Source organism: Knoellia pratensis (assembly GCF_042666395.1).
Classification (GTDB): domain Bacteria; phylum Actinomycetota; class Actinomycetes; order Actinomycetales; family Dermatophilaceae; genus Knoellia; species Knoellia pratensis.
On sequence record NZ_JBHTDJ010000001.1, the window covers coordinates 1,361,397 to 1,475,400 of the forward strand.

The 114,004-nt window shown below is 68.8% G+C and carries 106 protein-coding genes and 1 riboswitch (2 of these 107 only partly in view); of the genes, 64 read left to right on the forward strand and 42 right to left on the reverse strand.

The window, feature by feature from the left end; translation table 11 throughout:
- Positions 1-1,099: the 3' portion of an FAD-dependent oxidoreductase gene (locus tag ACFQRE_RS06535; RefSeq protein WP_380120138.1), read on the forward strand. The gene continues 944 nt to the left of window position 1, outside the view; 1,099 of the gene's 2,043 nt are visible here — the last part of the coding sequence; its start codon lies beyond the left edge, outside the window; it ends in the stop codon at positions 1,097-1,099.
- Between the two features lie 263 nt (positions 1,100-1,362).
- On the forward strand, positions 1,363-1,644 hold the full coding sequence (locus ACFQRE_RS06540; RefSeq protein ID WP_380120140.1) for a hypothetical protein: 282 nt from the start codon (positions 1,363-1,365) through the stop codon (positions 1,642-1,644).
- Between the two features lie 99 nt (positions 1,645-1,743).
- On the opposite strand, the gene ACFQRE_RS06545 is transcribed toward ACFQRE_RS06540, so the two are convergent.
- Positions 1,744-2,316 (reverse strand): GNAT family N-acetyltransferase, encoded by a 573-nt coding sequence (locus ACFQRE_RS06545; RefSeq protein WP_380120142.1) that lies wholly within the window; start codon positions 2,314-2,316, stop codon positions 1,744-1,746.
- 9 nt (positions 2,317-2,325) lie between these two features.
- A complete protein-coding gene (gene msrA, locus ACFQRE_RS06550) occupies positions 2,326-3,018 on the reverse strand; it encodes a peptide-methionine (S)-S-oxide reductase MsrA (protein ID WP_380120144.1) in 693 nt (230 codons plus the stop codon).
- A 102-nt stretch (positions 3,019-3,120) separates the two neighbouring features.
- Here msrA and ACFQRE_RS06555 point away from each other — a divergent pair, with 102 nt between their 5' ends.
- Positions 3,121-3,639, forward strand: coding sequence for a SigE family RNA polymerase sigma factor (locus tag ACFQRE_RS06555; protein WP_380120146.1), 519 nt, complete (start codon positions 3,121-3,123; stop codon positions 3,637-3,639).
- Positions 3,636-5,102: a hypothetical protein gene (locus tag ACFQRE_RS06560; RefSeq protein ID WP_380120148.1), complete on the forward strand. Its 1,467-nt coding sequence runs from the start codon at positions 3,636-3,638 to the stop codon at positions 5,100-5,102. The genes ACFQRE_RS06555 and ACFQRE_RS06560 overlap by 4 nt, the downstream gene beginning before the upstream one ends.
- A 72-nt stretch (positions 5,103-5,174) precedes the next feature.
- Here the strand turns inward: ACFQRE_RS06560 and ACFQRE_RS06565 are convergent, their stop codons facing one another.
- A complete protein-coding gene (locus ACFQRE_RS06565) occupies positions 5,175-5,900 on the reverse strand; it encodes a methyltransferase domain-containing protein (RefSeq protein WP_380120150.1) in 726 nt (241 codons plus the stop codon).
- Between the two features lie 150 nt (positions 5,901-6,050).
- On the opposite strand from ACFQRE_RS06565, the gene ACFQRE_RS06570 reads away from it, so the two are divergent.
- The 7 genes from ACFQRE_RS06570 (at position 6,051) to ilvA (ending at position 13,219) form a co-directional block, all read left to right on the forward strand.
- A complete protein-coding gene (locus ACFQRE_RS06570) occupies positions 6,051-7,052 on the forward strand; it encodes a GNAT family N-acetyltransferase (protein ID WP_380120152.1) in 1,002 nt (333 codons plus the stop codon).
- 33 nt (positions 7,053-7,085) lie between these two features.
- Positions 7,086-8,273, forward strand: a complete 1,188-nt coding sequence (locus ACFQRE_RS06575) for a cystathionine gamma-synthase (protein ID WP_380120154.1) — start codon at positions 7,086-7,088, stop codon at positions 8,271-8,273.
- 1 nt (position 8,274) lies between these two features.
- On the forward strand, positions 8,275-9,585 hold the full coding sequence (locus ACFQRE_RS06580) for a glutamate mutase L (protein ID WP_380120156.1): 1,311 nt from the start codon (positions 8,275-8,277) through the stop codon (positions 9,583-9,585).
- A 58-nt stretch (positions 9,586-9,643) separates the two neighbouring features.
- Positions 9,644-10,078, forward strand: coding sequence for a VOC family protein (locus tag ACFQRE_RS06585; protein WP_380120158.1), 435 nt, complete (start codon positions 9,644-9,646; stop codon positions 10,076-10,078).
- The gene (locus ACFQRE_RS06590; protein WP_380120161.1) at positions 10,078-11,043 is read left to right on the forward strand and encodes an ATP-binding cassette domain-containing protein; all 966 of its coding nucleotides are present in this window, start codon (positions 10,078-10,080) and stop codon (positions 11,041-11,043) included. The genes ACFQRE_RS06585 and ACFQRE_RS06590 overlap by 1 nt, the downstream gene beginning before the upstream one ends.
- The gene (locus ACFQRE_RS06595) at positions 11,040-11,885 is read left to right on the forward strand and encodes an ABC transporter permease (protein WP_380120163.1); all 846 of its coding nucleotides are present in this window, start codon (positions 11,040-11,042) and stop codon (positions 11,883-11,885) included. Before ACFQRE_RS06590 ends, ACFQRE_RS06595 begins: the two co-directional genes overlap by 4 nt.
- 83 nt (positions 11,886-11,968) lie before the next feature.
- Positions 11,969-13,219: a threonine ammonia-lyase gene (gene ilvA / locus ACFQRE_RS06600; protein ID WP_380120165.1), complete on the forward strand. Its 1,251-nt coding sequence runs from the start codon at positions 11,969-11,971 to the stop codon at positions 13,217-13,219.
- A gap of 91 nt (positions 13,220-13,310) precedes the next feature.
- On the opposite strand, the gene greA is transcribed toward ilvA, so the two are convergent.
- Together greA and ACFQRE_RS06610 are read right to left on the reverse strand one after the other, a co-directional pair.
- Positions 13,311-13,799 (reverse strand): transcription elongation factor GreA, encoded by a 489-nt coding sequence (greA, locus tag ACFQRE_RS06605; protein ID WP_380120167.1) that lies wholly within the window; start codon positions 13,797-13,799, stop codon positions 13,311-13,313.
- A gap of 205 nt (positions 13,800-14,004) precedes the next feature.
- Positions 14,005-14,367 carry a DUF4307 domain-containing protein gene (locus tag ACFQRE_RS06610; RefSeq protein ID WP_380120169.1) on the reverse strand — a complete coding sequence of 121 codons (363 nt, stop codon included), beginning with the start codon at positions 14,365-14,367 and terminating at the stop codon, positions 14,005-14,007.
- Between the two features lie 101 nt (positions 14,368-14,468).
- On the opposite strand from ACFQRE_RS06610, the gene mca reads away from it, so the two are divergent.
- A complete protein-coding gene (mca, locus tag ACFQRE_RS06615) occupies positions 14,469-15,410 on the forward strand; it encodes a mycothiol conjugate amidase Mca (protein ID WP_380120171.1) in 942 nt (313 codons plus the stop codon).
- Positions 15,411-15,652: 242 nt separating this feature from the next.
- Here mca and trhA read toward each other — a convergent pair whose 3' ends face one another.
- On the reverse strand, positions 15,653-16,351 hold the full coding sequence (gene trhA, locus ACFQRE_RS06620; RefSeq protein ID WP_380120174.1) for a PAQR family membrane homeostasis protein TrhA: 699 nt from the start codon (positions 16,349-16,351) through the stop codon (positions 15,653-15,655).
- Between the two features lie 89 nt (positions 16,352-16,440).
- Between trhA and ACFQRE_RS06625 the strand changes: the two genes are divergently transcribed.
- From ACFQRE_RS06625 to ACFQRE_RS06635, 3 genes are all read left to right on the forward strand, one after another.
- A complete protein-coding gene (locus ACFQRE_RS06625; protein WP_380120176.1) occupies positions 16,441-17,202 on the forward strand; it encodes an isoprenyl transferase in 762 nt (253 codons plus the stop codon).
- A gap of 448 nt (positions 17,203-17,650) precedes the next feature.
- The gene (locus ACFQRE_RS06630) at positions 17,651-18,943 is read left to right on the forward strand and encodes a PhoH family protein (RefSeq protein ID WP_380120454.1); all 1,293 of its coding nucleotides are present in this window, start codon (positions 17,651-17,653) and stop codon (positions 18,941-18,943) included.
- Between the two features lie 252 nt (positions 18,944-19,195).
- Positions 19,196-19,951, forward strand: a complete 756-nt coding sequence (locus ACFQRE_RS06635; protein WP_380120178.1) for an aggregation-promoting factor C-terminal-like domain-containing protein — start codon at positions 19,196-19,198, stop codon at positions 19,949-19,951.
- 39 nt (positions 19,952-19,990) lie between these two features.
- Here the strand turns inward: ACFQRE_RS06635 and ACFQRE_RS06640 are convergent, their stop codons facing one another.
- A complete protein-coding gene (locus tag ACFQRE_RS06640; RefSeq protein ID WP_380120180.1) occupies positions 19,991-20,464 on the reverse strand; it encodes a hypothetical protein in 474 nt (157 codons plus the stop codon).
- A gap of 24 nt (positions 20,465-20,488) precedes the next feature.
- The gene (gene coaA / locus ACFQRE_RS06645; protein WP_380120456.1) at positions 20,489-21,499 is read right to left on the reverse strand and encodes a type I pantothenate kinase; all 1,011 of its coding nucleotides are present in this window, start codon (positions 21,497-21,499) and stop codon (positions 20,489-20,491) included.
- A 97-nt stretch (positions 21,500-21,596) separates the two neighbouring features.
- Between coaA and glmS the strand changes: the two genes are divergently transcribed.
- From glmS to tsaD, 9 genes are read left to right on the forward strand one after another with little or no spacing between them, the layout of a single operon-like run.
- A complete protein-coding gene (gene glmS / locus ACFQRE_RS06650; RefSeq protein ID WP_380120182.1) occupies positions 21,597-23,456 on the forward strand; it encodes a glutamine--fructose-6-phosphate transaminase (isomerizing) in 1,860 nt (619 codons plus the stop codon).
- 1 nt (position 23,457) lies between these two features.
- Positions 23,458-23,808, forward strand: a complete 351-nt coding sequence (locus tag ACFQRE_RS06655; protein WP_380120184.1) for a holo-ACP synthase — start codon at positions 23,458-23,460, stop codon at positions 23,806-23,808.
- A gap of 10 nt (positions 23,809-23,818) precedes the next feature.
- Positions 23,819-25,309, forward strand: a complete 1,491-nt coding sequence (locus tag ACFQRE_RS06660; RefSeq protein ID WP_380120186.1) for a bifunctional ADP-dependent NAD(P)H-hydrate dehydratase/NAD(P)H-hydrate epimerase — start codon at positions 23,819-23,821, stop codon at positions 25,307-25,309.
- Positions 25,310-25,343: 34 nt separating this feature from the next.
- On the forward strand, positions 25,344-26,519 hold the full coding sequence (alr, locus tag ACFQRE_RS06665; protein ID WP_380120188.1) for an alanine racemase: 1,176 nt from the start codon (positions 25,344-25,346) through the stop codon (positions 26,517-26,519).
- Entirely contained in the window at positions 26,519-27,742 is a 1,224-nt protein-coding gene (locus ACFQRE_RS06670; RefSeq protein WP_380120190.1) for an alpha/beta fold hydrolase, read from the forward strand. The genes alr and ACFQRE_RS06670 overlap by 1 nt, the downstream gene beginning before the upstream one ends.
- An 8-nt stretch (positions 27,743-27,750) precedes the next feature.
- The gene (gene tsaE / locus ACFQRE_RS06675) at positions 27,751-28,194 is read left to right on the forward strand and encodes a tRNA (adenosine(37)-N6)-threonylcarbamoyltransferase complex ATPase subunit type 1 TsaE (protein ID WP_380120458.1); all 444 of its coding nucleotides are present in this window, start codon (positions 27,751-27,753) and stop codon (positions 28,192-28,194) included.
- Complete coding sequence (tsaB, locus tag ACFQRE_RS06680; protein WP_380120192.1) at positions 28,188-28,850, forward strand: tRNA (adenosine(37)-N6)-threonylcarbamoyltransferase complex dimerization subunit type 1 TsaB; 663 nt, start codon at positions 28,188-28,190, stop codon at positions 28,848-28,850. The genes tsaE and tsaB overlap by 7 nt, the downstream gene beginning before the upstream one ends.
- Positions 28,847-29,353 (forward strand): ribosomal protein S18-alanine N-acetyltransferase, encoded by a 507-nt coding sequence (gene rimI, locus ACFQRE_RS06685; protein WP_380120194.1) that lies wholly within the window; start codon positions 28,847-28,849, stop codon positions 29,351-29,353. Before tsaB ends, rimI begins: the two co-directional genes overlap by 4 nt.
- Positions 29,350-30,396 carry a tRNA (adenosine(37)-N6)-threonylcarbamoyltransferase complex transferase subunit TsaD gene (tsaD, locus tag ACFQRE_RS06690; RefSeq protein ID WP_380120196.1) on the forward strand — a complete coding sequence of 349 codons (1,047 nt, stop codon included), beginning with the start codon at positions 29,350-29,352 and terminating at the stop codon, positions 30,394-30,396. Before rimI ends, tsaD begins: the two co-directional genes overlap by 4 nt.
- Before the next feature lie 82 nt (positions 30,397-30,478).
- Here the strand turns inward: tsaD and ACFQRE_RS06695 are convergent, their stop codons facing one another.
- Entirely contained in the window at positions 30,479-31,774 is a 1,296-nt protein-coding gene (locus ACFQRE_RS06695; RefSeq protein WP_380120198.1) for a glycoside hydrolase family 3 N-terminal domain-containing protein, read from the reverse strand.
- A gap of 38 nt (positions 31,775-31,812) precedes the next feature.
- On the opposite strand from ACFQRE_RS06695, the gene ACFQRE_RS06700 reads away from it, so the two are divergent.
- The gene (locus ACFQRE_RS06700) at positions 31,813-32,784 is read left to right on the forward strand and encodes a nucleoside hydrolase (protein ID WP_380120200.1); all 972 of its coding nucleotides are present in this window, start codon (positions 31,813-31,815) and stop codon (positions 32,782-32,784) included.
- Positions 32,784-33,614, forward strand: coding sequence for a PfkB family carbohydrate kinase (locus tag ACFQRE_RS06705; protein WP_380120202.1), 831 nt, complete (start codon positions 32,784-32,786; stop codon positions 33,612-33,614). The genes ACFQRE_RS06700 and ACFQRE_RS06705 overlap by 1 nt, the downstream gene beginning before the upstream one ends.
- A gap of 64 nt (positions 33,615-33,678) precedes the next feature.
- Here the strand turns inward: ACFQRE_RS06705 and ACFQRE_RS06710 are convergent, their stop codons facing one another.
- The 3 genes from ACFQRE_RS06710 to ACFQRE_RS06720 form a co-directional block, all read right to left on the reverse strand.
- Complete coding sequence (locus tag ACFQRE_RS06710; RefSeq protein WP_380120204.1) at positions 33,679-34,917, reverse strand: class I SAM-dependent methyltransferase; 1,239 nt, start codon at positions 34,915-34,917, stop codon at positions 33,679-33,681.
- Positions 34,918-34,997: 80 nt separating this feature from the next.
- Positions 34,998-37,109, reverse strand: a complete 2,112-nt coding sequence (locus tag ACFQRE_RS06715; protein ID WP_380120206.1) for a SpoIID/LytB domain-containing protein — start codon at positions 37,107-37,109, stop codon at positions 34,998-35,000.
- Positions 37,110-37,179: 70 nt separating this feature from the next.
- Positions 37,180-38,016: a GNAT family N-acetyltransferase gene (locus ACFQRE_RS06720; protein ID WP_380120208.1), complete on the reverse strand. Its 837-nt coding sequence runs from the start codon at positions 38,014-38,016 to the stop codon at positions 37,180-37,182.
- Positions 38,017-38,281: 265 nt separating this feature from the next.
- Here ACFQRE_RS06720 and groES point away from each other — a divergent pair, with 265 nt between their 5' ends.
- The 3 genes from groES to ACFQRE_RS06735 all read left to right on the forward strand — a co-directional run bounded on the left by groES (position 38,282) and on the right by ACFQRE_RS06735 (position 41,087).
- Positions 38,282-38,575: a co-chaperone GroES gene (gene groES / locus ACFQRE_RS06725; protein WP_380120210.1), complete on the forward strand. Its 294-nt coding sequence runs from the start codon at positions 38,282-38,284 to the stop codon at positions 38,573-38,575.
- 166 nt (positions 38,576-38,741) lie between these two features.
- Positions 38,742-40,367 carry a chaperonin GroEL gene (groL, locus tag ACFQRE_RS06730; RefSeq protein WP_380120212.1) on the forward strand — a complete coding sequence of 542 codons (1,626 nt, stop codon included), beginning with the start codon at positions 38,742-38,744 and terminating at the stop codon, positions 40,365-40,367.
- 90 nt (positions 40,368-40,457) lie between these two features.
- Positions 40,458-41,087 carry a hypothetical protein gene (locus ACFQRE_RS06735; protein ID WP_380120214.1) on the forward strand — a complete coding sequence of 210 codons (630 nt, stop codon included), beginning with the start codon at positions 40,458-40,460 and terminating at the stop codon, positions 41,085-41,087.
- A 111-nt stretch (positions 41,088-41,198) separates the two neighbouring features.
- Here the strand turns inward: ACFQRE_RS06735 and ACFQRE_RS06740 are convergent, their stop codons facing one another.
- A complete protein-coding gene (locus tag ACFQRE_RS06740; RefSeq protein ID WP_380120216.1) occupies positions 41,199-46,082 on the reverse strand; it encodes a GH92 family glycosyl hydrolase in 4,884 nt (1,627 codons plus the stop codon).
- Positions 46,083-46,523: 441 nt separating this feature from the next.
- On the opposite strand from ACFQRE_RS06740, the gene ACFQRE_RS06745 reads away from it, so the two are divergent.
- The 3 genes from ACFQRE_RS06745 to ACFQRE_RS06755 are packed head-to-tail and all read left to right on the forward strand — an operon-like array spanning position 46,524 to position 48,770.
- A complete protein-coding gene (locus ACFQRE_RS06745) occupies positions 46,524-47,528 on the forward strand; it encodes a LacI family DNA-binding transcriptional regulator (RefSeq protein WP_380120218.1) in 1,005 nt (334 codons plus the stop codon).
- The gene (locus tag ACFQRE_RS06750) at positions 47,525-48,565 is read left to right on the forward strand and encodes a class I mannose-6-phosphate isomerase (RefSeq protein ID WP_380120220.1); all 1,041 of its coding nucleotides are present in this window, start codon (positions 47,525-47,527) and stop codon (positions 48,563-48,565) included. Before ACFQRE_RS06745 ends, ACFQRE_RS06750 begins: the two co-directional genes overlap by 4 nt.
- Before the next feature lie 22 nt (positions 48,566-48,587).
- Positions 48,588-48,770 carry a hypothetical protein gene (locus ACFQRE_RS06755; protein WP_380120222.1) on the forward strand — a complete coding sequence of 61 codons (183 nt, stop codon included), beginning with the start codon at positions 48,588-48,590 and terminating at the stop codon, positions 48,768-48,770.
- On the opposite strand, the gene ACFQRE_RS06760 is transcribed toward ACFQRE_RS06755, so the two are convergent.
- Positions 48,754-48,975: an RNA-binding S4 domain-containing protein gene (locus ACFQRE_RS06760; protein ID WP_380120224.1), complete on the reverse strand. Its 222-nt coding sequence runs from the start codon at positions 48,973-48,975 to the stop codon at positions 48,754-48,756. The genes ACFQRE_RS06755 and ACFQRE_RS06760 overlap by 17 nt on opposite strands.
- A gap of 44 nt (positions 48,976-49,019) precedes the next feature.
- Between ACFQRE_RS06760 and ACFQRE_RS06765 the strand changes: the two genes are divergently transcribed.
- Positions 49,020-49,709 (forward strand): aspartate/glutamate racemase family protein, encoded by a 690-nt coding sequence (locus tag ACFQRE_RS06765; protein WP_380120226.1) that lies wholly within the window; start codon positions 49,020-49,022, stop codon positions 49,707-49,709.
- A gap of 149 nt (positions 49,710-49,858) precedes the next feature.
- On the opposite strand, the gene ACFQRE_RS06770 is transcribed toward ACFQRE_RS06765, so the two are convergent.
- Entirely contained in the window at positions 49,859-50,146 is a 288-nt protein-coding gene (locus ACFQRE_RS06770; protein ID WP_380120228.1) for a WhiB family transcriptional regulator, read from the reverse strand.
- 262 nt (positions 50,147-50,408) lie between these two features.
- Between ACFQRE_RS06770 and guaB the strand changes: the two genes are divergently transcribed.
- Complete coding sequence (guaB, locus tag ACFQRE_RS06775; protein ID WP_380120230.1) at positions 50,409-52,028, forward strand: IMP dehydrogenase; 1,620 nt, start codon at positions 50,409-50,411, stop codon at positions 52,026-52,028.
- 66 nt (positions 52,029-52,094) lie between these two features.
- Here guaB and ACFQRE_RS06780 read toward each other — a convergent pair whose 3' ends face one another.
- The 4 genes from ACFQRE_RS06780 to ACFQRE_RS06795 all read right to left on the reverse strand — a co-directional run bounded on the left by ACFQRE_RS06780 (position 52,095) and on the right by ACFQRE_RS06795 (position 55,527).
- A complete protein-coding gene (locus tag ACFQRE_RS06780; protein ID WP_380120232.1) occupies positions 52,095-52,469 on the reverse strand; it encodes a type II toxin-antitoxin system VapC family toxin in 375 nt (124 codons plus the stop codon).
- 20 nt (positions 52,470-52,489) lie between these two features.
- Entirely contained in the window at positions 52,490-52,753 is a 264-nt protein-coding gene (locus tag ACFQRE_RS06785) for a type II toxin-antitoxin system VapB family antitoxin (RefSeq protein WP_380120234.1), read from the reverse strand.
- Between the two features lie 22 nt (positions 52,754-52,775).
- A complete protein-coding gene (locus ACFQRE_RS06790; RefSeq protein WP_380120236.1) occupies positions 52,776-53,828 on the reverse strand; it encodes a P1 family peptidase in 1,053 nt (350 codons plus the stop codon).
- 67 nt (positions 53,829-53,895) lie between these two features.
- Entirely contained in the window at positions 53,896-55,527 is a 1,632-nt protein-coding gene (locus ACFQRE_RS06795; RefSeq protein WP_380120238.1) for a DHA2 family efflux MFS transporter permease subunit, read from the reverse strand.
- Positions 55,528-55,665: 138 nt separating this feature from the next.
- Between ACFQRE_RS06795 and ACFQRE_RS06800 the strand changes: the two genes are divergently transcribed.
- The 3 genes from ACFQRE_RS06800 to ACFQRE_RS06810 all read left to right on the forward strand — a co-directional run bounded on the left by ACFQRE_RS06800 (position 55,666) and on the right by ACFQRE_RS06810 (position 60,268).
- A complete protein-coding gene (locus ACFQRE_RS06800; protein ID WP_380120240.1) occupies positions 55,666-56,787 on the forward strand; it encodes a GuaB3 family IMP dehydrogenase-related protein in 1,122 nt (373 codons plus the stop codon).
- A 71-nt stretch (positions 56,788-56,858) separates the two neighbouring features.
- A complete protein-coding gene (locus tag ACFQRE_RS06805) occupies positions 56,859-58,448 on the forward strand; it encodes a succinic semialdehyde dehydrogenase (protein WP_380120242.1) in 1,590 nt (529 codons plus the stop codon).
- On the forward strand, positions 58,445-60,268 hold the full coding sequence (locus tag ACFQRE_RS06810) for a GMC oxidoreductase (RefSeq protein WP_380120244.1): 1,824 nt from the start codon (positions 58,445-58,447) through the stop codon (positions 60,266-60,268). The genes ACFQRE_RS06805 and ACFQRE_RS06810 overlap by 4 nt, the downstream gene beginning before the upstream one ends.
- Positions 60,269-60,462: 194 nt before the next feature.
- Here ACFQRE_RS06810 and ACFQRE_RS06815 read toward each other — a convergent pair whose 3' ends face one another.
- On the reverse strand, positions 60,463-62,256 hold the full coding sequence (locus tag ACFQRE_RS06815; RefSeq protein WP_380120246.1) for an ABC transporter ATP-binding protein: 1,794 nt from the start codon (positions 62,254-62,256) through the stop codon (positions 60,463-60,465).
- A gap of 3 nt (positions 62,257-62,259) precedes the next feature.
- Positions 62,260-64,014, reverse strand: coding sequence for an ABC transporter ATP-binding protein (locus ACFQRE_RS06820; RefSeq protein ID WP_380120248.1), 1,755 nt, complete (start codon positions 64,012-64,014; stop codon positions 62,260-62,262).
- A 142-nt stretch (positions 64,015-64,156) separates the two neighbouring features.
- Between ACFQRE_RS06820 and ACFQRE_RS06825 the strand changes: the two genes are divergently transcribed.
- A complete protein-coding gene (locus ACFQRE_RS06825; protein ID WP_380120250.1) occupies positions 64,157-64,522 on the forward strand; it encodes a PRC-barrel domain-containing protein in 366 nt (121 codons plus the stop codon).
- A 109-nt stretch (positions 64,523-64,631) separates the two neighbouring features.
- On the opposite strand, the gene ACFQRE_RS06830 is transcribed toward ACFQRE_RS06825, so the two are convergent.
- The gene (locus tag ACFQRE_RS06830; RefSeq protein WP_380120252.1) at positions 64,632-65,429 is read right to left on the reverse strand and encodes a sigma-70 family RNA polymerase sigma factor; all 798 of its coding nucleotides are present in this window, start codon (positions 65,427-65,429) and stop codon (positions 64,632-64,634) included.
- Between the two features lie 183 nt (positions 65,430-65,612).
- Between ACFQRE_RS06830 and ACFQRE_RS06835 the strand changes: the two genes are divergently transcribed.
- The 6 genes from ACFQRE_RS06835 (at position 65,613) to ACFQRE_RS06860 (ending at position 72,283) form a co-directional block, all read left to right on the forward strand.
- Positions 65,613-65,768, forward strand: coding sequence for a DUF6131 family protein (locus ACFQRE_RS06835; protein ID WP_380120460.1), 156 nt, complete (start codon positions 65,613-65,615; stop codon positions 65,766-65,768).
- Positions 65,769-66,208: 440 nt separating this feature from the next.
- A complete protein-coding gene (locus tag ACFQRE_RS06840) occupies positions 66,209-67,018 on the forward strand; it encodes an SURF1 family protein (RefSeq protein WP_380120254.1) in 810 nt (269 codons plus the stop codon).
- A complete protein-coding gene (locus ACFQRE_RS06845) occupies positions 66,999-67,343 on the forward strand; it encodes a DUF3817 domain-containing protein (protein ID WP_380120256.1) in 345 nt (114 codons plus the stop codon). The genes ACFQRE_RS06840 and ACFQRE_RS06845 overlap by 20 nt, the downstream gene beginning before the upstream one ends.
- A 117-nt stretch (positions 67,344-67,460) precedes the next feature.
- Positions 67,461-68,111 carry a snapalysin family zinc-dependent metalloprotease gene (locus ACFQRE_RS06850; RefSeq protein ID WP_380120258.1) on the forward strand — a complete coding sequence of 217 codons (651 nt, stop codon included), beginning with the start codon at positions 67,461-67,463 and terminating at the stop codon, positions 68,109-68,111.
- A 90-nt stretch (positions 68,112-68,201) separates the two neighbouring features.
- Positions 68,202-69,785: a glutamine-hydrolyzing GMP synthase gene (gene guaA, locus ACFQRE_RS06855; RefSeq protein WP_380120260.1), complete on the forward strand. Its 1,584-nt coding sequence runs from the start codon at positions 68,202-68,204 to the stop codon at positions 69,783-69,785.
- Between the two features lie 65 nt (positions 69,786-69,850).
- The gene (locus tag ACFQRE_RS06860) at positions 69,851-72,283 is read left to right on the forward strand and encodes an asparagine synthase-related protein (protein WP_380120262.1); all 2,433 of its coding nucleotides are present in this window, start codon (positions 69,851-69,853) and stop codon (positions 72,281-72,283) included.
- Here the strand turns inward: ACFQRE_RS06860 and ACFQRE_RS06865 are convergent.
- Positions 72,280-73,341: a lysylphosphatidylglycerol synthase transmembrane domain-containing protein gene (locus ACFQRE_RS06865; RefSeq protein ID WP_380120264.1), complete on the reverse strand. Its 1,062-nt coding sequence runs from the start codon at positions 73,339-73,341 to the stop codon at positions 72,280-72,282. The genes ACFQRE_RS06860 and ACFQRE_RS06865 overlap by 4 nt on opposite strands.
- Positions 73,338-74,207, reverse strand: coding sequence for a PIG-L deacetylase family protein (locus tag ACFQRE_RS06870; RefSeq protein WP_380120266.1), 870 nt, complete (start codon positions 74,205-74,207; stop codon positions 73,338-73,340). Before ACFQRE_RS06870 ends, ACFQRE_RS06865 begins: the two co-directional genes overlap by 4 nt.
- Before the next feature lie 26 nt (positions 74,208-74,233).
- On the opposite strand from ACFQRE_RS06870, the gene ACFQRE_RS06875 reads away from it, so the two are divergent.
- Both ACFQRE_RS06875 and ACFQRE_RS06880 read left to right on the forward strand, forming a co-directional pair.
- Positions 74,234-75,388 carry a glycosyltransferase family 4 protein gene (locus ACFQRE_RS06875; protein ID WP_380120268.1) on the forward strand — a complete coding sequence of 385 codons (1,155 nt, stop codon included), beginning with the start codon at positions 74,234-74,236 and terminating at the stop codon, positions 75,386-75,388.
- Entirely contained in the window at positions 75,385-76,065 is a 681-nt protein-coding gene (locus ACFQRE_RS06880) for an NUDIX hydrolase (RefSeq protein WP_380120270.1), read from the forward strand. Before ACFQRE_RS06875 ends, ACFQRE_RS06880 begins: the two co-directional genes overlap by 4 nt.
- Before the next feature lie 7 nt (positions 76,066-76,072).
- Here the strand turns inward: ACFQRE_RS06880 and ACFQRE_RS06885 are convergent, their stop codons facing one another.
- The gene (locus ACFQRE_RS06885; protein ID WP_380120272.1) at positions 76,073-76,513 is read right to left on the reverse strand and encodes a hypothetical protein; all 441 of its coding nucleotides are present in this window, start codon (positions 76,511-76,513) and stop codon (positions 76,073-76,075) included.
- A gap of 3 nt (positions 76,514-76,516) precedes the next feature.
- Complete coding sequence (locus tag ACFQRE_RS06890) at positions 76,517-77,992, reverse strand: PspC domain-containing protein (RefSeq protein ID WP_380120274.1); 1,476 nt, start codon at positions 77,990-77,992, stop codon at positions 76,517-76,519.
- Between the two features lie 126 nt (positions 77,993-78,118).
- Between ACFQRE_RS06890 and ACFQRE_RS06895 the strand changes: the two genes are divergently transcribed.
- Genes ACFQRE_RS06895 through ACFQRE_RS06905 form a run of 3 tightly spaced genes read left to right on the forward strand, consistent with a single transcriptional unit; the run spans position 78,119 to position 80,483 of the window.
- Positions 78,119-79,372, forward strand: a complete 1,254-nt coding sequence (locus ACFQRE_RS06895; protein ID WP_380120276.1) for an ATP-binding protein — start codon at positions 78,119-78,121, stop codon at positions 79,370-79,372.
- 26 nt (positions 79,373-79,398) lie between these two features.
- On the forward strand, positions 79,399-80,106 hold the full coding sequence (locus ACFQRE_RS06900; RefSeq protein WP_380120462.1) for a LuxR C-terminal-related transcriptional regulator: 708 nt from the start codon (positions 79,399-79,401) through the stop codon (positions 80,104-80,106).
- Positions 80,107-80,129: 23 nt separating this feature from the next.
- The gene (locus ACFQRE_RS06905) at positions 80,130-80,483 is read left to right on the forward strand and encodes a hypothetical protein (protein ID WP_380120278.1); all 354 of its coding nucleotides are present in this window, start codon (positions 80,130-80,132) and stop codon (positions 80,481-80,483) included.
- Between the two features lie 13 nt (positions 80,484-80,496).
- On the opposite strand, the gene ACFQRE_RS06910 is transcribed toward ACFQRE_RS06905, so the two are convergent.
- From ACFQRE_RS06910 to ACFQRE_RS06945, 8 genes are read right to left on the reverse strand one after another with little or no spacing between them, the layout of a single operon-like run.
- The gene (locus tag ACFQRE_RS06910) at positions 80,497-81,498 is read right to left on the reverse strand and encodes a quinone oxidoreductase family protein (protein ID WP_380120280.1); all 1,002 of its coding nucleotides are present in this window, start codon (positions 81,496-81,498) and stop codon (positions 80,497-80,499) included.
- Positions 81,499-81,531: 33 nt separating this feature from the next.
- Positions 81,532-82,611 carry a sulfate/molybdate ABC transporter ATP-binding protein gene (locus ACFQRE_RS06915; RefSeq protein ID WP_380120282.1) on the reverse strand — a complete coding sequence of 360 codons (1,080 nt, stop codon included), beginning with the start codon at positions 82,609-82,611 and terminating at the stop codon, positions 81,532-81,534.
- Complete coding sequence (locus tag ACFQRE_RS06920) at positions 82,608-83,420, reverse strand: ABC transporter permease (protein WP_380120284.1); 813 nt, start codon at positions 83,418-83,420, stop codon at positions 82,608-82,610. Before ACFQRE_RS06920 ends, ACFQRE_RS06915 begins: the two co-directional genes overlap by 4 nt.
- On the reverse strand, positions 83,417-84,253 hold the full coding sequence (gene modA / locus ACFQRE_RS06925; RefSeq protein ID WP_380120286.1) for a molybdate ABC transporter substrate-binding protein: 837 nt from the start codon (positions 84,251-84,253) through the stop codon (positions 83,417-83,419). The genes ACFQRE_RS06920 and modA overlap by 4 nt, the downstream gene beginning before the upstream one ends.
- Positions 84,250-84,642, reverse strand: a complete 393-nt coding sequence (locus ACFQRE_RS06930; RefSeq protein WP_380120288.1) for a TOBE domain-containing protein — start codon at positions 84,640-84,642, stop codon at positions 84,250-84,252. Before ACFQRE_RS06930 ends, modA begins: the two co-directional genes overlap by 4 nt.
- 38 nt (positions 84,643-84,680) lie before the next feature.
- A complete protein-coding gene (locus ACFQRE_RS06935) occupies positions 84,681-85,538 on the reverse strand; it encodes a uracil-DNA glycosylase (RefSeq protein ID WP_380120290.1) in 858 nt (285 codons plus the stop codon).
- Positions 85,535-86,524: a non-homologous end-joining DNA ligase gene (gene ligD / locus ACFQRE_RS06940; protein ID WP_380120292.1), complete on the reverse strand. Its 990-nt coding sequence runs from the start codon at positions 86,522-86,524 to the stop codon at positions 85,535-85,537. The genes ACFQRE_RS06935 and ligD overlap by 4 nt, the downstream gene beginning before the upstream one ends.
- Before the next feature lie 50 nt (positions 86,525-86,574).
- Positions 86,575-88,380, reverse strand: a complete 1,806-nt coding sequence (locus ACFQRE_RS06945) for an HNH endonuclease signature motif containing protein (RefSeq protein ID WP_380120294.1) — start codon at positions 88,378-88,380, stop codon at positions 86,575-86,577.
- Between the two features lie 200 nt (positions 88,381-88,580).
- On the opposite strand from ACFQRE_RS06945, the gene ACFQRE_RS06950 reads away from it, so the two are divergent.
- The 4 genes from ACFQRE_RS06950 to pcrA all read left to right on the forward strand — a co-directional run bounded on the left by ACFQRE_RS06950 (position 88,581) and on the right by pcrA (position 93,790).
- On the forward strand, positions 88,581-88,925 hold the full coding sequence (locus ACFQRE_RS06950) for a PadR family transcriptional regulator (RefSeq protein ID WP_380120296.1): 345 nt from the start codon (positions 88,581-88,583) through the stop codon (positions 88,923-88,925).
- 3 nt (positions 88,926-88,928) lie between these two features.
- Positions 88,929-89,594 carry a hypothetical protein gene (locus tag ACFQRE_RS06955; RefSeq protein WP_380120298.1) on the forward strand — a complete coding sequence of 222 codons (666 nt, stop codon included), beginning with the start codon at positions 88,929-88,931 and terminating at the stop codon, positions 89,592-89,594.
- A 93-nt stretch (positions 89,595-89,687) separates the two neighbouring features.
- Entirely contained in the window at positions 89,688-91,262 is a 1,575-nt protein-coding gene (locus tag ACFQRE_RS06960) for an ABC-F family ATP-binding cassette domain-containing protein (RefSeq protein ID WP_380120300.1), read from the forward strand.
- Positions 91,263-91,291: 29 nt separating this feature from the next.
- Positions 91,292-93,790, forward strand: a complete 2,499-nt coding sequence (gene pcrA, locus ACFQRE_RS06965) for a DNA helicase PcrA (RefSeq protein ID WP_380120303.1) — start codon at positions 91,292-91,294, stop codon at positions 93,788-93,790.
- A 119-nt stretch (positions 93,791-93,909) separates the two neighbouring features.
- On the opposite strand, the gene ACFQRE_RS06970 is transcribed toward pcrA, so the two are convergent.
- The 3 genes from ACFQRE_RS06970 to ACFQRE_RS06980 all read right to left on the reverse strand — a co-directional run bounded on the left by ACFQRE_RS06970 (position 93,910) and on the right by ACFQRE_RS06980 (position 95,952).
- A complete protein-coding gene (locus ACFQRE_RS06970) occupies positions 93,910-94,605 on the reverse strand; it encodes a M23 family metallopeptidase (protein WP_380120305.1) in 696 nt (231 codons plus the stop codon).
- 253 nt (positions 94,606-94,858) lie between these two features.
- On the reverse strand, positions 94,859-95,812 hold the full coding sequence (locus ACFQRE_RS06975) for an esterase/lipase family protein (protein WP_380120307.1): 954 nt from the start codon (positions 95,810-95,812) through the stop codon (positions 94,859-94,861).
- On the reverse strand, positions 95,812-95,952 hold the full coding sequence (locus tag ACFQRE_RS06980) for a hypothetical protein (protein WP_380120309.1): 141 nt from the start codon (positions 95,950-95,952) through the stop codon (positions 95,812-95,814). Before ACFQRE_RS06980 ends, ACFQRE_RS06975 begins: the two co-directional genes overlap by 1 nt.
- Positions 95,953-96,136: 184 nt before the next feature.
- Here ACFQRE_RS06980 and sucC point away from each other — a divergent pair, with 184 nt between their 5' ends.
- The 5 genes from sucC to purN all read left to right on the forward strand — a co-directional run bounded on the left by sucC (position 96,137) and on the right by purN (position 100,816).
- Positions 96,137-97,315: an ADP-forming succinate--CoA ligase subunit beta gene (gene sucC, locus ACFQRE_RS06985; protein ID WP_380120311.1), complete on the forward strand. Its 1,179-nt coding sequence runs from the start codon at positions 96,137-96,139 to the stop codon at positions 97,313-97,315.
- A 23-nt stretch (positions 97,316-97,338) separates the two neighbouring features.
- On the forward strand, positions 97,339-98,262 hold the full coding sequence (sucD, locus tag ACFQRE_RS06990) for a succinate--CoA ligase subunit alpha (RefSeq protein WP_380120313.1): 924 nt from the start codon (positions 97,339-97,341) through the stop codon (positions 98,260-98,262).
- 180 nt (positions 98,263-98,442) lie between these two features.
- Complete coding sequence (locus tag ACFQRE_RS06995; protein ID WP_380120315.1) at positions 98,443-99,687, forward strand: cell division protein PerM; 1,245 nt, start codon at positions 98,443-98,445, stop codon at positions 99,685-99,687.
- Positions 99,688-100,020: 333 nt separating this feature from the next.
- Complete coding sequence (locus tag ACFQRE_RS07000) at positions 100,021-100,161, forward strand: hypothetical protein (protein WP_380120318.1); 141 nt, start codon at positions 100,021-100,023, stop codon at positions 100,159-100,161.
- A 40-nt stretch (positions 100,162-100,201) separates the two neighbouring features.
- Positions 100,202-100,816 carry a phosphoribosylglycinamide formyltransferase gene (purN, locus tag ACFQRE_RS07005; RefSeq protein ID WP_380120320.1) on the forward strand — a complete coding sequence of 205 codons (615 nt, stop codon included), beginning with the start codon at positions 100,202-100,204 and terminating at the stop codon, positions 100,814-100,816.
- On the opposite strand, the gene ACFQRE_RS07010 is transcribed toward purN, so the two are convergent.
- A complete protein-coding gene (locus tag ACFQRE_RS07010) occupies positions 100,793-101,623 on the reverse strand; it encodes a DeoR/GlpR family DNA-binding transcription regulator (protein ID WP_380120322.1) in 831 nt (276 codons plus the stop codon). The genes purN and ACFQRE_RS07010 overlap by 24 nt on opposite strands.
- 2 nt (positions 101,624-101,625) lie before the next feature.
- A complete protein-coding gene (locus ACFQRE_RS07015) occupies positions 101,626-103,614 on the reverse strand; it encodes a beta-galactosidase (RefSeq protein WP_380120324.1) in 1,989 nt (662 codons plus the stop codon).
- Between the two features lie 268 nt (positions 103,615-103,882).
- On the opposite strand from ACFQRE_RS07015, the gene ACFQRE_RS07020 reads away from it, so the two are divergent.
- The 6 genes from ACFQRE_RS07020 (at position 103,883) to ACFQRE_RS07045 (ending at position 111,377) form a co-directional block, all read left to right on the forward strand.
- Positions 103,883-105,235, forward strand: a complete 1,353-nt coding sequence (locus ACFQRE_RS07020) for an ABC transporter substrate-binding protein (RefSeq protein ID WP_380120326.1) — start codon at positions 103,883-103,885, stop codon at positions 105,233-105,235.
- A 23-nt stretch (positions 105,236-105,258) separates the two neighbouring features.
- Positions 105,259-106,170, forward strand: coding sequence for a carbohydrate ABC transporter permease (locus tag ACFQRE_RS07025; RefSeq protein ID WP_380120328.1), 912 nt, complete (start codon positions 105,259-105,261; stop codon positions 106,168-106,170).
- Positions 106,167-107,102, forward strand: coding sequence for a carbohydrate ABC transporter permease (locus ACFQRE_RS07030; protein WP_380120330.1), 936 nt, complete (start codon positions 106,167-106,169; stop codon positions 107,100-107,102). Before ACFQRE_RS07025 ends, ACFQRE_RS07030 begins: the two co-directional genes overlap by 4 nt.
- Positions 107,099-109,267 carry an alpha-galactosidase gene (locus ACFQRE_RS07035; protein ID WP_380120332.1) on the forward strand — a complete coding sequence of 723 codons (2,169 nt, stop codon included), beginning with the start codon at positions 107,099-107,101 and terminating at the stop codon, positions 109,265-109,267. Before ACFQRE_RS07030 ends, ACFQRE_RS07035 begins: the two co-directional genes overlap by 4 nt.
- A gap of 83 nt (positions 109,268-109,350) precedes the next feature.
- A riboswitch (ZMP/ZTP riboswitch) is annotated at positions 109,351-109,428 on the forward strand.
- A gap of 60 nt (positions 109,429-109,488) precedes the next feature.
- On the forward strand, positions 109,489-111,126 hold the full coding sequence (gene purH, locus ACFQRE_RS07040) for a bifunctional phosphoribosylaminoimidazolecarboxamide formyltransferase/IMP cyclohydrolase (RefSeq protein WP_380120334.1): 1,638 nt from the start codon (positions 109,489-109,491) through the stop codon (positions 111,124-111,126).
- Between the two features lie 83 nt (positions 111,127-111,209).
- Entirely contained in the window at positions 111,210-111,377 is a 168-nt protein-coding gene (locus ACFQRE_RS07045; RefSeq protein WP_380120336.1) for a hypothetical protein, read from the forward strand.
- Positions 111,378-111,471: 94 nt separating this feature from the next.
- On the opposite strand, the gene ACFQRE_RS07050 is transcribed toward ACFQRE_RS07045, so the two are convergent.
- The 3 genes from ACFQRE_RS07050 to ACFQRE_RS07060 all read right to left on the reverse strand — a co-directional run.
- Complete coding sequence (locus tag ACFQRE_RS07050; RefSeq protein WP_380120339.1) at positions 111,472-112,617, reverse strand: barbiturase; 1,146 nt, start codon at positions 112,615-112,617, stop codon at positions 111,472-111,474.
- A 67-nt stretch (positions 112,618-112,684) separates the two neighbouring features.
- Positions 112,685-113,713 (reverse strand): carbamate kinase, encoded by a 1,029-nt coding sequence (locus ACFQRE_RS07055; protein WP_380120341.1) that lies wholly within the window; start codon positions 113,711-113,713, stop codon positions 112,685-112,687.
- A gap of 105 nt (positions 113,714-113,818) precedes the next feature.
- A protein-coding gene (locus ACFQRE_RS07060; protein WP_380120344.1) for a carboxyl transferase domain-containing protein crosses the window boundary here: on the reverse strand, positions 113,819-114,004 show its 3' portion. 1,308 nt of this gene lie beyond the right edge of the window; 186 of the gene's 1,494 nt are visible here — the last part of the coding sequence; the start codon falls outside the window, past its right edge; its stop codon occupies positions 113,819-113,821.

A 114,004-nucleotide genomic window follows, 5' to 3' on the forward strand; every position in this document is an offset into this window, starting at 1 on the left:
CCTCGCGGACCCAGAGTGGGTGCGCAAAGCCGCCGAGTCGCGTTCGGACGAGATCAACACGTGCATCGCCTGCAACCAGGCCTGTTTGGACCACACCTTCGGCAGGAAGCGGGCCACGTGCCTGCTCAACCCGCGAGCCGTCTACGAGACCGAGCTCGTGCTTGGGCCGACCCGTCGGGTGCGCCGTGTCGCCGTGGTGGGGGCCGGGCCGGCTGGGCTGTCGTGCGCGACGGCGCTCGCGGAGCGCGGGCACTCGGTCGAGCTCTTCGAAGCCCGGGATGACATCGGTGGCCAGTTCGCCATCGCTCAGCGCATCCCCGGCAAGGAGGAGTTCTCCGAGTCGATCCGCTACTTCCGCCGTCGCATCGAGGTGACCGGGGTGAAACTGCACCTCGGGCGCGCGGTGACGGCTGCCGAACTTCGTGACATCGGGTTCGACGAAGTCGTGGTGGCGACCGGTGTCTCGCCTCGGGTGCCGTCGATCCCGGGCGTGGACCACCCGTCAGTGATGACCTACGCCGAACTGGTCCGTGGGGAGCGTGAGCCCGGGCCTCGTGTGGCGGTGATCGGTGCCGGTGGGATCGGCGTGGACGTGAGCGAGTTCCTCACGGCGCAGCCGTCGGCGACGCTGGACCTCGCGCTGTGGCGCGCGGAATGGGGTGTGGGTGACCCAGCGGTGTCGCGCGGAGGTCTCGCCACCGCAGTGGTCGAGACGCCCAAGCACGAGGTGATCCTGTTGCAGCGCAAGTCTTCCGGGATCGGCAAGGGCCTGGGCAAGACGACAGGTTGGGTCCACCGGGCCGCGCTCAGGGCCAAGGGTGTCGAGCAGGTCACGGGTGTCACCTACGACCGGATCGATGACGACGGACTCCACGTGTCCTTTGGTGGCGACGGCAAGGACGACGCGCCGCGTACCAGCCGGATCATCCCCGTCGACAGCATCGTGCTGTGTGCCGGTCAGGAATCCGTGCGGACGCTGGCCGACGAGCTGGGGGACAGCGGCATACCCGTCCATGTCATCGGCGGAGCCGACGTCGCCGCCGAACTCGACGCCAAGCGCGCCATCCGCCAAGGAACCGAACTCGCTGCCCGCCTCTGAGCGGCTCCGGCGCCCTCAACAACCTCCCGCTCCAGACGTGCCTTTGCTTCACCGGCTGGAGCAAAGACACCCTCATTTGCATCGCCTGCCGGAGCAAATGGGGGTGTCTTTGCATCGGCACCTGAAGCAAATGGGGGTGTCTTTGCATCGCGGGGTGAAGCAAAGGCACTTCCTGAACGGACCCACGATGACCCCCCGAGCCGCCGGATCGGGCGGGCGTCGGCAGCCCGACGACGGCGCCGACCGTGGCACGCTGTCAGGGCATGACCGGACGGTGGTGGCTCGTCGTCGTTCTCGCCGTGCTTGGCGTGATCCTGCTGACTGTCGGCTTCGTGCAGATGCGTGGCGCGCGACCCACCGCCGAGATCAAGGGTGGCTTCGGCGGTCCGGCCGGGAGTTCCGACGTCGGGTCCCACCCCGGGTTCAATGCGCCGGGTCCGCGTGATCACTGGAAGGTCGGTGCTCCGATACGCATCGCCGGGTTCATCTGCCTTGGCGCAGCCGCAACGGTCGGCCTCATTCTCACGATCGCCACAGCCGTCTGAGCAGTCAGCACACCCCCCGGGCCCACGAGTCGGGGCCTGCGTGACGAGTCGCTGGTCCCTGAGGTCGCGACTCGTCACAGAACCCCCGACACGTGGGGGTCAGGTGGTCCAGTCGGCGGCCAGAGCTGCCATGTAGTGGACGTCGATCCACTCGCCGTCGAAGAGCAGCGCCTCACGACCCGTGCCCTCGTGGACGAAGCCGACCTTCTCGTAGACGTGGCGCGCTCGCGGGTTGAAGTCGTAGACCTCGAGCGTGATCCGATGCAGTCCGAGCACCCCGAACCCGTGGTCGACGATGAGCTGTGTCGCCTCCGTCCCCAGTCCCCGGCCGCGACCCGCAGCCCCGATGAGGGTGCGGAACCAGCACGACCGGTTCCCTTCGTCCAAGCCGGCGAGCACGACCTCGCCGACGAGTTCGTCCGTCGCTCGATCAATGACGGCCAGCACCAGGCGGTCATCCGCCTCGGCCCACCCGCCATAGATCTCGCGCAGCTTCTCGAGAGGCATGCCCCCCGGCTCCTCCGAGCTGGAGTTCACCGAACCCGTGAGCCGCCCGATCTCCCTGTCCTCGTGGATGATCCGATCGATGTCGTCGGCATCCTCGGCTCGGATCGGGCGCAGGGTCACCAGCTCACCCACGAGCGTGGGCTTGGCGGTGAAGTCTGCAGTCACGCGCACGCCTCAGGCGGGCGGAACGATGTCCGTCTGGGCAGGGAGGTTCGCGACGCCGATCGGGCAGGTGAGGCCGTTGGGGCCGTGGTTGCAGTAGCCGTTGGGGTTCTTGTGGAGGTACTGCTGGTGGTAGTCCTCCGCGTACCAGAACGGGCCAACATCCTTCGCTGGCGAGAACTGCGTGGTGATCTCGCCGGCGTTGACGCGCGTCAGTTCGCCCTGGAAGGCCTCGCGGGTCGCCTTCGCGGCAGCCTCCTGCTCCGGCGTGGTCCAGAAGATGGCGGACCGGTATGCCGTGCCGATGTCGTTGCCCTGCCGGTTGCCCTGGGTGGGGTCGTGGTTCTCCCAGAAGGCCTTGAGCAGCAGTTCGGGCGTGGTCTGCTGGGGGTCGTAGGCGACGAGGACGGCCTCGGCGTGCCCGGTGCGGCCGGTGCAGGTCTCCTCGTAGGTCGGGTTCGGCGTGAACCCACCGATGTAGCCCGCCGCCGTCGTCACGACACCCGGGAGCTGCCAGAAGATGCGCTCGGCCCCCCAGAAACAGCCCATCGCGACATGGAGCGCCTCGGTGCCCTCGGGCCACGGACCCTCGAGCGGCGTGCCGAGCACTTCGTGGGTCGCCGGCACCGTGAACGGGCGGGACTGACGACCGGGCAGCGCCTCGGCGGCAGTGGGCAGGGTGGTCTTGGCGCGCGATCCGAACATGGGGCACTCCTGATCTGTGAGGCTGTCCCGAACTGAGGGGTCTGTCCCGTGCAATGCTCCGGAGCACTCAATGATTCCCGAGGTTGCTGCGTCTAGGTGGGTATGGACAAGAACGAGGTGGGGGATCTCGATGCGTGGCTCGACGGGGCCATGCCGCGGATCTATGGCCTGGCGTACGCGCTGACCGGGGATCGGCACGCAGCCGAGGACCTCAGCCAGGAGGCGCTCGCGACCGTCGTGAGCAAATGGCGCACGGTCTCGCGCGCGCAGAACTCCACGGCATACGCGAGAAGGATCGTCGTCAACACGTTCCTGAGCCAGAAGCGCAAGCGGTCGAGCCGCGAAGTGATCTCCGATGCGGTGGTCACCGAACTCGTGCCCTCGACGGACGACCACGCTGACGATGTCGTCGACCGTGATGCCCTCCTCGAGGCGTTGAGCGGACTGCCACCGCGACAACGCACTGCCGTGACCCTGCGCTACTTCGAGGACCTGCCCGATGCCGAGGTCGCCGCCCTCATGGGTTGCTCGGTCAGCACCGTCCGGTCATCCATCCACCGCGCCCTGGCCGCATTGCGATCGGGTTCGGTCACTCACACCTTCAAAGGAGTCTCGTCATGACCACCCAACTTGAGGATCAGCTGCGCGAGGTCCTGCGTGACGCACCCGAACCCGACTGGCGCGCCCTGCGTGCAGCCATCGACGCAAGTGCCTCAGGCAAACGACGCGCTCGTATGCTGCGCGCCACCGTCGGCGGGGCGGCCGCCGCTGCCGCTGTGGTCGCCATCGCCGTCGGCGCGGCGAACTCGTCGATGTTCCAGGGCCAGCGGGTGACACCGGCGAAGTCCAACAGCCCCACACCCAGCGCCTCTGCGTCGCCGAGCGTTCCGGCGACGACCGCGTTTGCGCCTGCGGTCAAACTCGCCAATGGCGACTACCGGTTGCCCGTGTCGTTCCCGGATGTCGCTCCCCAGGGCGCGCACGCTCCGGCCGGCACGGAGCGGATGCTCCTTGGTGACGGGCGGATGCCCGATACGTGGGTGGCCTCGAACTTCTGCCACAAGAACCCGGAAGCAGCGCAGCCGCAGCCGTGGGGGAGCAAGCAGTGGAACTACTACCTTTCTTCGGTCAAGAGGGACGCGCCTGCCGCGCAGGTCGTGGTGGCGGGGTGGCCCACCACCACGGCCATCAGGGCCATGGAGCAGTTGAGCGACAACTCTGGGGCGTGCACCTTCGACCGGCCGTTCCGGAAGGTGGCCTGGCCGGGGTTCGCTGCCACGGAAGCGAACCAGTTCGTCGTTGAGGCTCCGCCGCTGACTCCGGGTGACAGGCGATTCGTGGCCATCCGGCGGGTCGGTGACGTGACGGTGGACGCATGGACCTCCGGCTCTGACGAGGCACATGCGCTCAAGGAGTCCCGCCGCCTCGTGGACGAGAGCGTCGACGCGCTCCTGGCGAGCAGGGCTCTCGTCGACCCCCAGCCGGTGGTGTGGTCGTGGCCTGATGGTGTGTCGGAAGCCTTCCCCGACGGGGCGCACTTCATCCTGCCCGCCATCGACCCCGACGCAACGGTCACCGGGATCAAGAACCTCGTCCCCAGGAACTGGGGCATGAACTCGGCGATGGCGACCGTGCCCGTGTACGGCGCGCAGGTGGGAAATGAAGGCAACTCGGGGATGGAGCCGGTGGCGGTGCGCACAGCCGACTACGTCCTGGAGGGAGCCTCGCGGGGGGCCGAGGGCGAGGCAGCAACGTCGATCGTGTGGTCGTCCTTTCCCGACGGGAAGAAGGCTTTTGACGAGATCGTCGCCAACCGCGGCACGGCCCGGTGGAGTTCGCAGCCCATTCGGGAGGACTGGGCGGACCACGACAGAGGCACGACCTTCCTCGCCACCCAGTCCCGCCAGTTGCCTCCCCGGCAGATCGCACTGCGGCTCGAGGGGAACGTCCTGATCTCTGTGGTCGCACAGGGCGACACCCAGGCGCAGGCACGCACCATCGCAACGAAACTCGCTGACGAGGCCGCAAAGAACCTCGCGAGCTTCGGTCGGGGCCCGGATGGTCGCCCCGGCAACGGCAGATAGCCCACTTCTCAACCCGCCTTGTGTGCCTGAGCGGACCCGGTACGGGACCGCTCAGGCACACAAGGCGAGAGTTCAGGCCCTGGCGTAGACGCTGACGTGGGCGTCGCGTCCGGTGTAGGGCTGGCGCTGCCACCCGCCCCACCGCTCGACGAGTCGCAGGCCGGCGATGCGGGCCATGAGGTCGAGTTCGCTCGGCCACGCCAGTCGGCACGCGATCGGAGCGAAACGTATGCCGTCCGCGGCGATCCGCACGTGGTTCTCGTCGAGGATCTGCGTCGCCGGGTCGTAGGAGCAGACGTCGAGGGTCACGGCGTCGGCCTCCACCCGCTCCGGGCGGGCATGGGAGTGGGTCGGCAACCACGCGCTCGGCACCGCAGCCTCGATGACGAAGACGCCGTCGTGGTCGAGATGGCGCGCAGCGTTCTCGAAGCACTCCACCTGACCGTCCTGGGTGAGGAGGTTGAAGATCGTGTTGTAGACGAGGAAGACGAGTCCGTACCGCCTGTCCATCGAGGTCGTGGACATGTCGCCGACACGCACGTCCAGCTCGGCACCCCCAGGCCGAGAGCGCAACACGTCGACCATGGCCTGGGACAGCTCAATCCCGTCGACACGAACTCCTCCATGCGACAGCGGAAACGCCATGCGTCCCGTCCCGATCGCGAACTCCAGCGCATCACGACCGGCAGCGAGTCCGGCGAGGAAGTCGGCGGCAACCCCTTCGTCGCCACGCGGCGACTCGTCGTAGCGGGCTGCGGCATCGGGACCGAAGCCGGTCTCTGGCGTGAATCCCTGCATGCCCGTGAGTCTGGGCTGGGTGGGACCCGGGCGCGACCCAATTTCCACCGACCTTGTGTGCCTGAGCGATCCCATCTCCTGACCGCTGGGACACACAAGGCGGGTAGAAATCGGTGGCTGGTGGGGCCGGAGCGCGGGACGATGAGTGGCATGGCCATCAGCATCGTTCCCGTCACCACGCTCGACCCGGCTCAGGCCGAGCTGGCCGAGGCGTGGAACGCGGTCTTCGTTGCCTCGGCCGTCGCCGCGATGGGCGACGACCACGACACCTGGTCGATGGCCTCCCGTAGGGCGCGCGAGTCGACGTCCAACTGGGACCGGCGCTACCTCGCCGCCGTCGACAGCGACGACCAGGACCGCGTCGTGGCTGGCGCAGAGCTGACCCTTCCGCTGCGTGACAACCCCGAGCTCGCCCTCATCGACGTCGTCGTCCACCCCGAGCACCGCCGCCATGGCCTTGGCACAGCCCTGCTCGACCACATCACCCAGCAGGCCCGTGACGCTGGCCGGACCTCGCTCGCCCTGGAAACGGCATACCCGAGGGACGGGGCGGATCCGGGAGAGGTGTTCGCATGTCTCCACGGGTTCGACCTGGCCCAGACGAACCACCGCAACGATCTGGACGTCACGGCATACTCGTTCCAAAAGCCTTCGGAGACAGCGGGATACGCGATCGAGACCTCGACCGACGACACCCTCGACGAGTGGCTCGAGGACCGGGCCAACCTTCAGCGACGCATGAGCACCGACGCCCCGACCGGCGATCTCGACTTCGGCGAGGAGGACTGGGACGCCGATCGGATCCGGGGCCAGCGCGACGCCACGAGGAGCAGCAACCGGCGAGCCGTCGAATCCGTCGCCCGCCACGTCGCAACCGGCCGGCTCGTCGCCTTCACCCAGCTGCAGATCCCCACTGCGGAACCCGAGCTCGCGTACCAGCAGGACACCCTCGTGCTCCGCGAGCACCGCGGGCACGGGCTCGGCGCAGCCCTCAAGGCCGCCAACATGCTCGCGCTCCGCACCGAGTTCCCCCAGACCCGCACCGTCCGCACGTGGAACGCCGTGGAGAACGGGCCGATGATCGCGGTCAACGAGGCCCTCGGCTACCGGACCACTGCCATCCAACGCGAGTGGCAGAAGCGGCTCGCCTGAAGCGGCGGCGACCACGCGGCATACGCTGTCGGCATGACTGACGACACCCTCGGCTTCTCCACCCGCGCCCTCCACGCCGGGCAGGACCCAGACCCCACGACGGGCGCCGTCGTCACCCCGATCTACCAGACGTCGACCTACAAGCAGGACGGCATCGGCGGCTTCCGCAACGGCTACGAGTACAGCCGCTCGGCCAACCCCACGCGCACCGCTCTCGAGACCGGTTTTGCTGCCCTCGAGGGTGGCGAGCGTGGCTTCGCGTTCGCCTCCGGGCTGGCCGCCGAGGACGCGATCCTGCGGGCCCTCCTCAGCCCTGGTGACCACGTCGTCGTCCCGTCGGACGCCTACGGCGGCACCTACCGTCTGTTCAACAAGGTCCTCAAGCACTGGGGCGTCGAGCACACCATCGCGGCCATTGCCGACAACGATGCCGTTCGTGCCGCGATCCAGCCGGGCAAGACGCGCATCGTCTGGGTCGAGACCCCGACCAACCCCATGCTGAGCATCGCCGACATCACGGCGCTCGCCGAGATCGCGCACGAGGCCGGCGCCCTGCTCGTCGTCGACAACACGTTCGCGTCGCCCTACCTCCAGCAGCCGCTCGCCGACGGCGCCGACGTCGTCATGCACTCGACGACCAAGTACTGCGGCGGCCACTCCGACGTCGTCGGCGGCGCTGTCGTCGTCGGCCACGGGGTCACCGTGCCGTGGTTCGACAACGAGTCGGCGAGCGACCGCATTGGGTTCCACCAGAACTCGATGGGTGCCATTGCCGGACCGTTCGACTCGTGGATCGTCCAGCGCGGTCTCAAGACGCTCGCCATCCGCATGGAACGCCACTGCGACAACGCCGAGAAGATCGTCGACTTCCTCCAGGGCCACGACGGCGTCACCGCGGTCCACTACCCGGGCCTGCCCGACCACCCCGGCCACGAGGTCGCCAAGCGTCAGATGAAGCGCTTCGGCGGCATGGTCGCGTTCCGCGTCAAGGGTGGCGAGGACGTCGCCGTCAAGGTCTGCGGCGAGACCCAGATCTGGACCCTCGGAGAGTCGCTCGGCGGTGTCGAGTCGCTGATCGAGCACCCCGGCCGGATGACCCACGCGTCCGTCGTCGGAACCGAGCTCGAAGTGCCCTCGGACATGATCCGGCTCTCCGTCGGTATCGAGGACGTCGAAGACCTCATCGCCGACCTCAAGCAGGCCCTCGACCGCCTCACCTGACGTGTCGCTCGTCCTCTGCGTCGACGTCGGGTCGACCTTCACCAAAGCCGTTCTCGTCAACGTCGATTCGGGCACCTTGGTGGGCGCGGCGTCGCACCCGACGACGATCGACACGGACGTCATGGACGGAGTCGATTCGGTATGCCGTTCGCTCGCCTCCCTCGGTCCCGTCACCGAGACGCTCGTGTGCTCGTCCGCGGGTGGTGGGCTGCGCATTGCCGTCGTCGGGTACGAACGTGAGGTGACTGCGGAGGCCGGGCACCGGGTGGCGTTGTCGGCGGGTGGTCGGGTCGTCCACGTGTCGTCGGGGCCACTGACGGGTGAGGGAGTTCGTGAGTTGCGTGCGGCTGCCTCCGACCTCGTGCTGCTTGTCGGTGGCACCGACGGTGGCAACTCAGATGTGTTGCGGCACAACGCAACTCGCTTGGCGAGCGCGCGGATCACGGCGCCGATCGTCGTGGCTGGCAACACCGAGGTCGCTGGCGAGGTGTCGGCCGAGCTGGCGCGCACCGGCCGTCGCCACAGCGTCACGAGCAACGTCCTGCCCCGGATCGGCGTCATCGCCCCGGACGCCGCCCGCAGCGCCATCAGGACGGCGTTCCTCGAGCACGTCATCGGTGGCAAGGGCCTGTCACGCGGCCGAGGGTTCACCGACTTGGTGCGCGCAGCCACGCCTGACGCAGTCCTCCAGGGCGTTGAGCTCCTCGCCGACGTGCGCGGTGAGGACGTCATGGTCATCGACATCGGCGGCGCGACGACCGACGTCTACTCGGTGCTCAGGCCGCAGGGCGAGGACGCCGAGATCGAGCGCGACGTCGCCGGTTCGATGTGGCACGAACGCACCGTCGAGGCCGACCTCGGCATGCGCTGGAATGCCCTCGGCATCGTCGAGGCCGCGGCGCGCGAGCACCTCCCGCTGTCACCCGACACGGCGGCGTATGCCGCCCACGTGGCTTCCGAGACCAGTCACCGTGCGTCGGCGCCGGGGGAGTGGGCGCACGAGGCAGACCTTGCCCGGGTCGCCGCGCTGGTGGCTGCGCGTCGTCACGGTCGCGCGCGTGTCATCGGTGACCGGCCGCGACCGCTCGCCGACGTGGGGCTCGTCCTCGGGTCCGGCGGGGTCCTGCGACACGGCCCTGACGGGTTGGCCGACGGAGTCCTGCGCGCGGTCGTGAACGACCACGCAGGCGGGTGGACGGTTCCGGCAGCCGCGACGCAAGGCGTCGACACGGCATACGTGCTCTTTGCGTGTGGTCTGCTCGCGGAGGGGCACCCGGTCGCAGCACGGGCGCTCGCTGCGTCCATCGCCTGAGGAGGCGCGTCCGGAAAAGCGGTGGGCGTTGTCGGTGGCTCGCCCTACGCTCGCAGGCATGAGTGAAGACACCGCTCGGCCTTCTGCCCGACTAGATATTCGCCTCGACGTCGTCGTGCTCGACTGCCCCGACCCCCTCGAGCTTGCTCGTTTCTACGGCGAGGTCCTTGGCTGGACCCTGGAGGACGGCTCCGACGACGAGTGGGCCACCCTCGAACCGCCGGGAGGCGGAATCAAGCGTGGACAGCCCGGCGGCAACGCGTCCCTGGGCTTCCAACGGATCGGCGACTACGTTGCGCCGACCTGGCCCGGTGGATCGCACCCGCAACAGTTCCACCTGGACCTCGTCGTGCCCGTCATCTCGCAGGCGGAGCCGGCGGTGCTCGCCGCGGGAGCAACGGTTGCCGCCGACCAGCCGAGCGAGGACGGCGGCTTCAAGGTGTACCTCGATCCGGCGGGACATCCGTTCTGCCTCTGCGGGAAGGCAAGCTGATGAACGAGCTGGTCATCGAGGCCGAGAACCTCGTCAAGAGGTTCGGCGACTTCACCGCTGTCGACGATGTCAGCTTCTCGGTCCCCAAGGGGTCGGTCTTCGGGCTGTTGGGGCCCAATGGAGCGGGCAAGACGACGACCGTGCGCATGATGACGACGCTGGCCGTCCCCACGAGTGGGTCGGCCCGGGTCGCCGGCCACGACGTCGTCGCCGAGCCCGAGGCGGTGCGCGCGAGCATGGGTCTCACTGCCCAGAGCGCGACCGTCGACGACCTCCTCACGGGCCGCGAGAACCTTCGCCTCATCGGCGATCTCTACGGCCTGGACCGGCGGTTCGTGCGCAAGCGATCCGACGAGCTGCTGGAGCAGTTCTCGCTCACCGAGGCGGGCGACAAGGTCGTCAAGGACTACTCCGGTGGCATGCGGCGGCGCATCGACCTCGCGGTGAGCCTCATCGCCCACCCGCCGGTCCTCTTCCTCGACGAGCCCACGACGGGGCTCGACCCGCGCAGTCGGGTGGAGCTCTGGGACGTGCTGCGCGACCTCGTGCGTGACGGCACGACCCTCCTGCTCACGACTCAGTACCTTGACGAGGCCGACCAGCTCGCCGACAACATCGTGGTCATCGACAAGGGCCGGATCATTGCGCAGGGCACTCCGCTCGAGCTCAAGACCCAGTCCGGTGCTGCGAGCCTTGTGGTCACGGTGTCGCGACACGACGAGGTGCGTCAGGCGGCCGAGCTGCTCCGAGGTGTCGTCGGCGACGTCCGCGTTGATGCGGACGCGCGCAAGCTCGTCGCCCCCGGCGGCGATGTCGCCGCCCTGACGCGCATCGCGCAGCAACTCGACGAAGCGGGCATCGAGGTCGACGACCTCGGCATGCAGCGACCCAGCCTCGACGACGTCTTCCTCGCCCTCACGGGTCACAAGGCCGAAGACACGAGCAACCAGGAGGTGCCGGCATGAGCGCCGTCACAGAAGCCGCGGTCCTCGACCGCACTGCCCCACGACCCAGTGGCGCGGGCCAGCTCCGCCAGATCATGACGTTGGTCCGGCGCAACCTCACCCACATCAAGCGGCAGCCCGAGATGCTCACCGACGTGACGATCCAACCCATCATGTTCGTGCTGCTCTTCGCCTACGTCTTTGGTGGGTCCATCAATGTCCAGGGCGGCGACTACAAGCCGTGGCTCCTGCCCGGGATCATGGCCCAGACGATTGCGTTCAGTGCCTTCATCGTCGCCATCGGTCTCAACACCGACATCGGCAAGGGCATGGTCGACCGGCTGAGGTCGCTGCCGATCCGACGCTCGTCGATCCTCATCTCACGCTCGATCGCCGCACTGATCCACTCGAGCATCGGCGTCGCGGTCATGTCGGTCACTGGTCTGTTCATCGGGTGGCGCATCCACGAGGGGCTGCTCAAGGGTCTGCTGAGCTATGGCCTCCTGCTGCTCTTCGGGTTCGCGATGATCTGGGTCGGCATCCTCGTCGGCTCAGCCATGCGCTCGGTCGAAGCGGTCAACGGGTTGATGTTCACGACGATCTTCCCGATCACCTTCCTCTCCAACGCATTCGCCCCCACCGAGACCATGCCTTCGTGGCTGCGCACCATCGCCGAGTGGAACCCGATCAGCTCCCTCACCCAGGCCATGCGCGACAACTGGGGCGTGGGCGGATCCGTGCGAGCCGACGCCCCGTGGTCACTGCAGAACCCTGAGCTGGCGACGATCATCTGGTCCGTGGCGATCACTGTGGTCATCGCGCCCCTGGCGCTGCGGGCGTTCAACAAGCGCACGACCGACTGACCCAAGCAGTCGAGAGGAGACAACGCGCCGCTCCCGGGCGGCGCGTTCTCTCCTCTCGACTGGGACTGAGTAGCCTCACGCCCATGACACCCACATCGTCGTCGGTGACGGTGGCCGAGATCCGCGCCGCCGCAGACCTGCTCTCCACTGTCATTGCTCCCACACCCATGGAGTTCAACCGCGGTCTGTCGGCACGAGTTGGTGCCGACGTCTTCCTCAAGTGCGAGAACCTCCAGCGGGCCGGGTCGTTCAAGATCCGCGGCGCCTACAACCGCATGTTCCACCTCACCGAGGCCGAGAAGGCCAGCGGAGTCGTGGCCGCCAGTGCCGGCAACCACGCCCAGGGCGTCGCCCTCGCCGGACAGATGCTCGGCATCGCGGTCAAGGTCTACATGCCGGTGCGGGCGCCCATGCCCAAGGTCCAGGCGACCAAGGCCTACGGCGCGACGATCGAGCAGGTCGGCGAGAGCCTCGACGAGAGTCTCGTGCACGCCCGGGCCTGGGCCGAGCAGACCGGAGCCATCCTCATCCACCCGTTCGACCACGACGACATCGTCGCCGGGCAGGGCACCTGTGGCCTCGAGATCCTCGAGCAGTGCCCCGACGTCAAGACGATCGTCGTCGGGCTCGGTGGCGGCGGGCTGCTGGCCGGCATCGCTGTGGCCGTGCGAGAGCTCAAGCCCGACGTCCGCATCATCGGCGTCCAGGCCGAGCAGGCCGCGGCCTACCCGGCTTCTCTCATTGCAGGGCATCCACTGGCCGCCGCGAAGATGTCCACGATGGCCGACGGCATCGCCGTCGGACTGCCCGGTGACGTGACCTTCCCCCTGGTGCGCGACCTCGTCGACAGCGTCGAGACGGTCAGTGAGGGCGGCATGTCCCGCGCCCTGCTGTTCCTCATGGAGCGCGCCAAGCTCGTCGTCGAACCGGCAGGAGCTTCCGCAGTCGGCTGGCTGCTCGAGAACTCCGAGACCGAGGCGACGGAGCCCATTGAGGGTCCCGTCGTCGCGGTGCTCTCCGGCGGCAACATCGACCCACTGCTCATGCTGCGGATCATCCGCCACGGGCTCGTGGCCGCCGGTCGCTACCTCCAGTTCTCTGTGCGCGTCCCCGACACCCCCGGATCACTGGCCGCGATCCTCGCGGACTGCGCCGGTGTCGACGCCAACATCCTCGAGATCGAGCACATCCGCACCGGTCCGCAGATCAACGTCGACGAGGTCGAGATCGCGCTCCGGCTCGAGACCCGCGGTCCCGAACACTGTGAGCGGGTCCTCGCCGCGATGCGCGCCAAGGCCTACACCGTCATCCACGACGAGGCAGCCCAACTCTGATCAACCAGTCGAGATAAGACAGAAGCACGCCTCCGGCTACCGGAGGCGTGCTTTCGTCCACTCTCGACTGGTGGTGCCGAGGGGGGTCTGGTCAGCCGGTGAAGGGCTTCGCATCGAGGATCTTGACGTCGACCTGCTTGCCGTTCGGCGCTTCGTAGCTCACGGTGTCACCGGCCTTGTGGCCGTTGACGGCCGAGCCGATGGGCGACTGCTCGCTGTAGACCTGCAGCGAACCGTCGGCGATCTCGCGGGAACCGAGGAGGAAGGTCTCCTTGTCGCCGAAGATCTCGACCGTGACGAGCATCCCCGGCTCGACGATGCCGTTGTCGGGAGGGGTCTCACCGATGATGGCGTTCTCGAGCAGCTGGGTCAGCTGGCGGATCCGGGCCTCGTTCTTGCCCTGCTCCTCGCGCGCAGCGTGGTAGCCACCGTTCTCCTTGAGGTCGCCCTCTTCGCGGGCGGCCTCGATCTTGGCGACGATGTCGGCCCGACCCGGACCGGAGAGCTCTGCGAGCTCGGCCTTGAGGCGATCGAACGCCTCTTGGGTCAGGTAGCTCGTCTTGACGACGGTCTCGCTCACTGAAGTTCACTCCTCGGGTGCCCTTGACGAAGCGGGGTCAGCCGCCTGGAACAAGGGGATGGTGGTCCTACGTGAAAGGGTCCGGGGCCTGAACCTCGTGCGGTTCGGTGGGCCCCAGACCCGTTGCTGCAAAGAACAAGGATAGCAACGTCCCCGCAGGAAAGCACGTTGTCACGCGTCAGCGCCCACTGGGAGCGGGCTCTCCTCAGGGAAGTCGCACGCAGGACGAGACGACTCCGACGACCGCGCGGGCACTGGTGCGCACGCTCACCGTGCGGTTCACCGACTTCGCGCCGGCCGGGACGTCGTCGCTCATCGTGCCGACGCGTCCGTGGCGCGTGTCCTGGGCCTCGACGGTGCAACGCACCGCCGCGCCGTCGGGCCGGTGCACGTCGTAGGACACCGAGATCTGCGCGTCACTGACCACCTTGTATGCCGTGACGGTTGCCCTGAGCGCGTTGGCCGAGGCGAGCGCGAACCACACGATGACGGCGACGATGAGCGAGATGCCGATGGTCCCGATCACCCACCAGCGAGTGGTGCCGGGGGCGGGGCGAGGAAGTGGCATCGAGGGTCCTGGGTCGGGAGTGGTGAGAAGCGCAGCGAGTGCGAAGATGGAGCGAGCCCATTGTCGCCTGTGCGACCACCCGATCCTCAAAGGACCCTCTCGTGGCAGACCGCCTCCGTCTCATGTGTGTGCACGCGCATCCCGACGACGAGTCGAGCAAGGGCGCCGCGGCGATGGCGAAGTATGTCGACGAGGGCCATGACGTCCTCGTCGTCTCGTGCACGGGAGGTGAGCGCGGCGACGTGCTGAACCCCAAGCTCGCCAACGACCCGCACATCCTGCGCGACCTCGCCCAGGTGCGACGCGACGAGATGCGCCGCGCCCAGGAGATCCTCGGCGTCGATCACACGTGGCTCGGCTTCGTCGATTCCGGTCTCCCGGAAGGCGATCCGTTGCCTGCACTGCCCCAGGGCTGCTTCGCCCTCGAGCCGGTCGAGGTGGCCACCGAGGCCCTCGTGCGCGAGATCCGGCGCTTCCGCCCTCACGTCATGACGACCTATGACGAGAACGGTGGCTACCCCCACCCGGACCACATCATGTGCCACACGGTCTCGATGGCGGCTTTCGAAGCGGCAGGCGACCCGACGGCATACCCCACTGCTGGTGAGCCGTGGCAGCCGCTGAAGGTCTACTACAACCAGACGTTCAGCCGCGGACGTGTCGTCGCGTTCCACGAGGCCCTCACCGCGCTCGGTGAGGAGAGCCCGTATGCCGCGTGGCTCGAGAACTGGCCGCCGGAACGTGAGCGTGCGGTCACCACTCGGGTGAAGTGCGACGCGTGGTTCGAGCGGCGCGACGAGGCGCTCCTGGCGCACGCGACGCAGATCGACCCCGACGGCAACTTCTTCAAGGTCTCGCGCGAGGAGCAGGCGCGGGTCTGGCCGTGGGAGGACTATGAGGCGGGGCTGTCGTACGTGCCCATCGCCGAGGGGGAGGACGACCTCTTCGCCGGGCTGCCCACCGACGTCGCCGGGGCCGATGCGCTCGCGACCTCACCGGGACTCACCATCGCGCACGACGGACGCAAGGAACGCACCGCATGATCACTCCGCTGCTCACTCACATCGCCCGGCTCCCGCTGTCCGTGACGCCTTCGCCGAGTCCCAGCACCGCGACCGATGGCACTCCGAGCCAGCAGGCAGCGCCCGGCCTGTGGGCGTTCGTGGCGTTCCTGTTCCTCGCCATCGCCCTGTGGCTCCTGATGCGCAACATGAACGCACGCCTGCGCCGGATGTCTTACCGCAGCAAGGCCGCTGAGGCCACCGCCGCTGGGTCGGACGCCGAGTCAGACGCGGTCGTAGAGCGCGATCGAGGCGGCGATGTAGTGCGTGATGAACGCGAGGATCGTCAGGGTGTGGAAGATCTCGTGGAACCCGAACCATTGGGGCGAGGGGTTGGGTCGCTTGATGCCGTAGACGATGGCGCCGATCGTGTAGAGCGCGCCACCGGTGATGACCAGGGTCACGACCGTGGGCCCGGCGTGACGAAGTAGCGGACCGAGGAAGAAGATCGCGACCGAGCCCAGCGCGACGTAGACCGGCACGTACAGCCATCGGGGCGCGTGGATCCACAGGAGTCGGAAGGCGACCCCGGCGATTGCTCCGCCCCAGACGATGGCCAGCAGGGTGATGGCCTGGTTGCGGGGGAGCAGCAGCGCGAACGGCGTGTAGCTGCCCGCGATGATGAGGAAGATGTTGGAGTGGTCGATCCGCTTCAGGGCATTGCCCCAGCGAGGTGACCAGTTGCCGCGGTGATAGACCGCCGACATCGCGAAGAGCAGCACCGCCGTCAGGGTGAACACCGCAGCGGCGGCCCGTGCCTCGACCGTGTCACTCAGGACGACCAGGACGAGGCCGCCGATGAAGGCGATCGGCGCCATGGCCAGGTGCAGCCAGCCGCGCAACTTGGGCTTGACGACGTCGAGCACCGCATCGACACGCTCTTCGAGAGCGTCGATGGTGCGGGGTTCACGTCCCTTGTCCATGTTCCCTACAACGATACCTACGTTTGCGTAGGTTCCGAGCCGGTGAGGTGGTCCACATCTCGCCGTGCGCCCAGCGGTACGGTGACGACATGGCGCTCAGCGATGTTCTCTATGCGGCATACGAGCGTCGGCTGACCAAGCGACTGCCTCCGGAGAGTGTTCCTCGCCACGTTGGGGTGATGCTCGACGGCAACCGCCGCTGGGCCAAGGCCAGGGGGGCCGGGACGAGCGAGGGTCACCAGGCAGGCGCCGACAACATCGCCCACTTCCTCGCGTGGTGCGAGGAGGTCGGGGTGGAGGTCGTCACCCTGTGGCTGCTCTCGACCGACAACCTCAGTCGCGCCGAGTCCGAGCTGCGTCCCCTCCTGCGCATCATCGAGCGGACCGTCGACGAGCTCGCCGACTCGCGCCAGTGGCGGCTCAACCCGGTCGGCGCCCTGTCCCTCCTTCCGGCGGCCACGCGGGATCGCCTGGAGGGCGCGGCAGTTCGCACGGCCGAGGTCGATGGCCTGCTGGTCAACATCGCCGTCGGCTACGGAGGCCGTCGCGAGATCGCCGACGCCGTCCGGTCGTTGCTCCTCGAGCACGCCGACCGCGGCACGACGATCGAGGAGCTGGCCGAGGTCCTCGATGTCGAGCACATCGCCGACCACCTCTACACCAAGGGCCAGCCCGACCCCGACCTCGTCATCCGCACGTCGGGGGAGCAGCGGCTCGGCGGCTTCCTGCTGTGGCAGAGCGCCCACTCCGAGTTCTACTTCTGCGAGGCCTACTGGCCCGACTTCCGCAAGGTCGACTTCCTGCGGGCCCTGCGGGCCTATGGGGAGCGCAATCGCCGGTTCGGCACCTGAACACATCTGTCGCTTGCGTCACATTGGCCCCGCCCGACTCAGGGGTTTCACGGCTGCGGTGCAAAGCCTGCGTGAACAGCTCGACACGCGGCGCGCCTGCGTGACAGGTGAGCGTGTGCCGGACGTAGCGTCACTCCCAACGCGTCACCCTGATGCGTTCGGGAGGCCCATCGCATGGAGCACACCACGCTCCGGAGGAGGGACCGGTCCCGGCTCCCTGCTCGTGGCAGTGAGCCGACCGGGATCCGCACCTTCGAGTCAGCGCACATCCAGATCGTGCGCGCCTAGGAGCCCCGCCGTGGCCACACCCTCGAGTTCCACCGCTACCTCACCGACGACCAGTGCCGGCGCCACTCGCCAGCGCAAGCGCGCGAGTGCGAAGGGAGCGGCCAACGGCGAAACCTCCGAATCGACTGCTCCCGACTTCCTGGAAGTTGCCGAGTCGCCGATGCTGACCTACGTCCTGGACACGTCGGTCCTGCTCTCCGATCCGCGGGCGATCCTGCGGTTCAAGGAGCACGAGGTCGTCCTCCCGATCGTGGTGATCACGGAGCTCGAGGGCAAGCGGCACCACCCCGAGCTGGGGTTCTTCGCCCGCGCGGCGCTCCGCCTCCTGGACGACCTGCGGATCAAGGCCGGTCGCCTTGACGCCCCTGTGCCCGTCGGTGACGACGGTGGCACGTTGCGGGTGGAGCTCAACCACACGGACTCGTCGTCACTCCCGGCCGGATTCCGGCTCGGGGACAACGACACCCGCATCCTCTCCGTGGCCAAGAACCTCTCCAACGAGGGTCGCATCGTCACGATCGTCAGCAAGGACCTGCCGATGCGGGTCAAGGCCTCGGCGTGCGGCATGGAGGCGCAGGAGTACCGCGCCGAGCTCGCGGTCGACTCCGGCTGGACGGGGATGGCCGAGGTGGACGTCACGGTGGAGGAGATGGACCACCTCTACGAGTACGGCCGGCTCGACCACATGGGTGCGGCCGAGATGCCGTGCCACACCGGCCTCAAGCTGCTCTCGCCCCGCGGCAGCGGCCTGGGCCGCGTCGGTGCGGACAAGCAGGTGCGACTCGTCAAGGGTGACCGGGACGCCTTCGGTCTGCACGGCCGCAGCGCCGAGCAGCGCATCGCCCTCGACATCCTGCTCGACCCCGACATCGGCATCGTCAGCCTCGGCGGCCGCGCGGGCACCGGCAAGTCCGCTCTCGCCCTCTGCGCCGGCCTCGAGGCCGTCATGGAGCGCCGCCAGCAGCGCAAGGTCGTGGTCTTCAGGCCCTTGTATGCCGTGGGCGGCCAGGAACTTGGCTACCTCCCCGGTTCCGAGTCGGAGAAGATGAACCCGTGGGGCCAGGCGGTCTTCGACACGTTGTCGGCGCTCGTCTCGCGCGAGGTCGTCGAGGAAGTCCTCGACCGCGGCATGCTCGAGGTCCTGCCGCTGACCCACATCCGTGGTCGCTCCCTGCATGACGCCTACGTCATCGTCGACGAGGCCCAGTCGCTGGAGCGCAACGTCCTCCTCACGGTCCTGTCGCGCATCGGCCAGAACTCCAAGGTCGTCATGACCCACGACGTGGCCCAGCGCGACAACCTGCGCGTCGGCCGTCACGACGGTGTCGCCGCGGTCATCGAGAAGCTCAAGGGCCACCCGCTCTTCGCCCACGTCACCCTCACCCGCAGTGAGCGAAGCCCCATCGCGGCCCTCGTGACGGACCTGCTGGAGCAGGAGCACGGCGACCTCTGAGGGTTCGCTGTCGACCGCGCACAACGGTTCGGTATGCCGGTCGCTCACCCCGAGCGACCGGCATACCCACGCTGTGGCAGGGTGTGGTCCGAGTCGTGCCCGTTCGGTGAATGTGCGCCCGTCTGGGGGCCACCGGCGAAGGGCCCGGTTTGGCCATTCGAGGGTCATCGCGTTAAGTTGGTCTCGATTTGGTAACGCAGCCCGACTGCTCCGTCAGCCGGGCTGTTCTGTGTCGTGAGAGGAACCCTTCGTATGAGCCGGTACCGCGGAACCCACCGCGGGCGCCACGCCCGTCCATCCGAGGGACCCCTGACGCAGGCGCTCAGCATCGCGCGTCGCCCCGCCGTCACGGCAGGGATGGCCCTCGCCCTCGTCGGAACCGGAGCAGTCGGGGTCGGCACCAACGACGCCGTCGCCGACTCCGAACCCTTCACCCTCAGCGCGGCCGCGATGACCCAGGCCGCACAGTCGGCCAAGGAGAGCTTCGCCGACAGCAGCCGCATCTCGAGCGAGCGGGCCGGCGCCAACGCGCAGCGTGCCGCCATCGAGGCCAAGGCTCAGGCCGCGGCGAAGGTCAAGGCTGACGCCGCCGCCGCACAGGCCAAGGCCAAGGCCGCGGCCCTGGCCAAGGCTCGCGTGGCCGCTGCGCAGAAGGTGGCGCGCGACAAGCAGCGCGCCTCGCTCATCGCCGGTGCCCAGGCCGACCCCCGTGGTGCAGCCAAGGCCCTCATGAGCGACTACGGCTTCAGTGGCGATCGCCAGTGGGGCTGCCTCAACCTCCTCTGGGAGGGCGAGAGCTCTTGGAACTTCAAGGCCGAGAACTCATCCTCGGGCGCCTACGGCATCCCGCAGAGCCTGCCCGCCAGCAAGATGGCCACTGTCGGCGCGGACTACCGCACCAACCCGGTCACCCAGATCAAGTGGGGCCTGAACTACATCAAGCAGTCCTACGGCACCCCGTGTGGCGCCTGGGACTTCTGGAACAACCGCTACCCGCACTGGTACTGAGCCGGCGCGGGCCCTGCGCCCACGCTGTCACGCTGTCGCTCACGCGCTGAAGAGCGGGTGCGTCCCCCTCGGGTGGGCTCGCTTGTCGTCAGTAGCCTTGATGTGCCCGCCAACGGACTCCACTCGAATGGCCAACTGCGGCAGGAAGTCCTCGACCCCGACGGCTCCCGCCTTGCCGTACTGCGACACCATGCGCAGGTAGAACGGGCGGCCGTCGCGCGGCTGGACCCAGATGCGGCTCAGGGGTGAGAGCCCGCCGTCAGTGAGTTCCGACAGTGCGACCTGCTTGCTCATCACCCGGCCGCGAGCACTGAGGCTCGTGTCGGACACGGTCACCTTGCGCCACAGGTCCGCGAGGACGAAGAGGGCAAACAGGGCCAGGGGCGCACCGAGCCACTCGCCCTTCACGAGGACGATGAGGCCGATCGCGAGGAACAGGCCCCCGCCCAGGCCGCTGGCAAAACGCTGGGTCCAGTGAGGGCGCCCGACGAGCGGTGCAGTCGTGAGTTCCACTCGGCCCACCCTAGGGAGGGGAGGTCAGAGACGGCGCAGGCGGATGTTCGTCACGGCGTGGTCGGCACCCTTGGACAGCACGAGGGTGGCTCGGTCGCGGGTGGGCAGGACGTTGCGCAGCAGGTTCGGCTCGTTGATCCGTTCCCAGATGCCGGCTGCGGTCTCGCGCGCCTCGGCATCTGTGAGCGCCGCATAGCGGTGGAAGTAGGACTCTGGGTCCGCGAACGCGGTCTCGCGCAGCCGGAGGAACCGCTCGACGTACCAGGTGCGCAGCTGCTCCACGGGGGCGTCGACGTAGACCGAGAAGTCGAAGTAGTCCGACAGCACCTGACGCGTCCGCAGGTCCGAACGCACGGTCGCGGGCTGCAGGACGTTGAGCCCCTCGACGATGAGCACGTCCGGTTGGTCGACGACGATCTCGGCGCCCGGAACGATGTCGTACGTGAGGTGCGAATACACCGGAGCGACGACACGCGGCATACCGGATTTCACGTCTGCGACGAATCGCAGGAGCGCACCGCGGTCGTAGGACTCGGGAAAGCCCTTGCGCTGCAACAGTCCTCGCGCCTCGAGGTCAGCGTTGGGTCGGAGGAAGCCGTCTGTGGTGATGAGGTCGACCCGGGGCGTCTGCGGCCAGCGGCGCAGGAGCTCGCGCAGGACGCGCGCCGTCGTCGACTTGCCGACGGCCACGGACCCGGCGATGCCGATGACGAACGGAACCTTCGCCGGTCGGTCGCCGAGGAAGTCGGTCGTGACCCGGTGGAGCCCGGCCGTCGCGTTGACGTAGAAGGCGAGCAGCCGCGACAGGGGGAGGTAGACCTCCTCCACCTCGCGCAGGTCGACGCGATCACCCAGCCCTCGGACCCGGCCGATGTCGCCGGGGGTGAGGCTCAGTGGATGGTTCTCTCGACGGGCCGCCCAGTCGGCGCGGGAGAAGTCGAGGTACGGCGAGGGCACGGACGCCGTCGGCTCCGACCCGGGCAGGGGACCTGACCCGGACGGGGGAACGAGGGGCGTGGTAGACACGGGCGCCATTGTGGCGCACATGTCGCGCAAGGGGAGGGCATACGCGACCTCCGGCGCGCGACGCGGTGGTTCGGGAAGCGCGATCGCAGCCATTACGCTTGCGGCCATGTGTGGAATCGTCGGATATGTCGGCAGTGCCATGGATGATCGCGCCGAGAGCGTGGTCATGGAGGGCCTGGCTCGCCTGGAGTACCGCGGCTACGACTCGGCCGGGATCGCCCTCGTCACGCAGGACGGCGTCCAGTCGCAGAAGCGCGCCGGCAAGCTCGAGAACCTGCGCGGTGCCCTCGAGGCGCACCCCCTCGCGGCTTCGCGCACGGCGATCGGCCACACCCGCTGGGCGACCCACGGTGGACCCACCGACGGCAACGCCCACCCGCACCACGGCGGCACCGACGACAAGCTCGCCCTGATCCACAACGGCATCATCGAGAACTTCCACTCGCTCAAGAAGGGGCTCCTCGCGCAGGGAGTCGACTTCCTCAGCGAGACCGACACGGAGGTCGCGGCCAAGCTCGTCGGCCGCGCGTTCGACGAGACCGGCGACCTCACGAAGGCCATGCAGCAGGTCGTGAACCGCCTCGAGGGTGCGTTCACCCTCCTCGCTGTGCACGCCGACCAGCCCGGCGTCGTCGTCGGCGCCCGTCGCAACAGCCCGCTCGTCGTCGGTCTCGGCGAGGGCGAGAACTTCCTCGGCTCCGACGTCGCGGCCTTCATCGGCTACACGCGCCACGCGCTCGAGCTCGGCCAGGACCAGATCGTCACGATCACCCCCGAGGGCCACGAGGTCATCACCTTCGACGGCGAACCCGCCGAGGGCAAGGCCTACGAGGTCACGTGGGACGCCGCTGCCGCCGAGAAGGGTGGCTACTCGACGTTCATGGAGAAGGAGATCTTCGACCAGCCCCACGCCGTCGGCGACACCCTTCTGGGTCGCACCGACGAGAGCGGTCGCCTCGTCCTCGACGAGCTCCGCATCAGCGAGGAGCAGCTCAAGAACGTCGACCGCATCACCGTCGTCGCCTGTGGCACTGCGGCGTACGCCGGAATGGTCGCGAAGTACGCCATCGAGCACTGGACCCGCATTCCCGTCGAGGTGGCGCTGGCGCACGAGTTCCGCTACAGCGACCCCATCGTCAACGAGCGGTCGCTCGTGGTGAGCATCAGCCAGTCCGGCGAGACCATGGACACCCTCATGGCCGTCAAGCACGCCCGCGAACTCGGCGCGCTGACGATCTCGGTCTGCAACACCCACGGCTCGACGATCCCGCGTGAGTCCGACGCCGTCCTCTACACGCACGCCGGGCCCGAGATCGCCGTCGCCTCGACCAAGGCGTTCCTCGCCCAGATCACCGCCTGCTACGTCCTCGGCCTCTATCTCGCCCAGCTGCGTGGCGGCGCCTTCGCCGATGACGCGCAGTCCGTGATGAAGGAGCTGCACGAAGTCCCCGCCAAGCTCGAGGAGCTCCTGGGCAACTTGGACCGGGTCAAGGAGATCGCCCGCTTCATGGCCGACACCCGCTCGGTGCTCTTCCTCGGTCGCAACGTCGGCTTCCCCATCGCCATGGAGGGCGCGCTCAAGCTCAAGGAGCTCGCCTACATCCACGCCGAGGGTTTCGCCGCCGGCGAGCTCAAGCACGGTCCGATCGCGCTCATCGAGGCCGGTCAGCCGGTCTTCATCGTCGTCCCCGGACCGGACACCCCGCACGACCTGCACAAGAAGGTCGTCTCCAACATCCAGGAGATCCGGGCTCGCGGCGCCCGCACCATCGTCATCGCGCAGGAGGGTGACGAGGACGTCGTGCCCTTCGCTGACGAGGTCATCCGCGTGCCCCAGACGTCGCCGCTGCTCCAGCCGCTGTTGACCGTCGTGCCGTTGCAGATGTTCGCCCTGCACCTCTCGACGGCCAAGGGCCTCGACGTCGACCAGCCGAGAAACCTCGCCAAGAGCGTCACGGTCGAGTGACGTGATCGTCGGCACCGGGATCGACGTCGTCGACATCGCGCGTTTCGCTGAGACGCTCGAACGCACGCCGGGGTTGCTCACCCGCCTGTTCACCGAGAGTGAGCGGGGGTTGCCGATGCGTTCTCTCGCAGCAAGATTCGCCGCGAAGGAGGCGCTGGCCAAGGCCTTGGGTGCTCCGGTCGGACTCGCCTGGACCGACGCCACGGTGGTGCGCGACGACACCGGTCGCCCGAGCATCGAGATGATCGGGACGGTGGCCGCGCGTGCCGCCGAGCTCGGCGTGAAGCACATGCACGTGTCGCTGTCCCACGACGCAGGGATCGCCTCTGCCGTCGTCATTGCCGAATCCTGAGGAGTCCCTCGTGATCGAGGCCTGGTCGCCCGAAGACGTGTATGCCGCCGAGGCCCTTCTCGAGGAGGAGCTCGCTTCGGGTGAGCTCATGGCGCGCGCCGTCGAGGGGCTCGCCGATGTCGTTGCGGCTCGCGTCTCGCAGCTCGGCGCCGAGACCGTCGTCGCCCTCGTGGGCAGCGGAAACAACGGAGCAGATGCCCTGTATGCCGTGGCGCAGCTCGCGGAGTCCGGCGTCAGCTGCGCTGCGGCACTGGACCTTTCGCGCGTCCACGAGGGTGCGCTCAAGGCTGCGCGTGCTGCGGGTGTCGTGCTCGTCACCGGCGCCGAGGCGCTCGAGGACATCGCTGAGGCCGACATCGTGCTCGACGGGATCGTTGGGCTGGGCGGACGTCCGGGGTTGCCCGAGGAGGCGGCGGCGTGGGTTGCGGCCATCCCCGACGACGCGCACGTCATCGCCGTCGACCTGCCGTCAGGGCAGGCTGCGGACGGTTTGGGCTTCGATCCCGATGGGGTCCTCGCTGACGAGACGGTGACGTTCTCGGTGGCCAAGCCCGTTCACCTCCTCCCGCCCACCGAGCAGGCGTGCGGCATGCTCACCGTCGTCGACATCGGTCTCACCTTCGACACTGGTCCGGCCGTGGTCCGGTTGACCTTCGACGACGTGGTCGACCTGTGGCCCGTGCCCGGTCCGGACGACGACAAGTACTCCCGAGGTGTCGTCGGGATCGTCGCCGGAGGCGAGAACTATTCGGGAGCAGCGGTTCTCGCCGTCACGGCTTCGGTCGAGGCCGGTGCCGGGATGGTGCGCTACGTCGGCACGCCCACGCCCGAAGGGCTCGTCCGTGCTGCCGTCCCTGAGGCCGTCCACGGTGAAGGTCGGGTCCAGGCCTGGGTCATCGGACCCGGGCTCGACGTCACCTCCACCCGGCGTGACGCCACGACCCAGCTCGACGTGGCCCGGGCGGCCCTCGCGGGGGAGCCACCCGTCCTCGTGGACGCCGGGGGACTCGACCTCGTGGACGACGACGTCATCGAGGCGCGCCGCGACCGAGCCACGCTCCTCACCCCGCACGCCGGCGAGCTCGCGACCCTGCTCACGCGTCTCGGTGCCAGCCGCCGGTCACGCAAGAACGTCACCGTCGAGCGTGCGACCGTCGAGGCGGAGCCCCTGCGTCACGCTCGCGCCCTCGCCGATCGCACCGGCATGACCGTCCTGCTCAAGGGCTCGACGACGCTCGTCGTGCCCGCCGACCCGAGCGAGCCAGTGTGCTCCCAGGCCGACGCGCCCCCGTGGCTCGCGACCGCCGGCGCCGGTGACGTCCTGGCCGGGCTCCTCGGCACGCTCCTCGCCGCGGGTCTCTCTCCGGCCGACGCGGGCGCCCTCGGCGCCCTCGTCCACGGGGTCACCGCCGACCGAGCCAGCGCGGGAGGTCCGGTGCGAGCGCTCCGGGTCGCACACGGCATACCCGATGCAGTTGCCCACCTTCTGACCCGCGGCTGAAGGCACGCACCGCGCATCTAGACTTGATGGCCTCATGACCACGCCAGCTGCCCCCGTCTCCGCCGCACCGCCCGAGGGCGCATCGGCGTGGGTGACGATTGACCTCGACGCGATCTCCGACAACGTCCGGGAGCTCGCCCGCCGTTCACCCGGCGCCGAGGTCATGGCCGTCGTCAAGGCCAACGGCTACGGCCACGGACTTGTCCCGAGCGCCCGCGCCGCTGTCGCCGGTGGCGCGACCTGGCTCGCGGTCGCCCAGCTCAACGAGGCCCTCGACCTGCGGGCCGCCGGTGTCACGACACCGTTGCTGACCTGGCTCTATGCGCCCGGAGTCGACTTCGGGGCGGCCATCGACGCCGACATCGACATCTCGGTCTCCGCGCCGTGGGCCCTCGACGCGGTCGTCGCGGCTGCCCGAGCGAGGGGCCGCGCCGCGCGCATCCACGTCAAGGTCGACACGGGCCTCGGGCGCAACGGGGCGTTGGGTCAGGGCTGGACCGATCTCATCGCCGCGCTCGGGCCCGTCGTGGCCGAGGGCGCCGTTGAGGTCGTCGGCGTCTGGTCGCACTTCGCCCTCGCCGACGCCCCTCAGCACCCCACCGTCCTGGCCCAGCGCGAACGCTTCGTCGAGGCAGCAGCGGAACTCGAGCGAGCCGGCATACGCCCGCAGCTCCGGCACCTCGCGAACTCCGCCGCCACGCTCACCAACCCCAACGCCCACTTCGACGTCGTGCGTCCCGGACTCGCCGTCTATGGGCTCTCGCCGGTGCCCGGTCTGGGTTCCCCGCAGGACTTCGGCTTGCGCGAGGCCATGCGGGTGACGGCACGCCTGGCCCTCGTCAAGGAGGCCTCGGCGGGCCAGGGCGTGAGCTACGGCCACATCTACACGACCCCCGAGGACACCGTGCTCGGGCTCGTGCCCATCGGCTACGCCGACGGCATCCCACGGCACGCAGGCAACCTCGGACCGGTCAAGGTCGGCGATCGTCGGCTGACCGTGGCTGGCCGGGTCTGCATGGACCAGTTCGTCCTCGACCTGGGCGCCGGGTATGCCGGCGGTGCCGGTGACGAGGTCGTCATCCTCGGTCGTGGGGTGGACGACGAGCCGACTGCCCAGGACTGGGCGACGGCCATCGACACCATCAACTACGAGATCGTCACGCGCATCAGCGACCGGTTGCCGCGCCTCTTCGTCGGGGGCGAGGCCTGATGGTGAGCGTGGGCAAGGCCGTCGGATTCGGTGCGGCAGCAGCTGCGGCCGCTGGTGCCGCGGCTGCGGGTGTGGCTGTCGACCGCGCGTCAGCAGCCCGCCGTCGCCTGGGTGCGCTCGATCCCGCAGACGGGTTTGCGCACACGGCCGACCTCGAACTCAAGGTCATCGCGACCGATGGGGTCAACCTCCACGTCGAGGTCGACACCCCGGACGACCTCGACCCCGCGCTCCCGACGATCGTCATGTCGCACGGCTACTGCCTCAGCCTGCGTGGGTGGGTGCTGCAGCGGCGCGCGTTCGTGCAGGCCGGCTACCGCGTCGTCCTCTGGGACCAGCGCAGCCATGGCGAATCGGAGATCTCCGACCTCGAGCACTGCACGATCGAGCAACTCGCAAACGACCTGCGCGCCGTCATCGACGCGACCTGCCCTGACGGCCCCATCGTCCTCGTCGGCCACTCGATGGGCGGCATGACGACGATGGCCTTCACCCGGCTCCACGCCGAACTCGTGCGGGAACGCGTCTTGGCCGTGGCGTTCGTCTCGACCGCGGCCGGGGGAGAGGGCCTCACCGACCTGGGTTTGGGTCCGCTGGTCGGGCGCGCGATCGGGCAGGCCGGCCCCCACGTCCTGTCACGGCTGGCGCCCCACCAGAAGTGGCTGGCCCCTGTGCGTCGCATCGGGCGCAACGTCGAGGACTTGCTCGTCGACCGCTTCTCGTTCGACTCGCCGGTGAGCGAGGCGACGGTGCGCTTCGCGGCCGACCTCATCCTCGCCACACCATTCGAGGTCATGGCGGCCTTCCTCCCGGCGTTGCGAAGCCACGACGAGCACGAGACCCTCGCCGCCCTGCTCGACAAGCAGGTCCTCGTCATCAACGGCACCGGCGACCTGCTCACGCCACCGCGACGCAGCGACGAGATCGTCGAGCTGCTGCCGGGTGCCGAGCACGTCGTCGTCGAGGACTCCGGGCACCTCATCATGATCGAGCACCCCGAGGTCGTCACCGCTCAGATCCTCGCCCTCATCGACCGCGCCGAAGCCGCTGCGGCCGCAGGTGTCGCGACGAGCGACAAGCCTCGTGTGCGCCGCAAGGTCATCGACATCGCCAAGGGTCGCCTCGTCCGCCGGGCGAAGGCCTCGTCGAAGTCCCCGGCGAAGACCACGCAGAAGTCCAAGAGCAAGAGCGCGAGCACGAGCACGAGCAAGGCGAGCTCGTGAGCGAGCACATGCTCACGACGGCCGATGACACTCGGGCCTTCGGCGAGACCCTCGCCGCCGGTCTACGGGTCGGCGACCTCGTGATCCTCACCGGCGGACTCGGCGCCGGCAAGACCACGCTGACCCAGGGTCTCGCGGCCGGTCTGGGCGTGCGCGGCCCGATCACCTCCCCGACCTTCGTCATCGCGCGCGTCCACCCCTCGCTCGTGGGTGGGCCCGCGCTCGTGCATGTGGATGCCTACCGGTTGGGCGGACTGGCCGAGCTCGACGACCTCGACCTCGACACCTCCCTCGAGGAGAGCGTCACCGTCGTCGAGTGGGGGCACGGCGTCGCCGAAGAGCTGTCCGATGATCGGCTCGAGATCGTCCTTGAGGCCGACCCGGCGACCGAGTCGCGCACGGTCACCGTCACCGGCCACGGCGACCGTTGGAAGGCCGGTGTGCCGTGCTGATCCTCGCCATTGACACGTCGACATCGGCCATCACCGTGGCCCTGCACGACGAAACCCGGGCCATCGCGCAGGGTTCTCACCTCGATGCTCGAGCCCACACCGAATGGCTGGCGCCGCTCATCGCCACCTGCCTGTCCGACGCGGACAAGCGGCCGTCCGATCTCACCGGTGTGGCGATCGGTGTCGGTCCCGGGCCGTTCACCGGGCTGCGGGTCGGCATGGTCACCGGTCTGACGATGGGGCATGCCCTCGAAGTGCCGGTGCACGGTGTCTGCAGCCTCGACGCCCTCGCCGCGCAGGCAGCCGAACTCGTCGCCGACGGCAAGTTGCTCGTGGCCACCGACGCGCGCCGCAAGGAGGTCTACTGGGCTCGGTATGCCGTCCGCCCCGGTTCCGTCGAGCGCCTCACCGAACCCGCCGTCGACCGTCCCGCCGACCTCCCCGACGATGTGCGCGCCCTGCCGACAGCCGGGCGTGGACCGGTGCTCTATCCCGAACTGTTCGCGACGGCGCTGCCCATCCTCGACGTCGACGCCGCCGTGTTGGCGCGCGTCGCCGTGGCCCGGATCCAGGCTGGGGAGCCGATGTCCGTCGAGCCGCTCTATCTGCGTCGCCCCGATGCGCTGACGACGGCCGAACGGGCGGCGCGAAGGTGACAGTCAAGGACGCGACATTCACGGACGCCACCGAGGTGATGGCTGGGCTGCGTGAACTCGCGTGGACCGACATCCCCGACCTCGTCGCCCTCGAGGCCGAGGCCTTCCCCGACGACGCGTGGACCGAGGCCTCTTGGTGGGGCGAACTGGCCGGGAGGCCACGCCGGGACTACGTCGTTCTACACCGCGAAGGTGAGCTGGCGGCATACGCCGGTCTGGATCACAGCGGCCAGGTCGCCGACCTCATGACGATCACCGTGGCGCCCGGGCACCGGGGCACGGGTCTCGGCGGCGAGCTCCTCGACGAGCTCGAGACGCGTGCGGCGGCGGTCGGAGCCGAAGCCCTCATGCTCGAGGTCCGAGCCGACAATTCCCCGGCACGCGCGCTCTATGACCGACGTGGCTATGACGTGCTCAACGTGCGCCGCGGCTACTACCAACCGGGCAACGTGGACGCCATCGTGATGCGAAAAATGTTGGCACAGAACGGAATTGAGTCATGAGCTCCGAGCAGCCGCTCGTCCTGGGCATCGAGACCTCCTGCGACGAGACGGGCGTCGGCATCGTTCGCGGCGAGACCCTGCTCGTCGATGCGGTCGCGAGCAGCGTCGACGACCACGCGCGTTTTGGCGGAGTCGTGCCTGAGGTCGCCAGCCGAGCACACCTCGAGGAGATGGTGCCCACGATCGAGCGGGCCTGTCGCGAGGCGGGAGTCCAGCTACGTGATCTCGACGCCATCTCGGTGACGTCCGGGCCGGGGCTCGCCGGTTCGCTCATGGTCGGCGTCGCCTCGGCCAAGGCGTTGGCGCTGTCGCTCGGCATCCCGCTCTATGGCGTCAACCATCTCGCGTCGCACGTCGCCGTCGACATCGTCGAGCACGGCCCGTTGCCCGAACCCACGATGGCCCTGCTCGTCTCCGGTGGGCACTCGTCGTTACTGCTTGTCCCCGACGTGACGTGTGACATCCGCAGCCTTGGTTCGACCATCGACGATGCCGCGGGCGAGGCCTTCGACAAGGTGGCGCGGGTTCTTGGGTTGCCGTTCCCCGGCGGCCCGCACATCGACCGCATGGCGCGCGACGGCCAGGTCACCATCGACTTCCCGCGAGGGCTGACGACTGGACGCGACATGGAGCGCTACCGCTTCGACTTCTCGTTCTCGGGACTCAAGACCGCTGTCTCACGGTGGGTCCAGGCCAAGGAGGTGGCGGGGGAGCCGGTGCCCGTCGCCGACGTCGCCGCGTCCTTCCAGGAGGCCGTCGTTGACGTGCTGACGCGCAAGGCGGTCCTGGCCTGCCGCGAACAGGGAGCCGAGAACCTGCAGATCGGTGGCGGCGTTGCGGCGAACTCGCGACTGCGGGCGATGGCCCAGTCCCGCTGTGATGCGGCCGGCATAGAGCTCCGTGTGCCGCGACCCGGGCTGTGCACCGACAACGGGGCGATGGTGGCCGCCCTCGGCGCCCAGATGGTCCTCAAGGGCCGCGACGCCTCACGCCTCGACCTGCCCGCTGACTCGTCGATGCCCGTCACCCAGATCCAGAACTGACCGCCCCCGTCTCCGACTTCGTGCCCCGCACAGACAACTCGCTGGCGCTCGCCGTCCGTGCGGGGCACGAAGTCGGAGACGGTCAGCTGCAGCGGACCAGGCCCATGCGCTCCTTGAGCGCCACGACGCGCAGCACCGAGGACTCGAGCTGGGTGGCGAACGCCTCGTCGGCTCGGGCCCTGTCCGCCAGAGCCTTGGCCATCGTCGGCACCGACTTCGGGTCGCCGGTGAGGAGGATGTCGCCGCCCGCCGCGATGTAGTCCACGGCGCGCTTGGCGGCCGGGATCGAGCGGACGGACTTGGCGTTGATGTCGTCGGTGATGACGACACCCTCGAAGCCGAGCTGGCCGCGGAGCAGGGTGGTGATGATCGGCTTGCTGAACATGGCCTGCGTCTTGGTGGCGTCGAGGCCCGGGTAGCGCGCCGAGCTCACCATGACGAGACCGGCGCCCGCCTTGACCCCGGCAGTGAACGGCGCGAGGTAGGAGTCCTTGGGCGTCGCCACGGTGTCGGTGATGCCGCTCGTGTTGAAGTCGGTGTTGTTCTGAACCCGGCCGAGACCGGGGAAGTGCTTGACCGTGCCCATGACGCCGCCCTCGATCATGCCCTTGAGGAACGCGGTCGAGGCTTTGGTGACGGTCGCAGGCGTGGAGCCGTACTGACGGCCGTACTTGCCGATCGGCTCGTTGGCCTTGCCGATGTCGGCGGGCACCGTGTCCGTGACCGGCGCGAGGTTGACGTTGATCCCGACGGCCTTGAGCTCGCCCGCCCAGGCCTTGGCGGCGGCGGTCAGCGCGGAGGGCGACATCTGGGCCTGGACCTTGGCGGACGGGACCACGGAGAAGCCTGCACCACGCAACTGCCGCACCTCACCGCCCTCCTGGTCGGCGGCGAGAAGCAGGGGTATGCCGGCCGTCGCGGCGGTCGTCGCCTGCGCCTGCAGGTGTGCGCTCGTCTGCTTGACCCGGGCGGCGCCGTCCCAGCCGCCGAGGTAGATGACGTTGCCGACGTGCTGGTCGGCAATGAGGCCGTCGAGCGCAGTCCTGGACGCCGCCGTGTCGAACGCGACCATGAACAGCTGGCCCAGCGCCTGCTCCTCCGACAGGGCGTCGGCCTTGCTCCGGGCGCAGGCGCTCACCTTCGCCGGTTCGCCTGACGCGGACGAGCTCGCGCTCGCGGAGGCCGAGGCGGACGGCGTCGATGACGCAGTGCCCGGCGCTGTGGTGCTCACGGTCGACCCCGAGCCCGAAGGGCTTGGGGAGGCGTCGCCATCAGGGGTCTCGCCCCCACCGCAGCCCGCAGCGAGGACGCCCGCGAGGGAGATTGCGACAGTGGCGGTGAGGCGGCGGCGGGCAGGAGTCGTGGCGCGGGAAGTCACCCCACGACGCTAGCCGACGCACGGCATACGCTCGGCCCATGGCCCTTCCTGTGATCCTCGACGTCGACACCGGAGTCGACGACGCGTGCGCCCTGATTCTGGCGACGCTCCACCCCGCACTGGACCTGCGCGCGGTCACCTGCGTCGGCGGGAACGCGCCCCTGCCAGACGTCGTGCGCAACACCCTCACCGTGCTCGAGGCGTGCGGCGCGACCTCGGTCCCGGTCGGTGCCGGGGCATCGCACCCGTTGCTCGAGCGCCCCGTCGACGCGCGCCACGTCCACGGTGACGACGGCATGGCCGACCTCGGTTGGCCAGCGCCGCAGGGCGCCGTCGACAAGCGTCATGCGGTCGACCTGTTGCGCGAGACGATCGACACCGCTGCGGCCGAGGGAACCCCCGTCACCCTCGTGCCGCTGGCGCCGATGACCAACATCGCCCTGCTCGCACGCATGTATCCCGAGTCGTTCGCCCGGATCGGTCGCATCGTCTTCATGGGCGGCGGTGCGATGGTGAGCAACGCGACCGCGTCGGCCGAGTTCAATGTCTTCCACGACCCGGAGGCCACCGCCATCGCGCTCGACGCGAGTGTCGACCACGACGTGCCGGTGACGATGTATGGCCTCGACGTCTTCTACGGGCCGCAGATCACCCTCGCCGATGCGGACGAGCTCGCTGCTCTCGACGAGCGCGGTCCCGGGGCGCTGGGCGCCGGTCTCATGCGCTTCATGAGCGGACGGTTCGACAGTGACAGTGCCACGATCGGCGACGCCGGCGCGGTGGCCATGATCATCGATCCCGAGGCTGTGCGGACCGAACGGCTGCCGGTTCGCGTCGAGCTCTCCGGCAACTGGACTCGTGGCCGCACCATCGTCGACACCCGCGACTGGACGGGCGACATGGACCACGACCCCCACGGACTCGCCCACGCGCAGGTCGACGTTGCCCTCGAGATCGACGGACCGCGCGTTGCCCGGCTTTGGCTCGACACCATCAAGGGCGGTCTCTGATGGGGCGCGTCATGGTCCTCGGGTCGCTCAACGTCGACCTCGTCACCCGCGTGGAACGCCATCCCAGCCCCGGCGAAACCCTTCTGGGTGAGGGGCTGGACCGACTGGCCGGAGGCAAGGGCGCGAATCAGGCTGTTGCCGCCGCAGCGGCGGGCGCCGACGTGCTCATGGTGGGTTGCGTGGGCGACGACGGAGGCGGGGCGGCATACCTCGAACGCCTGCGCCACAACGGAATTGACGTGTCCCGTGTCCGTACGCTCAAGGGCGCCGCCAGCGGGCACGCCCTGATCGCCGTCGATGACCGGGGCGAGAACAGCATCATCGTCATCCCCGGTGCCAACGGGCTCCTCGACGCCACCGAGATCGCTGCGGTCGATGAGCTCGGCCCGGGAGACGTGCTCCTCCTGCAACTCGAAGTGCCGCTCCCCATCGTCTGTGGTGCCGCCCGGCGGGCGGCGCACCTCGGCGCCCGCGTCGTCATCAACACCGCACCGTATGCCGCCCTCCCGGCTGACGTGATCGCGCTCGGCGACCCCGTGGTCGCCAATGAGCACGAGATGGTGGCTCTCGCCGAGTCCGGCGCCGAACCCGCCTCACTGCTTGTCACGTTCGGCGCCAACGGCGTCACCTGGGATGGCGAAACCGTCCCGGCGCATCGCGTGGATCCCTTGGCAGTGCGCGACACCACCGGAGCAGGAGACGCCTTCTGCGGAGCCCTCGCCGCGGCCCTCGCCGCCGGCGCCGACCGCGCCACCTCCCTGGACGCCGCGCTCGCAGCCGGCGCAGCAGCAGTGCAGCACCCAGGCGCCCAACCCGACCCCGCCCTCTGACCCCAACCTTGCGTCTGCGGATGCGGTCGCTAGAACCGCCGAATCCGCAGACGAAGCAACAGGGTCAGGCGGGGGAGACGATGAGGGCGGCGGGGGATCCGCCGACACGGGTCAGGACGACCGTGGCCTGTTCACCGCTGCCGGCCTTGGTGCCGATCTTGAGGTCGCGGCGCAGCTGCTCGTCGTCGAGGCGGATCCCGCGCTTCTTGATGGTCAGCCCGGTGACGCCGTGTTCGCGCAGCCAACCACGCAGGCTCTTGACGGTGAACGGCATCGCCTCGTGGACGGCATACCGGCGCGTGTAGGCCAACGACACGTTGCGTGAGGTGAGGACATAACCCGTCCCCTCGTCGGACTCCATGCCTTCGGTGCTGCGGGTGACGGCACCCACCAGTCCGGCCCGGATCACGGCCTTGTCGACGTCGTGGAGCCAGGCGCCCACGTCGGTCAGGGAAGTGGCACTCGGTGGCACGGGGTCGGCCATGGACTCGGTGACCACAATGGGTGACGCGTCGGGGCCCATGACGCGGGCCGTGCGACCCCGGGCCATGACGAGCGGTCCCCACCAGATGGCGCACTCGACGACATCGCCGGCCCACGAGGTCCATTGGGCCTCTGTGCCGTTGGGGACGGCGGCGTGGTCGAAGCCGGGGCTGAGCTTGACTCCCGTGGCGGGCACGGCCGCAGCGACCTGCTGCACGTAGTCCCAGGACGGCGAGATCTCTTCCAGCCGGAAGGTGCGGCGGGTGCGGCCGGTGATGTCGGCGACGCCACGGGTGCGACGGGCCGGGTCGAGCCAGGCACCCACTCGGTTGCGCCCCGGGTCGGAGCCGAAGTCGGCGTCCTCGGCGTGGCCCACCCGGGCCCGAGAGTCCGGCCACGGCCTCAGGTTGGCGTCGGCCACCGCGGCGGTCACGGGGTCGGAGTCGACGGCGCGCACGGTGACGCCGAGCGAGGACAGTGTGACGGCGTCGGCCCCGATGCCACAGCCGAGGTCGTGCACCTGGGCCAGACTCGCCCGGCTGAACCGGTGGGCGTGAGCGACAGCGACCTCGAGGCGGGTGGCCTGCTCGAGCCCGTCGGGGGTGAAGAGCATGTCGGCCGCGAACTCGCCGAACTTCGCGGTGGCCCTGGCTCGCAGTCGTTGCTGGGTCAGTGCGGCAGCCGTGAGGTCCGACGAGTGACCGGCGCGGCGGAGGCGGTCGTGCAGGGTGAGGACGTCGGAGTCGCTGTAGGGCGGGAGGGAACGCAACAGCTCCTGCCCCTCAGGGGCAGCAAGGGCCCTCACCGTGCTGACGTCCACGGGCCAACCTTCTCATTCGCCCGTCGATGGGGCTCCTTGGGCACCCGACTACGGCGACACCGGTGCAGGTGGGTCGGCCCTCAGCTCCCGAACATCAGCGGCGTCCACGAGGATCCGATCTTCACCCGGTTCAGCAGAGTGCCGGTCCCCGTGCCGCGGTAGGCCCACAGGACTCCTGCCGAGTCCCGGGTCACGAGGTCCAACGGCCCGTCGCCATCGACGTCCCCAAGACCCGTGAAGGCGGTGAACGCCTGGAACCCGTGACCGATCTCGACGGGTCCCAGGTAGCTGCCCGTGGCCGAGAACCGGAACAGGAAGAGGACCCCGGCGCTGGTCTTGCCGATGAGGTCGGAGCCGCCGTCGCCGTTGAAGTCGCCGACCGCCTCGAGCTCCTGCATCGAGGCCCAGCCGGTGCCCTTGCTGATGCGGGCCTTGAAGGCGCCAGCGCCGTTGCCGGGATAGAGCCACAGGGTTCCGGTGGAGTCGCGCACGAGCAGGTCGACGGCTCCGTCGCCGTTGAGGTCGCCCGGGGCCACCATGGCGTTGAACGCCTGCCAGCCACCGCCCAGGGACTTCGTCGAGGCGATCGTGCCGGTTCCTGATCCGAGGTGAAGGGTGAACGCTCCTGCGGACGTGCGGCGCATGAGGTCGGGTATGCCGTCGCCCGAGAAGTCGCCCGGCGCCAGGACCTCGGGCGCAGCGGGCCACGCGGTGGCGATGGCAGTGCGGGGCAGCCAGCCCCCGCGGCCGTCACCGGGGTAGTTCCACAGAGTGCCAGCGGCATCGCGCGCGATGAGGTCGGAGAACCCGTTGCCGGCGAAGTCGGTGCCGACGGAGGACCCCACGGGGATGAACCAGGTCGAGCGCAGGTTGAGCTTCGAGCGGAAGGTCTCCGCGCTGACGCTCTGGGTGCCGGTCGTACCCGTCAGCTCGATCGAGGACGCGCGGCCGTCGAACCAGGCACCCACACCGGTGCGCGAGATCTTCATCGACCGGAAGATCCCGATGCTCGACCAGGCGCTCTCGATCGCGCTCACCGGCATCGTGAGGTAGGACCAGGTGTCGGGCGCCTCGGCGTACACAGCGTCGTAGGGGTCGGTCTTCGAGACCTGGTAGGGCAGATTCGACCCGACGATCTGGCCGCCGTTGGTCGAGCTGAACTCGGTCTGGGCGATGGCGGTGCCGTACTTGCGCACCTGGCCGCTCGTGGCCGTGATCGCGGCGTCCGAGTTCGGGTGCTCGGGGTTGGAGCTCGTCAGTCCTGGGTAGACCTGACAGGCCGTGGTGTCGCAGATGTCGAAGCCGTTGGGGCTGCCGAGTCGGGCCGCGGTGTAGGACCGTGCGGCCACGGCCTGCGCCTTGACCGCCTCGAGACCCCAGGAGGCCGGCATCTCGGCCGGAACGACCGAGCGCAGGTAGGCGTTCATCGCGAGCACGTTGACCGTGCCGCTGACGTAGGCGCCGCCGCTCCCGCTGGGCAGGTGCACGATGGTGGACCGCAGCCCACCGCGGTACTGACGATTGCCCGACGGCGTGACGAGCGTGATGACCGAGCTCGCGATCGAACCGTCGCCGACGAACGTGAGGTGCTTTGCCGACGCGAAACTGGCGCAGGCTGGCGTCACCACGAACCAGCTCGAGTTGGCCGGGACGTACGCCTCGAGCTTCCACGCGCCGCCCGCGAGAGGCGTGGTGCGCCATTGCGTGGCACCAGTCCTTGTCAGCGGATCAGTGCACGTTCCGTCAGTGAGGGTGAGGCCCGACTCGGCGACGACAACGGTCGAGCGCTGGTTCATCGCGGTGATGTTGACCCGGACCTCGGGGTTGCCGATGTCTGCTGCCGTCGTCCCCGGGTAGTAGAAGTTGAGGATCTGCGCGACTGTCTGTCCCTGGCTCGCCGCTCCGCGCGCACCCCACTGCGACATCCCGCGTCCGTGCCCGAAGCCGCGCCCGTTCAGTGCGATGACCGGCCCGGTGGTCGCCGCGGCAGCGGACGCCACCGCCGGTGTCGCGTCGTCTCTCACGCGCTCGGTGGCCAACGTGTCGGCGGCAGGGGTCGACTTGGCGGGCTTCGCCGCCGGTGCGGTGGTGCCCTGAGGAGCTGCGGACGAGGCGGACGAGGCGCTCGCGACTGCGGTCATGGGTGCGGCCAGGAGGATCGCGGTAGCGACGACCGAGGTGAGACGGTTCATTGGATCAGCATCCCCAAAGTGGTGCGGCGACGACAGTGTCATGGCGAGGACCCGCCACACCCCTTGTCGATCAGGTGGTGGCCGGCGTGTGTCTGGCACTTTTCCACACGTAGGGCGTCGTGGTCGACACTTTGATGAGGCCGGATCGTTCGAGGATCGGTCGGGAGAACTCGGTGGAGTCGCTGTTGACCCAGCGCTTGCCCTGTGCGATGGCCGATCGGGCCCGGGCCGCAGTGAGCGCACGGTAGATCCCGCGGCCCCGATGCTCCGGTCGGGTGGCCCCGCCCCAGATGCCGGCGAAGTCGGTTCCCTCGACGGGTTCGAGCCGGCCCGCGCTCACGATCTCGCCACCCTCTTCAGCGACCCACATCTCCATGTCGTCGGCCGTGCGGAGGCGGTGCAGGATCTGCTCGGCATGTGATGCAGCCTCGTCGGGTGCGTCATCGAAGACCTCGCTCTGCATCGCGAGCATGCGCAGGACGTCGTCCTCGTCGGTGAGGCGACGGATGGTGACACCCTGCGCCAGGTCGAGATCCAGAGCGAGGAGGGCGGCGTCGCCGATCATCACCGACTCGCTCTCCTGCGCCTCGAAACCGGCGGCCACCAGTGCCTCGTGCAGTCCCGGGGCATGGTCGTGTCCGCGCGTCTTCCACTCGACCTGGAGGATCTCGGGCATCGCCCGGTAGTGCGCCAACGCCCCCTCGACGAGCCCACGCACCGACTCCTCCGTGGCCGGTCCCTCGTCGGTGGCGAGGTCGCGATAGGTGATGAATCCGCGCCCGCCCAGGTAGGTCGCGAGCAGCAGCGGCCCGAGCGCCGTGGTGCTCAGCGCGGACGGGACCTCGGCATCGCGGCGGAGCTGGCTGTCGTAGGCCTCGAGCAAGGAGGCGGGATCGGGTTCGGTCATGCCCTGACCCTTGCGCTCGAAGGCGGTCGCCGCAATCGCTTTACGTGGCGCTCCGCCCACAGCGAACACGGTGAGAACTTTTGGCACTCGAGTTGACCGAGTGCTAACGGCGACCTAGATTTGGGTCATTGGCACTCGCCACGTGTGAGTGCCAGCGCAGGCGGACCGACTCGACCCCCGCGACGGCGTGTTGGATCCACAGTTCGGCGCACATTTTGCAGCTCCATTGTCCACCTTCGACTCATCCCAAAGGGGAGGTCACACAGTGTCGGTTTCCATCAAGCCGCTCGAGGACCGCATCGTCATCAAGTCGCTCGAGGCCGAGCAGACGACGGCGTCCGGTCTCGTTATCCCGGACACCGCGAAGGAGAAGCCCCAGGAGGGCGAGGTCCTCGCGGTCGGCCCCGGTCGCATCGACGACAACGGCAACCGTGTCCCGCTCGACGTCAACGTCGGCGACAAGGTCATCTACAGCAAGTACGGCGGCACCGAGGTCAAGCACGGCGGCGAGGAGTTCCTGATCCTCAGCGCTCGCGACGTCCTCGCCATCGTCGGCTGACCGAGCGGTTTCGCTCGGCACAAAGATCTGAACCACCACGTATGCCGTGGGCTCACCTCCCACGGTGAGCTCACGGCATACGCGCATCACCACCACTGCTTGCGTCTGCGTCGATGGCTGCCAGAGCCACCACGGGCGCAGACGCAACGATCAGACAAGGACATTCATGGCCAAGGAACTGGAGTTCAACGACTCCGCCCGCAAGGCGCTCGAGCGGGGCGTCGACGCCCTCGCCAACGCCGTCAAGGTGACGCTCGGCCCCAAGGGCCGCAACGTCGTCATCGACAAGAAGTGGGGTGCCCCCACGATCACGAACGATGGTGTCACCATCGCTCGCGAGATCGAGCTCGAGGACGCCTACGAGAACCTTGGCGCCCAGCTCGCCAAGGAGGTCGCGACCAAGACCAACGACGTCGCCGGTGACGGCACGACGACCGCAACCGTCCTGGCCCAGGCCATGGTCCGCGAGGGCCTGCGCAACGTCACCGCCGGTGCGGCTCCGGCCGGCCTCAAGCGCGGCATGGACAAGGCCGTTGACGCCGTGTCCGAGAAGCTGCTCGAGACGGCCCGCGAGGTCGACGGCAAGGACGAGATCGCCTCCGTCGCCTCCCTGTCCGCCCAGGACCCGGAGATCGGCGCCACCATCGCCGAGGCGTTCGACAAGGTCGGCAAGGACGGCGTCATCACCGTCGAGGAGTCCTCGACCGCGTCCACCGAGCTCGAGTTCACCGAGGGCATGCAGTTCGACAAGGGCTACATCTCGCCCTACTTCGTCACTGACCCCGAGCGCATGGAGGCCGTCCTCGAGGACGCCTACGTGCTCATCAACCAGGGCAAGGTCTCGGCCATCGCCGACGTCCTCCCGATCCTCGAGAAGGTTGTCCAGTCGGGCAAGCCGCTCGTGATCATCGCCGAGGACATCGACGGTGAGGCCCTGTCGACGCTCGTCGTCAACAAGATCCGTGGCACGTTCAACGTCGTGGCCGTCAAGGCTCCCGGCTTCGGAGACCGTCGCAAGGCGATGCTCCAGGACATTGCCGTGCTCACCGGTGGCCAGGTCATCGCCGAAGAGGTCGGGCTCAAGCTCGACACGGCCGACCTCACCGTTCTCGGTCAGGCGCGTCGCGTCGTCGTCACCAAGGACAACACGACGATCATCGACGGCTCGGGCGACCACGCCGAGGTCGATGGCCGCGTCAACCAGATCAAGGCCGAGATCGAGCGCACCGACTCCGACTGGGACCGCGAGAAGCTCCAGGAGCGCCTCGCCAAGCTCGCCGGTGGCGTCTGCGTCATCAAGGTCGGTGCCCACACCGAGGTTGAGCTCAAGGAAAAGAAGCACCGCATCGAGGACGCCATCTCGGCGACCCGCGCGGCCATCGAAGAGGGCATCGTCGCCGGTGGCGGCTCGGCTCTCATCCAGGCCGTCAAGGTCATCGACACGCTCGGTCTCGAGGGTGACGAGAAGGTCGGCGCCACCATCGTGCAGAAGGCCGCGGCCGAGCCGCTGCGCTGGATCGCCGAGAACGCCGGTCTCCAGGGCTACGTCGCCGTCGCCAAGGTCTCCGAGCTGGAGCCGGGCATGGGCCTCAACGCCGCGACCGGCGAATACGTCGACCTGATCAAGGCCGGCGTCATCGACCCGGTCAAGGTGACCCGTTCGGCCCTGCGCAACGCAGCGTCGATCGCGTCGATGGTTCTCACGACGGACACCCTCGTCGTCGAGAAGAAGGTCGACGAGGACGGCGGGGCTGGTCACAGCCACGGCGGCGGTCACGGCCACAGCCACTGAGCTGAACCCGTGAAGCCCCAGCGCTTCTGAACACAACGCGTATGCCGCGTGCTCCCGTACAGGGGGAGCACGCGGCATACGTGCGTTCGTGTGGTGCGCACCCGGCTCGCTGACACGCACCGGGACTGGATGCTCGGACGATCAGTTCGTGCTCAACTTTCCCCTGTGAATGGAAGAGAGTCGCAGGTGGGGCGCGGCGTTGGGGTGTGGCGCAATCGGGTCAATCAGGTAGCTGGATGGCTCCTCGGCTACGGGCTGTTCTTCTTCGTTTCCTTCCTCGACCCACTCAGCGTTTACACCCCGTCACAAGGGACCGATGGGACCCAGTTGGACACTGAATTGGTGTCGATCCACCTCTTCTTCGCAACTCTGAGCGTGATCGGCTTTGCCATCTGGGCCGTGCCGCTCGTGCGCACGGCACCGGGAGTGGTGCGCATCGTGAATCCCTTGACGAGGTGGACCCTCCCTGCAGAATGCCTCGAGACCCTGCGTGAAGGTGTCATGTTCCCCCGGCTGGTGTGCGGAGAGCACGTCGTGCGCCTTTGGGGTCTGGAGCGCAGTGTCTTGGACTCAATGCGCGGACACATCGTCGTTCCCACCACCGAGCCGACCACAGCGAATACACGAGGCATTGAGCCAAGCGTGAAGAGGTCTGTCCATCCTGCGCTGGCCCTGCTTTTTGCCCTGTGGCTCGCCGTCACCGCTGCTGGGCTTCTTTAGGCGGCAGGGTGAGTTGTGGGACGTGATCTGACTCGAGATAGACCGACACGCTGCGCGCGGTTGAACGCGCACAGCGTGTCGGTCTATCTCGACTGGTCGGAGGACCAGATGTCAGGTCACGTTGACCGCCACAGTGGCCACGGTGTCGTTGCGACTGTCACCGACGAGGACTCGCACGGTGTACGCACCCGGAGTCGCCCAGGTGTGTGATCCGGAGAGAGTGGCAGTGCCATCGGCAGCCACTGTGACGGTGGCGTCCGTGGTGGGGCTGCCGTCACCCCAGGCCACGCGGGCGGTGTAGCCGTCAGCGGCGGGCACCCCACCGTTGGCGGTGCCGAGCGTCACCGTCGAGGCGACGCCGGCCTTGGCGGTCGCGCCCGATGCGGGCGTCACCGTCAGGGGAGTGCCGTTGTCGGCCACGGAGAAGACGTGGATCCGACCGTTGGCGTGCGGGTCGCCGGTCTGCGTCGGCAGGGTCACCGAGGCCACCGTCCTGCCGGCGGGGATGGTGAGAGGCGCGGTCGCGAACAGCTTGAGGTGGCAGCCGTCCGTGCTCGTGCCGTTGAGGCGTGAGGTCATCTCCACCGCGAGGATGTTGGTGAACTTCACACCGCCACACCAGTCTCCGTACTGGATCGGGTATGCCGTGCTCGTCCCGTCCGTGTAGGTCACCTTGCCGATGGTGTCCTGGTCCTTCTGGGTCGCCGTGCCGATGAGGCTCAGCTTGGTCGCGCCCGGGGCGAGGGTGACGGGCAGGGTCTGTCCGGCACCGGTGGCGTTGTCGTTCTCACCGGCAGGGATCGCCGGCATCGAGAACTTGAGGTCCGTGCCCGGCACGGTGATCAGCTTGCCCGGTGAAGCGCCGGCCTCGGCCAGTGCCGGGCGTGAGACGCCCGCCTGGTCGCCGTCGCAGACGCTCTGCTCACCGGGGTTGCCGATGCAGACGAGGTCGAACCCTGCGGCATACGACGGGACGACCGCCTGGTGCACGGTCACCGAGCCAACGGCGCTCGCCTCACCCTTGGGGTCCTTGACGGTCACGACCGTCTCGTAGACGCCGGGCGCGGCCCAGGTGTGTTCACCCTTGACGGTGAACGAGCCGAGCTCACCAGCGGTGATCGTGCCGGCCGACGACGTTCCGTCGCCCCACGCGATCGTGGCGCTGAAGTCGCCCACAGCTGATCCCTTGCCGCCGGAGAAGGTCGCAACCGCACCGCTGATCGGGGTACCTTCGATTCCCTCCAAAGCGCTGGACGCGCTCACCTTGAGCCCGGTGTTCTGGGCGTGTGAACCGTCTGTGAGGAACTCGATCTCCGACAGCGTCGGTGTCCCGGTGCTCGCCGTGACAACGAGCCGGTATGCCGTGTACGTGCCGGGTGCGGCGATCTTGAACGGCCGCGTCTGGGTGCGCCAGGCGAAGGCCTGGCTGGTGCGGCTGTCGATCGTCGTCCAGGTTCGACCGTCCTTGCTGCCCTCGACCCGCCACGCGCTTGGCTCGCCGGCGGCAGCGCCGTTGGTGAGCGTGTAGAACGTCGCCCGCTGACCGATGCCCGAGAGGCTGTAGGTCACCGTCGGCGTCGTCGTGTTGAACGTCGTCGCCGTGGTCGAGCTGTTGTCGAACAGGGCGGCGGGAGTGGTCGCGGCAGGTGCCGTGATGGTGCCCGCGGTCGGCCCGGTGGCGTCACGCAGTGGTGCCGGCATCGCGTCACCCTTGGTCAGCGACGGGGGAGCGGCGTTCGGCTGGGTCCCGTAGTCCGACGGCGAGGACCCCATGGCGAAGTCGATCGTCGCGGCACCCGCGATCAGGCTGTGCGGGATGGAGACGCCCTTGTGCCCGTCACCGTTGACGGTGAGCTTCTGCACGTAGATGTTCTTCGCGGAGTTCGCCGGAGCGTTGACCACGAGGTCACCCTTGGTGCGGTGCACGGTCGCCTTGGTGAACTTCGGTGAGCCGACTGCCCATTGCGCCGAACCGACCTGGAGCGGGTAGATGCCGAGCGAGGACAGGATGTTCCAGGCCGACTGCTCGCCGTTGTCCTCGTCGCCCGCGTAGCCCTGGCCGATGTCGCCACCGACGTAGAGACGGCGCAGGATCTCGCGCACCTTCTCAGCGGTCCGCGACTGCTTGCCGGTCCAGTTGTACATGTAGGGGATGTGGTGCGAGACCTGGTTGCTCATCCCGAACATGCCCATCCGGACGTCGCGAGCCTCGATCATCTCGTGGATCGTGCCGCCGTAGGAGCCGACCTTGGTCGCGGTCTCCGGCCTCGTGAAGAACTCGTCGAGCTTGTCCGCCATGGCGGCCCGCCCTCCGAGAAGGTTGGCGAGACCGTTGCCGTCCTGAGGTGCATGGAAGGCGAAGTTCCAGCCGTTGGTCTCGGTGTAGCCGTTGCCCCACACGTCGGGGTCGAAGTTCGGCGCGAACTCACCGTTGGCCGAACGCACCCGCAGGAAGCCCGTCTTGCTGTCGAAGTAGTTGGTGTACTCCGTGGCGCGCTTGAGGAAGTACTCGGACTCCTCCCTGAGGGTGGCCTGGCGAGCGGCCGGAACGCTGGGGTCGGTGGCGAGCTTCGCGGCCTGGTTGCCGATGCCGAAGTCGTTCACGAGACCCTCGAGGCCCCAGGACACACTCTCGTGCGTGCTCTCCGGGGTGAAGCCGAGGAACTGCGAGGTGGCCAGTCCCTTGCGGCCGACACCGGAGGAGGGCGGCAGCACGGTGGCGTTCTTCAGCGCCGCGTCATAGGTGCCGACCTTGTCCGGCAGGGCCACACCCTTGACGAAGGCGTCGGCGAACGAGACGTCCGAGCTGGTGCCGGTCATCAGGTCGGCGTAGCCCGGGGAGGACCAACGGGCGACCCAGCCACCGTCGCGGTACTGCTGGACGAAGCCGTCAGCGATCTCGGCAGCCACCTCCGGGTAGAGGAGGGAGTAGGCGGGCCACACGGTCCGGTAGGTGTCCCAGAAGCCGTTGTTCACGTAGATCTTGCCGTCCTTGACGGCGGCGTTGGTCGTCGTCGGGGTGGCGCTGCCGGACTTTGCCGACACGGGGCTGGCGTACTGGAAGCGCGGCGCAGCGGCCGTGCCGGTGTTCTCGAACTGGCTGTTCGGGTAGAGGTTGAGTCGGTAGAGGTTCGAGTAGAGCGTGCGTGCCTCGGAGTCGCTGGCACCCTCGACCTCGACGACATTGAGTCGCTTGTCCCACTTGGCCCTGGCGTCGCCCTGGACGTCGTTGAACGTCTTTCCGGCGAGTTCGAGGTCGTGGTTGCGCTTGGCCTGGTCGAGCGAGATGAAGGAGGTCGCGATGCGCAGTTCCACGTCGCGGTCCGTCGTCGTGTCGAACTTGGCGTAGCGGGTGCCGGTGTGCCCGGAAGGCGCAACGCCGGTCGACGCCGCCGGACGGTCGAAGACGCCGTGGATGAACATCCGGCTACGTCCCACGGAGAGTCCGCTGCCGTTGTCGACCCAGCCGTCCACGGTGCCCGCGGCAGCATTCACGGTGAAGCTGCCGTTGTTGTCGACGGTGTCGAGGACGAGGTTGCTCGTGGGTGTGCCCTCGGGGAAGGTGAAGCGCCACACGCCACCGTGGTCGGCGGGTGCGGTCTCGGCGATGATGCCGCCGTCGAGGTGGACGCGGTAGTGGTCCGGGCGGGCGACCTCGTCTGCGTGGTCGTAGGCCAGGGCGCGTCCCGTGGCGCTGCCGGTCGGGACACCCTGGTTGATCGAGGGCATGACCGACATCTGGTTGCGGTCACCCATCCAGGGGGAGGGTTCGTGCGAGATCCCCAGGCCCTGGAGCATCGGTCGGTTCTGCGCGTTGTTGCCGGCCTGGTAGTAGTACTGCCAGGACTGCGAGTTCGCGTCGGACACCGGCGTGAAGAAGGTGAAACCGTTGGGAACAGCGCTGATCGGCAGGTTGTTGCCGCGCGAGAACGACCCACTGGAGTTCGTTCCGCGACGCACGTCCACGGCATACGTCGGGCTGGAGCGGTCGAGCGCAACGGGAGCGGGATCGACCTTGATGTCGTCGACCCAGCCACTGAAGGTCGTGTCCTTCGTGGGGCTCGCGGTGTTGTCGTAGCCGAGGAGGATCGCGTCGATCGTCTTGCCCTGGGCCTTGGTGCCGAGATCGATGACGACCGAGTTCCACTGCGAGGCGTAGAGGATCTTGCCGACACCCTGCCCATTGGGCGAGGCGGCGGTGTCGGTGCTGTCGGTGGCGCCGAGCCCGGACAGGAACGTCCCGTCGGTGAAGCGCAGGTCGACGGCGGAGTAGGTCGACGGGTAGCTCAGGTCACCCGGGATCATCTCGGGGAGGATCTTGTAGGTGAGCTGGGACCGTTGTCCCACAGGCACATCCACGTCGAAGAGGCGGTTCCAGGCGAACCCGCGCCCGGCTGCCGTGTGCCTGCCGCCGTAGCGCAAGGCCTTGACCCCGGTCCATCCGACCTGGGACTTGATGTTGAAGCCGGAGCGCGGACCGGCACCCACCACTGACGCGATGGGGGTCAGTGCCGGCTCGTTCGGGTCGATTGCGCCAAAGAGGTTCCAGTCAGCGAGCTGGATGATGTTGCCGCTGTTGTTGGCCGTGACGTTGAGGCGGTAGAAGCCGTAGTCGCCGGGCGTCGTCACGGTGAACGTCTGCTTGCTCTTGCGCCCGGCGAAGACGACACCGGTGCGCTGGTCGAGGTCGGTCCACGTCGTGCCGTCGGTCGAGCCCTGGAGCGTGACGTTCTTGGGGTCGCGCTCAGGGGCGTCGTCTCCGGAGGTCATCGACCAGGTGAGTGCGCGCTTGGGAGCTGACAGTTGGTAGCGGACCCAGCCGGTCGAGGCGAACGCGAGCCACTTCGTGTCCGGGTTGGCGTCGGTGAGGTTGGCGGCAACCTCGCCGGGCGCGTTCTCGGCGCTCGCCGTGACTGCGGTGACGGCTCCGAGCAGACTGCCGTCGGCGGCGGTGCCACCGGTGACGTTCTGCTGGCGCGGTCCGGTCGAGTCCACCTCGACGGTGGATTCGAGGGGTTGCGGTTGGCCGGCCTCGAACGAGGTCGACCACGCACCTCCCTCGACTGCTGCGGTCGGTGGGGCTGCTTGCGGTGGAGCTGCAGTTGCGGTCCCGGGGGCGCAAGCCCATCCGAGTGCGAGGGCAACAGCTCCTGCGGTCAGTCCTCTGGGGACGGCGGTGGTCAAGCGCATGGTTCCTCCGGGCTCGTCGTTGAGCAGTGACCGATCTCCCTCGACCGGCCATCGTGCAAGACCCTCCCGGTATGCCGTCCGCTCCGCAATACAAGGGCGTCACCTTGTCCGGTGAAGACATGCCATCGGACAAAACCTCATGTAGAGAACCCCGGCACGCGCACTCACGTTGCTGTTGAGCGCGGAGTTTGGTGTGATCGACCTGTGACAGCGTTGTCAGGTAAACGGACATCCGCGCGGCCCACCATGGCCGACGTGGCAGATGAGGCGCACGTCTCCGTCAAGACGGTGTCGAGGGTGGTCAATCGAGAGCCAGGGGTACGACGCGACACCGAGTTGCGCGTGCGGGGCGTCATTGATCGCATCGGCTTCATGCGTCACGACGGGGCACGCATCCTGCGGCAGGGGCGCACGCAGACCATTGCCCTCGTCGTCGAGGACCTCGCCAACCCCTTCTACTCCCAGATCGGCGCCGCGGTCGAACGTGAGGCGCGCATTCGGCAGTACCAGCTCATCACGGCGTCCGCGGAGGGTTCCCCGACCCGGGAGCGCGTGGTCCTTGAAGGGCTCATCAACCGCCGGGTCGACGGTCTCGTCGTGGTGCCCGCCGGCGAGCGTCCCGCGACTGACCCGAGCGTGTCCGCCAGCGGCACTCCCATCGTCTACGTCGACCGGCCCGTGCGCGGTGAACCGTGCGACACCGTCATCAGCGACAACGCGGGCGGGGTGCGCAGTGCCGTCGAGCACCTGGTGGCCCACGGGCACCGACGCATCGCCCTGCTCGGGGACGACGCAGAGTTCTGGACCGCGCGCAAACGCCGTGAGGCGTTCGTCGCCATCCACGACCAGCTCGGGCTACCCGGTGACACCCGGGTCGTCATGGGGCCGCACACATCTGAGTCCCTCGTCGAGCGACTGGGCAGCTGGTCGCGCGAGCGCACACCCGTGACCGCAGTGATCACCGGCAACAACCGAGTCACCCTCGCCGCCCTGCATGCCATGCGCCGGGCCGGCGTCCAGATGGGGCTCGTGGGCTACGACGACTTCGAGCTCGCCGACCTCATCGAGCCGTCCGTGACGGTGGTCCACCAGGACCCGGCCTCCATTGGTCAGAAGGCCGTTCTCCAACTCTTCGCGCGCCTCCTCGGCGACGAGTCGCCCGCCCAGACGGTCGTCATGCCGACGCGGCTCATCGTGCGCGAGTCCGGCCGTCTCCCTTCATCCGTCCCAGTTCGGAAGGCCCATTCATGACCGACACCTCGACGAGCGCGGCGCACGCCACGACCGCGGCTCTTGCGACCAACACGCCCCGGCGGTTCTATCGCGGGGGCGAGCGCATCTTCTCCTTCCGGGGCATCACGCCGACGAGTGAGTTCGACGGCTACCGTCCCGAGGACTGGATCGGTTCGACGGCTCGACTCTTCGCCGAGGGCGGTGGGGGAGTGACGACGCTGGACGGCGGGCGCGAGCTGCCTGATGCCTTCGCTGCCGATGCCGACGGGTGGTTCGGTGAGGCGCACGTCGCGCGCTTCGGCGGTGACCCCAACCTGCTGACGAAGCTCCTCGACAGCGGCGAGCGACTCCCCGTCCACTCGCACCCGAGCCGGGCCTTCGCGGCGGCCCACCTCGACTGCGACCACGGCAAGACCGAGGCCTGGATCGTCCTCGTTGCCGAGCCGGGAGCGACCGTGTGGGTGGGCTTTCGTGACGAGCTCTCTGCCGAGGCCCTCGCCGAGTTGGTCGACGCGCAGGACGACCAGCTCCTCGCGGCCCTCAACCCCATCAAGGTGTCTGCCGGCGACGCCGTGCTCGTGCCGGCCGGACAGCCGCACGCCATCGGCGAGGGTGTCCTCATCCTCGAGCTCCAGGAACCCACTGACTTCTCGGTCATGTTGGAGCACAGGCGTTTTGGCCTCGAACTCGACCATGCCTTCCTCGGACTCGAGCGACCGCTTGCGCTGCTGAGCGTTGACCACGGCCCGGTCACGCCGGAGCGGCTTGAGACCCTGCGGCGCCGGTGGGCCGATGTCGAGGACTTCGGCTCGGCCCTGCCCGACGAGGCGAGTGCCTACTTCCGGGCCGAGGTCGTGCGGCCGGTGACGGGCGACGTGACGGTGGGCGCGGCATACGCCGCAGTTGTCGTCGTGGACGGCCACGGGACGTTCACGTCTGCGCACGGCGCACGCGAGGTGCGCGCCGGCGACGTGTTGCTGGTCCCGTTCTCTGCCGGTGACGTCACCGTGAGCGGCGACGTCACCCTCATCCGGTGTATGCCGCCCGCCCCCTGAACCCTGCCACCCCATCGACTTCGTGCCCCGCACGGACAACTCGCTGGCGCTCGCCCCTGTTCTTGACTTCGACTTCGTGCCCCGCACGGACAACTCGCTGGCGCTCGCCCCTGTTCTTGACTTCGACTTCGTGCCCCGCACGGACAACTCGCTGGCGCTCGCCGTCCGTGCGGGGCACGAAGTCGATCTCAGCTCTCGGCGATGACGGCGAAGGTCTCGCCTGCGTAGGTCACCGTGTCGCCCGGGCGCACCTGGCGGCCGCGGCGGATGTCGACCTCACCGTTGACCTCAACCTCGCCGGCCTCGACGACGGCTCGGGCGTCAGCACCGTCCTCGACGACGGACGCGAACTTGAGGAGCTGGCCGAGGCGGATGCTCTCGCCCGCAATGGGGATCTCGGTAGGTGTCACGCCTCAAGGATAGGTGCCCAGAGCGGTGGCCTACTGTGCGAAGCATGCGCACTCTCGGAGTCCTCGGTGGCATGAGCTGGACGAGCACGGCGACCTACTACCGCCTCCTGAACGAAGGGGTCGTGGCCCGTCTCGGTGGCCTGCACTCGGCCCAACTTCTCCTCCACAGCGTCGACTTCGACCCTGTGGCCAAGGCCCAGCACGAGGGCGACTGGGATGCCACGGTTGCCATCCTGGCGAGGGCCGCCGAAGGCTTGGCTCGCGGCGGCGCCGAGGCCCTGCTCGTCGCGACCAACACGATGCACAAGGTGGCCGACGAGCTCGAGCAGGCTTCGGGGCTCCCGCTGCTCCACATCGCCGACGCGACGGCCGACGCGATCGTCGCCGACGGGGTCAGCACGGTCGGGCTGCTCGCGACGGCGTTCACGATGGAGCAGGACTTCTATGTCGGGCGCCTGCGGGCCAAGGGACTCGAGGTCATCGTTCCCGACGCACCCCAGCGAGCCGAGGTCCACCGGATCATCTACGACGAGCTCTGCCTCGACGTCGTGCTCGACGCGTCGCGCGATGCGTATCGCGACGTGATGGCGTCCCTTGTCGAGAGAGGTGCGGAGGCGGTCATCCTGGGGTGCACCGAGATCACGCTGCTCGTGCGCGAGCACGACAGCACGGTCCCGCTCTATGACACGACGCGGATCCACGCCGACGCCGGCGTCGACTTCCTGCTCGGCTGACCGACGCCTTGCTGGTGCCCAAGAAATTGCCGGGCGGCTGAGAGCGTCCCTGGTCGCTCCCAGCCACCCGACTGGAGTGCCGGACAGCTGAGCGCGTCCCTGGTCGCTCCCAGCCGTCCGGTCGTTTGGTCACTCGCTGCTGATCGAGGTCAGCTGGCGAGCTCACGTTGGTTGAGGGTGCGAATGCGCTCCTCCTCGGTCATTCCGCCCCAGACGCCGTACGGCTCACGCGACATCAGTGCGTGCTCGCGGCACAGCTTGAGGACCGGGCAGGTGTCGCAGACGGCCTTGGCGCGGTCGTCGCGACTGCGTCGCTGGTTGCCCCTCTCACCCTCCGGGTGGAAGAACACCTCAGGGCTCACCTGACGGCAATGTCCGTCGAACTGCCATTCCCAGACGTCGAGCGTCGGCTTCGGCAGTCGTGCGATGTCAGTCATGACCCCTCCTGTCCATGGTGGTCGACGGCGTCGTCGGCCACCCGTTGTCATCACGCGCCCCTGCGTGCGCAGCATCAGGCTAGGAACGGGTTGGCAAGGCGCGGGTCTGCGGCAGGTAAGAAGTTGGCAAAGTCGGGCAGGGGTGCGGAAATCCTCAGGTCAGCGCCATTCTGAGGCCAGAAAGTCGCGTCCGTTCCTGACCAGGGCGTGGGCAGGTTCTCGCTGGTTCGGAGCCGCGCGGGGGCTGCTCTAGACTTGGGCAATGAGCCTTGGTGTTGACCGTCACTCCACCCACCTCGAGGCCGAGCTCGCCGCTGCGGCGTCGGCGCCATTGACCACGCAGGCCCCTGAGCCCGGCGCGGCCGACGCTGCGCAGCCCGCGCTCCCGACCCCCTTCGCCGCTCTGGGGCTCACCTATGACGACGTCCTGCTGCAGCCGGGCGAGACCGACGTCATTCCCAGCGAGGTCGACACGACGTCACGCGTGACCCGCGACATCAGCGTGCGCGTGCCGCTCATCTCCGCCGCCATGGACACCGTGACCGAGGCCCGCATGGCCATCGCGATCGCCCGCCAAGGCGGGCTCGGCATCCTTCACCGCAACCTGTCGATCGAGGACCAGGCCTACCAGGTCGACCTCGTCAAGCGGACCCAGACCGGGCGCATCTCCAACCCGGTGACGATCGGTCCCGACGCCACGCTCGAGGATCTCGACGAGCAGTGTGGCCGCTACCGCGTGTCCGGCCTTCCGGTCGTCGACCCCGGGATGCACCTGCTCGGCATCGTCACCAACCGCGACCTCCGCTTCACGCCCGTCGCCGAGTGGGCGACGACCCTCGTGCGCGACGTCATGACGCACATGCCGCTCATCACCGGCGCCGAGGACATCAGCCACGAAGAGGCCACGAGCCTGCTGCGCCTGCACAAGCGCGAGCGGCTCCCGCTCGTCGACGGCGAGGGTCGACTCACCGGCCTCATCACCGTCAAGGACTTCGTGAAGTCCGAGCAGTTCCCCCACGCGAGCAAGGACGGCTCGGGCCGCCTCCTCGTCGGCGCGGCAGTCGGCTACTTCGGCGACGCCTGGGAGCGCGCCACCACCCTCGTCGACGCGGGCGTCGACGTCCTCGTCCCCGATGTCGCCAACGGTCACGCTCGACTCATGCTCGACATGATCAGGCGCCTCAAGAGCGACCCGGCCACCAAGCACGTGCAGATCCTCGCTGGCAACGTCGCCACCCGCGCCGGGGCGCAGGCCCTGGTCGACGCCGGTGCCGATGGCGTCAAGGTCGGCGTCGGGCCGGGCTCCATCTGCACCACTCGTGTCGTCGCCGGTGTCGGTGTCCCGCAGGTGACCGCGATCTACGAGGCCTCGTTGGCCTGTCGCGCCGCCGGTGTCCCCGTCGTCGGTGACGGCGGCCTCCAGTACTCCGGCGACATCGCCAAGGCCCTCGTCGCCGGTGCTGACACCGTCATGATCGGGTCGCTGTTCGGTGGTTGCGAGGAGTCGCCGGGCGAGTTGGTGTTCGTGGGCGGCAAGCAGTTCAAGGCCTATCGCGGCATGGGTTCGCTCGGGGCCATGGCCTCGCGTGGCAAGAAGTCCTATTCCAAGGACCGCTACTTCCAGGCAGATGTTGCGAGCGATGACGAGCTCGTGCCCGAGGGCATCGAAGGTCGGGTGCCCTACCGCGGCCCACTCGGCGCCGTCGTCCACCAGCTCATGGGTGGCCTGCACCAGTCGATGTTCTATGTCGGTGCGCGCACCGTGCCCGAGCTCAAGGCCAAGGGCCAGTTCATCCGCATCACCACGGCGGGTCTCAAGGAGAGCCACCCGCACGACATCCACGGCATCGTCGAGGCACCGAACTACTCCTCGTCACGTTGAGGTCGGTAGGTCACACTGAAGTGACCCACTGGCTACACATCGGCATCCGACCTCGTGGTGGCCGCCTCAGCCGACTGAGGCGTCCTTGACGTCGGTGTGGGTGAAGTCTTCGCCCGTGAAGAGCAGGGGCTCGTCCTCGCTCATCGCCAGGGCGTAGGAGTAGCAGTCACCCAGATTGAGCTTGGCCGGATGGCCCGACCCGCGTCCGTAGCGTCGGTGAGCCCGTCGAGCGACATGGGCCTGCTCCGGAGTGAGGGCCACGACCTCGATGTCGAACTGGTCGAGGAGGTCATCGAGTCTGCTGGCAGGTTGCTCCGGTCGCTTGCGGTCCAGGACGATGCCGCACTCGACATAGGTCGCCGCCGAGATCAAGGATCCCCGCGAGGTGGCGAGGACGTCGACGAAACGTGCCCGCTCGGGTTCGCCTTCGTGGATGGCCACGATTGCCGAAGAGTCGACGATCACCGGGGCAGGCCCGTCTCCGGGTCGTACATGTCGTCCATGATCTCCTCCACGGTTGGCCGGCCCTCGGGTCGCTCGGCATCGATCTCGGCCAGGAGCTGGTCGATACGTCGTCGTTTCGAGTCGCTCTCGGCCTCGCGAAGTAGGTCGGCGAGGTAGCGCTCCAACGCGCTCTCGATGGCGCCCGTCTGAGTCGTGCCGGTCCGCGCGGCGACGTCGCGCGCAAGGTTCACCACACGCTCGTTCTTGATGTTGAGGGCCATGGCACCAAGGTACCACCGGCGTCTACCCGGGTACCTTCGTCGTCAGGGAGTCCGCCCAGCTGCTCAGGCAGATGCCGCCGTCGGCGGTGCGGTCCATCGAGGTGGCAGCCAGCATCGCGTGACCGATCGCGCGCGTGACGCAGTCGGCTGACGCCGCCTGGAGGTGGACGAGATCGAGGTCGGTCGGCGCTTCCTTCCCACCTGTCGCGAGGGTGAAGATCGTGTCTCCGTCGTATGCCGTGTGCACCGGTGACAGGGCCCGCGCCAGTCCGTCGTGGCTCACCTCGGCGAGCTTGCGGCACTGCACCTTGGTGAGGGTGGCATCCGTCGCGACGACCCCGATCGTCGTCGCCATGCCGGCGCGCAGCTCGGCCTCTGCTGCGGCAAGGGCTGACCAGTAGGCCTGTGCCGCAGCCGGATTCGCGTCGGGCACTGCGGCGAACTCGGCTGCGAGACCGGAGCGGACGGCATACAGCGAACCGTCAGGAGCGCATGGGGAGCCCATCGCATTGACGACCACGATCGCTCCCACGGTCACGCCGTTGACGACGGCGCTGGCCGTGCCGACGCCACCCTTGAGGCCACCGGAGCGGGCACCCGTGCCGGCGCCGACCGATCCCTGCGCCACGGGACCAGCGACCGCTTCGCGCCAGGCGCGGGCTCCGTCCTCGGCCGTGGGGGTGTGGGTGAATTCGCCGCCGCGCCCGAGGTCGAGGATGACGGCCGCTGGCACGATCGGCACGACCTCGGACTCGTCCTCGGCGCTGACCGGCCAACCGTGCCCGTCGGCATACGCCTCCTGCATGACGCCGTCGGCGCTCGCGAGACCGAAGGCACTGCCCCCGGCAAGCACGATGGCGTCCACCCGATCGACGAGCCGGAGCGGATCGAGCAGATCGGTCTCACGGGTGCCCGGTGCACCGCCACGCACGTCAACCCCGCCGACCGTGCCCGGCGGGGGCACGACGACGGTGACTCCCGTGAGCCAGCCGGGTTCGTCGCGGGTCACGTGACCGACGCGCACTCCCGCCACGTCGGTGATCGCGTTGTGCCGGCCCGGCAGGGGAGTGTCCATGGACCCAGCATGCCGAAGGCCGGCCCACCTCGAGAGGTGGACCGGCCTTCGCTGTGCCTGCTGGGCGTCAGTGCAGGATGACCGGGGGTGCCACCTCTGCGGCGTCCTCGTCGTCGAGCAGGTGGCTCTCCTCGTGCTTGCGCGGGAGGAACCAGGCCGAGACGAGTGTGAACGAAACCATGATCGCGGCGATGAGGAAGGTGCTGCCGAAGACCTCGCCCATGGCGTTCTGGACGGCGCTCTGGAGCGCCGCGGCGCCCGCAGCCGGGTCCTGGAACTGGCTGAGGATGTTGCCGACGAGCGGGAACTTCTCGAGCAGTCCACCGGTCTGCGACGGGTCGAGACCCTTGGACGCCTCCGCGAAACCACGGGCCTGTGAGACCAGGTCGTCGTTCTTGAGCCCATTGGTGAGGACGACCGAGATGATCGCGACACCGATGGAGCTGGCGACCTGCTGCGAGATGTTGAGCAGCGTCGAACCGCGAGCAACCTGGTGCGCCGTGAGCGTCTTGAGAGCCGACGTCATGAGCGGCATCATCGTGGCGCCCATGCCGAGACCCATGACGAACAGCACGGGGATGAGGTAGCCCCAGTAGGACGTGGTGCCATCGACCTGGGTGAGGGCGAACATGCCACCGGTGATGAGGACCAGACCGACCGGGACGATGCGTCCGACCGGGATCTTGTCGGCGAGCGCGCCGGCGATCGGCATGGTGAGCATGGCGCCGATGCCCTGAGGAGCAACGAGGAGGCCAGCGTCGAACGCGCCCTCGCCGCGCACCTGCTGCAGGTAGGTCGGCACGAGGAGCAGGCCACCGAAGAAGGCTCCGGCGAAGATGAACATCGTGACGATCGACCACGTGAGGTTGCGGTTCTTGAACAGGCGCAGGTCGAGCAGCGGGTGCTCGGGCTTGAAGCTGTAGAAGACGAACGCGACCATCAGGGCGAGACCGACGCCGGCGAAACCGAGCACCCTGCCCGAGAAGAACGTGCCGGCGGTGGGGATCGACGAGATGCCGTAGAGGAAGAACGCCAGACCCGGGCTCATGAGCAGCATGCCGACGAAGTCGAAGGACTCGGACGGCTCGGGCTTGTCCGAGGCCAGTGCCCACCAGGCGTAGCCGAGGGCAGCGATGCCGAGCGGCAGGTTGATGAGGAAGATCCAGTGCCAGGACACGGCGTCGATGAGGTAGCCACCAAGGATCGGGCCGAGGATCGGACCGAGAAGCATCGGGACACCGAGGATGGCCATGAGGCGACCCATGCGGGCCGGGCCGGCAGCCTTGGTCATGATGACCATGCCCAGCGGCATGAGCAGACCACCACCGAGACCCTGGATGACGCGGAAGAGGATCAACATGTTGATGCTCGTGGCAGCCGCACACAGGGCCGAGCCGAGGGTGAACAGCGTCAGCGCGGCCATGTAGAGGCGCTTGGTGCCGAAGCGGTCGGCGGCCCAGCCCGTCAGTGGGATGACCGTGGCGAGGGCCAGGGTGTAGGCGGTGACGGTCCACGCGACGGTGGAGTAGGGGAGCGGGTTGTCCTTGCCGGTGAAGGTGACCTGCAGGTCCGGCAGCGCGACGTTGACGACGGTGATGTCGAGGATCGACATGATGGCACCGAGGACGACGACACCGGCGATCTTGAGGACCGCCCCGTCGATCTTCTCGGGGTACTCGATCTGGGCAGGGCTGGACAAGCGGGGCTCCTCAGAGCGAGAGGGGGTGGGTTGCGGCGACGCTGCCGGGGCGCGGGAAAACCCGCCCGCACCATTGTGCTCCTCCCGCGACCTCTGACGCCAGTCTGATATTCCGCTCGGCGTGGTTAGGCTGCGGGGGTGAATGAGATCGAGATCGGACGTGGCAAGCGTGCCCGGCGCGCCTACTCCTTCGACGACGTCGCCGTGGTGCCCTCGCGGCGCACGCGCGACCCCGAAGAGGTGAACGTGGGCTGGCAGATCGACGCCTACCACTTCGACCTGCCGGTCATCGCGGCGCCGATGGACTCGGTGATGTCTCCCGAGAGCGCGATCGCGTTCGGCGGGCACGGCGGACTACCCGTCCTCGACCTCGAGGGCCTGTGGACGCGCTACGAGGACCCGGCGCCGCTCCTGGCGGAGATCGCCACGCTCGAGCCGGCGCTCGCGACCGCGCGGATGCAGGAGATCTACCAGGCCGACATCGTCCCCGAGCTCATCGTCGAACGCCTGCGCACCATCCGCGACGCCGGGGTCACCGTTGCGGGTGCACTGACGCCGCAGCGAACCCAGCAGCTCTGGAAGACCGTTGTCGACGCAGGTGTCGACCTCTTCGTCATCCGCGGCACGACCGTCTCGGCCGAGCACGTGTCGAGCCGCGCCGAGCCCCTCAACCTCAAGCGCTTCATCTATGAGCTCGACGTGCCGGTCATCGTCGGTGGGGCTGCGTCCTACTCAGCGGCGCTGCACCTCATGCGCACCGGTGCTGCCGGTGTCCTCGTGGGCTTCGGTGGCGGCGCGGCCCACACGACCCGCCGCACCCTGGGCATCCACGCGCCGATGGCCTCGGCCATCGCCGACGTCGCTGCGGCGCGTCGCGACTACCTCGACGAGAGCGGTGGCCGCTACGTCCACGTCATCGCCGACGGTGGTGTCGGCACGAGTGGCGACATCGTCAAGGCGGTCGCCTGTGGCGCGGACGCCGTGATGCTCGGTGCCGCGCTGGCCCGCACGACCGAGGCTCCCGGCCGCGGCTTCCACTGGGGGGCCGAGGCCCACCACCCTGAACTGCCGCGCGGTGAGCGCGTCGAGGTCGGGGCCGTGGCCTCGCTCCAGGAGGTGCTCTTCGGCCCGAGCAGGGTCGCCGACGGCACGACCAACCTCGTCGGCGCGCTCCGCCGCGCCATGGCGACGACCGGTTACACCGAGCTCAAGGACTTCCAGCGGGTCGAGGTCGTCGTCGCCCCCTACGAAGGCGGCTGAACCGACGCCCTCGCCTGCGACTGGGGTCACACGCCCTGTCGCCGGAGGACTCCTTTGGTTACTCTCGGGTAATGGCCGACGTCATCGCAGACCCGGGGTTGGACCCCACCGCCACCTATGCCGTGGACCCGAGCCGCGCGCGACGGCTTGCGTCCAGTGTCGTTGCCGGACCTGGCGCTGAGCAGCACCTGAGCCACACGCCGATGACCGGTGCGCCCCTCGCGTCGCTCCCGGTCTCGACGCCCGAGGACGTCGCCATCGCCATCGGCACCGCTCGGGTCGCCCAGCGCGCCTGGGCGAAACTCAGCATCGAGCGACGTGGCCAGGTGCTCCTGCGCTTCCACGACCTCGTGCTCGAGCGTCAGGTCGAGCTGCTCGACCTCATCCAGCTCGAGTCCGGCAAGGCCCGCAGCCACGCCTTCGAAGAGGTGGCCGACTGTGCGATCGTCTCCCGGCACTACGCCCGAGCGGCGGCGGCATACCTGAAGGACACGCGCGTGCGCGGCGGTATCCCGGTGCTGTCGCAGACGGTGGTAGGCCACCGCCCCAAGGGTGTCGTCGGCATCGTCTCTCCCTGGAACTACCCGCTGAGCCTGGCCATCACGGATGCGCTGCCGGCGCTCATGGCCGGCAATGCCGTCGTCCTGCGCCCCGACCAGCAGTCGTCCCTCACGGCGCTGGCCGGTCATGCTTTGCTGCTCGAGGCCGGGCTCCCCGAGGGTGTCTTCCAGGTCGTCCTCGGCCCGGGCAGCTCGACGGGTCAGGCGATCGTCGACCAGGCCGACTACGTCTGTTACACCGGGTCGACGCCCACGGGGCGCATCGTCGGTCAGGCCGCGGCCAAGCGACTCGTCGGCTGCAGCCTCGAGCTCGGTGGCAAGAACTCCATGTATGTCGCTGCTGACGCGGACATCGCGCGGGCCGTCGCCGGCGCTGTGCGTGCCTGCTTCTCCTCGGCCGGGCAGCTCTGCATCAGTGCCGAGCGCCTCCTCGTCCACCGCGACGTCTTCGGGGAGTTCGTGACGAGGTTCGTCGAGGCGGTCGAGTCGATGAAGCTCGGCACCGACCTCGCCTACGGCTACGACATGGGTTCACTCGTCGGCCAGAGCCAGCTCGACACGGTGACCCAGCACGTCGACGACGCCCGGGCGCATGGGGCCGTCGTCCTCACTGGCGGTCGGGCACGGCCCGACGTCGGCCCGTTCGTCTACGAACCCACGGTGCTCTCAGGTGTCACCGAGGCGATGCTCTGCCGCGACGGGGAGACCTTCGGCCCGGTCGTCTCCCTCTCTGAGGTGGCGTCCGACGACGAGGCCATCGCGCTCGCCAACGACACCGAGTACGGCCTCAACTCGTCCGTGTGGACCCGCGATGTGCGCCGTGGTCGCCGGATCGCGGCGCAGATCAGCACCGGGACGGTCAACGTCAACGACGGGTACGCCGCGGCGTGGGCCAGCGTTGGCGCTCCGATGGGTGGGATGAAGGCTTCCGGCATCGGCCGTCGCCACGGTCGCGAAGGCATCGTCAAGTACACCGAGAGCCAGAACGTCACCGCCCAGCACCTCGTCGGGTTCGGCGGGCTGCCAGGGGTGCCCGAAAAGACGTACGCGCAGGGCATGACCCTGGCGCTGCGCGCGATGAAGGGCTTGGGTCTGAGGTGACCGAACACGCGCGCGACGTCAACGGTGACGACCACAACGATGTCCACACTGATGTCGATGTCGATGTCGATGTCGTGGTCATCGGCACCGGCTTCGGCGGCTCCGTCGCGGCCCTGAGGCTTGCCGAGAAGGGGCACTCGGTGCACATGCTCGAGGCCGGTCGCCGCTTCGAGGACGAGGACTTCGCCAAGACCTCGTGGGACCTGCGCAACTTCGTGTGGGCCCCGCAGGTCGGTTGCTACGGCATCCAGCGGATCCACCGGTTGCCCGACGTCATGATCCTTGCGGGGGCCGGCGTGGGCGGTGGGTCGCTCAACTATGCGAACACGCTCTACGTGCCGCCGGAGCCGTTCTTCCGTGACCAGCAGTGGGGTCACATCACCGACTGGTCGAGTGAGCTGGCTCCTCACTACGAGACCGCATCGGCGATGCTCGGCGTCGTCGAGAACCCGTGCGAGGGCCCGGTCGAACAGATCTGGCGTGATGTCGCCGACGACATGGGTGTTCCCGAGACCTTCCGCAAGACGCCCGTTGGTGTCTTCTTCGGCAAGCCGGGTGTCGAGGTCGACGACCCCTACTTCGGCGGTGCCGGGCCCAAGCGCCGCGGCTGCATCGAGTGTGGCAACTGCATGGTCGGCTGCCGCCACGGGGCGAAGAACACGCTGCGCAAGAACTACCTCCACCTCGCCGAGGGCCTCGGTGTGGTCATCGAGCCGCTGCGCACCGTGACCCGGCTGGGAGTCGTGCCGGGCACGGACGGTGGGCGGGCGGCATACCCGAACGGCACTCGGTATCGAGTGCTCCACGAGCGGACGGGACCCATCGGCGGCAGGGACGTCCGGGTCATCACGGCGAAGCACGTCATCGTCGCCGCGGGCACCTGGGGCACCCAGACCCTGTTGCACGCCATGCGCGACGAGGGTGAGCTGCCCGCGATCTCCGGGCGCCTCGGCCACCTCACGCGGACCAACAGCGAAGCGTTGCTCGGCGCCGAGACCGAGAACGTCAGCGAGAAGGCGGCGCTCTCCGAGGGGATCGCGATCACGTCCTCGTTCCACCCCGACGCCGACACCCACGTCGAGAACGTCCGCTATGGGCGCGGCTCGAACGCGATGGGCCTGCTGACCACCCTCATGGTGCCCGGCGACACCGGTCGGCCGCGCCCCGTGGAGTTCGTCCTGCGACTCCTTCGCGACCCGAAGCCGCTCATCAAGCAGTTCCCCATGGCATCGAGGTTCAGCGAGCGGACGATCATCGGCCTCGTCATGCAGTCGCGCGACAACTCGCTCCGGGTCTCTGGACGCGGCAAGCTCTTCGGGGGGCGGGGCCTCACGTCACAGCAGGGGCACGGTGAGCCCAACCCGACCTACATCAAGGCGGGTCACCAGTCCATGGAGGCGGTTGCGCAGCGGCTGCACGAGCTCACCGGTGAGTACACCGTCACCGGGGGCACGTGGGGGGAGGTGTTCGACGTCCCGCTGACGGCCCACTTCCTCGGAGGGGTGGCGATCAGCGACAGCCCGGAGTCCGGAGTCATCGACCCCTACCACCGGCTCTGGGGCTACCCGGGCATCTCGGTGACCGACGGGTCAGCCGTCTCGGCCAACCTCGGCGTCAACCCGTCTCTGACGATCACGGCGCAGGCCGAGCGAGCGATGTCGTTGTGGCCCAACAAGGGTGAGGCTGATCTGCGCCCGGCCCAGGGCGAGACATATCAGCGACTCGACCCGGTGGCCCCGCGCAACCCTGCGGTGCGCGAGATCCACCGAGTCGACAGCGTCGGGGTCGACCTCGGTATGCCGGTGCTGCGCACCGTTTGAACCTGCGCCGGATGCGCGTTGACGGCCCCGGGGTCCTCGTGGTGTTCGTCGGGGTCGATAACCCATGGGTGCGTAGCCGAACACCTATGGGTTATCGACGCGAACCAGATCCCACACCCCCTCGCAACCCCTCTGGAACGAGTCCTCGTGGCTCGGTCAGTCCGCCCACGCAGAGCGTGGGACCCGGTCGCGCCTCAGTCCTCATCCCTCCAGGCTCGCCAGAGCGCGGCGTAGGCGCCGTCGCGCGCGATGAGTTCGTCGTGCGTGCCGAGCTCGCTGATCCGCCCGTCCTCGACCACACACACCCGATCCGCGTCGTATGCCGTGTGCAACCGGTGTGCGATCGCGACCACCGTGCGTCCCTGGGTCACCGCCGCGAGCGAGCGCTCGAGGTGACGGGCCGCGCTCGGGTCGAGCAGGGAGGTTGCCTCGTCGAGCACCAGCGTGTGCGGGTCGGCCAGCACGAGCCGAGCGAGCGCAAGTTGCTGCGCCTGGGCCTCAGTGAGCGGATGCCCTCCCGAGCCCACCGTCGTCTCCAGCCCGTCCGGCAACGCACGGACCCAGGCCTGCGCATCGACAGCCGAGAGGGCGGCATACACCTCGTCGTCGGAGGCGACCGGCCGCGGAAGGCGCAGGTTCTCGCCGACGGTGCCGACGAAGATGTGGTGCTCCTGCGTCACGAGCGCGACCTGGCTGCGCAGGCTCGCCAGGGTGAGGTCGACGAGCGGGACGCCACCGACGGTGACGCGACCGGTGCGTGGGCCGTCGATCCCGGCCACGAGGCGGCCGAGCGTGGACTTGCCGGCGCCGGACGGACCGACGATGGCCAGCCGCTCACCGGGCTGCAACGTCAGGCTCACGCCGTGGAGGACGTCGCGGCCCTCGCGGTAGGAGTAGCGGACGTCCTCGACCTCAATCGTCTCGCCAGTGGGTTCCTCACCCGTTGCGACACGGTCGGGCGGGACCTCGCCGACACCGAGCACGCGGGACAGTGACGTCGCGGCGAACTGGATCTCGTCGAGCCAGCTGATGAGGTCGCCGAGCGGGTCGAGCATCTGCTGGATGTAGAGCGTGACCGCGGTCGCCGCACCGATGGAGATGTGGCCATTCCACGCGAGCCAGCCACCCCACAGCACCGACACCGCGACGGGCAGGAAGAAGCCGATCTCGAGCCACGGGAAGTAGCGCAACCGCAGGCTGACGCCGACCCGTTCGGCGCGACCGGCTTCGGCGAGGGCCTCGTCGAAACGCTCGCGCCGACTCTCGCCCAGGCTGAGGTTGTCCATCGTGCGCAGACCCTCGATCGTCTCTGCCCCAACGGAATTCAGCCGCGCGTAGGACGCGTGTTCCCACAGGTAGACGCGTCCGGCGCGCTTGAGGTACCAGACGCTCGATGGGATGTGGACGAGCAGGGGAGTGAGCAGCGCGAGTGCCGCGAGGGGCGAGGTGATGACCGCTGCGATGACCGTTGCCGTGACCGTCATGACCGACACGACGATGGCGGGGATGCCGAACCGGATGACGTGGGTCATCGCTTCGATGTCGTTGGTCGTGCGCGCCACGAGGTCGCCCGTGCCCGCCCTCTCGAGCGTCGACAGGGGCAGGCGGACGGCATCGCGGACAAAGTCCTCACGAAGGCGCGCGAACACGTGCTCGGACAGGATGAACGCCGCACGACGCGCCAGCCAGGTGAGTACCGCCTGTGCCAGGATCGCCGTCACGAGCACGGCGATGAGGACGTCGATGCGTCGCAGGCTGGCGCCGGCGGGCCCGTCCTGGGTGATCTCCTGGACGATCTGGCCGACGACCCACGGACCGACGAGTCCGACGAGCGCGGCAAGACCGTGGAGTCCGAGGACCCAGAAAAGGGGACGTCGGTGGTCGCGCAGGAGCACGCGGGTGTGGGCGATGACCGTCTGGCGGCTCGCGATGGGGAGCGAGCGCTTGGCGTGGTCGGTGTCGCCGAGCTGTTCAAGGATCGGGGTCATCTCTCAGTCCTCCCACGCAGACCGTGCGACCGGCTCTCCGCGCAGGACGATGCGCCGGTATGCCGGGTTGTTGCGGACAAGGTCGTGGTGCGTTCCCCGGGTGGTCACGACACCGTCCTCGACGACGAGGACCGTGTCGGCCCGGTCGAGCAGCAGCGGGCTGGTCGTGACGACAACCGTCGTGGATCCGCTGCGGTGCTTGGGGATGCGCTCGGCAATACGTGCCTCGGTGTGGGCGTCGACTGCGCTCGTCGGCTCCACGAGGACGAGCACCTCGGGGTCGCGCAGGAGGACACGGGCCAGGGCCACGCGCTGGCGCTGACCACCGGACAGCGACCGGCCTCGCTCCTCGAGCTCACCGTCGAGGCCGCCGTCGATGGAGTCGACCGCGTCGGAGGCGTCGGCGGTGTGCAGCGCAGCGAGCAGGGCGTCGTCGTCGGCTCCGGGTGTGGAATCGGCGCCGAGCTCGCGGCGTACCGGACCGCTGAAGAGGTGTGGGTCGGACTGCGACACGACGATGCCCCGGCGGACGTCCTCGATCGGCAGGTCGTCGATCGAGAGCTCGCCCCAGGTGACGCCATGGCGACCGGGCACGGTGCGACCCAGGCGGGCCGCGATCTCCGCGGTCTCCTCGGGACGCGCCGACACGATGGCCGTGAGCCGTCCCGGCTCGATCCGCACCCCCGAAGCCGGATCCACCAGCTCGCCAAGCACAGCCACGGGGGTGTGGGTGGTCTGGGCGTGGGAGGACTGGGGGTGGTCGGGTTGGGCCTTGAGGATCAAGACGAGGCGACCGGCCATGACGCGTGACGTGATGAGCTTGTTGACGAACTCGGTCGCGGTCCGCAGCGGCATGGTCAGGAACGCCGTGTAGCCGTAGAACGCCACGAGCTGACCGGGACTGATCTCACCGGCCACCGCGAGGTGCGCGCCCAGACCCGTCACGACCACGACAAACACACCGGGCAGCAGCACCTGCGCCGCATCGAGCAACGCCTGCACACCGGACAATCGCACACCGGCGTCGCGCACCCGACCGGACTGGGCGGCATACCGGTCAAGGAAGTTCTCCTCACCACCGACGCCACGCAGGACGCGCAGGCCGGTGACCGTGTCGGCACCCAGCGCCGTGAGCTGTCCGGACTCCTCGCGCTGCGCCGCCTGGCGCTTTTGGAGCGGCCGCATCACGAACGAGAGTGACGCGAGGAGCAACGGGCCGCCGATGAGCATGACGAGCCCGAGCATCAGTGAACCCTGCAGCAGGAAGATCGACACGACGATGAAGCTGACGATCGCCCCGGCGAAGCGCGCCGACACGTCGAAGACCATGCCGAGCTTCCAGAAGTCGTTGGCGAAGGCTGTGAGCACCTCGCCTGCAGGCTTGTCGCGGGTCAGTGCGGGACCAGCCCGGCGCACGGCGCGCTCGGTGACGATCGCCGCCCGGAAGGCCGCGAAGAGCCAGTTGCTCACCGCGAACCAGTGCCGCAGGTTCGTCGTCGCGGCACTGATGAAGCCCATGCCGAGGATGATGCCGGCCCACATGACCAGCGCCTGCCCGTCGCGGGCCACGAGGCTGTCGATGGCCTTGCCGATGGCAGCCGGCACGAGGGCGATCGACAGCATCCACGGGATGCCGAACGCGGCTCCCGCTGCGACGGTTCGCCACTGGCGCCGAACGATCCACAGGAGGAGGCGGTCGGCGTCGGTCGGCGGAGTGGCATCGGCCTCGAGGGCGTAGGGCCATGGCTTGATCGGCATCACCCCCAACCGTAGGAGTCCGAGCCGACCTCGAGCCACTGAGTTTCCTCGCGCACGTGTACGGCGATGCCCGTGCGCGTGTCGCGGTTTGCTACGCGGGCGCACCGGGTACAACTCCTTCACCCGACAGAAGGAGTGGACCATGACTGACCAGAACTGGGATGCATGGAACTACCGAACGATGGACGACTCCGCGCAGAACCCCGACCTGACTGGGTTCTCGGTGCGAGCCACTGACGGCGACATCGGCAAGATCGACGAAGCCACGAACGAGGTTGGCGCCAGCTACGTGGTGGTCGACACCGGGCCGTGGATCTTCGGCAGGAAGGTGATGTTGCCGGCGGGCACCATCGAGCGGGTCGACGTGGATGACAGGACCGTCCACGTGGACCGGACGAAGGACCAGATCAAGGACTCGCCCGAGCTCACGGACCGCGGCTACGAGGACGAGGACTACCGCCAGGGACTCGGCGACTACTACGGCGGGACCTACGGCCGCGGCATGTAGCCATCGGCTGTAGCCATCGGCTCACCCCCCATTCACGACCTTGGGCCTCCCGCCCAGGGTCGTGATCCTTGCGCCCCCACGTGCCCGCGCGTTCGCCGGTTGGGTGGCGTCACGCAGACGCCCGTTCGTCGAGGAGCCCTTCTCGCAGTCGTTCCAGGAGGGAGGAGAGCAGTCGTGAGACCTGCATCTGGCTCACCCCGATCCGCTCACCGATGTCCGACTGGGTGAGCTCCTCGACGAAACGCAGCGACAGGATCAGCCGGTCACGCTCGTCGAGCTCTGCGATCAGGCTGCCGAGCGCCGCGCTCGTCTCCAGTGCCGCGAACTGGTCCTGCTCGGCTGCCAGCTGGTCGGCCAAGGTCGTGCCCCACGAGGTCACCGCATCCAGTGAGTCGGTGCGATAGCCGCTCGAGCACGCGACTGCTTCCCTCACCTGATCACATCCGAGCTCCATGGCCTCGGCGACCTCGTGCACCGTGGGTGCGTGCCGCAGGTCCTGTTGCAACCTCTCCCCTCGCGCAACGACCTCGGCTCGCAGCTCCTGGAGCCTGCGTGGTGGCCGCACTACCCACCCGTGGTCACGGAAGTGGCGCTTCAGCTCTCCCACGATCGTGCTCGTCGCGTAGGGCGCGAAACCGTGACCGACACCGGGTCGGTATCGCAAGGTCGCCTTGACCAAGGCCATCCGAGCCACCTGCACGAGGTCGTCGACCTCGACGCCGCGGCCCCGATATCGGTGCGCCAGTCGGTCGGCCAGGTCGAGGCTGAGGACGGTGGCTTCCTTGCGAAGTCGAGCTGCACGTCGTTCGTCCGCCGTGGCCAGCGCGGCTTCGAGCAGGGTTTCGACGGTGGGCTGCCCTGCCGCAGGAGCGGTCGGCTGCACGGGTGCTGAAGTGAGCGGTGCCATGTCTACCTCGCGTGGGTGGAATGGGCGACGGCACCGCTGTTGGACCGGTCGCAGGCCTCCACCCAACCACTCGTCGCTCCCGGCCGCAAGGTTGCGGGCGACGCGCATGAACTTCCTCCACGAGGGGTAAGGGAGTGTCGAGGGCGGCTGACTTGGCCTCCCATCTGACGAGAGGTGCTCGACATGATCGTTCTTGGTCTGATTCTGGTGTTGGTGGGGTATTTCGCGTCGATTTCGGTCCTGACGACCATCGGTGTGATCCTCATCGTTATCGGTGCGATCCTGTGGATCCTCGGCGCGTCGGGACGCGCGGTGGGTGGACGCGCCCACTACTGGTGATCGCACCCGGTGGCTCACCAACGTCGGCGCCGTGACGCGCTGCACCGCAGTCGCCGAGCCACCCGGCTGAGGCGATGTGGACCTCCCTCCCTGAGGTGGTTGGTGTGGAACACCGACTGATCCACCACGGCATCCACGCAAGGCCTGACTGCAGGGCGTACTGCAGCGCATCGCCGCGCTCGGCCAGGTCGTCGGTGCTGGCCTCGTGGCGAACGTGCCACCGCGCAGGGTTGTCACACTTGCCGATTCCGCCCCGGGAAGGCGGTCCACCGTCACCTTGACGAGGGCTTCGTAGGCCGCGAGGGGCGAGTCCTGGATGAGGGAACCGAGCGCATCGAAGGCGGTGACGAGCTCGTGCAGCTCCTCGCTGCGGGCAGGGGACGGGGCGCGGAGTGAGTCCTGCGAGCGGGTGCTCCCGATAGGCCGTTTAGGCTCAACGGGTGCTCCGATCCGCGCTCAAGCCCCGCCACCTCGGGCTGCTCGCTGTCGCGCTGCTCATCGTCATCGCGTTCGTCCAGCTCGGCCGGTGGCAGCTCGGAGTCGCCGAGGACGAGGCGCTGCGAGAGTCCCTCGCGAAGGCTCGCGCTCAGCAACCGGTCGCCGTCGAGACGGTGTTGCGACCGCACGAGGACTTCCCCAACCGCCTGAGCACGCACCCGGTGTCGGCCGCGGGCGAGTTCGGCACGGACCAGGTCATCGTCGCGGGGCGGCGCCTTGACGGCCGCACGGGCTTCTGGGTGGTCGCGCCCCTCAAGGTCTCGGCCACGGGGGCGACGCTCCCGGTCCTGCGTGGGTGGGTCGCCGCTCCCGACGACGCACCGCCCGTCCCGAGCGGAACCGTCACCGTGACCGGTGGGCTGGCTCCGCCAGAGTCCCCGTATGCCGGCCAGTCACCTCCCGCGGGTCAGCTCGGCTCGATCGACACGTCCGTTCTCGTGGGTCGTTGGCCGGGAGAGCTCTACAACGCGTTCGTCTTCCAACAGAGCGAGTTGCCGGCCGCATCGGCGAGCACGCTGGGAGCGATGACGAGGGTGCCCACCCCGACAGGTGACACGGGCTTCAAGTGGCGCAACGCGGCATACGCACTGCAGTGGTGGGTCTTTGCGCTGTTCGCGCTCTACCTGTGGTGGAGGACCGTGCGTGCCGACACCGAGGATGAGGCCGCGCCGGAGGCAGGGGACAATGGCGGACGTGACCCAGTCGAACCAGGCGAAAAAGCGCAAGAGCAGCGTGACCTCCCCCCTTCGTGACGAGACGGCGGCCCGCAAGGCGCTGACCTTCTTCAAGGTGATGGCGTTCATCGTCGGCATCGGGCTGCTCGTGCTCGTCGTCGAGATGATCCTCGAGTACGCCACGTCGATGTCGGGCGATCAGAACCCGCTCCGGTGGTGGCCGCAGCCGCACGGCTTCATCTACATGCTCTACCTGGTCGCGACCGCCAACCTCGGCTTCAAGGTCGGCTGGACGCTACCGCGGATGGTCGGCGTGATGCTGGCCGGCTGCGTGCCGTTCCTGTCGTTCTGGGTGGAGCGCAAGGTCGCGGCCGATGTCGGGGGACGCCTTACCCAGCGCTGACCCGATGCTGGTGTGACCCTGACCCGGGGCTGACCCGGAGTTGGGGCAGTGGTGGATAGACAGGACGGGTGCCCACTCGGCATGTCTGTTGTCCCCCACGAAGGAACGAGGACCACCATGGCCACCCTCCGTCGCACCGTCGCCGCCGCGGCGCTCTCACTTGCCGGCGCTGCAGCCTTCAGCAGCGCGCCCGTCGTGAGCGCCCTGCCGGCCACCTCTGCGCTGCCGGCCGCTGCACCCGCCGATGCGTCCGGCTACCTGCCGAGCTCGCTCGACAAGGCCCAGAACGCGCGACTGCAGGCAGCCCTCGACACGGCCATCGCCCAGGCCGAGAAGAACGCGGCGTCCGGTGCCAAGAGGCCCGGCCCGCAGGCCGCCGCCGTCATCTACTACGACGACACGAACGCGCCGACCTACGACTCGCTCATCGACCAGGGGGCGGCGATCTGGAACTCGCGGGTGGCCAACGTCAAGCTCGTCGAGCGTGACGGAGCGGCCAGCCTCGTCTACCGCGAGGGCAACGGCCAGGGGTCCTACTACCAGGGCCGCGGCCGAGGTGACGGCCAGATCTTCATCGACCACGCCCAGGCGGCGCAGTACTACACGCTGCGGATCGTCACCCACGAGACCGGTCACGCCCTCGGGTTGCCCGACCGCTACACCCAGCCGTGCAGCAAGCTCATGTCCGGCGGTGGACCCGGCACCTCGTGCACCAACGCCTACCCGGACTCGGTCGAGGCCAGCGAGGTCAACACCCTCTGGAACTGAGGCCCTGAAGCAAGGCGCTGAACCAAGGCGCTCAACACCGGCGGCCCACGGCATGAGAGGCGCGCTGTGGGCCGCCGGTAGCCTGTCCCAGTGAGCGAAACCCCCCACTTGTCCGAGCGTCCCGTCATCGTCGTCGACTTCGGCGCCCAGTACGCGCAGCTCATCGCGCGGCGGGTGCGGGAGGCCAATGTCTTCAGCGAGGTCGTCCCCTCGACGATGCCCGCCTCCGAGCTGCTCGCGAAGCAGCCGGCCGCGATCATCCTGTCCGGCGGACCGAGCTCGGTCTACGCCGAGGGAGCGCCCTCGCTCGACCCGGGGCTGCTCGAGGCCGGCATCCCGGTCTTCGGCATGTGCTACGGCTTCCAGGCCATGGTCCAGGCCCTGGGCGGCACCGTGGAGCGGACGGGTCTGAGCGAGTACGGCTCGACCCCGGCCCGGATCTCCGACTCGTCCTCGACCCTGTTCAACGGTCAGCCCGAGGAGCAGTCGGTGTGGATGAGTCACGGCGACTCCGCGACTGCCGCCCCCGACGGCATGCGCGTCACCGCGGCGACCTCCGGAGCGCCGGTCGCGGCGTTCGAGGACGACGAGCGTCGCCTCTATGGCGTGCAGTGGCACCCCGAGGTCCTCCACTCGACCTTTGGCCAGCGGGTCCTCGAGAACTTCCTCCTGCGCGGCGCCGGACTCGCAGGCGAGTGGACGGCACACAACGTCGTCGAGTCCCTCGTCGAGCAGGTCAAGGAGACGGTCGGTGACAAGCGCGTCCTCTGCGCCCTCTCCGGCGGCGTCGACTCGTCCGTGGCCGCCGCGCTCGTCCAGCGCGCCGTCGGCGACCAGCTCACCTGCGTCTTCGTCGACCACGGCCTGCTGCGTTCCGGTGAGGCAGAGCAGGTCCAGAAGGAGTTCGTCGCGGCCACCGGGGTCGACCTCGTCACGGTCGACGCCAGGGACCAGTTCCTCGGTGCGCTCGCGGGGGTCTCGGACCCCGAGGAGAAGCGCAAGATCATCGGTCGCGAGTTCATCCGCGTCTTCGAGCAGGCCGCCCGAGACGTCGTCGGCTCCGCCGAGAGCGAGGGCCACCCGGTCGAGTTCCTCGTGCAGGGCACGCTCTACCCGGACGTCGTCGAGTCCGGTGGGGGCACCGGCACGGCCAACATCAAGTCGCACCACAACGTCGGTGGCCTCCCCGACGACCTCCAGTTCAGGCTCGTCGAGCCGCTCCGCCTCCTCTTCAAGGACGAGGTGCGCCAGGTCGGTCTCGAGCTGGGCGTGCCCGAGGGCATCGTGTGGCGCCAGCCGTTCCCCGGCCCCGGCCTCGGCATCCGGATCGTCGGTGAGGTCACCGCTGAGCGCCTCGAGATCCTGCGCGCCGCCGACCAGATCGCCCGCCACGAGCTGTCCGCAGCCGGTCTCGATCGCGACATCTGGCAGTGCCCCGTCGTGCTCCTCGCCGACGTCCGATCGGTCGGGGTCCAGGGCGATGGCCGCACCTACGGTCACCCCGTCGTGCTGCGACCCGTCTCGTCCGAGGACGCCATGACGGCCGACTGGACGCGCGTCCCCTACGACGTCCTGGCCAAGATCTCGACCCGGATCACCAACGAGGTGCCCGAGGTCAACCGCGTGGTGCTCGACGTCACGAGCAAGCCGCCGGGCACCATCGAGTGGGAGTGAGTTTTGCGCCACGCGCCGTGGCAATCTTGACCGGTACCCCTGAGCAGAACTGAGGATCCCCATACATGTCTGGCATCGTCGGCTACTACGGCCTGAGCGCCAACGAGGCGCTCGTCCCTGAGGGTGAAGGTGCGTTCGTCGACGGTCCGGTGGGGCTGGCGAACCCTGAGCTGTCGAGCGCCGACGGTCGCTGGACGATCACCTTCGACGGTGCGATCCACAACCGTGCCGCCCTGCGCACGGAGCTCGCGGGTCTGGGCCGTACTTTCGTGACCGACGGCGACGCCGAGGTTGTCCTCCAGGCGTTCGCGCAGTGGGGTGGGGCGGGTTTCGACCGGCTCAACGGCCAGTTCGGCCTCGCGATCTGGGACCGCGACGAGCAGCGGCTCACCCTCGCGCGCGACCACTTCGGGATCAAGCCGATCCAGGTATGCCGTGTGCCCGCCGACGCCTCCGGCTCCACCTTCGAGGCGCTCCTGTTCTCGAGCGAGATCCGCCCGATCCTCGCCAGCGGCCTCTATCAGAAGACGCCGAATGAGCGCTCGATCTACCGCTACCTCGCGTTCGGCGCGCAGGACGACGGCACGCAGACCTTCTTCGACGGCATCGAGCGGTTGCAGCCGGGAGAGATGCTGGAAGTCGATGCGGACGGCATACGCCGGAGCATGTTCACGCGCTTGCGCGAGGAACTCACCGAGCTGGCCGAGAAGCAGGGCCGGTACGACGGCGCGGCCGCAACCGCCTACAAGGAGCGCCTCGACGAGGCCGTGCGGCTGCGGCTGCCGGCCCAGGGGTCCGTGGGTGTGCCCGTCTCCGAAGACCCTGGAGACTCCGACCTCGCGAACTCCGCCCTGGCGGTCGTCGTGGGCCAGGTCGGCGCGCAGCCCACGCCGATCAGCGTCCGGCCCACGGCTGACGAGTTCAAGGCCGACCTGCGCGACCTCGTCCGGAGCCAGGAGGAGCCGCTCAGCACCAGCGATGGCTATGTTCAGTTCCAGGTGATGCGTGAGGCCGGCGAGCACGTCAGCGTCCTGTTCGACAGTGTGGGCGCCCCGACTGCGGCCGCCGAGTTCAGCGGGCCCTCGGGAAGCCTCCTGCGTCGCGGTCAGTCCCGCGTGACGGCCCGGCTCAAGGGGCGCAAGGACGTGCCGGTCGCATCCCTGCTCAACGCACAGTTCGTGGGTCGCTTCGCCGACGAGACGTTCCCGGTGGAGCAGGACAGCGTCAAGAAGCGCCTCCTCGAGGACCTGTTCCGCAACACAGTGCCGGGCGTCCTCCGGCGTCAGGACAGGAACGCGAGGCACTTCGCTGTGGAGACCCGCCAGCCGTTCCTCGACAAGGATCTGGTCGGATTCGTCCTCGGCCTCAGCGATGACGCGATCACCAAGGGCGGCTGGAACACTCGCATCCTCCGTGACGCGATGCGGGGTGCCCTGCCCGAGTCGGTCAGCCGGCGACGCAGTGACATCGACCCCACGGCGGCCCAGTCCGAGTGGTTCATGCGGCTCAAGAACCACTTCTACTCGATCTTCCTCAGCGAGCCGTTCGCCAACCGGCCCTACTTCAAGCAGACCGATGTCCTCCACGCGTTCGAGGGCTGGATCAAGGGCAGCAACAGCGTCGACACCATGACGTTCTGGCGCATCCTCAACCTCGAGCTCTGGCTCCAGGAGTACTTCGACGAGGCGCCGCAGGTCGACAAGGCGAAGGTTCAGGCCGCGCCCAAGGAGGACGTCCAGCCCAACGCCGGCAAGAACCTCGACATCACGACCGAGCGTGGCGAGACCGTGCGTCGCTACCCGCTGCGGACCGAGCTCTTCGACAAGGGCGACGACCTCGACGCCAAGGTCCTGCCGCGCATCGACGAGTTCTTCGCGACCCTGTCTGACGCGGGGCCGGAGCACGACGCCGCGATCCAGGGGCGCTGGTACCTCTTCATCTCCGAGAAGATCATCGCCATCACCCAGGGGCGTTCGTACTTCATCTGGGACATCAAGGTCGGCAAGCCCGCCCGGATCCTGTCCAAGTACGTCACCCGCACCCCCGCCGGCATCGGCCTCGGGTCACCGTTCACGATGCAGCTCGCCATCGAGGAGGCCGGCCTACCCCGTGTCCTGTATGCAGCTGCTGGCGGTGCCGTGGGCAAGGCCATCGGTCGCAAGGGGCTCTTCTACGAGCTCGTGGGCAACCAGATCGCGGCCATCGACGGCCCGACCGAGTACTCCGCGTACCCGTCCAACGTCTCCGCCAAGCTCGCGCCCAAGGACCCCGACGAGGTGGCTGCCCGGCTGTCCGCAGGGATCCGCGCCCGGGTGCCCGCGGCCCACAAGGACTCGTTTGCCGGGACGATCGTCATGGACGCCAACGACATCGGCCGTAACGTCCTGGGCAGTGACGTGCCCGACGACAAGTCGCGCTTCGAAGAGATGTTCGCCGACAACCCGCTCGGTCAGGGCAGCGAGCAGACGCCCATGGCCCTCGTCTTCATCCAGAGCTAACGTGCGGTGACGGCGGCTTCGTCGGTGACGGGGTCCTCGTCCTCGCCGGTGGCGTTCTCGACGCGTGGGCTCATGGACCAGGCGAGCCAGCCGAGAGCGCCCAGCGGCACCTCCATGAGGTGCGTGAAGATCGAGAAGAGCACGATTCCCGCCCCTGCGGCGGCCGAGTCGGCGCCCCAGCCGACAAGGGCCGACACGGACGCGATCTCGGTGACGCCGACACCGCCGGGTGTCACGGCCACGGCCGTGAGCAGTCGCCCGATGGCGAACGCTGCGAAGAGGATCCCCAGCGGCAGGTACACGTTCACCGAGTGCATGATCAGCACGAAGAGCAGGTAGTAGAACCCGAAGAACCCGATCATCCCCAGAGTCATCTGCAACCAGCCGGTCCGGACAACCTCGTTGATGCGTAGCCGCATGTCGCGGACGAGGGCGTCGATGCTCATCGTCCGCTTGCGGCGGCGGAACAGAGGAGCGAGGAGCTTGTCGAGGCCGCGTCCGATGGTCCGGGCAGACTTCTCACTGGCGAGGATCGCCACGAAGGCGGCGAAGATTGCCAGCCCCGAGATGGTGGCCGCGATCGCAGCACTCGTCAGGGCCTTGGGCAGGCCGTCGTTGCCGACCCAGAGCATGATGATCGCGACGATGGGCAGCGCGATGCGGGCCAGCGTGTTCCAGACACCGGTGACGATGGCCGAGGTCGAGACGTCCCGGTTCTTGAAGCCCCACGAGCGCAGGATCGTGTAGGTCGCGGCCAGCCCCACCGCGCCGCCGCCCGGGAGCAGGTTGCTCACGGAGGAGCCGCAGATGTTGACGATGAACGCGCGCCAATGGCTCAGTCCAGGCAAGGACCCGGTGAAGGTGAACGTGTAGCAGCCGAGCCCCACGAGGACGAGCCCGAGGAAGCCGACGGCGTTCCACGCCGAGACCATGAGGATGTCGTCCATGACGTCGCCCCACGTCGTCTTGGCGAACCGCGGGAAGCCCCAGCCGAGCAGGGCGACGGCGAGCCCCAGCCCGAGGACGACTCTGATGACCTGCTTGGTACGCGTGCTCACGGAAGCCCCTCAAAAATGTCGCTGTGTATGCCGGCTGTGCCCCCAGAGGTGTTCGCGGTGGGGTCGCGGAACCATTCGCGGCCGAAGACGAGGTCGTAGATGGGGCGGGGGATGCGCAGGAAGGCGGCCAGGGTTCGATCGCCTCCGTTGCTCGACGCCTGGGACGCGTGGGCGCGCATGGACGCACGCTTGGCTCCGGCCTGGCGGCGGACGTTGATCCGGTGGGTGATGTCGGCGCGGGCGGTGTAGCTGCGCTCGAAGACCGTGGGGTCGAACTCGTCGGGGTAGTGGTAGAACCTGCCGACGAGGCGCACGGCGCGCGCGATCGTGTCGCGCGGGACCGTCGCCTCGAGGACGCGTGGGGTGGCGGCGATCTCGGCAGCGCGGGCGCCGACCTCGTGGACGCGCACGTGGTCGCGGTGCCCGTAGCCACCAGCGGCGTCATAGGTGAGGAGCACATCGGCACGCTCTGTGCGCAGGATGGCGGCGAGCCGCTCGGCCGCCTCCTCGAGTGGGGCGCGGCAGAAGCGCACCTGGCCGGGAGGGTCGGCGGGGATGGGGCCGTCGTGGCCGGAGTCGGCATAGCCCAGCCACTCGACCCGGGCCACACCGAGTGCGTCGGCGGAGGCGCGGGCCTCCTCCAACCGGACGTCCGCGAGAGCAGTGCCGTTCACGAAGTCGGTGCCACCCTTGAGTTCTGTGCCCTTGAACTCGTCGGAGGCGAAGCCGAGGGCGCCGTCGGTGGCGATCACGAGCACGACTCGGTGCCCTTCGGCAGCGGCCTTGGCCATCGTGCCGGAGGTGAGGAGTGCCTCGTCATCGGGGTGAGCGTGGAAGGCCACGAGCGTGCGGGTCATCGTGTCCATCCTGACGCATGGCAAGGTTGACGTTCGTGAAGGTCGCCCTGTTGTCGGACTGCTATCTGCCTCGCCTCGGCGGTATCGAGGTCCAGGTGCACGATCTCGCGCACCGGCTCAGCGCGGCCGGGCACGAGGTCGAGGTCGTCACGGCCACACCGGGGGACACGCGGGCCGCCACACACGACGTCGAGGTCGATGGGGGTGACAGCACCTCCGTGACGGTCCATCGCCTCCCGTCGCGGATTCCCGGGGCCCCTCCGATCAACCCGTTCGTCAAGGACGAGGTGCGCGAACTTCTCACGTCCGGCGGCTTCGACGTCGTCCACGGCCACATGGGCGTGGTCAGCCCGTTCGCCACCGACATGATCGGCGTGGCGCTCGACGCGGGTCTGCCGACCGCGGCGACCTGGCACTGCGTCATCGACCGGAGCGCCCCTGTCTTCCGCGCGCTCGGTCACGCCCGTCGTTGGGGCGAGGCCGGAGTAGCCCTGTCCGGTGTGTCGTCGATGGCGGCAGAGCGCGTGTCCGGGATCGCCGGTGGCGCCGACGTGCACGTCCTCGGCAACGGCATCGATGTCGACCGGTGGCGCCCCACACCCGAACAGGATGCGACCCGTCCCGCCGACGGCGTCGTCCGCGTCGTGAGTGCCATGCGGTTCGTCCGGCGCAAGCGTCCGGGGGCGCTCGTCGACGTTCTCCGCGACGCGCGTGAGCAACTCGATCGCACCGCACCGGGCACCCGGCTCGAGGCGCACCTCGTCGGCGACGGACCCCAGCGACGCCTCATCGCAGCGCAACTCCAACGTCATGGCATCGACTGGATCCACCTGCCCGGGCGCGTGACCCGCGAGCAGCTGCGAGAACTGCACTGGCGCAGCGACATCTACCTCACGACGGCCCGCCTCGAAGCCTTCGGCATCGCACCCCTCGAGGCCCGCACCGCCGGCTTGGCCGTCGCAGCCCTGCGTGGCACGGGAGTGGAGGACTTCGTCACGGACGGGCGCAACGGCATACTCCGGGGTTCCGATGACGACCTGGCCACGGGACTCGCGCAGCTCGCTGGCGACCCCGCTCGACTCGCGCAACTGCGAGCGCACAACCTCGGCACACCGCCCGTGCAGTCGTGGGAGAGCATCGTCGGCGCGACCCTGGCTGAATACGACCGCGCCCGAGCGGCCACGCGATGATCGACATCGTTGGGCTGCAGGCGAATCGAGAGGTTGAGGCCTTCCTGCTCGCCCACGGCGCGGACCCCGCGACCGAGCTGGCGGCACGTGGCTGGTCGGGGCGAGCGCTGTCAGCGACGAGGGGTTCATCCGACGACCTCACGATCACGTATGCCGTCGAGCCGTGCACGCCGGTGCTCACCGGAGAGGAATCCGGGGTCGCGCACGACGGCGGTCTCGCGGCGAGCGACCTTGCGAATGTGGTTCCGTACCAACGGATTGCGGCGTATGCCGTCGTGCGCAGCTCCCGGGGAATCCTCATGACCGAGTTGTCGGCCAGGACCAATGCCGAGGGTCTCTGGAACCTGCCCGGCGGAGGCCTCGACCCCGGCGAGGGCCCGACCGATGCTGTCGTTCGCGAGGTTCACGAGGAGACCGGACAACACGTCGTGGGGGTCTCGCTGCTCACCGTCATGACCCGGCACTGGGTGGGGCGGGCGCCGAACGGGCGGGTGGAGGACTTCCATGCCGTCCGTCTGTTCCACACCGCACAGTGCCTCGAGCCGACCGACCCGGTGGTGCTCGACGTGGGCGGTTCGACCTCGGCTGCCCGCTGGATGCCCGAGACCGAGCTCACGAGCCTGCCGCTCGCGAGCTCGGTCCCAGAAGCGCTCGCCGTGGCCGGCGTGCCCTTGTGACCAGGAGTCAGCCCCTGAACCGCTGGCCACGCAGACCCGCCAGCCCGAGGACGACGAGCAGGACGCCGGCGCCGACGACGGCGACGGGTCCGACGACACCCCAGGGGATGTCGAGATCGGTGGCCTTGCTGACGAGCACCGCGATGGCGGTGAGCAGGCCGAGGAGTCCGACGACGGACGTTGTCGGAGCCGGGCTGGACTTGTACTCCGGCGCCGCCGTCTGCAGTGACGGGTTCGCATACGTCGCTGCGTAGGGGGAGGCGTAGGACGGCGCGGTGGATGTCTCAGCTTGCGATGTCTCAGGCCGCGATGTCTCAATCTGCGACGTCTCGAGGGTCGACGTCTCGGGGTGCGACGCGTCGAGGAGGGTCTCGAGCGTGGTGGTCTCGTCACTGCCCGTGGGGATCTTCCGAGTCTTGTCAGGCGTGGTGTCGTCGTGCTGGCTCATGGGTCAGCCCTCCTGGATGGTGATCTGGCCGGCAGTGATGTCGGCGCGGACGATGATGGTGGGAGCACCGGTGCCGAGGTTGACGGTCAGCGTCTCGCTGGGCCCGTCCTCGTCGCCCCGGTCACGGGCGGAGACTCCGCCGGGCAGGTCGCCCCGGACCTGGACGTCACCGAACATCGTGTGGGCGCGGATCTGGGCGTTGGCGCCGGCCGGGACGATGATCGTCATCTCGCCGACGCCCTGCTTGATCTCGATCTGCTGAGGAATGGTGGCAGCTGCGCCCGGCGCCGAAACGCTGGGTGACGGAGCGACGCTGGGTGACGGTGTCGGCGCGGGGGTCGGCGCGGGCGGAATCGTTGTGGGGTTTGCGAGCTGGGTGACCAGGGGGCGGAGGTCGACCGTGGTCTCACCGGCGCCGAGCTCGAAGCGCGTCGTGGTCGTGGACAGCGACGGGGTCCAGGTGCGGGTTCCCTGACCGTTGCCCCACGACTCGTCGCCGACCGCCGCACCAGCTGTGCCGAGGCCGAGCATGACGATGAGCGCGACCGACATGAGGCTGCGTCGGCCCATGAGCCCGATGACCATGGTTGCCAGAGACGCGGCGCCGAGGGCGATGATGCCTCCGAGCAGCTCACGTGAGCCCGAGAAGTCCAGTGGTCCATCGAGCATGAGGCCGGCACCGTAGCCGACGATCGCGGCACCCAGGACGAGGGCGAATCCGGCGAACCCGGCGCCACGACGGCGCGGACGCGGTGGGGGCGGAGGGGCGAGAGGCAGGTGAGCGCGCGGTGGAACCGGAGGAGCGGGGGGCGGCCGCCAGGCGTCAGAGCCAGCGTCAGAGCCGGAGGGCGCGGCGGCCGTCGGCGCGGCAGCCGGCCGGCCGGTTGCCCAGTTCGGCGCAGGCGGCGCAGGCGGCAGGGTGGAGCCCGCGGAAGCGGTCGGTGCGTAGGACGCGGGAGCCGAGCTGGCGGCATACACGTCCGGTCCAAGGGGACCACTCTGCGAAGCAGACGACCACGGTGACGCCGCGACACCGTCCTTGCGCTGCTGGTGGCGCCAGACGAACCAGCCGACCACGGCGAGCGGGACGATGCCCCAGCCGAGGAGGAATCCGTTGTCCCCGAAGATCATTGCTGCGATGACGAGGAGCGCGACGATTGACAGCGCGATGGCGCCACCGGCGTCAGTGCTCCCGTCGCGGTTGATCGCGTCGCGGGCCATGATGCGGCCGGTCTCGTCGGGGAGCAGGAGCCACGCGACGAGATAGACGACGACGCCGAAGCCACCAAGGAGGGTCAGGCCGATCATCGCGGCCCGGATGAGGACCGGGTCGACGTCGACCCGGCGGGCGATGCCGGAGCACACACCGCCGAACCACTGGCGGGAGCGATCGCGGCGGATGCCGATCGAGAGGATGTCGTCCCAGAACTTGCTTCCCTGGGACTGGGCGGTCTCCGCCGGGTGAGGTGTCTGCGTCATGTCACCAACAGTGACTCACGCAAGCCCCCGCTGCCATGAGGGTCGACCCTGACGACCCCCTGAGGTGACCCCTGTGAGACCCCTGCAGCCGCCAACTTCCTTGCCTTCGTGCGACAGGATGGGGGTGTGGCCACACCGTACGAGCGCATGAGGGATCAGGCCGTTGACCTCCCCGAGGGTCGACCGGCTCTGACCCGACCCCTCGGCGGGCGTTGGCTCGGGGGAGTGTGTGTCGGTATCGCCGAGCACCTGGGCGTGCGACTGCGCTGGGTGCACCTGGCGTTCATCGTGCTCGCGGTCACTGGTCCGGGTCTGCCGGTCTATCTCTTCCTCTGGGTGGTGACCCCCTCGAGCGACCTCGCCGGTGAGCAGCGCGAACCCGGTGCACTGCGTGCGGTGTCCGGTCTGAGCGAGTCCCGGTGGGGCATGTTCGTCGCCGCCGGCGGGATGCTCGTCCTCATCGGCACCGTCGTCGGTCTCCAGTGGGCCGGCGTTGACGTGCGCGCCGGAGTGCTCCTGCCGCTGCTCCTCATCGCGGCCGGTGTCGCGGTCGCGTGGTCACACCTCGACGACGCCGAGCGCACCAAGTGGCTCGGCACGCAGGAGCAGGACCGCGGCATGCTCTTCCTGCGCCTCGGGCTCGGCATCACGGTCGCTGTCATCGGCATTCTCGTGCTCACGATCCGGGGCAACTCGTTCGCCGCAATCGGGGACGCGCTCCTTGCGACCGTTGCCGTGCTCGTGGGCGCCACCCTCATCGCCGCTCCGTGGGTGGTCCGCCTGTGGCGTGACTACCGCGAGGAGCAGGAGGTGGCCGCTCGCGCCAACGAGCGCGCCGACATCGCCGCGCATCTCCACGACTCGGTCCTCCAGACGCTCGCGCTCATCCAGCGCCGTTCGCACGACCCCGCTTCGGTCACCCAGCTCGCCCGCGCGCAGGAGCGCGAGCTTCGCTCGTGGCTGTATGCCGGTCCCTCGGGTTCCGATGAGACCCTCGCCTCCGCGGTCACGGCTGCTGCCCACGACGTCGAGGACCTCAATGGCGTCGTCATCGACCTCGTCGTCACCGGTGACCGCCCGCTCGAGGAGCACGGCACCGCCCTGGTCCGGGCCATGCGCGAGGCGATGCTCAACGCGACGCGGCACGGGAAGGCGCCCGTGACGGCATACGCAGAAATCGGCCCCGAAGGGGTCGACGCGTTCGTCCGCGACCGCGGCGAGGGATTCGACATGGACGACATCCCGCAGGACCGGCTGGGCGTGCGCGCCTCGATCCTCGGCAGGATGGAACGACACGGAGGCACCGCCAAGGTCCGCCGCCGTGAGGACGGAACCGAGGTGGAGCTCACGCTGCCGCCTCTCGAAGGAGAACAGTCATGACGCAGCCCACTCAGCCCGCTCAGCCCATGCAGCCCAAGAAGACCCCGGCGCCCCGAACCGGTCCGGTTCGCGTCGTCCTCGTCGACGACCACCGGATGTTCCGCACCGGCGTCCGCAGTGAGCTCGCCGAGGAGGCTGCTGCCGCGATCGAGATCGTCGGGGAGGCGCCGGACGTCGAGGCCGCGGTCAAGGTCATCCGTGAGACCCGGCCCGACGTCGTGCTCCTCGACGTCCACCTGCCCGGTGGCACGGGCAAGGGCGGCGCCGACGTCATCAACGGCTGCTTCGGGGTCGAGACCGAAGCGGGGGCGCCGGTGCGCTTCTTGGCCCTTTCGGTGTCGGACGCGGCGGAGGACGTCATCGCGGTCATCCGGGCGGGCGCTCGCGGCTACGTCACCAAGACGATCACCGCCCGCGACCTGGGGACGGCCGTGCGGCGCGTGGCCGACGGCGACGCGGTCTTCTCACCGCGACTCGCGGGCTTCGTCCTCGACGCCTTCGGTGCGGCGGCGGGCGAGATCGCCGAGGTCGACGAGGAGCTCGACCGGCTGTCGGCGCGCGAACGTGAGGTCATGCGCCTCATCGCCCGCGGCTACCAGTACAAGGAGGTAGCCAAGGAGCTCTTCATCTCGGTGAAAACCGTTGAGACGCACGTGTCCTCGGTGCTGCGCAAGCTCCAGCTGTCGTCGCGCCACGAGCTCACCGCGTGGGCGATGGGCCGTCGCCTGGTCTGAGTCCCGGGCGATAGCCTCGACCCATGGATTTCCTCATCAACGTCTTCGTCGTCCTGCACCTGCTCGGTCTTGCCGCGATCGTCGGCAGCGCCGTGTTCGTCGCGCGGGGCGTTCCGACCCCGGCGCTGGTCTGGGGTGCGCGGGCCCAGATCATCACCGGGCTCATCCTCGTCGGTCTCAACGAGGCTGGTGACGAGCCGCTCAACCACACGAAGATCGCCGTGAAGCTCCTCATCGCGATCGCCGTGGCGGCCTGCGCCGAGATCGCTGCCGGGCGGGAGCGCCGAGGCCAGGGCAACCCCCAGCTCGTCCACGCCGCCGGCGCCCTCGCCGTCCTCAACACCCTGGTTGCCGTCCTCTGGACCTCGGCGAGCTGAGTCCCGCCCTCGATCAGGGGATGAGCAGGAGCTTGCCCTGGGTGCGGCGACCTTCGAGATCGGCGTATGCCGTGTGGGCGTCACTGAGCGGGTAGCGCCCACCGACGCTGATCTGCACCTCTCCGGACTCGATCCACTCGAAGAGCTCGGTCGCGCGGGCACGCAGCTCGTCGGATGTGGCGATGTAGGCGCCCAGGCTCGGCCGGGTGACGAAGAGCGAACCCAGCTTGTTGAGGCGCTGCAGGTCCAGTGGCGGCACCTGGCCACTCGCCGCGCCGTAGAGGACCATGAGCCCGCGCGGACGCAGGGAGGCCAGGGACGCGTCGAACGTGTCCTTGCCGACGCCGTCATAGACGACGTGCACGCCTTCGCCGTCGGTGAGCTCACGCACGGCCGCCGCCAGATCCTCGACCTCGGCGTAGTTGATGAGCTCGTCGGCGCCGCGCTCGCGGGCGGTCTCGAGCTTCTCTGCCGAGCCGGCAGTGGCGATGACCCGTCCGCCGCGCTTCTTGATCATCTGGGTGAGGAGCTGCCCGACGCCACCGGCCGCAGCGTGGACGAGCGCGACGGTGCCCTGCTGCACGGCATACGTGCTCGTGGAGAGGTAGTGCGCGGTGAGGCCCTGGAGCATCGCGGCGGCCGCAGTCTCGAGGTCGACGCCCGGCGGGACGTGGACGAGGTTCTTGGTGTCGACGGCTGCATAGGTCTGCGCAGAGCCGACTCCCTGGCCCCAGGCCACGCGGTCGCCGACGACGAAGCAGCTGACGTCGTCGCCGACGCTGACGACCTCTCCCGCGCCCTCGTTGCCGCTCACGAACGGCGTGGGGATCGGATAGACGCCCTCGCGCTGATAGGTGTCGATGAAGTTCACGCCCGCAGCGGCCACCCGCACGAGGACCTGCTCCGGGTCGGGCACGGGGAGGGCATGGTCCCTGACCTCGAGGACATCGCCTCCGCCGTGGGCAGTCACGACGAGGGCGGGGGCGGACTCGGGCAGCGAGGAACCGGAAGTCATCACGTCAGGCTAACCGCGAACCCCACGAGGGCGTCAGGCGCGGTGCAGGTGGACCTCGGTGGCCTTGACGGCGAGCACGACGCGGTCGCCTCTCGTGAGTTTGAGGTCGGCCACGGCGGCTGGGGTGATGTCGGCGCTGAGGAGGTCGGTGCGGACCCTCACGAGGTGCCCGTGCGGCTCCAGGTCGACGACGGTCGCGTCGAGGCTGTTGCGGGGGCTGCCGTGCGGCGTCTCGAGGTGGACGCTGACCGCCGAGGGTGCGACGACGGCGGCAACGGGCTCACCCTCGCGCAGCCCGGAGTCTCCCAACGCGGAGTCCGCGATGCCGTGCAGAAGGCGACCGTCCGGCATACGCAGGGCTCCTTCGGCCGCCAGGCCGCGGATGAGGTTGAGCCCGGCGAACCGGGCACCGAAGTCGCTCGTCGGGCGACTGAGCACGCGGGCGGTCTCGCCCTCCTCGACGACCCGTCCGCCGTGGACGACGGCCATCCGGTCGGCGAGGAGCGCTGCGTCGAGGACGTCGTGGGTCACGAGGATCGTCGTGCGGTCGTGGGTGACGCGACGCAGCAGGTCGCGGACGTCGGGCGCGACCTCGACGTCGAGCGCGGACAGGGGTTCGTCGATGAGGAGGACGGCGGGTTCGGTCGCGAGGGCGCGGGCGATGGCGACCTTCTGCGCCTGGCCGCCGGACAGCTCGTGGGGACGACGATCGGCGTATGCCGCCATGCCCACCCTCTCGAGCCATGTCGCCGCCCGCTCGGCTGCCGTCCGGCGGGGGGTGCCGGTGGCGCGAGGTCCGAAGGCGACGTTGTCGAGGGCGCTGAGGTGGGGGAAGAGGCGGGCGTCCTGCGCGAGAAGGGCGATGCCCCGGGCGTGCGGCGGGATCCACGTGTTGCTTGAGCGGTCCGAGAGGACACGGTCGCCGAGCCGGACGGTGCCGGTGTCGGGGCGAATGAGGCCCGCGGCGGCGGCGAGGATGGTCGACTTGCCGGCGCCATTGGGGCCGAGGAGGGCCAGGGTCTCGCCCTCCTCGACCCTGATGTGGACGTCGACGTCGCGGTGGGCGACGGTGACGTCGACCTCGAAGCTCGCGCCCTTCACACCGTGGCTCACGGCGTGCCCGCTGCAAGGGAGTCGCGTCGGGCACGCGTGAGGCCGATGACGAGAACGGCGACGGCGACGAGGACGAGGGAGAGGGCGACGGCGGCACGGGGGTCGCCCTCACGCTGGAGGTAGATCTCGAGGGGGAGCGTGCGGGTCGTGCCCTGCAGTGATCCGGCGAAGGTGATCGTCGCGCCGAACTCGCCGAGGCAGCGGGCGAAGGCGAGGATCGTGCCGGAGATCAGGCCGGGCAGGGCGAGAGGGATGGTGACTCGTCGGAAGATGGTCGTCGGTGCTGCGCCGAGCGTGGCCGCGACGTCCTCGTAGCGCGTGCCGGCGGCGCGCAGGGCGCCCTCGAGGCTGAGCACGAGGAAGGGCATCGCGACGAAGGTCTGGGCGATGACGACGGCGGTGGTCGAGAACGCGATCTCGATCCCGAGGACGTCGAGGGTGTGGCCGAGCACTCCGCGCCTGCCGAAGGCCTGGAGGAGGGCGATGCCGCCGACGACCGGTGGAAGGACGAGGGGGAGGAGGACGAGGGAGCGCAACAGGGTGGCTGCGATGCCGATGGTGCGGGCCAGGACGACGGCGAGCGGGATGCCGAAGAGCAGGCACAGGACGGTGCTTGCAGTGGCGGTGCGCAGGCTGAGCCAGAGAGCGTCGGTGGATGCTTCGGAGGTGATCAACGGCCAGAAGTTGGCCCAGTCGACGGTCAGCGCCATGGCCCCGATGGGTACCGCGACCAGGAGGGCGCCGATGGCTGCCGGGATCAGCAGCCACCGGGGGATTGTCGGACTCGTCGGCCGAAGAATTCTGGTCACGGAGCCGCGAAGCCCGCTGCCTGCAACACCTTCTGGCCCTCGGCGCCGGTGATGGCAGTGACGAACTCACCGGCCAGGGTGGCGTCCTTGGCCCCCTTGAGCGAGGCGATCGGGTAGATGTTGATGGCGGACTTTGCCTCGGCGAAGTCGAGGCCGGTGACCTCGTCGCCCGCGCCTGTGGTGTGAGCACCACGGACGTCAGTCACGTAGACGAGGCCTGCGTCGGCCTCACCGGAGCGCACCTTGCCGAGCACGTCGGTGACGGCCTGCTCCTCGCTCACCGGCTTGATGTCGATGCCGGCGGCCTTCTCGACGGAGACGGCCGCGGCGCCGCAGGGCACAGCGGGGGCGCACAGGACGACCTTGGCTCCGGGCTTGGTGAGGTCGGCGAGCGACCGGATGCCGGCCGGGTTGTCCTTCGGCACGACGATCTGGAGCGTGTTCGAGGCAAAGGGCGTGGGTTCGCCCGTGACGAGACCCTCGGTGACGGCCTTCTTCATCGTCGACTCGTTCGCGGTGGCGAGGACGTCGGCGGGAGCGCCGTCAGAGAGCTGCGAGACCAGGCCGGACGAGCCGCCGAAGCTGAACTTCACGGTCACCCCGGGGTGGGCCTTCTCGAAGGAGTTGCCGATCTCCTCGAACGACTTCTGCAGTGACGCTGCCGCGAAGACCGTGAGAGTGCGCGGCGCTGCAGCGGACGAAGTCGACTGTGCCGCAGGCGTATCCGTGCTGTCGGGGGTGTCGTTCGATCCGCACCCGGCCACGAGCAGAAGGCTGGCGACAGCGATGGACGAGCGGACGGCATACGTGCTGGTTCTGCCTTGGCTGATCACGGGGTCTCCACGATGACGGACGTCGACTTCACGACGGCGACGGCTACGGATCCGAGCTCGAGTTCGAGCTCGCGGACGGCTTCGCTCGACATGAGCGAGACGACACGGAAGGGGCCGCACTGCAGCTCGACCTGGGCCATCACCGTGTCCATGGTGATGTTGGTGACGAGACCGACGAAGCGGTTGCGGGCGGAGCGGCCCACGCTCGACGGGTCGGTGACGGCGCGGGCCTGGTCGCGGGCGAGGAGTGCGACGGCGTGACCGTCGACGACCTTGCGGCCGGCGTCGTCGGTCTGTGCGTCGAGGGCACCGCTGTCGACCCAGCGGCGGACGGTGTCGTCACTGACACCGAGGAACATCGCTGCTTCGGAGAGGCGCATCTGCGGCATGGTGGACACTCTAGCCCCGCATCTGCGGAGTCGGGGCGTCAGTCGCGCAGACTGGTCAGGACGGCGTCGAGCATCGCCGGGGTGAGGCGCTTGGTGTAGGTGTTGTGCGGGCTGACGTGGAAGCAGCCGACGAGACGCACCGGGTGGCCGCTGGGGGTGTGGAGGACGGTCTCGACGGCGTGGCCGAACTTCGGCTTCGGTTTGGGGACGCTCCAGCGCAGGCTTGTCGTCGCGGCGAGGACGCCGTTCCAGCCGATGGCGCCGAGGGTCATGATGACGTGGAGGCGGTCGCCGAGGAGTTCGAGGTCGCGGCCGAGCCACGTGGCGCAGGTGGCCCTTTCGGTTGGCGTGGGCTTGTTCTCGGGTGGTGCGCACCGCACCGCGGCAACGATGCGTATGCCGCTCAGCTCGAGGCCGTCGCCGGCGCCGACCGAGGTCGGCTGGTTCGCGTATCCGGTGCGGTGGAGGGCGGCATACAGGAAGTCGCCGGAGGCGTCGCCGGTGAACATGCGGCCGGTGCGGTTGGTGCCGTTGGCCGCTGGTGCGAGACCGACGATGAGCGCGGTCGCGTCGGGATCGCCGAACGACGGGCCAGGCCGCCCCCAGTAGGGCTGGTCGGCGAAGGAGGCCCGACGGTCCTGTCTCGCAACGGTTTCGCGCCAGTCGACGAGTCGTGGGCAAGCGCGACAGACCGTGACGCGGGCGTCGACGTCGGTGAGAGTGAGGGCGCTGGCCGAGAGGCTGTGGACGTCGTCGGCGTCGCGGGCGACCGGGGTGTCTGGGGTGCCGGGGTCGCCGGGCCAGCCGGTGCCGGGCGGGACGGGGGAGAGGAACGGGTTGCCCGTGATGGGGTGCTTGTCGGGGCCGACGCGCGTGACTTCGTCGCCGGTCGTCATGGCTTGGCTTCGTCGTCCTCGGGCTCTGGCGGTGTGTCGGCGCCCTCGCGTTCATCGCGGTCGGCCCACTCGAGGAGCGGGGCGATGTCGAAGACGTGCTGGTCGATGTCGGCGTGGAGGTCGCCCAGCTGCGCATAGCGCTCCGGGACGGTGGCGATGGTGCAGTCCTGGGGTTCGACGTCGTCGACCTCGTCCCACGTGATCGGGGTCGAGACCGTGCCGATCGTGTTGCCGCGCACCGAATAGGCGCTCGCGATCGTGTGATCGCGAGCATTCTGGTTGTAGTCGACGAACACCGCTTCGGGGTCGCGATCCTTGCGCCACCAGGTCGTCGTGACGTCTTCGGGGGCGCGGCGTTCGACCTCGCGGGCGAAGGCGAGGGCGGCGCGGCGCACATCCTGGAAGCCGTGGTCGGGCTTGATGCGGACGTAGACGTGGAGCCCGTGCCCGCCGCTCGTCTTGGGGAAGCCGGTGGCTCCGAGCTCGTCGAGCACTTCGTGGGCGACGTGTGCGACGCGCCTCACCCGCTCGAACGGCGCGTCGGGCATCGGATCAAGGTCGATGCGCCACTCGTCGGGCTGTTCGGTATCGGCGCGGCGGCTGTTCCACGGGTGAAACTCGACGGTGCTCATCTGCACGGCCCAGATGATGTGGGCGACGTCGGTGGGGCAGAGCTCGTCGGCGTGCAGCCCGTATCGCGGGAAGTGCAGCCGGACGGTCTCGAGCCAGGGTGGGGCGCCGCGGGGGACGCGCTTCTGGTGGACCTTCTTGCCGTCGACGCCGTCGGGGAAGCGGTGCAGCATCGTCGGCCGCTCGCGCAGGGCGTTGAGGATGCCATCGCCGACGGAGACGTAGTAGTTCGCCAGGTCGAGCTTGGTCTCACCGCGCGCGGAGAAGTAGACGCGCTCAGGGCTCGACAGCTTCACGTCGCGGCCGGCGACGTCGAGGATCACCGGTTCGCCGAACTCACCCTTGCGAGAGGCCATGCACGACACCGTATGCCGTCCGCTCACCTTCGCGGTGCGGTCCGGTCCACTCAGAACGGGATGACCTCTGGCGGGCGGGGCGGCGTCGGTGGGAAGTCGACGCGGTAGCGGTTCCAGCTGGGGTTGAAGTCGAGGTCGATGCGGGGTGGTGGTCCGCCGAAGGTGTTGCCGTTGAGGTCGAAGGACTTCGGGGAGGCGCGGGGTTGGGCGTTGTCGGGTCCGCCGAGGAGTTCGATGAGCTCCTCTTCGAAGGTGGTGGGGATGTCGGTGGGGTCGCCTGCGATGCGGCCAGCCGTCGAAGGGTCGCGGTGGGTGTGTCCGGCGGTGATGAGGTGGAGGTGGTCCACGGGCCAGGTGGTGCGTTGCAGCCCGGTGGGGTCGGTCCAGGTGACTGTGCCGTCGGGGTGGAGCTTCACGGTCCAGCCGTCGCGTTGCTTGATGCGGTGGTGGCGCCGGCACAGGCACATGAGGTTGATCGGGCTTGTGGGTCCGGTCGGCCAGGGGCGGACGTGGTCCAGGTCGCACTGGTGCGCGGGCACAGTGCACCCGGGGAAGCGACAGGATCCATCGCGCAACCGGATGAGGCGCGCCATGGGGTCGGGCACCCGGTAGGACTCGCTGAAGTCGACGGGCTCATCGACGGCCTCGTCAGCGATCTCCTTGACGGATCGTGAAGCTGCGGTCGGCGAATCCGGGCCGCGTGACCCGCTTCGTCGCGTGGTGTCCTTCGCGGCGTGCTCTTTGACGCGTTCCCGTGCGCGGTGAGCACGTCGGGCCTGTGCCTGGCCGCGTGCCAACGCTGCGGGCACGTCACCGTGCACCAGGGCGCCGGTGCCGTGGTCGCAGGTGAGTTCCCGGTCGGGGTCGGAGGTGCCAACCTGGTCGAGCCATTCACGGCGCACGAAGGTCGTGCCACCTTGTCCGAGCCCGCCGACCTCGACGAGGTCCTCTGCAGCCCAAGGCCCGGTCGAGGTGGAGTGAGTGGGAGCGGTGTCAGAGTCGGCAGCTTTGGCACCACGGCCATGGGAAGAGGCGTCAGCAGTGGTGTCGTCCTTGGTGTCGCTGTCGGGGGCGGCGCGGGTGGTGTGGACGATGACTTTGACATCACTGTGTTCGAGGATGAGTTCCATCATCGCGTCAGCCCGGGCGAGTTCGAGGCTGTCGGCCTTGTTCTCCCGCACCAGCTGGCGGGCGCGTTCGGTGACAGCAGCCCACGCACCCCGCGCGTCCTCGACACGGAAGTCGCCGCGCCAGTGATCCGTACCGTTCGTCCCCGTGCGGCGGGTCAACCCGCGCCGGGCGCGCTCGTCCTCCACATGGGCGGTGACCGCATCCGGGTCCACCTGCGCCGCGGTGCGGGCCAGGAGTTGCCGCAACGGACCCACGGTCAGCTGCCCCCACACGTCCTTGACCCGGTCCACCACCTCCGCGGCGGACTGCGCCGACAAGAACTCCGTCTCCTCCGTCACAACCCGCGCACGATGCTCATCCAGGTCACCACTGGCCATGGCATCGACCACGGCCGGGGTGCGGGTCATCTGCCGGATCGCATCCAGGATCCGGTTCGTCGCCACGAACACTGAACACCCCAACCTGGGTGCCGCCAGCTCGGGCCCGTCCAGGCGTTGGTAGCCCAACCCGTGGTGCACCTCAGCAGGCATGCCGTCCTCCTGCCGGTGCGCATCACGCGCGGACAGGTGCGCCAACGCCACCGCCTGACGGGCCGACGCCGCGTCCTTCTCCCGCTGCGCGAGCTCGATGACGTCCAGGAGCTCATCGGAACTCAACTGGTCAGCGCACGCACGCAACGCGGCATACCGGCCCTCAAGGGCGGCGGTCGCAGCGGTGGTTTCCATGACCCAACAATACTCGAACGTGAGTTCTAGAGTCAAGGTTTTCGGGCTACGCTCTGGGCTGAATTCGCAAGTGGCACAGCACTATTCACCAAAAAAGCAGGGGACACGTCAACGCTCGTCAACCACGCTAACAACAGTCACTGACAGACACCCGCACTAACTAGTTGACATTCCTACCTAGGTTGCAGAACTATCTAGCCATGGGGAAGGCAAAGGTACGCGAGGATCGACAGAGCCAGTGGCTCAAGGGTGTCCTCGATCTCGCCGTGCTCGCAGCCCTGTCGCGCGAGACGTCCGCGTACGGCTACACCCTCATGGCCTCCTTGGCTGACCTGGGATTCGAGGGCATCAAGGGCGGCACGATCTACCCACTGCTGGGCCGGCTCGAGGAGGACGGCCTCGTCAAGAGCGAATGGGTCACCGGGCAGTCCGGGCCACCCCGCAAGTACTTCTGGCTGACCCCCGCCGGTCGCGCCGAGCTCGACTCCGGCCGCGCAGGTTGGCTCACCTTCTCAAACACCATGGCCGAAGCGCTGGAGGGCTGACTCGTGCCGACCGACCTGTGGGAGTACTCGAAGGTCCTCGCGGAACAACTGCGCCTCAACGGGATGAAGGAGGAGCAGGTTGAGGAGGTCGTGGCCGAGGTGCAGCAGCATGTCCTCGACACGCAGCAGGACCCGGTGGAGGCGTTCGGCCAGCCCACCGACTACGCAGTCACCTGGATGGCGCCAAGTTCGAGCCGGCGGGTTCTGCGGATCCTGGCAGCCGTGGCGGGGGTGACCAGCATCCTGGCGCTGCTCAGGGGCCTCACGGCGCAGGGATCCTGGTCCGACCAGGTCGAGATCGACTCGTTCTACGTCTCCATGTGGCTGATCTGGGTCGTGGCGTTGGCTGTACTGCCGTGGACCGTCGAGATCTGGCTCGCGCGCCGCCGCGGGCAACGTGTCGGCAGTCCCGGGGGAGTTCCGCTCGGGGTGCTGCTTGCCGGCATCTCAGCTCTCGTGCTGGCCGTGATCTGGGCCGGAGCCACGATGGTGATGGGGGATGGGGGCGCGGTGTTCTCGACGCCCAAGTGGTCCCTGGTCCTCATCGGGGTCCTCTGCCTGCCCGGGGTGATGTTCATCGGAAGCCAACGCAACGCTGCCCTCCCGGACGGCCCGGGGAAAAGGGCGACCTGGAAAACGCGCGTGCGGCGGGCCTTCATCAACCGCTAGCCTCGTGCCCATCATGAAGAACTGATCCAGCGACCAGCACGCGCCCGAGGCCACCCGCCCGCGCGAGCACTCGAACCTCCCCGCTGGAGTTCCATGACCCACCCACTCACCATCCGCGACGTGTCGCACGGCTACGCCGGCCGCACCGTCCTCGACGCCATCGACCTCACCGTCGCACCGGGCCAACGCGTGGGCCTCATCGGCGAAAACGGTTCTGGCAAGTCGACGCTCATCCGTCTCGTCGCTGGGATCGAGCAGCCCAACCACGGCACGATCACGACACCCGATGACCTCGGCTACCTCGCCCAAAACAGCGGGCTCGACCCGCACGACACCGTCGACGACGTCCTCACGCAGGCCCTCGCGCCACTCCACCATGCTGTCGCGCGCCTTGAGGCCATCAGTGACGAACTCACCAATCCCGCTGTGGCACAGGCCTATGACAAACTCCTCACCTGGGCGACCCTCCACGACGCGTGGGATGCCGACCGCCGCGCCGAGCTCTCTGCGCATCGCCTTGGCCTCGACGCCATCGACCGCACCCGCACGATCGCCGAACTCAGCGGAGGCCAACGCAGCCGCCTCGCACTCGCCGCCCTCCTCACCCGGCGCCCCGAGTGCCTCGTCCTCGACGAACCCACCAACCACCTCGACGACCAGGCCCTCGACCACCTCGAGTCCGAGCTCAACCAGCTCCCCGGAGCCGTCCTCGTCGCCAGCCACGACCGCACCTTCCTCGACAGGGTCTGCACCGCCGTCGTCGACCTCGACCCCAGCCACTTCGGGACCGACGGCGAAGGTGGGAGACGATTCACCGGCAACTACACGGCATACCTGACATTCCGTCGCGATTCCCAGCGACGCTGGGCGGAGGCGTATGCCGCCCAGCAGAGCGAGCTTGGCCACTTGCGGATCGCTGCGCGCACGACGACAAGCGATGTCGCGCACAACCGGGGTCCGCGGGACAACGACAAGTTCATCCACGCGTTCAAGGGCGCCCGCGTGCAGAAGTCCGCGAGCCGCCGCAGCCGTGACGCCCAGCAACGCATCGAGGTCCTCGAACGCGACCAGGTGCGCAAGCCACACCCACCCCTGAGGTTCGCTGCGGACTTCACGGCAGCCAGTGCCGGGTCCGTCCGCGTGCGCGATCTCGTCGTCGACGGGCGCGTCCACGTGCCGCGGCTCGACGTCGCAGCGGGGGAGCACGTCCTCATCGAGGGATCCAACGGCTCCGGCAAGTCCACCCTGCTCAAGGTGCTCGCAGGTCGAGTCAGCCCGAGCGCCGGCGACGTCCAGGTATCGGCCCGCCGCATCGGCCTCCTCACCCAGGACGTGGAGTTCGCCGACCTGAGCGCGACAGTGCGGGCGACCTATCGCGCGACCGACTCAGAACTGCTCCTCGGCGAGCTCGGTCTCATCCACCCTCGCGACGTCGACCGTCCCGTGGGACTTCTCAGCGAAGGGCAGCAACGACGACTCGCCCTCGCCATCGTCATCGGTGAGCAGCCAGAGCTCCTGCTCCTCGACGAGCCGACCAACCACCTCAGCCTCGCCCTCGTCGAGGAGGTCGAGGCCGCCCTCGCTCACACACCAGTGACCGTCATCGTCGCGAGCCACGACCGATGGCTGCGCGAACGATGGAGCGGCCCACGCGTGCTCCTGAGGTGACGGTGCCAGGACGTAGGGTTGTCGATGAGATGAGCACCCTTTTTGATGGCATGGATTTCAACGGGACGGGCCTTGGCGAGCCCGATTCCGCCACGGACTCCGACAACGCACCCACGACGGACCACGACACGCACGAGAGCGCGCACGCGGCGCTCGTCAACGCTGCCGGCGTGCCCTCGTGGGCGATGTCCGACAGCCAGGCCCCACCGGAGCCGGCCTGGGGATCGACGTCCGCCCAGGACCCCGAGGAGCTCCTCGAAGGCCTCAACGAGGAGCAGCGCGAAGCCGTCATCCACGCCGGTGGGCCGCTCCTGATCATCGCCGGCGCCGGCTCGGGCAAGACGCGCGTCCTCACCCACCGCATCGGCTACCTGCTGGCCGCCCGAGGCGTCCAGCCCGGCCAGATCCTCGCCATCACGTTCACCAACAAGGCCGCCGCCGAGATGCGCGAGCGGGTCCAGGACCTCGTCGGCCCGCGCGCCCGCGCCATGTGGGTCATGACGTTCCACAGCGCCTGCGTCCGGATCCTGCGTCGTGAGGCCGACAAGGTCGGGATGAAGTCGACGTTCTCGATCTATGACGCCGCCGACAGCCAACGCCTCATGTCGATGGTCATCCGCGACATGGACCTCGACCCCAAGCGCTACAACCCGCGCACCTTCAGCCACCAGGTGAGCAACCTCAAGAACGAGCTGATCGACGAAGAGACGTATGCCGCTCGCGTGGGTTCCGAGCCCAGCGCCGACAACCCGGGTGGCACCCATACGGAACGGCTGCTCGCGGACGCCTACACGGCATACCAACGTCGTCTGCGTCAGGCCAACGCGCTCGACTTCGACGACATCATCATGCTCACGGTCCACATGTTGCAGGCCTTCCCGGACGTCGCCGAGCACTACCGCCGCCGGTTCCGTCATGTCATGGTGGACGAGTACCAGGACACGAATCACGCGCAGTACCAGCTGATTCGCGAGCTCGTGGGCCATGGGGGAGCGCGGGGCGAACACGCGGTCGAGCCGAGTGAGCTCGTCGTCGTCGGTGACGCGGACCAGTCGATCTATGCGTTCCGCGGTGCGACGATCCGCAACATCGTCGAGTTCGAGGTGGACTACCCGGATGCTCGGACGATCCTGCTCGAGCGCAACTACCGCTCCACGCAGACGATCCTCACCGCAGCCAACGCCGTCATCTCGCGCAACGAGTCGCGTCGCAAGAAGAACCTCTGGACCGACTCGGGTTCGGGTGCGCCGATCATCGGCTACGTCGGCGACAACGAGCACGATGAGGCGTCGTTCGTCGCGCGCACCATCGACAAGCTCGGGGACGAGCACGGTGTGAAGCCCGGCGACGTCGCCGTCTTCTATCGGACCAACGCGCAGTCCCGTGCCCTCGAAGAGGTTTTCGTGCGCGTCGGCCTGCCCTACAAGGTCGTCGGCGGCACCCGGTTCTATGAGCGCCGCGAGGTCAAGGACGCCCTGGCCTACCTTCGGGTGCTCTCCAACCCCGCCGACACGGTCAACCTGCGCCGCATCCTGAATGTCCCCAAGCGCGGCATCGGCGACCGGGCCGAGGCCGTCGTCGCCGCCCTGGCGGAACGTGAGCGCATCTCCTTCGTCGAGGCGCTGGGCCGCCCCGAGGACGCCCCGGGGATCGCCACCCGTTCGATCGCGTGCATCAAGGGATTCACGGCGCTGCTCGAGGACCTCGGCAAGGTCCGCGACGACGACAACGCGGGAGTGGCCGACCTGCTCGAGGCCATCGTCGACAAGTCCGGTTACCTCGCCGAGCTGCGCGCCAGCCACGACCCGCAGGACGAGACGCGGGTCGAGAACCTTGCCGAGCTCGTCGCCGTGGCGCGTGAGTTCGACGAGGCCCGCGCCGAGACCGGTGAGGTCAACAGCCTCGAGGACTTCCTCGAACAGGTCTCGCTCGTCGCCGACGCCGACGAGATCCCCGACTCCGCCGAGGCGGAGGAGCAGGGTGTCGTCACGCTCATGACCCTGCACACGGCCAAGGGTCTTGAGTTCCCCGTCGTCTTCCTCACCGGCATGGAGGACGGCACCTTCCCTCACCTGAGGTCGCTCGCCGACCCCAAGGAGCTCGAGGAGGAGCGGCGCCTCGCCTACGTCGGCATCACCCGCGCCCGCGAGCGGCTCCACCTGTCCCGGGCGGCCGTGCGCTCCGCGTGGGGGGCGCCGCAGTACAACCCGCCGAGCCGGTTCCTCGACGAGATCCCCAGCGAGCTCCTGTCCTGGGAGCGCGAACTCAGCGGTCTCGCCGCCATCGGGCAGCGCGGCCAACGCCCGGCCATCGCGACGCTGGCGGCCCGACCCGGGGTGCGATCGCCCGGCAACCGGCCGATCATCCCGCTGTCGCCCGGCGACAAGGTCACCCACGACTCGTTCGGCATGGGCAGCGTCGTGCGCACCATGGGTGAGGGTGACAAGACCCAGGCCGAGGTCGACTTCGGTGGCGAGACCGGCGTCAAGCGTTTCCTGCTGCGCTTTGCCCCCCTCGAGAAGCTCTGAGCCACCCAGAACTCGCGATACGTGGGGGCGGGAGCACGCGGCATACGCCGCAAGAAACAGCGAAGGGCGGCACCCGTGAACGGGTGCCGCCCTTGCGACGTGGATGCGGGAGCCTCAGCTCACTGAAGGCCCTTGGCCGCGAGCCACGGTGCCGGGTTGACGGCGCCGCCGCCATCGGGGTGGATCTCAAGGTGCAGGTGCGGGCCGGTGGAGCGACCGGTGTTGCCGGAGTAGCCCACGATGTCGCCGGGCATGACCTCTTCGCCGACGCTGGTCGAGAACCGGCTCATGTGCGCGTAGAACGACTCAGTGCCGTCCCAGTAGCTGATCCGGACGAGGTTGCCCATGTTGCCGTTGGAGCCGACGAACGTGACGGTGCCGCGGGACATGGCGTGCAGCGGCGTGCCGGTCGGCGTGCCGAAGTCGTTGCCCCAGTGCATGCGTCCCCAGCGCATGCCGTAGCCCGACGTGAACGTGGCGCCGGCGATGGGCATGACCCACTTCTTGCCTTCGCGTTCCATCTTGGCCTTCGCGGCGGCGTCGGCCTTGGCCTTGGCCGCAGCGATGGCGGCGACGCGGGCCTTGTTGCGGGACACGCGCTTCTGCTCAGTGACGCGACCCTGCAGGGCTGCCGTCTGGATTGCGACCTGCTGGCGACGCGTGGAGAGGTCAGCCTGCTGGGCGACCTCGGTCGCAGCCTGGTCCCGAGCGGTCTGCGCCTGGTCAGCCGTCAGGTCAAGGGTCAGCGGAGCGGACTCGGCAACCGTGGCACCGGTGGCGGTGACGACCAACGCCGCAGCAGCGGCGACGGGCAAGACGAAGCCAGGGTGGAGGACGCGGGAGACACGGGTCGGCGCAGGTTTGCGATGACGGCCTCGGTGGCGCCCCTGGTAAGGGGAAGTCAAAACAGGGATACCTCACGTGCAGGGGACACGGGAGGCACTACCGTACCGTGACCTGACCGTTATACAAATTCATTGTCCACAGAAGGGCTCTGACCTGCAGGGATGCGATTTCCGCTTCGGCGCGTCGCACCGGCGCGTCGCCCGGCAGTCACTTTCTTGCCCGTCAGCTCAGGCCGTCGGCCGTATGCCGTCCGCTCGCCGTGCGTCGACCGCCTTGGCTCTCGAGGTCCTCGGCGCGAGTGCGTGCAGCGATGGGCGTGACGCCTGCGGTGACCGTGCCGCCGTCCTGGTCCAGCTCGGCCAGAGCCGTGGAGATGCCGTGGACGACGTCGCCCACGATCGGAAGCGAGATGTGCCCGACCCCGTGGAGGCGGATGTTGCGGACCGAGAGATCGGGGTGACGCAGCCGGCCGTTGCCCTGCGGGACGACCACGATGTCGGTGTCCGACCAGTAGCAGATGAACCGCGTCGTGCAGCCGGGTGCGGGCTCGTCGAGCTCGTTGATGAGGCCGCTGCCCGGACGCATCTGGGCGCCGAGACGGCTGGGCAGGGCGTAGGCGCCGTAGGTGCCCTGGTGGGGCGTGCCCAGCGTGACGAGCGTGTGGACGTGCTCGTCGCCGCCGAGCCGGGTGACGTAGTAGCGGGCGATCAGGCCCCCGAGGCTGTGGCCGACGACGTGGATCTTCTCGTAGCCGGTGTCGGCCACGATCGCCTCGATCTCCTCGCCGAGCTGTGCGGCCGCAGTGCGGACGTCAGCGGTGAGAGACGAGTAGTTCATGGCGTAGACAGACCCGAAGCCGCGACGGGTCAAGCCCCGGCGGAGCAGCGTGAAGATCGATCGGTTGTCGATGAAGCCATGGACGAGCAGGATCGGCGTCCCTGCGGCCTCGAGGTGGGAGATGAGCAGTCCGCGCTGGACCGGTGCCAGGTGCTCGATCCGGTAGCCGTGCAGTCCCTCGGCGCGTTGCTGGAAGATCCCGAGCGGATAGGTCGCAAGGTGAGTCCCCACCCAGGCGGTCTCGAGGGCCATCCCAAAGACGGCTCTCGGGGTGAGGAGCGTCCCGACGCCGCGGGCGAGTTGAGCGCCGGACAGTGCCGCCCGACGGGCGCGGCCCATCACGGGCAGGCCTGGTCGGCCTGGGCCGGATCGGCGCTGGCCGACTCGGCGCTGGCCGGATCGGCGCTGGCCGGATCGGCGCTGGCCGACTCGGCGCTGGCCGACTCGGCGCTGGCCGACTCGGCGCGGTGCGTCCTCACTGATGCATCCATGGTGGTTTCACCGTATAGCGGGCTCGTGCGAGCACGCTCGATGTAGTGAGGATCACGCAGCCAGCGTCACCAGATCGATACCCGTGGGAGGTGGAGGCCGCACGGCGGGTCTAGGCTCGCCCCGAACGAACCAGCGGTCAGTAGACGACGACGTGAGGACGGGAACGAATCCGTGGATCTTTTCGAGTACCAGGCACGTGACGTGTTCGAGAAGCACGGTGTACCCGTGCTGGCTGGAGCAGTTGCCACCACCCCTGAGCAGGCCCGTGCGGCCGCCGAGACCATCGGGGCCAGGAGCGGCGGCGTCACCGTCGTCAAGGCCCAGGTCAAGACGGGTGGACGAGGCAAGGCTGGCGGCGTCAAGGTCGCCAAGACGGCCGACGAGGCCCAGCAGCACGCTGAAGCGATCCTCGGCATGGACATCAAGGGCCACACGGTCCACCAGGTGATGATCGCCCAGGGCGCGCAGATCGCCGAGGAGTACTACTTCTCCGTCCTGCTCGACCGCACCAACCGCACCTACCTCGCCATGTGCAGCGTCGAGGGCGGCATGGACATCGAGCAGCTCGCCGTCGAGCGCCCCGAGGCCCTCGCCAAGGTCGCCGTCGACCCCAACGTCGGCATCGACACGGCCAAGGCCCAGGAGATCGTCGACACGGCCGGCTTCGACGCCGAGACCGGCGCCAAGATCGTGCCGGTCCTCGAGAAGCTGTGGCTCGTCTACCGCGACGAGGACGCGACGCTGGTCGAGGTCAACCCGCTCGTCAAGACCACCGACGGCGACATCGTCGCCCTGGACGGCAAGGTCACCCTCGACGAGAACGCCGACTTCCGTCAGCCCGACCACCTCGCACTCGAGGACAAGGCCGCCGCTGACCCGCTCGAGGCGGCCGCCAAGGCGAAGGGCCTCAACTACGTGAAGCTCGACGGCAACGTCGGCATCATCGGCAACGGTGCGGGCCTCGTCATGAGCACGCTCGACGTCGTCGCCTACGCCGGCGAGTCGGTCGGCTCCAAGCCGGCCAACTTCCTCGACATCGGTGGAGGTGCGAGCGCCGAGGTCATGGCCAACGGGCTCGGCATCATCCTCGGCGACGAGCAGGTCAAGGCCGTCTTCGTCAACGTCTTCGGTGGCATCACCGCCTGTGACGAGGTCGCCCGCGGCATCGTCGGCGCCCTCGACACCCTCGGCGACGCAGCGACCAAGCCCCTCGTGGTCCGCCTCGACGGCAACAACGTCGATGAGGGTCGCCGCATCCTCGCGGAGCGCAACCACCCGCTCGTGACCATCGAAGCCACCATGGACGGCGCCGCGGCCAAGGCCGCCGAGCTCGCCGCCCAGGCCAACTGACCTTAGGACGAGGAACACAGCACATGGCAATCTTTCTGAACGCAGACAGCAAGGTCATCGTCCAGGGCATGACCGGCGCCGTCGGCATGAAGCACACGACGCTGATGCTCGCTGACGGCACCGCCGTCGTCGGTGGCGTCAACCCCAAGAAGGCCGGCACGTCAGTCGACTTCAACGGCACGGACATCCCGGTGTTCGGCTCCGTCAAGGAGGCCATGGAGGCCACCGGCGCCAACGTCTCCGTCGTCTTCGTCCCGCCGGCCTTCACCAAGTCCGCCGTGGTCGAGGCCATCGATGCCGAGATCCCGCTCGTCGTCGTCATCACCGAGGGTGTCCCGGTCAAGGACTCCGCCGAGTTCTTCAACTATGCCCTTCAGAAGCAGAAAGACAATGATGCTTCTGATGGGGCCCGCCTCGGCAAGGCCACGCGCATCATCGGCCCGAACTGCCCCGGCCTCATCAGCCCCGGCAAGTCCAACGTCGGCATCATCCCCGGAGACATCGCCGGCCCCGGCCGCATCGGCCTCGTGTCGAAGTCGGGCACGCTGACCTACCAGATGATGTACGAGCTGCGTGAGTTCGGCTTCTCCAGCGCCATCGGCATCGGCGGCGACCCGGTCATCGGCACGACGCACATCGACGCGCTCGAGGCGTTCCAGGCCGACGACGAGACCGACGCCATCGTCATGATCGGTGAGATCGGTGGCGACGCCGAGGAGCGGGCAGCCGCCTACATCCAGGAGCACGTCACGAAGCCGGTCGTCGGCTACGTCGCGGGCTTCACGGCCCCCGAGGGCAAGACGATGGGCCACGCCGGCGCCATCGTCTCCGGCTCGTCGGGCACCGCCCAGGCCAAGAAGGAGGCCCTCGAGGCCGCCGGGGTCAAGGTCGGCAAGACGCCGTCCGAGACGGCCGAGCTCATGCGCGACATCATGCGCGGTCTCTGAACCCAGCGTTTCGCACGCAACTCGAGCGGGCGGCATACCGAGAAGTCTTCGGTATGCCGCCCGCTCACCTGTCGGGGTCAGTCGCCTCCATCGGTGCGCAAGGTTTCATGCTTCTTCGCGTCTGCACTCTCGGCGTGTGCGCCACGGGCTGACGCCATGCTCGGGGGAGACTGGCACGCAATGACTGTCATGGAGATGCTGCGAGGTGCGCGCCCGTCCGACGACGCGGACGGCGAAGGGTCGCCCGCAACGCCGTGGCTGCCGGACTCGGCTCGCGTCATCCTCATCGGCCTGGCCACTGGCCTGCTCTCACTCCTCGTCGTCCTCGTGCCCACCGTGCTCGGCTGGATGCTCGACCCGCGTCCGGGCGCGTCTCTGGCCGAGCCGTTCGGCGCCGCCGCCTCCCTGTGGCTGCTCGTTCAGGGCGCTCACTTGGGGGCCGGCGCGACCGTGGTGGCATTCGTGCCACTCGTGCTGGGTGCGCTCGCGGTCTGGGGTGCGTCCTACGGCGCGGGTCGAGCGCTTGAGGCCGCTGACGTCGAGGACGAGTTCGTCGCTGACCTGGTTCCTCGTTCGGTTGCCACCGTCGCTGGTCGCTGGTGGCTCGGGTATGCCGTGGCCGTTGCGCTCGCGTCCGCCCTCACCCTCGCGGGGTCGTTGCCGCTGCGGTGGTTGAGCCTGGTCGTGCCGCTCGTGGTGGTGCCTTTGCTGGCGCTGGCGATCGCGGGCCGACGCCTCGCCCGCGACGCCGACATTCTGGGGCCGCGGTTCGATGCCCTCGTCGCTCCCGAGGCCGCCCGGCGCGCCTGGGCCCCCGCCATGCGTGGTCTCGGACTTCTGCTGGGGCTGGCCCTGCTCGTCGTCGTGATGGCGATCGTGCTCCGCTGGGGTTCGGTGAGCAGCCTTCAGGGAGAGGCCGGCACCGGGTTCCTCGGTGGCGTGTTGCTTGCCGGGGTCCAGCTCGCTTCCCTGCCCAACCTGGCCCTGTGGGTCGTGTCGCTCCTCGCGGGGCCCGGCTTCTCCGTCGTCGACGGTGCCCACACCTCGCTCACGGGCTCTACCTCCGGCCTCATGCCCCTCGTGCCGGTCTTCGGCGCGGTGCCCGAGCCCGGGTCCCACCCGTGGGTGACTCGACTGCTCGTGCTGGTGCCGGTGCTCATCGGTGGCTACATCGGCCGACGCTCGCTCGTCTCGGTGGCCCGGCTGTCGTCCCCGCGGACCAAGGCGTCCGTGGCAGCCACGGCCTGCGCCGTGGTCGCTCTCACCGTGGGGATTCTCGACGGGCTGGGCGGTGGGTCGCTCGGCGCCTACCGACTCTCCGACATGGGTGCGTCGGCGGTGTGGATGACCCTGACTCTCGGGGTTGAGCTCGTCGCGGGTGCCCTCGCGGTCGTCGCGTGGGACGCCTGGCGCCTTCGCCGCTGACGCCCCGTCCGTCCGTACGGGCAGGGCTCGGCCGGGTGAAAGTTCGGAAAGTGAACGAACTATTGACATGGGTTGCTGGGGTGGTCAACGATGGGCCAGATGGTCTAGACCAATAGGAGGCAATGGTGCTTTCCCCGCGCAGGACTCTCGAGGCCACAGCCGGACTCGCCGTGGTCGTCACGGGAGCCCTGGTCCCTGTTCCAGCCGTGGCCGCTTCCACGCCACGACCGCTGCCCACGATCTCTCCGACGCCACAGGCCATGAGTCGGGCCGGCGCTGACGCGAACCTCCCGGGACGGGTCGAACGGGACGACGTGGACTCCACTCAAGCGGGTGGACGACTCAACATGCGGGGCTGACCTGTTCACCCTCGAGGCGGCTGACCCGGTCCAGTACGTCCGGGTGCAGGGCATCGACCGCAAGCTCGACTGGGGCTACTCGATCTATGAGCTCGGGGTCTACGCCGCGAGTTGAGGTCGCCTGGCGAGGACGGCGAGTCGGTAGGGTGCACCGCGTGAACGCACCCGCCGGCATCGTCGTCCTCGTCTCTGGCTCGGGCACCCTCCTCCAGGCGCTCATCGACGCAAGTCTCGACCCGGCATACGGGGTCAGGATCCTGGCCGTGGGGGCGGACCGGGACGACGTCGAAGGTCTGCGTCGCGCGGAGCGCGCCGGGATCGACACCTTTGTATGCCGTGTGCGCGACTTCCCGGACCGCGTCGCCTGGGATGCCGGGCTTGCTGCCGAGATCGCTTCTCGCGCACCGGACTTCGTCGTGACGGCCGGCTTCATGAAGGTCCTCGGGCCGGCCACGTTGGGGGACAGGACGATCCTCAACACGCACCCCGCCCTGCTGCCGAGTTTCCCCGGGGCGCACGCCGTGCGGGATGCGCTGGCGCACGGGGTCAAGGTCACCGGGACGACGGCCCACCTCGTGGATGCGGGCGTCGACACGGGGCCGATCCTCGCCCAGCGCGCGGTCGAGGTGCACGACGACGACACGGAAGAGTCGCTGCACGAGCGGATCAAGGAGCAGGAGCGTGAGCTCCTCGTCGACCTCGTCGGGCGCCTCGCTGCAGATCCGCGTGGGGCGCTTCCCTCGACCTCAGGCCCCCGCGCTCCCAGGTGAGCGTGGGCCGACCCTGGCCGCTGCGGTCGCGGCGCTCGCCACGTCAGCGAGGACGAGGTGGTCGACGCTCTCCTCGAGGATCGCGCGCACCCGAGCGGGGGTGCCCGGGTCGGTGATGAGGGTGTCGACCTCGTCGAGCGCCATGAAGGTCGAGAGCCCCACGATGCCCACCTTGGAGTGGTCGGCCAGGACGCAGACGGAGCGGCTGGCGCGCACCAGTGCGCGGTTGGTCTCGGCCTCGACGAGGTTCGGGGTCGTCAGGCCGGCGTTGCGGTCGATGCCGTGCGCCCCGAGGAAGAGGCGGTCGACATGCAGGCCCTGCAGCGCCGAGACCGCGACCGGACCCACGAGCGCGTCGGAAGGGGTGCGGACCCCTCCCGTGAGCACGACCACGTGGTTGCCGCCCGCGTCGTGGAGGAGCTGGGCCACCGGGACGGAGTTGGTCACGACGGTGAGGTGGGGGATGTTGCGGATGGCTCGGGCGAACTCATAGGTCGTCGTCCCGGCGGAGATCCCGATGGTGGCACCGGGGTCGACGAGACGCGCGGCGGCAACGGCGATGGCGTGCTTCGCGGCGGTCATGAGGGAGGACTTCGCGGTGAACCCCGGCTCGTCGGCCGCCCTCGGGAGCAGCGCGAGGGCGCCACCGTGCACCCGTTCCAGCAGTCCGTCGGTGTCAAGCCGCTCGATGTCGCGGCGCACGGTCATGTCGGAGACGCCGAGCTGCTCGACGAGGTCGGACACCCTCACTGCACCGGAGTCCTGCACCATGGACAGGATCGCGGCTCGGCGCTGGCTGGCGAGCACGGTCAGGACTCCCGGACCACGGCGGCGCTGAGCGGGGCCAGCAGGTGGGTCGGGCCCACGTCGCTCCCGCTGACGAGATCGTGACCCGTGACGGTCAGCTCCTGCTCCGCGGTCGTGTGGTTGAGAACGAAGAGCCAGGAGCCGTCGGAGCCGGACCGGCGTACGACCTCAACGCCTGGGGCCACAGTCGTCACCGGCTCGACTCCCGCGAGCTCGGCCACTTCCTCGAGCAGGGAGCCGAGGCTGGTGTCGTCCGGGAGGGTGCCGAGATACCAAGCCGTACCGCTCCCGACGGAGCGACGGGTGACAGCTGGGCGGCCGTTCAGGGGGCCTTCGGCATAGGTCGTCACCACCTCGGCGTCCACGACCCGCGCGTCCTCGCTCCACTGCGACCCACGACCGCCACCCGACAGGGCGACGACCTCATCGGTTCGCAACGGGAAGAACTCCTCGACCCTGACTCCCAGCAGATCACGGAAGGCGCCGGGATAGCCGCCAAGCCGCACGTGGTCGTCGGGGTCGCTGATGCCGGAGAAGTAGGTGACGATCACGTGGGCGCCGGCCACGGCGGCCGCGGCGATGGACGCAGCGTCCTCGTCGGACACGAGGTAGAGGCTCGGCACGACGACGACGCGGTAGCGGGACAGGTCTGCCGACGGGTGCACCACGTCGCACGTGATCCCGCGGTCACGTAGCAGGCGGTGGACCGTGTGCGGCGCCGTGACGTAGTCGATGGCGCTGCTCGGCATGCACGGACCACTCATGGCCCACAGGGCTTCGTAGTCCCACAGCACCGCGACGTCTGCGTCGACGTGCGAGCCGAGGACCTCTCCGAGTCGGGCCGAGATCGCCCCCAGCTCGCACACCTCGCGAAAGCGGTCGCTGTCCTCACCCGCATGGGGCACCAGAGCCGAGTGGAACTTCTCGGACCCGGACCGGGACTGTCGCCACTGGAAGAAGCCCAGCGTGTCGGCGCCGCGGGCGACATGGGTCAGGGAGTCCAGCACCGTCCCGCCCGGCGCCTTGGCCGGGTTGACCGGCTGCCAGTTCACCGCGCTCGTGGAGTGCTCCATGAGCATCCACGGGCGGCCACCGGCCAGGCCCCGGGTGAGGTCGCCGTGGAAGGACAGCTCGGCGCGCGGGTGGTCGAGGGCGTCCACGACGTAGTGGTCGGTGCTGATGACGTCCTGGAACGGAGCCCAGTCGTGGTAGTCGAGGTGCCGGAAGTTGCTCATCGTCATGAAGTTGGTCGTGACCGGCACCTCGGGTGAGTGGCGCCGAATCACCTCGTGCTCGTCGCGGTAGAAGGCGAGGAGGGTGTCGCTGCCGAACCGGTGGTAGTCCAACACCTGCGTCGGGTTGGCGAAGGTCGTCGTGCGACGCGGGGGAAGGATGTCCTCCCATGCGGTGTACCGCTGGCTCCAGAAGGCCGTGCCCCAGGCGTTGTTGAGTGCGTCGAGAGTTGCATAGCGCTGCTCGAGCCAGGCGCGGAAGGCGATCGCGCACGTGTCGCAGTAGCAAGGCAGGTTGTGGCAGGCGTACTCGTTGGAGACGTGCCACATCGCCAGGGCGGGGTGGTCGTGGTAGCGGGCAGCCAGCCGCTCGGTCAGTGCCAGGGCCAGCTCTCGGTAGAGGCGCGAGGAGGGGCACCACGACTGCCGGCTCCCCGGCCAGAGGCGGTGACCGTCGTGGTCGACGGGCAGGATCTCGGGGTACGCCGAGGTCAGCCACGGGGGCGGCGTGGCGGTCGCCGTGGCGAGGTCGACCGCGATCCCGTTGGCGTGCAGCAGGTCCATCGCCTCGTCGAGCCACTCGAAGGTGTATTCACCCTTGGTCGGCTCGAGCCACGACCACGAGAAGACACCGAGCGTCACGAAGGTGACCCCGGCCTTTCGCATGAGGCGCATGTCCTCGTCCCAGATGGCACGGGGCCACTGTTCTGGGTTGTAGTCGCCACCGAAGGCGATCCCGTCGCCGGGCCAGGCTCGCATGGCGGTCAGTCTGCAAACAGGTCGAACATTTGTCAACACTTTGCGACAGGTTGGCTGCGTCCGAGGAGAAACGTTGTGGCGGCAATTCGGACGGCGGCTGGTCTATTTCATTTGCTGCGTTGAACGCCAACTCCCCACCTATGAGCGCCTATTCAGGGCGTGAACGCGCCCTTGACACGATGAATGGGCCGGGTGAACACTCAACGCAGTCAATGTTGGTTTCTGATCGAAATTGTCAGTTACCGCACGTTCGTCAAAGGAGACAACCATGACACCCTCGGGATCGTTCGGCCCCCCCAGCTCCACCGTCCCCGCATCTGTGCGAGGTGTCGACCGCCGGTCGCTGCTCCGCGGAGCCGTCGGCGCGGGCGCCCTCCTGGGAGTGCCGACGCTGCTCGCCTCTTGCGGTGGCGACGCCACCCCCGCCGCGAGCGGTGGCGGTGCCTCGGCCAAGGCCGGCCCGGTCAAGTTCGGGATCAACGAGGCCAAGGGCTCGGGACCGGCATACGAACGCCTGAGCGCGATCGCCGAGACCTACGCCAAGAAGGCGGGTGTGGAGGTCTCGCAGAACGCGGTGGACCACAACACCTTCCAGGAGAGCATCAGCACCTACCTTCAGGGCACGCCCGACGACGTCTTCACCTGGTTCGCCGGCTACCGCATGTCACAGTTCGCCGAGAACGGCCAGATCGCCGACGTCAGCGACGTGTGGCCGATCGACGGCATGAGCGACGCCTTCAAGAAGTCGGCGACGGCGGAGGACGGCAAGCAGTACTTCGTGCCCGTCAGCTACTACCCGTGGGCCGTCTTCTACAAGAAGTCGGTGTTCGAGAAGAACGGCTGGACCGAGCCGAAGACGCAGGACGAGCTCATGGCCCTGATGAAGGAGATGCAGGGCAAGAAGCTCACGCCGTTCGCCTTCGCGGCCAAAGACGCCTGGGCCCCCATGGGGACGTTCGACATCCTCAACATGCGGCTCAACGGCTACGACTTCCACATGGACCTCACCAAGGGCAAGAAGGCCTGGGACAGCCCTGAGGTCCGCCGGGTCTTCGAGACCTGGAAGACGCTGCTGCCCTTCCACCAGGAGAACGCCCTCGGGCGCACCTGGCAGGAGGCAGCCACGTCGATGGCCAAGGGTCAGTGCGGGATGTATCTGCTCGGCACGTTCGTCGTCGACGGCATCCCCACCGAGACCCAGGAGGACCTCGACTTCTTCACCTTCCCCGCGCTGGACCAGACCATCGGTGCCGATGCCCTCGACGCGCCGATCGACGGGTTCTGCGTGTCGGCGAACGCCGAGAACGAGGAGTCGGCCAAGGCGTTCATCAAGTACCTCGGCAGCGCCGAGGCCGCCGATGCGGGCAACAACGCCGCCTCCGCGCCGTTCATCGCAGCCAACTCTGGCGCGAGCACCGCGAAGTACGGAGCGCTGCAGAAGAAGTCCGTCGAGGTCGTCCAGAACGCCAAGTCCATCGCGCAGTTCCTTGACCGCGACACCAACGCCGACCTGGCCAACACGGTCATCACCGCGTCGCTCCAGGAGTTCATCAAGAACCCCGACAAGATCGACTCGATCACCACCTCGATCCAGCAGCAGGCCAAGTCCATCCTCGGCTGACCCCGAACTTCCGGAGAGCGACCATGGCCACGCGCACCGCACGCCGCCCGAGTACCCGTCGGGTCGAGAAACGTCGATCGACCCGCGACCGCCTCGTCATCACGGCAATGATCGGGTTCCCGACGCTGCTCGTCATCTGGCTCGTGTGGCTCCCAGCCATCGCGTCGGTGCTGCTGTCGTTCACGAAGTGGAACGGCTTCAAGCTCAGTGGCATCCAGTGGGTCGGCACCCAGAACTACAAGGACATCGCGACGATCTACCCGCCGTTCTGGCCGGCGATCCAGCACAACCTCATCTGGCTGGTGTTCCTGTTCGTGTTCCCGACCATCCTGGGGATGCTGCTCGCGGTGGTCCTCGACCACGAGATGTGGGGCAGCCGGTTCTACCAGACGGCGTTCTACCTGCCGGTCGTGCTGTCCATGGCGCTGGTCGGGTTCATCTGGCAGCTGTTCTACTCCACGGATCAGGGCCTCATCAACGAGGTGTTCGGCTCCAACGTCGACTGGTACGGCGACCCCAACGTGAACCTCTGGGCGGTGCTGGCCGCGACCTCCTGGCGGCACACGGGCTACATCATGCTCATCTACCTGGCCGGACTGAAGGGCATCGACGCGTCGCTGCGTGAGGCCGCGGCCGTCGACGGTGCCAGCGAGGTCAAGACGTTCTTCCACGTGATCTTCCCGGTCATGCGGCCGATCAACCTCATCGTCCTCGTCATCGTCGTCATCGAGTCGCTCCGGGCGTTCGACCTCGTGTGGATCATCAACAAGGGGCGCAACGGGCTCGAGCTCATCTCGGCATTGGTGTCACAGAACGTCATCGGCGAAGCCACGCGCTACGGCTTCGGCTCTGCACTGGCCGTCATCATGATGGTCATCTCGTCGGTCTTCATCACCATCTACCTACGGATCGTCTTCCGGGAGGAGCGCCGATGAGCGCCACGACAGCACCGGCGGTCCCGCCGACCACGACCACCGCGAGCCGTGGCGTGGAGAAGGGACCCTCCGGCGGAGTCCTCAACCGCCGGCGCGGCAAGGTGGCCACGGGCATCATGCTCGTCCTGGCGATCGCGTGGCTCTTCCCGCTGCTCTGGTCGCTCTACAACTCCTTCCGCTCGTACTCCTACACCCAGACCAACGGGTACCTGTCGTTCGGCGGGTGGACCATGGACAACTACAAGAACGCATGGAGCCGGGGGAACTTCGGACTCCACCTGACGAACTCGATGCTCGTGACGGTCCCGGCCGTGGCCATCACCCTCATCCTGTCGTCAATGGTCGCCTTCGTGCTGGCGCGGTTCTCCTACCGCTTCAACCTCACCCTCCTCGGGGTCTTCCTCGCCGCCAACCTGCTGCCCCCGCAGGCGCTCCTCATCCCCGTCTTCCGGATGTTCCGGGAGGTCCCGCTGCCCTCGTTCATGAGTGAGAGCGGCACGATGCTCAACAGCTTCTGGGCGCTGATCCTCGTGAACACTGCCTTCCAGATGGGGTTCTGCACCTTCGTGCTGAGCAACTACATGAAGACGCTGCCCTACGAGATCTACGAGTCTGCCGAGTTGGACGGCGCCGGGATCTGGCGTCAGTACTGGCAACTGACGATGCCACTCGTGCGACCTGCCCTCGCCGCCCTCGCCACGCTGCAGGTGACGTGGATCTACAACGAGTTCTTCTGGGCCACGGTGCTCATCTCCCGGGGTGACAAGCTGCCGATCACGAGCGCGCTCAACAACCTGCGCGGGCAGTTCTTCGCCGACACCAACCTCGTGGCCGCGGGGTCGATCATCGTCGCGCTGCCGGTCCTCATCGTCTTCTTCGTCCTCCAGAAGCAGTTCGTGTCGGGGCTGACCCTGGGGTCCACGAAGGGATGACCTCCACCCTCACCGTGGTGCGCGGAGGTGGCACAGCCCTCGCCCTCGCACAGGTCGGCGACGCGTTGCCCCACGTCGTGCACTGGGGCTGCGACCTTCCCGACGCTGCTCTGGCCGACCTCGAGCTCCTCGCCGGTCGTCCGGTCGGCCACAACCAGCTGGACACGGTGTGGCAGCTCAGTGTCCTTCCCACCTCGGGCCAGGGCTGGCTCGGCACCCCGGCGTATGCCGCCCACCGCGCCGGGGGTTCCTCCGCTCCGCGTTGGGTCGCGACCCTCACGGCGACCCACGACGCCGGCGCCATGACCGCGGAGGTACGTGCGACGGCACACAACATCGGGGTGGAGGCGGTCCTCCGCTACCGGCTCGACGAGCACGGGGTCCTCACGGTCGGGTCGGAGGTGACCAACACGTCGGCGGACGAGCCGCTGCTGGACGTGGCTGCCCTCACCACGTTGATGCCGCTGCCCGTGCGGGCCCACGAGGTCCTCGACCTCACCGGCCGGTGGTGCCGGGAGCGCTCCCCGCAGCGCAGGCCACTCACCGACGGCACCCTGCTGCGCACCAGCCGTCGGGGACGCACCGGCCACGACGCGACGCTGCTCATGGTCGCGGGCACTCCGGAGTTCGCGTTCCGGTCGGGCGAGGTCTGGGCCGTCCACGTGGCGTGGAGCGGCAACCACACGCACCTCGTCGAGCGCTTGCCCGAGGGCGCAGGCTCACATGCGGCGGTCATCGGCGGGGGCGAGGCCCTCGATCCGGGCGAGGTGCGCCTCGGTCCGGGCGAGACGTATGCCGCGCCGCCCGTCGTCTTCGTGCACTCGACGCAGGGTCTGGACGGCCTGACCCGCTCGCTCGTGCGCCACCAGCGCTCTCAGGACGGCTACCGATCGACCCCGCGTCCGCTCGTGCTCAACACGTGGGAGGCGGTCTACTTCGAGACCGACCTCGACCACCTCCTCCGACTCGCCGACGTGGGGGATTCGGTGGGGGTCGAGCGGTTCGTGCTCGACGACGGCTGGTTCGGCGGGCGACGTGACGATGCGCGCGGCCTCGGCGACTGGCACGTCTCGCCGGAGGTGTGGCCCGAGGGCCTGGGTCCCCTCATCGAGCACGTCAAGGGACTGGGCATGGAGTTCGGCCTCTGGTTCGAGCCGGAGATGGTCAATCTCGACTCCGACGTGGTTCGCGCCCATCCCGACTGGGTCCTGGGGCCAGCCGCCGGTCGCCCACTGGCCTCGCGGCAGCAGCACGTGCTCGACCTGGCGAACCCAGAGGCGTTCGACCACATCCTGACGTCGATGAGCGGCCTTGTCGACGAGTACGGCATCGACTTCGTGAAGTGGGACCACAACCGCGACCTCCACGAGGGCGTGCACTCGGACGCCACGGGCACCGACCGGCCGGCCGTCCACTCCCAGACCCAAGCGGCATACCGACTCCTCGACGAGCTGCGGCGACGCCATCCCGGCCTGGAGATCGAGTCGTGCTCGAGCGGCGGAGCACGGGTCGACCTCGGCGCGCTCGCTCTCACCGACCGCGTGTGGACCTCGGACTGCAACGACGCGCTCGAGCGGGTCGCCATCCAGCGATGGACCGGCCTGCTCGTTCCCCCCGAGAGAATGGGCACCCACGTCGGCCCCCCACGGGCGCACACGACCCATCGCGACCTCGACCTCTCGTTCCGCACGCTCGTCGCTCTCGGTGGGCACGCGGGACTCGAGTGGGACCTCACGACCTGCAGCCCCGAGGAGCTCGCTGGCCTCAAGGAGTGGGCCGGGCTCTACCGCGAGCTGCGGGAGCTCCTGCACAGTGGCGATGCGGTGCGTCCCGACCACGCCGACGACTCACTGGTCGTCGACGGCGTCGTCGCTCCCGACCGGTCCGCTGCGGTCTTCCGGGTGGTGTCCGTGGCCACCGCCCAGGGCGTGTCGCCGGGCGTCGTCCCGTTGTCCGGCCTCGATCCGACGCGTTCGTACCGAGTGCGGGTGCGCCCCGAGGCCGGTTTGCCCGAGACGGTCCAGGTGACACCGCCGGCCTGGTGGGACCACGCGGTTGCGGGGGGCGTCGTGGTGAGTGGTGCCGCGCTCGTCGAGGTGGGGCTGGCACTGCCCATCCTCGCGCCGGCCCAGGGATTCCTGCTGCACCTGACGCCCGCGGGCTGACCGCTTCCAGGCTGATCGCGCCCCGGTCGCGGCGCTGTCGCCGTGAGCCGGCTGAGTTGGGTCGACCCGCCCTCGTCGCTAGACTCGGCGGCGACGACTGGCGCAGGTGGACCACCACCGGGGAGTCACATGGGAGAGCATCGCCCGCCTGGGTGCACCCGCTTCTTGACCGCACGCCCCTTGCCCCCGCATGCCCTCGCACCGCGATTGGAGCCATCACCATGGCCGTCTCCGTCACCGCTCCCGGACCCACGCAGGACCTGCGTCCGATCCGTCGGGCCCTCATCTCCGTCTTCGACAAGACCGGGCTCGAGGAGCTCGCTCGTGGTCTGCACGAGGCCGGGGTTGCGATCGTGTCGACGGGTGGTTCGGCCAAGCTCATCGAGGGTCTCGGCATCCCCGTGACCGAGGTCGCCGACCTCACCGGCTTCCCCGAGTGCCTCGAGGGTCGCGTCAAGACGCTCCACCCACTCGTGCACGCCGGCATCCTCGCCGACACGCGCAAGCCCGACCATGTCTCGCAGCTGGCCGAGCTCGGCGTCGAGGCGTTCGACCTCGTCGTCGTCAACCTCTATCCGTTCGCCGACACCGTCGCCTCTGGCGCCGCTGCGGACGACGTGGTCGAGAACATCGACATCGGTGGACCATCGATGGTTCGAGCGGCGGCCAAGAACCACCCGAGCGTGGCCGTGGTCGTCGACCCGACGGCATACGCAGTTGTTCTGGAAGCAGTGCGAGGCGAGGGATTCACGTTCGAGCAGCGCAGGAAGCTCGCCGCGAAGGCCTTTGTGCACACGGCGACCTATGACGTGCACGTGGCGTCATGGATGGGCAACGCCTACACGGACTCGAGCGACGGGACGGGCTTCCCGGCGTGGGTCGGCGCGACGTGGAGCCGTTCGGCGGTGCTGCGTTATGGCGAGAACCCGCACCAGAGCGCGGCGCTCTATGCGAGTGGGTTCGTGCCCGAGCCCGGCCTGGCGCAGGCGAAGCAGCTGCACGGCAAGGAGATGTCCTACAACAACTACGTCGACGCCGATGCTGCCGTGCGCGCGGCGTACGACCACGGCGACCAGCCGACCGTGGCGATCATCAAGCACGCGAACCCCTGTGGCATCGCCGTGGGCGGGGACGTTGCGGACGCGCACGCCAAGGCGCACGCGTGCGACCCGGTGTCCGCGTTCGGCGGCATCATCGCGACCAACCGTCCCGTGACCGTCGAGATGGCGCGCGTGGTCTCGGACATCTTCACCGAGGTCGTCGTGGCGCCCGGCTTCGACGCCGACGCGCTCGAGGTCCTCACAGCCAAGAAGAACATTCGCCTCCTGGAGGCCGCCGCCCCGTCGCGCGGTGGCGCCGAGATCCGCCCGATCAGTGGTGGCCTGCTCATGCAGCACCGCGACACCGTTGATGCGGTTGTGACGGGTGACGACGGTGCAGTCACCGGCGGAGACGAGGCTGCGAACTGGCGCCTTGTGTCCGGCGACCCGGCCGACGAGGCGACCTTGGCCGACCTGCAGTTCGCGTGGCGTTCGGTGCGTGCGGTGAAGTCCAACGCGATCCTGCTCGCCTCGGGTGGTGCATCGGTCGGCATCGGCATGGGTCAGGTCAACCGCGTCGACTCCTGCCACCTCGCTGTGTCGCGCGCGAACTCGGACGGCCAGGACCGGGCGCGGGGCGCAGTCGCATCGTCGGACGCGTTCTTCCCGTTCGCCGACGGACTGCAGGTGCTCATCGACGCCGGCGCTCGTGCGGTCGTGGCCCCGGGTGGGTCGATGCGTGACGGCGAGGTCATCGAGGCGGCTCAGGCTGCCGGCGTGACGCTGTACTTCACCGGGACCCGCCACTTCGCCCACTGACCCAAACGCTGTCGCTCCTCGCCGCTGGCTGTCACACTTGGCTCACGGTCGGACGTGGGCGCCGGCGGTGAGGAGCAGGGGACATGTTCTGGACCATTGCAGGGATCGTGCTGGCCGTCGTGCTCATCGGTGCGTGGGTCTATGACCGCAAGTTCGGTCACGACAGGAAGTACCGCGAGGCGAATGGGGCCGACCAGGCGCGTGCCGACGGGTCGGTGACCCAGCTCGGCCAGTGGAACGGCCCCGGCTGACCCTGGTCGCCCACCCACTCATTGCGCAGGAGCGACATCAGGGCCCGGTTCCGGGGCTCTCAGATGTCGCTCCCGCGGTGAGAAACCGTCTTCGTCAGACAGGGGCTCCAGGGGCGGCGTAGCCAGTCGGGTCGCCCTCGCCGAGGTCGACGATCGCGGCCACCGGGCCACCGCCGTCGGGGCCCTGGTGGGCGGCCGACACTGACACGAACACGGCCGGGTCACCGGTCACGGACGCGGTGACGCCACCGACGCAGGACTTGATCTGGCGGTGCCAGTGCACGTCCGAGTCGTCGAGCATCGCGTTGCGGCGCCCGCGGACCTGGCCGTCCTGGCTCACCTCGCACTTGAGGAAGACGTTGACGAGCCGACCCTTGATGTCGCTCGTGTGCGGGCGGTCGGGCAGCTCGAGCCCGGCGTCCTTGATGGCATCCCAGATGCCGTCGGCGTCGAGGGCGTCGCGCATGACCGAGTGGCCGATGCGGTAGCGGCCACCGACACCGCGGGCGTTGCCGACGACGACGATCTGAGCCTGGTCGAGCTCGACACCGGAGGAGCAGGACGCCACCGAGGAGAAGAGGGACCGGTTGTGCATGACGTCGGCGTCGGTCGGCATCTCGATCTCGCCGAGGGCGACGGCGATGCCGAGGCCGGTCGTGCCGTTGGAGAGGTCCATCGACTCGTGCGTGTGCTCGGTCCAGACCTTCTGTCCGCGCGACTTCGCGTCGCGGATCGTGTGGATCGTGAGCAGAGGAGTCTTGGTCTGCACGTAGTGCACGTCGGCGGGATCGGTGATGCCGGCGCGCTCCATGGCGACCTTCACGGCGTCGGCGACCTTGGTCACCATGCCGACGTAGCCGATCTCCTCGGGGAGGATCGCCTCGCTCATGGCGAAGCCCACGGTGAGTCGCGGCTCATCGGACTGTTCGGCCTGGTCGGCCGGCACGGTCGCGAAGATCGTGGCGTGGGGGCTGATGATGCCGTCCGTGCCGCCCGACCAGACGATGGGGACCTGCTTGACCTGGTCGGCCGGCGCACCCTTCTCGATGAGCACCTCACGGAACGCACGGTCGGCGATGATCCGGGTGTAGTCGTTGACCCCACCGTTGCCCTCGGTCTTGCCGATGATGGCGATGACGCGGCTGGCCTCCATCACCCCGTCGTCGATGAGCTTCGCGAGCTCGGAGGCGTCGGAGACACTGTGGAGCGGGACCTTGCGGACCTCGATGGCTTCTGGCACGACTGGACCTTTCTCGTTGTGGAAATCATGGTGGAACTCGTTGTGGGACAGGCGAACTGGGGTGGAACTAGTCTTCGGGGCTGGTGTCGATGATGGTGCCGAACTCACGATCGACGGCGTCGGTGATGTGTGCGAGCGACGTGATGATGCTGCGTCCCCCCGACTCGGCGAAGCGCATGGCGGCGTCGACCTTGGGGCCCATCGAGCCGGACGTGAACTGGCCGTCCGCGGCATACGCCTGCATCTGCGCGAGGGAGGTGAACTCGAGTGGGCGCTCGTTCGGCGTGCCGTAGTCGACCATCGCGTGGTCGACGTCGGTGGCGATGATCAGGATGTCGCAGGAGAGATCCTTGGCGAGCAACGCTGCCGTGAGGTCCTTGTCGATGACCGCTTCGACACCGTGGAGGGCGCCGTCGGCATCGCGGACGACAGGGATCCCGCCGCCACCGGCTGCGACGACGACGTGGCCGGCGTCGACGAGGGCACGGATGGCGGCCAGGTCGAGGACTTCGCGGGGTTCGGGGGAGGCGACGACTCGGCGCCATCCCTTGTCGCCGCGGTCCTCCCAGTGCTGGCCGTGGTCGATCATCTGCTGGGCCTCGTCGGCCGGGAGGTAGCGACCGATGGGCTTGGTGGGCTCGCGGAAGTGCGGGTCGTCGGCGTCGACGAGCGTTCGCGTCACGAGGCCGGCGACGGGCCGGTCGACGCCACGACGAGCCAGCGCCGGCTCGAGGGCGTCGAGCATCGTGAACCCGATCGTTCCCTGCGTCTGGGCGCCGCACCAGTCGAGCGGCACGGGCGGGACGACGGACGCGGCGATCTCGTTCTTGACGAGGAGGTTGCCCACCTGCGGGCCGTTGCCGTGGGTGAGGACGACCTCGTGCCCGGCGGCGACGAGCTCGGCGACGTGCTCCATCGCCTCCGTGATGGCGCGCACCTGGTCGGCCGGGTGTGCCGACCCCTCAGGAGAGGTCATGGCGTTGCCGCCGAGTGCTACGAGAACTCGCACGCGCTCACCTTCCGGGCCGAACGGCATACCCCGTTGGTATGCCGTTTCGCCGAGCCTAGGGAGGTCGCTGCGGTGCAGCGTTGGCATCACCTGACAGGCGACGCCGCCCCGTTTGTCAGGTGTCGCGCCTTGGGTCGGTGGGCAAGGCCTGCATCACCCGTTGCCGCAGTCGTGGCTCCTGCACCCCGAGCATCAGAGCCGACGGTATCGGGTATGTCTGTCATTGAGCCGTTGGGTGGCTTCGATGTCGGACAGCTCGGCCAGCTCGTGGCGGATCGCGAGTCCCATGCGCCGACAGAACGCTTCTGGCTCCAGGGAGGCGTCGGGGTGCTCGGCGACGATGCGGTCGATGATGCCGTCCGCGAGGAGGTCGAGGGA

Coding starts and splice junctions, on each gene's coding strand:
- ACFQRE_RS06835 (WP_380120460.1), top strand. CDS start 65,613: ATGATCGTTCTTGGTCTGATTCTGGTGTTGGTGGGGTATTTCGCGTCG.
- ACFQRE_RS06715 (WP_380120206.1), bottom strand. CDS start 37,109: ATGAACCGTCTCACCTCGGTCGTCGCTACCGCGATCCTCCTGGCCGCA.
- ACFQRE_RS06785 (WP_380120234.1), bottom strand. CDS start 52,753: ATGGCCCTCAACATCAAGAACGAGCGTGTGGTGAACCTTGCGCGCGAC.
- ACFQRE_RS06900 (WP_380120462.1), top strand. CDS start 79,399: ATGCAGCCCAAGAAGACCCCGGCGCCCCGAACCGGTCCGGTTCGCGTC.
- ACFQRE_RS06910 (WP_380120280.1), bottom strand. CDS start 81,498: ATGACTTCCGGTTCCTCGCTGCCCGAGTCCGCCCCCGCCCTCGTCGTG.
- ACFQRE_RS06670 (WP_380120190.1), top strand. CDS start 26,519: ATGGTGAGCGTGGGCAAGGCCGTCGGATTCGGTGCGGCAGCAGCTGCG.
- ACFQRE_RS06700 (WP_380120200.1), top strand. CDS start 31,813: ATGGCCCTTCCTGTGATCCTCGACGTCGACACCGGAGTCGACGACGCG.
- msrA (WP_380120144.1), bottom strand. CDS start 3,018: ATGTTCGGATCGCGCGCCAAGACCACCCTGCCCACTGCCGCCGAGGCG.
- ACFQRE_RS06885 (WP_380120272.1), bottom strand. CDS start 76,513: ATGAGCCAGCACGACGACACCACGCCTGACAAGACTCGGAAGATCCCC.
- alr (WP_380120188.1), top strand. CDS start 25,344: ATGACCACGCCAGCTGCCCCCGTCTCCGCCGCACCGCCCGAGGGCGCA.
- ACFQRE_RS06635 (WP_380120178.1), top strand. CDS start 19,196: ATGAGCCGGTACCGCGGAACCCACCGCGGGCGCCACGCCCGTCCATCC.
- ACFQRE_RS06930 (WP_380120288.1), bottom strand. CDS start 84,642: ATGCCGCAGATGCGCCTCTCCGAAGCAGCGATGTTCCTCGGTGTCAGT.
- tsaE (WP_380120458.1), top strand. CDS start 27,751: ATGCTCACGACGGCCGATGACACTCGGGCCTTCGGCGAGACCCTCGCC.
- ACFQRE_RS06850 (WP_380120258.1), top strand. CDS start 67,461: ATGGCCACCCTCCGTCGCACCGTCGCCGCCGCGGCGCTCTCACTTGCC.
- ACFQRE_RS07030 (WP_380120330.1), top strand. CDS start 106,167: ATGAGCGCCACGACAGCACCGGCGGTCCCGCCGACCACGACCACCGCG.
- ligD (WP_380120292.1), bottom strand. CDS start 86,524: ATGGCCTCTCGCAAGGGTGAGTTCGGCGAACCGGTGATCCTCGACGTC.
- ACFQRE_RS06595 (WP_380120163.1), top strand. CDS start 11,040: ATGAGCGCCGTCACAGAAGCCGCGGTCCTCGACCGCACTGCCCCACGA.
- ACFQRE_RS06720 (WP_380120208.1), bottom strand. CDS start 38,016: ATGACCGAACCCGATCCCGCCTCCTTGCTCGAGGCCTACGACAGCCAG.
- ACFQRE_RS06880 (WP_380120270.1), top strand. CDS start 75,385: ATGATCGACATCGTTGGGCTGCAGGCGAATCGAGAGGTTGAGGCCTTC.
- ACFQRE_RS06770 (WP_380120228.1), bottom strand. CDS start 50,146: ATGACTGACATCGCACGACTGCCGAAGCCGACGCTCGACGTCTGGGAA.
- ACFQRE_RS06590 (WP_380120161.1), top strand. CDS start 10,078: ATGAACGAGCTGGTCATCGAGGCCGAGAACCTCGTCAAGAGGTTCGGC.
- coaA (WP_380120456.1), bottom strand. CDS start 21,499: ATGGCGCCCGTGTCTACCACGCCCCTCGTTCCCCCGTCCGGGTCAGGT.
- trhA (WP_380120174.1), bottom strand. CDS start 16,351: ATGGACAAGGGACGTGAACCCCGCACCATCGACGCTCTCGAAGAGCGT.
- ACFQRE_RS06575 (WP_380120154.1), top strand. CDS start 7,086: ATGACTGACGACACCCTCGGCTTCTCCACCCGCGCCCTCCACGCCGGG.
- ACFQRE_RS06565 (WP_380120150.1), bottom strand. CDS start 5,900: ATGCAGGGATTCACGCCAGAGACCGGCTTCGGTCCCGATGCCGCAGCC.
- ACFQRE_RS06995 (WP_380120315.1), top strand. CDS start 98,443: ATGACTGTCATGGAGATGCTGCGAGGTGCGCGCCCGTCCGACGACGCG.
- ACFQRE_RS07020 (WP_380120326.1), top strand. CDS start 103,883: ATGACACCCTCGGGATCGTTCGGCCCCCCCAGCTCCACCGTCCCCGCA.
- sucD (WP_380120313.1), top strand. CDS start 97,339: ATGGCAATCTTTCTGAACGCAGACAGCAAGGTCATCGTCCAGGGCATG.
- ACFQRE_RS06750 (WP_380120220.1), top strand. CDS start 47,525: ATGACCGACACCTCGACGAGCGCGGCGCACGCCACGACCGCGGCTCTT.
- ACFQRE_RS06830 (WP_380120252.1), bottom strand. CDS start 65,429: ATGGCACCGCTCACTTCAGCACCCGTGCAGCCGACCGCTCCTGCGGCA.
- ACFQRE_RS06630 (WP_380120454.1), top strand. CDS start 17,651: ATGCTGACCTACGTCCTGGACACGTCGGTCCTGCTCTCCGATCCGCGG.
- ACFQRE_RS06975 (WP_380120307.1), bottom strand. CDS start 95,812: ATGGGCCGCGCCCGTCGGGCGGCACTGTCCGGCGCTCAACTCGCCCGC.
- ACFQRE_RS07035 (WP_380120332.1), top strand. CDS start 107,099: ATGACCTCCACCCTCACCGTGGTGCGCGGAGGTGGCACAGCCCTCGCC.
- ACFQRE_RS06540 (WP_380120140.1), top strand. CDS start 1,363: ATGACCGGACGGTGGTGGCTCGTCGTCGTTCTCGCCGTGCTTGGCGTG.
- ACFQRE_RS07045 (WP_380120336.1), top strand. CDS start 111,210: ATGTTCTGGACCATTGCAGGGATCGTGCTGGCCGTCGTGCTCATCGGT.
- guaB (WP_380120230.1), top strand. CDS start 50,409: ATGAGCCTTGGTGTTGACCGTCACTCCACCCACCTCGAGGCCGAGCTC.
- ACFQRE_RS06950 (WP_380120296.1), top strand. CDS start 88,581: ATGGGGAAGGCAAAGGTACGCGAGGATCGACAGAGCCAGTGGCTCAAG.
- ACFQRE_RS06890 (WP_380120274.1), bottom strand. CDS start 77,992: ATGACGCAGACACCTCACCCGGCGGAGACCGCCCAGTCCCAGGGAAGC.
- ACFQRE_RS06805 (WP_380120242.1), top strand. CDS start 56,859: ATGGCCGACGTCATCGCAGACCCGGGGTTGGACCCCACCGCCACCTAT.
- ACFQRE_RS06825 (WP_380120250.1), top strand. CDS start 64,157: ATGACTGACCAGAACTGGGATGCATGGAACTACCGAACGATGGACGAC.
- ACFQRE_RS06745 (WP_380120218.1), top strand. CDS start 46,524: ATGGCCGACGTGGCAGATGAGGCGCACGTCTCCGTCAAGACGGTGTCG.
- ACFQRE_RS06560 (WP_380120148.1), top strand. CDS start 3,636: ATGACCACCCAACTTGAGGATCAGCTGCGCGAGGTCCTGCGTGACGCA.
- ACFQRE_RS07025 (WP_380120328.1), top strand. CDS start 105,259: ATGGCCACGCGCACCGCACGCCGCCCGAGTACCCGTCGGGTCGAGAAA.
- ACFQRE_RS06790 (WP_380120236.1), bottom strand. CDS start 53,828: ATGGACACTCCCCTGCCGGGCCGGCACAACGCGATCACCGACGTGGCG.
- ACFQRE_RS06610 (WP_380120169.1), bottom strand. CDS start 14,367: ATGCCACTTCCTCGCCCCGCCCCCGGCACCACTCGCTGGTGGGTGATC.
- ACFQRE_RS06860 (WP_380120262.1), top strand. CDS start 69,851: ATGTCTGGCATCGTCGGCTACTACGGCCTGAGCGCCAACGAGGCGCTC.
- ACFQRE_RS06870 (WP_380120266.1), bottom strand. CDS start 74,207: ATGGACACGATGACCCGCACGCTCGTGGCCTTCCACGCTCACCCCGAT.
- ACFQRE_RS06705 (WP_380120202.1), top strand. CDS start 32,784: ATGGGGCGCGTCATGGTCCTCGGGTCGCTCAACGTCGACCTCGTCACC.
- purH (WP_380120334.1), top strand. CDS start 109,489: ATGGCCGTCTCCGTCACCGCTCCCGGACCCACGCAGGACCTGCGTCCG.
- ACFQRE_RS07015 (WP_380120324.1), bottom strand. CDS start 103,614: ATGCGAGCCTGGCCCGGCGACGGGATCGCCTTCGGTGGCGACTACAAC.
- groL (WP_380120212.1), top strand. CDS start 38,742: ATGGCCAAGGAACTGGAGTTCAACGACTCCGCCCGCAAGGCGCTCGAG.
- glmS (WP_380120182.1), top strand. CDS start 21,597: ATGTGTGGAATCGTCGGATATGTCGGCAGTGCCATGGATGATCGCGCC.
- ACFQRE_RS06765 (WP_380120226.1), top strand. CDS start 49,020: ATGCGCACTCTCGGAGTCCTCGGTGGCATGAGCTGGACGAGCACGGCG.
- ACFQRE_RS06905 (WP_380120278.1), top strand. CDS start 80,130: ATGGATTTCCTCATCAACGTCTTCGTCGTCCTGCACCTGCTCGGTCTT.
- ACFQRE_RS06960 (WP_380120300.1), top strand. CDS start 89,688: ATGACCCACCCACTCACCATCCGCGACGTGTCGCACGGCTACGCCGGC.
- ACFQRE_RS06625 (WP_380120176.1), top strand. CDS start 16,441: ATGGCGCTCAGCGATGTTCTCTATGCGGCATACGAGCGTCGGCTGACC.
- ACFQRE_RS06570 (WP_380120152.1), top strand. CDS start 6,051: ATGGCCATCAGCATCGTTCCCGTCACCACGCTCGACCCGGCTCAGGCC.
- ACFQRE_RS06945 (WP_380120294.1), bottom strand. CDS start 88,380: ATGGAAACCACCGCTGCGACCGCCGCCCTTGAGGGCCGGTATGCCGCG.
- tsaD (WP_380120196.1), top strand. CDS start 29,350: ATGAGCTCCGAGCAGCCGCTCGTCCTGGGCATCGAGACCTCCTGCGAC.
- ACFQRE_RS06555 (WP_380120146.1), top strand. CDS start 3,121: ATGGACAAGAACGAGGTGGGGGATCTCGATGCGTGGCTCGACGGGGCC.
- ACFQRE_RS06820 (WP_380120248.1), bottom strand. CDS start 64,014: ATGCCGATCAAGCCATGGCCCTACGCCCTCGAGGCCGATGCCACTCCG.
- pcrA (WP_380120303.1), top strand. CDS start 91,292: ATGAGCACCCTTTTTGATGGCATGGATTTCAACGGGACGGGCCTTGGC.
- ilvA (WP_380120165.1), top strand. CDS start 11,969: ATGACACCCACATCGTCGTCGGTGACGGTGGCCGAGATCCGCGCCGCC.
- ACFQRE_RS06815 (WP_380120246.1), bottom strand. CDS start 62,256: ATGACCCCGATCCTTGAACAGCTCGGCGACACCGACCACGCCAAGCGC.
- ACFQRE_RS06585 (WP_380120158.1), top strand. CDS start 9,644: ATGAGTGAAGACACCGCTCGGCCTTCTGCCCGACTAGATATTCGCCTC.
- ACFQRE_RS06935 (WP_380120290.1), bottom strand. CDS start 85,538: ATGACGACCGGCGACGAAGTCACGCGCGTCGGCCCCGACAAGCACCCC.
- ACFQRE_RS07055 (WP_380120341.1), bottom strand. CDS start 113,713: ATGCCAACGCTGCACCGCAGCGACCTCCCTAGGCTCGGCGAAACGGCA.